Source organism: Streptomyces sp. NPDC044921, assembly GCF_056432865.1.
In genome coordinates, this window is record NZ_JBWKIF010000012.1 from 55,594 (window position 1) to 168,966 (window position 113,373).

A 113,373-nucleotide genomic window follows, 5' to 3' on the forward strand; every position below is an offset into this window, starting at 1 on the left:
CGGGCGCCGGTGGCCGCCACGACCTCGGCGAGCGCCTGCCAGTGGTCGCCGTGCCGGTGGGTCGTGACGACCGACGCGATCCCGTCGTCGCCGATCATGCCGAGCAGCGTCTGCGCCTCGTCGGCGGCGTCGATCAGCAGCTGCTCGTCCGTGGCGCGGCAGCGCAGCAGATAGGCGTTGTTGTTCATCGGACCCACCGCGATCTTCGTGATCATCAGGTCCTTGAGCTCGTGCACGTCGGCAGGCCCGCCGACCGTCACCTGTCCGCTGTACGTCATGTCCGCCAGCCTATAGCGGGGCAGGGGCCCGGGTCCTACAACGGGGGCAGTGCCGGAAGCGGCCCGCCGTCCACCGTCAGCGCGGCCCCGTCGCGGCGCCCGGCCAGCCACCCCAGGAGGTCCGCGGGGCTCCCGGTGACGGTCACCTCCGGTCCGTCGCCGGGCCGGCGTCCCGTGCTCCACGCGCGCGTGCCGTCCGTCAGGCGGGTGGACGGCACGTCGGGATGACCGGCGAACCGGTCCGCGAGGAAGTCGATCTCCCGCTCCGTGAACTCCTCCGGCAGGTCCTCCAGCTCGTACCCGATGCCCAGGTCCACGTGGTGCAGCTCCACCTCCACCCACCGCCGGAACGGCACCCGGGCCGCGGAGTCCTTGACTCCGTTGCGCAGCTCCACCGTGCGCGACCAGTCCGCGGGGGCGTCGCCGGCCTTCTGGAAGCGGGCGGCGCTCTCCCGCAGGTCGGCGAGCTGGACGCCGAGGGCGCGGGGGGCGTCCCGCTCGATGTCGGCGTCCCGGGCCTCGCCGGAGACGTACATGGGGCGGCCCTCCAGGACGTTCACGAGAGCGTCCGCGTTCCGGGCGAGGTGGGCAAGGACGTGGCCGCGGGTCCAGCCGGGCAGGCGTGACGGCTGCGTCACAGCGGCGTTGTCCAGGGTGCCGACTGCGGTCAGCAGCCGCTCGGTCGCGTCACGTACAGACGCCAGGTCATGAGCGTGATCAATCATGGTGCTGACCCTAGCTCCGCCACTCCTTCGGGTGAAGGTGGTGAAGGAGTGCCGTAAATCGAAAGCACGTGCTATATGGTCGGACGTGGCGTCGGGCATGCTGGAGAGCCGGGGTTTGTTGGCAACCCGTGAATCCGACCGGCGTTGTCAGTGGCTCCCCCTAGTCTGAGAAGGACGGGGGCCCCGCCCCTGTCACTTCTCTCAAGAAAGGTGCGGACCGGCGTGGCCGACCGTCTCATCGTTCGTGGAGCGCGCGAGCACAACCTCAAGAACGTCTCGCTCGACCTCCCGCGCGACTCGCTCATCGTCTTCACGGGCCTGTCGGGGTCGGGCAAGTCCTCGCTGGCCTTCGACACCATCTTCGCGGAGGGGCAGCGGCGCTACGTCGAGTCCCTCTCCTCCTACGCCCGGCAGTTCCTCGGCCAGATGGACAAGCCGGACGTCGACTTCATCGAGGGCCTGTCCCCGGCCGTCTCCATCGACCAGAAGTCCACCTCGCGCAACCCGCGCTCCACGGTCGGCACGATCACCGAGGTCTACGACTACCTGCGCCTGCTCTTCGCGCGCATCGGCAAGCCGCACTGCCCCGAGTGCCACCGCCCGATCTCGCGCCAGTCGCCGCAGGCCATCGTCGACCGGGTCCTGGAACTGCCCGAGGGCAGCCGCTTCCAGGTGCTGTCGCCGCTGGTGCGCGAGCGCAAGGGCGAGTTCGTCGACCTCTTCGCCGACCTGCAGACCAAGGGCTACTCCCGCGCGCGGGTCGACGGCGAGACGGTCCAGCTGTCGAACCCGCCGACGCTGAAGAAGCAGGAGAAGCACACCATCGAGGTGGTCGTCGACCGCCTCACCGTCAAGGAGGGCGCCAAGCGCCGCCTGACCGACTCCGTCGAGACGGCCCTCGGCCTGTCCGGCGGCATGGTCGTGCTCGACTTCGTCGACCTCCCCGAGGACGACCCCGAGCGCGAGCGCATGTTCTCGGAGCACCTGTACTGCCCGTACGACGACCTGTCCTTCGAGGAGCTGGAGCCGCGCTCCTTCTCCTTCAACTCGCCCTTCGGCGCCTGCCCGGACTGCACCGGCATCGGCACGCGCATGGAGGTCGACCCGGAGCTGATCGTCCCGGACCCGGACAAGAGCCTCGACGAGGGTGCCATCCACCCGTGGTCGCACGGCCACACCAAGGACTACTTCGGCCGTCTGATCGGCGCCCTCGCCGACGCGCTGGGCTTCCGCACGGACATCCCCTTCGCCGGGCTGCCGCAGCGCGCCAAGAAGGCCCTGCTGCACGGCCACAAGACCCAGGTCGAGGTCCGCTACCGCAACCGCTACGGGCGCGAGCGCCGCTACACCACGGCCTTCGAGGGCGCCGTCCCCTTCGTCAAGCGCCGGCACAGCGAGGCCGAGAGCGACTCCAGCCGCGAGCGCTTCGAGGGCTACATGCGCGAGGTGCCCTGCCCCACCTGTGAGGGCACGCGGCTGAAGCCGATCGTCCTCGCGGTCACGATCATGGGCAAGTCCATCGCCGAGGTCTCCGCGATGTCGATCAGCGACTGCGCGGACTTCCTGGGCGAGCTGAAGCTGACCGCCCGCGACAAGAAGATCGCCGAGCGCGTGCTGAAGGAGGTCAACGAGCGGCTGCGGTTCCTGGTCGACGTCGGCCTGGACTACCTCTCGCTCAACCGCGCGGCCGGCACGCTTTCCGGAGGCGAGGCCCAGCGCATCCGCCTGGCCACCCAGATCGGCTCCGGCCTGGTCGGCGTGCTCTACGTCCTGGACGAGCCCTCCATCGGCCTGCACCAGCGCGACAACCACCGGCTGATCGAGACCCTGGTCCGGCTGCGCGACATGGGCAACACGCTCATCGTCGTGGAGCACGACGAGGACACCATCAAGACCGCCGACTGGATCGTCGACATCGGCCCCGGCGCCGGTGAGCACGGCGGCAAGGTCGTGCACAGCGGCTCCCTGAAGGAGCTCCTTGCCAACGAGGAGTCGCAGACCGGCCAGTACCTGTCCGGGCGGAAGGCCATCCCGCTGCCCGACGTCCGGCGCCCGCTGGACCCCTCCCGGCAGCTCACGGTGCACGGCGCCCGGGAGAACAACCTCCAGGACATCGACGTCTCGTTCCCCCTGGGCGTGTTCACGGCCGTCACCGGCGTCTCCGGATCCGGCAAGTCGACGCTGGTCAACGACATCCTGTACACGCACCTGGCCCGCGAGCTGAACGGCGCGAGGAGCGTGCCCGGACGGCACACGCGCGTGGACGGCGACGACCTCGTCGACAAGGTCGTCCACGTCGACCAGTCGCCCATCGGCCGCACCCCGCGCTCGAACCCGGCCACGTACACCGGCGTCTTCGACCACATCCGCAAGCTGTTCGCCGAGACCACCGAGGCGAAGGTCCGCGGCTACATGCCCGGCCGCTTCTCCTTCAACGTCAAGGGCGGCCGCTGCGAGAACTGCGCGGGCGACGGCACCATCAAGATCGAGATGAACTTCCTCCCGGACGTCTACGTCCCGTGCGAGGTCTGCCACGGCGCCCGGTACAACCGGGAGACCCTGGAGGTCCACTACAAGGGCAAGTCCATCGCCGAGGTGCTGAACATGCCGATCGAGGAGGCCACCGAGTTCTTCGAGGCCGTCCCCGCGATCGCCCGGCACCTGAACACGCTCAAGGACGTCGGCCTCGGCTACGTCCGCCTCGGCCAGGCCGCGACCACCCTGTCCGGCGGCGAGGCGCAGCGCGTGAAGCTCGCCAGCGAACTGCAGAAGCGCTCCACCGGCCGCACGGTCTACGTCCTGGACGAGCCGACCACCGGTCTGCACTTCGAGGACATCAGCAAGCTGCTGAAGGTCCTGTCCGGCCTGGTCGACAAGGGCAACACGGTCATCGTCATCGAGCACAACCTCGACGTGATCAAGACCGCCGACTGGATCATCGACATGGGGCCCGAGGGCGGCGCCGGCGGCGGTCTGGTCGTCGCCGAGGGCACGCCCGAGGAGGTCGCCGCCGTCCCGGCCAGCCACACCGGCAAGTTCCTCCGGGAGATCCTCGGCGCCGACCGCATCAGCGACGCGTCCTCGGTCCGGGCCCCGCGCCGGACGGCCGCGAAGAAGACGGTCCCGGCCCAGGCCAGGGCCAAGAAGACCGCCACCAGGCGGGTCACCGGCACCACCACCGAGAAGGCCGCCGCCAAGACCGCCAAGAGCACCGGGGCGGCCGCGAAGAAGACCACGCGGACGGCCAAGGGCTGACGTCTCACGCCGCACGCGCCGTGCCCCACGGGTGACTCCCGTGGGGCACGGCGCGTTTCCGGCCGGGTGACCGGTCAGGCGCTCTTCGGCTCCACGAACTGCATGTCCAGCTGGATCTTCACCACTTCGCCGAGCAGCCCGGGAGCGAAGTCCAGCCCGAACTCGCTGCGCCGGATCTCGCCCGTCGCCTCGAACCCGGCGTGCCGGCTGCCGTCCATCGGCACGTCGACCAGCCCGCCGAACTCCACGGCGAGCGCCACCGGGCGGGTCACGTCGCCGATCGTCAGCTCGCCCTCCATGGTCCAGTCCTCGCCCGCGCCCGACACCCGCGTCGAGCGGTAGGTCATCGTCGGGCGTTTCTCGACATCCAGCAGGTCGGAGGCGCGCACATGGGCGTCCCGGTCGGGGTTGCCCGTGTCGATCGAGGCCAGGTCGACGGTCGCGGAGACCCGCACGTCCTCGACCCGCTCCCCGACGAACAGCTCGGCCTCCAGCCGCTCGAACCGTCCCCGCACCTTGGCGATGCCCAGGTGCCGGATGGTGAAGTTCACGGAGGAGTGGAACGGGTCCAGGGCCCAGTGCCCCGGGGCCAGCGGCAGGGTGGTGGTGGCGGTGTCATTCGTCATGCTCCCCACCCTGCGGCCCGCACGGCCCGCGAGGGAGACCGGCCCGAGGCTGGTAGTGACAGGGCCATCCTCCGCGCCCGTGTGCGCGGTACGTTCGGGCGGGTGAGCGACAACGAGTTGGGCACGTACCTGCGCACCTGGCGCGAAGCCGTCACCCCCGCCGAGGCCGGTCTCCCGTCGGGCCCGCGCCGCCGCACCCCGGGCCTGCGGCGCGCCGAGCTGGCCATGCTCGCCGGCATCAGCGTCGAGTACCTCACCCGGCTGGAACAGGGCCGCGACCGCAACCCGTCGGCCCAGGTGCTCGGCGCCCTCGCCGACGCCCTGAACCTGTCCCTGGCCGACCGGATGCTGCTGCGCCGCCTGACCAAGGAGGGTGACGGGGGCGACCCCCTGCTCTGCGCGGCCGCCCCGGCGCTCAGCCGCACGGCCCGCCCCACCGTACGGGCCCTGCTGGACCGCCTGGAGCCGGCTCCCGCCCTGGTGGTCAACTGGATCGGCGACGTCCTCGCCCACACGGCCGGCTACGAGCGGCTCGTCGGCCCCATCGGCCTGCTCGACGACGAGCCGCCCAACCTGCTGCGGTACCTCTTCACCGACGAGCGTGCCCGCAGTGCCTACCGCGACTGGGACCGCGTGGCCGACGACCTCGTCGCCCGGCTCCGGCACGGCGTCCCGCTCAGGGACCCGTACCTCGCCGAGCTGGCCGACGAGCTGACGGTGACGGCCGGGGCGGACTTCGCCGACCGGTTCACCGACCTCGCCATGACACCCAGGACGACGGGCTCCCAGCACCTGGACCACCCGGAGGCCGGCTCCCTGCGGTTGCTGCACGAGACCCTCGCGCTCCCCGACGACGGCCAGCGCGTCATCGTCCACCTGCCCGCGGACGACGCCACGGCCGCGGCCCTGGACCGCCTCAACGGCCGCCGCCCGGGCGCGCTGCGGGCGGTGGCGGAGACGGGCTGAAGCACCGCTTCCACGGGAGCACCGACCGCCCAGGACCGGTCAGCGCGCCAGCTCGTGCGCGTACGGCGGCTCCGCCCCCGCGCGGGAGCAGGTGACGGCCGCCGCCCGCGCCGCGAATCCCAGCAGCTCCGACCAGCCGTCCGGCCCCAGTGCGGCAAGGGCCGGCCCGCTGAGCGCGTCGCGTACCGCGAGGCCGTGCAGCAGGGCGGCGTTCACGGTGTCGCCCGCGCCGATCGTGTCCACGACCTCCACCCGCTCGCCCGGCACGGAGTACGTGCCGCCGTCGGCGGTGAACGCGGTCAGCCCTTCACCGCCCCGGGTGATCACCACCGCCGCCGGACCGGCCGCGAGCCACTCCTGGGGCGTGCCGCCGAGCCACCGGGCGTCCTCCTCGGACAGCTTCAGCAGCGTCACCGACGGCAGCCAGCTCTTGAACCGCGCCCGGTAGGCGTCCGCGTCCGGGATCAGTCCGGCCCGGACGTTCGGGTCGAGCGCGGTGAACACGCCCCGGGCGGCCGCCGTGCGCATCAGCTCCTCGTACGCGCTCGCCCCCGGCTCCAGCACCAGCGAACAGGTGCCGAAGGAGACCGCGCGGGTGCCCTCCGGCAGCGCGGAGGGCGCCTCGAACAGCCGGTCCGCCGTCCCCTCGACGTAGAAGGAGTACGCCGCCGAGCCGTCCGCGCCGACCGTCGCGACGGCCAGCGTCGTGGGCTCGGGGCCGCGCTGCACCGCCGACACGTCCACCCCGGTGTCCCGCAGCCGGTCCAGCAGGGCCTCCCCGAAGGCGTCGGACGACACCCGGGAGCAGAAGGCGGCGGGGGAGCCGAGCCGGCCCAGGGCCACCGCCGTGTTGTAGGGGCCGCCGCCGAGCGCCGGCTGCAGCGCCGCGAGGGCTCCCGTGCCCCGCGGTACCAGGTCGATCAGGGCCTCACCGGCGACGACGATCACGACGGGGTTCCTTCCTCGGACGGGTCGGGGCAGCCGCACGACGTGCGGTGGACGAAGGTGCAGGGGAGCCGCAGGGTCCGGGCCGGCCGGTCCGGCTCGGTGAGCCGCTCCAGCAGCACGCTCACGGCCCGGGCACCGATGTCCCTGCTGGGCTGGGCGATGGCGGTGAGCCGCGGCGAGAACAGATCCGCCCAGGCGAAGTCGTCGAAGCAGCACAGCGCGATGTCGTCCGGCACGGACAGGCCGTGGGCGCGCAGGGCGCGCAGGGCGCCGATGGTCATCGCGTTGTTGCCGGTGACCAGCGCGGTGGGCGGCACGGCGAGCGACAGCAGGGCGGCGACGGCCTCCTCGGCACCGGCCGACTCCGAGTCGCCGTGAACCAGGAACCGCTCGTCGTAGGGCAGCCCCGCGAAGGCGAGACCGGTGCGGTAGCCCATGATCCGCTCGCTCGTGGTGCTGAGTCCCGGCAGTCCCGCCACCAGGCCGATCCGCCGGTGCCCGAGCCCGGCGAGATGGGCGACCAGCCGGGACGTCGGTTCGGCGCTGTCCGCGCACACCTGGTCGAACCGCGGACCGCCGTCCCTGTCCGGGACCTTCACCAGCCGGTCGAGGAAGACGGCGGGCACGTCGTGCCGCTCCAGGTAGGCGAGCAGCGCGCGGGGGTCGGCGGAGGGTGCCACGATCATGCCGTCGACCCGGCGCTCGTGCAGCAGCTGGACCACCGTGAGCTCGTGCTCGGGGTCGTCGTGCGGGTCGGCGATCAGCAGGCTGTAGCCGGCCTCCAGCGCGGCGGCCTCGACGCCCTGGAGGATCTCCGTGAAGTAGGGGTTGCTGATCGCCGACACCGCCAGTCCGATGGACCGGGTGCGGGATGTCACCAGGGCCCGGGCCAGGGTGTTCGTGGTGTAGCCGAGCTCCTCGACGGCGTCCAGGACCGCTTGGCGTGTGTGCGGCAGCACCGGCCGGGTGCCGTTCAGCACGTGCGAGACGGTCGCCACGGAGACACCGGCGCTCCGCGCGACGTCGGCCATCGTCGGCATGCCGCCTCCGCTTCCTCTGTCGCTCAGGCGGGGAAGGTACCGCATTCCGGCGGCGGACGTAAACGCTTACGCAAACGTTTACGCGGGGGGGCGGAGCCCTGGCCGTACGGCCAGGGCTCCGCGGCCCCCGCCCTCACACCCCCGGTTCCCAGTCCCACCCGATCCCCAGGAACCCCGCCCGCACCCGGGGCTCGACCAGGTGCACCGACCGGTGCCGCCCGCTCATCGTCAGCTCCTGGCAGCCCGTGCGGGGCGCGGCCGCCGTGTGCTGGGCGAACCGGTGGCAGCGCACCGGCAGGGCCGCCGCGTCGAAGGAGACCTGGAGGGCGTACTGGCCTCCGGGGGACTCGAAGCCTCGGACGTACTCGCGCGACACACCCGCGGTGCCGTCCTCCACGCCGTAGCGGAACAGGAACGTGTCCCCGGCCCGCAGCCGGGTGTCGAACAGCAGCTCGGCCGCGAGCACCCCCGTGTCGCGGTGCCAACGGACGCGTCCGGTGCGGCAGTTCTCCAGGGCGTGCATCCGCATGCGCTCCGGCACGGCCCCCCGTTCGCCGTGGTGGACGGCGACGAAGCGGTCGACGCCGTCGCGGTGGGCGCGCACGATGTGGTGCGACTCGCGCTCGGCCAGCTCGCGCCGCGCCCCGATCCGCAGCCGCTCGTGGTGCCCGAGGGTGTGCAGGCCCCCGTCCGGAGGGCACCCCAGCTCGGCCAGCAGCTGGTCCAGGACCCCCGAGGCCTCCACGAGGGAGCGGTAGGAGCGGGCCGCCGACCGCTGCCCGGACGGGCTGTCGCCGGACGCGGCGAGCAGCCGGATCAGCGACTCCTCGGGCAGTTGCAGGATCTCCTCCAAGGCGCGCACGGCCCGCAGCGACTCGGGTCGCTGCGGACGCCGTGCCCCCTGTTGCCAGTAGCTGAGACTCGTCACGCCCACCTTCACCCCGTGGCGGGACAGATGGTGCTGCACCCGCTGCAGCGGCAGCCCGCGGGCGGCGATCGCGGCACGCAGGGCGACGTGGAAGGGGCCGCCTCGCAGGGCCGAGTCCAGTTCGGCGGTGGCGACGTCCGCGTGCTGTGGGGCGTGCGGCATGCAGGGGGCCTCTCTGTGAGTCGGCGACGGCTGGTCAGACCGTGCGCGCGGGCCGCCCGGGGCCGTCCCGCCGGCGCCGGACGGGTCTTCACATCCGTACGCCGTCGTTCAGGTCCCGAGTTCCCCCGCATTGAAGCGTGTTGACCTGGTCCCGACAACACCTGATGCCGGACAGTGATGTAAGCCCGGCGGCAAGGGTGAGGACATGCGAACGCCCGGGGCGACGCGCCCCGGGCGTTTCGGATGGACGACCGGCTCTAGGGGCGGTCCCCGCCGCCCCGCTCCTCGAGTGCCAGGCGCTTGGCCCGCACTATGTCGGCGTCACGCGGGTCCAGGAGGTCGCGCAGTCCGAACGTCTCGTCCGCGTGCCGGCGGGCACGGACCGTCCGCCGGGTTTTCTCGATCCGCATCCGCTTCATCTGCGCAGCCCTCCGACCCGTGGCCCGAGCCGCTCCGCGTGGGAGACGGCCGGTCCGCACCGACAATCCGTGCCCGCACCGGCACGGCCCGGCGTCCTGCGGACGCCGCCGTGTCCCGTGGGAAGCCTGCATTCCCGCTCCCGGCCTGGCGTAACCCCCTGGCGGCACATGCCGTTGAAAATCGCCTCCCGCCCGACCGCGATCATGTCCTGCCGACCGCTCGGACTGTCGGTGCTCGCCAGTAGGGTGTGAGACATGGCCGACCCCTCCAGCTACCGCCCCAAACCGGGCGAGATCCCCGACTCGCCGGGGGTCTACAGGTTCCGTGACGAGCACCGCAGGGTGATCTACGTCGGAAAGGCGAAGAGCCTGCGCCAGCGCCTGGCGAACTACTTCCAGGACCTGGCGGGCCTGCACCCGCGCACCCGCTCCATGGTCACCACGGCCGCGTCCGTGGAGTGGACGGTGGTGTCCACGGAGGTGGAGGCGCTCCAGCTGGAGTACTCCTGGATCAAGGAGTACGACCCCCGGTTCAACGTCAAGTACCGCGACGACAAGAGCTACCCGTACCTCGCGGTGACGATGAACGAGGAGTACCCGCGCGTGCAGGTGATGCGCGGTCACAAGAAGAAGGGCGTGCGCTACTTCGGTCCGTACGCGCACGCGTGGGCGATCCGCGACACGGTCGACCTGCTCCTGCGCGTCTTCCCCGTGCGCACGTGCTCGGCGGGCGTGTTCAAGAACGCCGCCCGCACCGGCCGCCCCTGCCTCCTCGGCTACATCGGCAAGTGCTCGGCCCCCTGCGTGGACCGCGTCTCCGCCGAGGAGCACCGCGAACTGGCCGACGAGTTCTGCGACTTCATGACCGGCCGGACCCAGACGTACATCCGCCGCCTGGAGCGGCAGATGGGCGAGGCGGCCGAGGAGATGGAGTACGAGCGGGCGGCCCGCCTGCGCGACGACATCGAGGCCCTGAAGAAGGCCATGGAGAAGAACGCGGTCGTGCTCGCCGACGCGACCGACGCCGACCTGATCGCGGTCGCCGAGGACGAGCTGGAGGCGGCCGTCCAGATCTTCCACGTCCGGGGCGGCCGCGTCCGGGGCCAGCGCGGCTGGGTCACCGACAAGGTCGAGGAGATCACCACCGGCGCCCTCGTCGAGCACGCCCTGCAGCAGCTGTACGGGGAGGAGACGGGGGACGCCGTGCCCAAGGAGGTCCTCGTCCCCGCCCTGCCCGACCCCGTCGAGCCCGTCCAGGAGTGGCTCGCCGGGCGGCGCGGCTCCGGCGTCTCCCTGCGCATCCCGCAGCGCGGCGACAAGAAGGCCCTCATGGAGACCGTGCAGCGCAACGCCCAGCAGGCGCTCGTGCTGCACAAGACCAAGCGCGCCTCCGACCTCACCACGCGCTCGCGCGCCCTGGAGGAGATCGCCGAGGCACTCGGCCTGGACAGCGCCCCACTGCGGATCGAGTGCTACGACATCTCCCACCTCCAGGGCGACGACGTCGTGGCCTCCATGGTCGTCTTCGAGGACGGGCTCGCCCGCAAGAGCGAGTACCGCCGCTTCCAGATCAAGGGCTTCGCGGGACAGGACGACGTCCGCTCCATGCACGAGGTGATCACCCGCCGCTTCCGGCGCTACCTCGCCGAGAAGGAGAAGACCGGCGAGTGGACCGACGGTGAGAACGGCCCGGACGGTGAGGGCGGCCAGGGCGGCGCGGGCACCCTCGCCGGCCCGGACGCCCTGACCGGCACGCAGGCACCGGCGGGCCCGGACATCCTCACCGCCTCGGGCGCCCCGGTCGGCCCCGGCGGGCTCACCGAGGACGACGGCCGCCCGAAGAAGTTCGCCTACCCGCCCCAGCTCGTGGTGGTCGACGGCGGCGCCCCGCAGGTCGCGGCGGCCCGCCGGGCCCTGGACGAGCTCGGCATCGACGACATCGCCGTCTGCGGCCTCGCCAAGCGCCTGGAGGAGGTCTGGCTGCCCGGCGACGACGACCCGGTGATCCTGCCCCGCACCAGCGAAGGCCTGTACATGCTCCAGCGGATCCGGGACGAGGCCCACCGCTTCGCGATCACCTACCAGCGCGCCAAGCGGTCCAAGCGCTTCCGCTCCAGCCCGCTGGACGACGTCCCCGGCCTCGGCGACACGCGCAAGCAGGCACTCCTGAAGCACTTCGGCTCGTTGAAGAGACTGCGATCCGCCACCATCGACCAGATCTGCGAGGTCCCCGGGATAGGCCGCAAGACGGCGGAGACGATCGTCGTGGCCCTGGCCCGCTCGGCCCCGGCCGCGCCCGCCGTCAACACCGCGACGGGAGAGATCATGGAAGAGGAACCCGGCACCACGGGTTCCAGCGGGGAGCCCGTACGGACGGGCGCCCCGGACGAGCGACGGGGGCAGGAGACATGAATGTGAACGAGCACCACGGGCAGCAAGAGCAAGCCGGAGCAGGAGCACAGGTGAGCACGGGCAAGGCGAACGACAAGGCGCAGATCCCGGACGCGGCCATCCCCGAGCTGGTGATCATCTCCGGCATGTCCGGGGCCGGCCGCTCGACGGCCGCGAAGTGCCTGGAGGACCTCGGCTGGTTCGTCGTCGACAACCTGCCGCCCGCGCTGATCCCCACCATGGTGGAGCTCGGCGCCCGCTCCCAGGGCAACGTGGCCCGCATCGCCGTCGTCGTCGACGTCCGCGGCCGCCGCTTCTTCGACAACCTGCGCGAGTCCCTCGCCGACCTGGAGGCCAAGCACGTCACCCGGCGGATCGTCTTCCTGGAGTCCTCCGACGAGGCCCTGGTGCGCCGCTTCGAGTCGGTGCGCCGCCCGCACCCCCTCCAGGGCGACGGCCGGATCGTCGACGGCATCGACGCCGAGCGCGAGCTGCTGCGCGAGCTGCGCGGCGACGCCGACCTGGTGATCGACACCTCCAGCCTCAACGTGCACGAGCTGCGCGCCAAGATGGACGCCCAGTTCGCCGGCGAGGAGGAGCCGGAGCTGCGGGCCACGGTCATGTCGTTCGGCTACAAGTACGGCCTGCCGGTCGACGCCGACCTCGTGGTCGACTGCCGCTTCCTGCCGAACCCGCACTGGGTCCCGGAGCTGCGCCCGTACACGGGCCTCAACGAGGAGGTGTCGGGCTACGTCTTCAACCAGCCCGGTGCCAAGGAGTTCCTCGACCGGTACACCGAGCTGCTCCAGCTCGTCGCCACCGGCTACCGGCGCGAGGGCAAGCGCTATGTGACCATCGCCGTGGGCTGCACGGGCGGCAAGCACCGCTCGGTCGCCATGTCGGAGAAGCTCGCCGCCCGGCTCGCCGCCGAGGGCGTGGAGACGGTGGTCGTACACCGGGACATGGGACGCGAATGACACGACGTACTCCGCGGCTGAGCCGGCTGCGCCGGGTGGTGCCCGAGGGCAACACCGCAGGGAAGAGCGCCCGGCCCGCCGAGGCCCGGGGCGGCCGGCCGCGCCGCCGCGGCACCCAGCCCAAGGTCGTCGCCCTCGGCGGCGGCATGGGCCTGTCCGCCTCGCTCGCCGCACTGCGCCGGATCACCGGCGACCTCACGGCCGTCGTCACCGTCGCCGACGACGGCGGCTCCAGCGGACGCCTGCGCGACGAGCTGGGCGTGCTGCCGCCCGGCGACCTGCGCAAGGCGCTGGCCGCGCTGTGCGGTGACGACGACTGGGGCCAGACCTGGGCCCGGGTCATCCAGCACCGCTTCCAGTCCCAGGGCGACCTGCACGAGCACGCGGTCGGCAACCTGCTGATCGTCGCCCTGTGGGAGCAGCTCGGCGACCACGTCCAGGCCCTCGACCTGGTCGGACGGCTGCTGGGCGCCCAGGGCCGGGTGCTGCCGATGTCCGCCGTGCCACTGGAGCTCCAGGCCCTGGTCAAGGGCCACGACCCCCAGCGCCCGGACGAGGTCGACACGGTCCGCGGGCAGGCCACCGTGGCCCTCACCCCGGGCGAGGTGCAGTCGGTGCACCTGGTGCCGTGCGACCCGCCGGCCGTGCCCGAGGCGGTCGAGGCCGTCCTGGACGCGGACTGGGTGGTGCTCGGCCCCGGCTCCTGGTTCTCCTCGGTCATCCCGCACCTGCTCGTGCCCGAGCTGCTGGACGCGCTCACGCAGACCAAGGCCCGCCGGGTACTCTCGCTGAACCTCGCCCCGCAGCCCGGAGAAACCGAGGGCTTCTCCCCGCAGCGTCATTTGGAGGTTTTGGGACGACACGCCCCTAAACTCGCCCTGGACGTGGTGCTGGCCGACGAGGCCGCCGTGCCCGACCGGGACTCCCTGACCGATGCCGCCAAACGGTTCGGGGCCGCGGTCGAGCTGGCGCCGGTGGCCCGGCCCGACGGCACCCCGAGGCACGACCCGGAGCTGTTGGCCGCCGCGTACGACCGTATTTTTCGGATGCATGGAAGGATCGGCCCATGGCGATGACGGCAGCGGTGAAGGACGAGATCTCCCGGCTCCCCGTCACCCGGACCTGCTGCAGAAAGGCGGAGGTCTCCGCCATCCTGCGGTTCGCCGGCGGCCTCCACCTGGTGAGCGGTCGGATCGTGATCGAGGCGGAGCTGGACACCGCGATGGCGGCCCGCCGCCTCAAGCGGGACATCCTGGAGATCTTCGGCCACAGCTCCGAGCTGATCGTGATGGCCCCGGGCGGACTGCGCCGGGGCTCGCGCTACGTGGTGCGGGTGGTCGCGGGCGGCGACCAGCTGGCCCGCCAGACCGGCCTGGTCGACGGGCGGGGCCGCCCGATCCGCGGCCTGCCGCCGCAGGTGGTCTCGGGGGCCACCTGCGACGCCGAGGCCGCCTGGCGGGGCGCGTTCCTGGCGCACGGCTCGCTCACCGAGCCCGGCCGCTCGTCCTCCCTGGAGGTGACCTGCCCGGGCCCCGAGGCGGCGCTCGCCCTGGTCGGCGCCGCGCGCCGGCTGTCGATCGCCGCGAAGGCCCGCGAGGTGCGCGGAGTGGACCGGGTCGTCGTCCGTGACGGTGACGCGATCGGCGCGCTGCTGACGCGCCTCGGCGCCCACGAGTCGGTGCTGGCCTGGGAGGAGCGCCGGATGCGCCGCGAGGTGCGGGCCACGGCGAACCGGCTGGCCAACTTCGACGACGCCAACCTGCGCCGCTCGGCCCGCGCGGCCGTGGCCGCCGGCGCCCGGGTGCAGCGCGCCCTGGAGATCCTCGGCGAGGACGTGCCCGAGCACCTCGCCGCGGCCGGCCGGCTGCGCATGGAGCACAAGCAGGCCTCCCTGGAGGAGCTGGGCGCGCTCGCCGACCCGCCGCTGACCAAGGACGCGGTCGCCGGGCGGATCCGCCGCCTGCTGGCCATGGCCGACAAGCGCGCCTCCGACCTCGGCATCCCGGGCACGGAGGCCAACCTCAGCGACGAGTTCGCCGACAACCTCGTGGGCTGACCCGGATCCCACAGAGCGTCAAGAAGCCGGTGCCGACCAGCCACTTGGATGGTCGGCACCGGCTTACGCGTGTCGTCGGGCACCCTTGACTCGATCATGGACTGTCATGAGCCTGGCATCTGTTCGCTGCTGTGGCGGACCCACGCTAGGGGGGTTCATGAGACGAAGAGCGAGATTGATCCTCGCTGTCGGCGCGCTCCTGATCGGCGGAGCGAGCATCGCACCCATCGCCCAGGCACAACCGGGTGGTTCGAACCCGTCCGACCCGGACGAAGTCAAGGTCTTCCGTGCCGAGGTCACCCAGCAGCAGGTACCCCTGCTGCTGGCGGCCGGTCAGGACGGCCACGAGCTCAGTGAACGGGTGCCCGGGAAGGGCACCGCCACCGTCGAGGTCTACCTGACCGGCCGTCAGGCGAAGAAGCTGGAGCAGCAGGGCGTCGACCTCGCCGAACACACCCTGTCCAAGCGTGCGGACGCCCGCGTCGAGGCCGCCGCCGAGGGCGTGTTCCGCCCGTACGGCGGGCAGGGCGGCCTGAAGGAGGAGATCCTCCGCACCGCGCAGCAGAACCCCGGCCTCACCAAGGTCGTCTCCATCGGCAAGACCGTGAAGGGCCAGGACATCCTCGCCCTGAAGCTCACCAAGGGCGCGAAGAAGTCGAAGGACGGCTCCAAGCCCGCCGTCCTGTACATGTCCAACCAGCACGCGCGCGAGTGGATCACGCCGGAGATGACCCGGCGCCTGATGCACCACTACCTGGACCGCTACAAGAAGGACCGGCGCGTCAAGAAGATCGTCGACTCCACCGAGCTGTGGTTCCTGATCTCGGCCAACCCCGACGGCTACGACTTCACCCACGCCGCCGACGCCAACCGCCTGTGGCGCAAGAACCTCCGGGACGTCAACGGCGACGGCGCCATCACCACCGGCGACGGCGTCGACCTCAACCGCAACTTCGCCTACAAGTGGGGCTACGACAACGAGGGCTCGTCCCCCAGCCCCACCAGTGAGACCTACCGCGGCGCGGGCCCGAACTCCGAGCCCGAGACCCGGGCGCTGGACGCCTTCCAGAAGCGGATCGGCTTCACGTACGGCATCAACTACCACTCCGCGGCCGAACTGATCCTCTACGGGGTCGGCTGGCAGGTGGCCACGAACACCCCGGACGACGTCCTGTACAAGGCGCTCGCCGGCACGCCGGAGAACCCCGCGGTCCCGGGCTACCACCCGCAGGTCTCCTCCGAGCTGTACACGACCAACGGCGAGGCGGACGGCCACGCGGCGAACGTCAACGGCCTGGCGATGTTCACCCCGGAGATGTCGACCTGCCAGACCGTCTCCAACCTGCACCCGGACGACGAGTGGAAGGCTTCCGACTGCCGTTCGATCTTCACCTTCCCGGACGACGAGGAGCTGATCCAGGAGGAGTTCGCCAAGAACGTCCCCTTCGCGCTCTCCGTCGCCGAGTCCGCCGCCCACCCGGACCGGCCGTCCTCGCCGGTGGGCCTGAGCGCCGCCGACTTCACCCCGGCCGCGTTCCCGACGTCGTACGCGCGCGGCGCCGACCAGGAGGTCGCCGTCGTCGCGCGGAAGTCGCTGCGCGACAAGGAGCTGAAGTACCGCGTCAACGGCGGCCGCACCGAGGACATGGCGCTCAGGCCGTGGAAGGGCGGCGAGACCTACGGCGGTGAGGACAACCTCTACTTCGACGAGTACCGGGCGAAGGTCAAGGACGGCGGACCCGGCGACAAGGTCGAGGTGTGGTTCACCGCCGAGACGCGCGGCGGCAGGAAGGTCTCCAGCGAGCGCTTCACCTACACCGTCGCCGAACGCCCCCGGGCGAACACCCTCGTCGTCGCCGAGGAGGGCACGACCGCCACGCAGGCGCAGACATACGTGGACGCGCTCAAGGCCAACGGCCGCAAGGCGGTCGTGTGGGACGTCGCCCAGCGGGGCGCGCCGGACGCGCTGGGCGTGCTGAGCCACTTCGACACCGTCGTCCACTACACGGGCGCGAGCGTTCCCGGCAACGCCACCCAGCTGCAGCTGCGGGCCTTCCTCAACGAGGGCGGACGGCTGATCGAGGCCGGCGAGCAGGCCGGCGGCAGCGTCGACCTCGGCGGCGGGGCCCTGTCGGACGACTTCAGCCAGTACTACCTGGGCGCCTACAGCCGGACCTCCGCCGGCGGAGCCACCGGCTTCACCGGTGCCGGCGAGCTGCGCGGCTTCACCGGCCCGCTCGCCGCCGCCCCCGGCAACCCGCTGGACAAGGCCGGCCGGTACAGCGTCACGTCCGACGAGCTGCCCGCCGGCGAGTTCCCGCAGTTCGCGAGCAAGGGCGCGGGACAGTTCGCGGGGGCGGCCAACCCCTACGGGCCGTACGCCGGCTCCTCGATGGCCGCGGCCGTCCACACCGACGACGGCTACAAGCGCCTCATGCGCACCGTGGACCTCACCGGTGTCACCGCCGCCGACCAGCCCACACTGCGCAGCCGGCTCATGTGGGACACCGAGCCCGGCTACGACAACGTCCTGATCGAGGCCCACACCGCGGGCGCCGACGACTGGACGACCCTGCCCGAGAAGGGCGGCGCCACCAGGGCGACCGTGCCGACGGAGTGCGAGGGCGGGTTCTACGTCCGCGAGCACCCCTGGCTGAAGCACTACCTGACCCAGTCCGACGACGGCTGCGCGCCGACCGGCAGCACCGGCGCGTGGCACAGCCTCACCGGCAGCTCGGGCGGCTGGCAGCAGGTGGAGTTCGACCTGAGCGCGTACGCGGGCCGGACGATCGAGGTCGCGATCAGCTACGTCACCGACCCGGGCACCGGCGGTCACGGCGTGCTGGCCGACGAGGCCTCGCTCGTCGTCGGCGGCACGGTCAAGGAGACCGAGGGCTTCGAGACCTCGCTCGGCGCCTGGAAGGCCGCCGGTCCGCCGGCGGGCAGTCCGGCCGTCACCAAGGACTGGACCCGCACCGGGGCGCTGTTCCAGACCTACGGCGCGGTCACCACCGACGACACCGTGCTGCTGGGCTTCGGCCTGGAGCACGTCGCCACCGCCGCCGACCGGGCGGCACTGATGAGAAAGGCGCTCGCCTCCCTGGAGGTGTGACCTGCCCCGAAGGGGGAACTCCGCGGTCAACAGGCACCACTCCGTGTAGCGAAAACGGGTGATCCGCGCTCTCGGGGTCGGGCGGTCCGTACCCCTACTGGCCGGTACGGACCGCCCTGCCGTGTATGGGGCATCTGGATGTCACCACCCGGGCCACGGGGAGGTAGGGTCGGAGGCGGTCGGGGACATCCCAAACAGAGCTCGCCGGCTCTTCATGGCCGGCGTACCAACGAGGAGATCGGTTCGTGACGATCCGCGTAGGCATCAACGGCTTCGGCCGCATCGGTCGTAACTACTTCCGCGCGCTGCTGGAGCAGGGTGCAGACATCGAGATCGTGGCTGTCAACGACCTGGGTGACACCGCGACCACCGCTCACCTGCTGAAGTACGACACCATCCTCGGCCGCCTCAAGCAGGAGGTCTCGCACACCGAGGACACCATCACCGTCGGCGACAAGACCATCAAGGTCCTCGCCGAGCGCAACCCCGCCGACATCCCGTGGGGCGAGCTGGGCGTCGACATCGTCATCGAGTCGACCGGCATCTTCACCAAGAAGGCCGACGCCGAGAAGCACATCGCGGGCGGCGCCAAGAAGGTCCTCATCTCGGCTCCGGCCAAGGACGAGGACGTCACCATCGTGATGGGCGTCAACCAGGACACGTACGACCCGGCGAACCACCACGTCATCTCCAACGCCTCCTGCACCACCAACTGCGTGGCGCCGATGGCCAAGGTCCTCGACGAGAACTTCGGCATCGTCAAGGGCCTGATGACGACGGTGCACGCGTACACGAACGACCAGCGCATCCTGGACTTCCCGCACAAGGACCTGCGCCGCGCCCGTGCCGCCGCCGAGAACATCATCCCGACCACGACCGGTGCCGCCAAGGCCACCGCGCTGGTCCTGCCGCAGCTGAAGGGCAAGCTGGACGGCATGGCCATGCGCGTCCCGGTCCCCACCGGCTCGGTCACCGACCTGGTCCTGGAGCTGGGCCGCGAGGTCACCAAGGAAGAGGTCAACGCCGCCTTCCAGAAGGCCGCCGAGGGCGAGCTGAAGGGCATCCTCGAGTACACGGAGGACCCGATCGTCTCGTCCGACATCGTCAACGCCCCGGCGTCCTGCACCTTCGACTCCTCCCTGACCATGGTCCAGGAGGGCAAGAACGTGAAGGTCATCGGCTGGTACGACAACGAGTGGGGCTACTCCAACCGCCTCGTCGACCTCACGGTCTTCGTCGGCAACCAGCTCTGATCGAATAGAGCAGGCCTCCATGTGAGGGCAGGGCTCGGGCAGCGCGTGACCGCGCCGTCCGAGCCCTGACTCACGTACAGAACCGACCTGTTCGATCACGAGCGCTTCCGAGCGATCACGAGTACTTGCAGGAGCCCCCATGAAGACGATCGACGAACTCCTCAGCGGAGGAGTCGCGGGCAAGCGGGTCTTCGTCCGCGCCGACCTGAACGTGCCGCTGGACGGCACGGCCATCACCGACGACGGCCGCATCCGCGCCGTGCTGCCCACCGTCAAGGCGCTCGCCGAGGCGGGCGCCCGCGTGGTCGTCGCCTCGCACCTGGGCCGCCCCAAGGGCGCCCCGGACCCCGCCTTCTCCCTCGCGCCCGCCGCCGCCCGTCTCGGGGAACTCCTCGGCGCCGACGTCGCGTTCGCGGCCGACACGGTCGGCGAGTCCGCCGAGGCCACCGTCTCCGGCCTCGCCGACGGCCGGGTCGCCGTCATCGAGAACCTCCGCTTCAACGCCGGCGAGACGAGCAAGGACGACGCCGAGCGCGCCGCCTTCGCCGACCGGCTCGCCGCCCTCGCGGACGTCTACGTCGGCGACGGCTTCGGCGCGGTGCACCGCAAGCACGCCTCCGTCTACGACCTCCCGGCCCGCCTGCCGCACTACGCCGGCCACCTCATCGCGGGCGAGGTCGGCGTTCTCAGGAAGCTCACCGACGACGTCCAGCGGCCCTACGTCGTCGCCCTCGGTGGCGCCAAGGTCTCGGACAAGCTCGCCGTGATCGACCAGCTGCTCGGCAAGGCCGACCGCATCCTGATCGGCGGCGGCATGGCCTACACGTTCCTCGCGGCCAAGGGGTACGAGATCGGCAAGTCCCTCGTGCAGGAGGACCAGATCCCGGCCGTCCGCGAGTACGTCGAGCGGGCCGAGAAGACCGGCGTCGAGCTGGTCGTGCCCGTCGACGCGGTGACCGGGAGCGCCTTCCCGGACCTGAAGACCAAGGAACCGGCCCACCCCACCACCGTCGCCGCGGACGCCATCCCGGCCGACCAGATGGGCCTCGACATCGGGCCCGAGACCCGCAAGCTGTACGCGTCCAGGCTCGCCGACGCCGCCACCGTCTTCTGGAACGGTCCCATGGGCGTCTTCGAGCACCCCGACTACGCCGAGGGCACCAAGGCGGTCGCCCAGGCCCTCATCGACTCCCCGGGCTTCACCGTGGTCGGCGGCGGCGACTCCGCCGCGGCCGTACGCACCCTGGGCTTCGACGAGACGGCATTCGGCCACATCTCGACCGGTGGCGGCGCCTCCCTCGAATACCTCGAGGGCAAGACGCTCCCCGGCCTCGCCGCACTGGAGGACTGACCCTTTATGAGCACGCGCACGCCGCTGATGGCGGGCAACTGGAAGATGAACCTCAACCACCTCGAGGCCATCGCGCACGTCCAGAAGCTCGCCTTCGCCCTGGCCGACAAGGACTACGAGGCCGTCGAGGTCGCCGTCCTGCCGCCCTTCACCGACCTGCGCTCCGTGCAGACCCTGGTCGACGGCGACAAGCTCAAGATCAAGTACGGCGCCCAGGACATCTCGGCCCACGACGGCGGTGCCTACACCGGCGAGATCTCCGGCCCCATGCTGGCCAAGCTGAAGTGCACGTACGTGGCCGTCGGCCACAGCGAGCGCCGCCAGTACCACGGCGAGACCGACGAACTGGTGAACGCCAAGGTCAAGGCCGCCTACAAGCACGGCCTCACCCCGATCCTGTGCGTCGGCGAGGAGCTGGAGGTCCGCGAGGCGGGCCACCACGTCTCGCACACCCTCGCCCAGGTCGAGGGCGGTCTGAAGGACCTCCCCGCCGAGCAGGCCGAGACCGTCGTGATCGCCTACGAGCCCGTCTGGGCCATCGGCACCGGCAAGGTCTGCGGCGCCGAGGACGCCCAGGAGGTCTGCGCCGCCATCCGCGGCAGGATCGCCGAGCTGTACTCGCAGGAGCTGGCCGACAAGGTCCGCATCCAGTACGGCGGCTCCGTGAAGTCGGGCAACGTCGCCGAGATCATGGCGCAGGCCGACATCGACGGCGCCCTGGTCGGCGGCGCCTCCCTGGACGCCGACGAGTTCGTCAAGATCGTGCGCTTCCGCGACCAGTGAGTATGCGCTAACGGCGATTCGTCGTACCCTTGCGGGGTCCAGCGCCGTGCTGGGCCCCGCGTCGTCCATCCGAGTCCGAGGAAGTTGGTCCAGCCGTGGTTTTGGGGTTCTCGATCGCCCTGATCGTCTTCAGCCTGCTGCTGATGCTGCTGGTGCTGATGCACAAGGGGAAGGGCGGCGGCCTGTCCGACATGTTCGGTGGCGGCATGCAGTCCTCCGTCGGCGGCTCCTCGGTCGCCGAGCGCAACCTCGACCGGATCACCGTCGTGGTCGGTCTGCTGTGGTTCGCGTGCATTGTCGTGCTCGGCCTCCTGATGAAGGTGAACAACTGACCGAGCCGCGATCGCACGGAACCCGTACGTAAGGCCCCATGTTCGGTACGCGCAGCTGAGCGCGGCCTATCATGGGGCTTGCGTCTAGGTGTGAGGGTTGTAACTCCAATCACTGGACGCGCGTTGGGCCTTACGTAGACTGAGGCGCTCGCAGCGGAGCGGAACGCCGAATCGCTTCGCGGCACCATCACGCAGGGAGTTACGACCGTGGCAAGTGGCAACGCGATCCGGGGAAGCCGGGTCGGGGCGGGGCCGATGGGCGAGGCCGAGCGCGGCGAGTCCGCGCCCCGGCTGCGCGTCTCCTTCTGGTGCTCCAACGGACACGAAACCCAGCCGAGCTTCGCCAGCGACGCCCAGGTGCCCGACACCTGGGACTGTCCCCGCTGCGGCTTCCCGGCCGGCCAGGACCGGGACAACCCGCCGGACCCGCCGCGCACCGAGCCCTACAAGACGCACCTGGCGTACGTGCGGGAGCGGCGCAGCGACGCGGACGGCGAGGCGATCCTCGCCGAGGCGCTCGCCAAACTGCGGGGCGAGATCTAGGAGTCGGAACCGGCCGGGCATCAGCGGGTGCCCGGCCGCAGCTGCTTTTCCGCATCGGCCGCCGGCCGATTGTCAGTGGTGCCCCCTACGGTTTGCGCATCGGGCGGACTGAGGGGGAGCGGTGGCGGCGGTCGAGGTGCGGGGGGTGTGCGCGCCCGCGTGGCGCGGGGGCTTCGGGCGGCTGTGGGCCGCCGCGGTGCTGTCCAGTTTCGGTGACGCGCTGCGCACGGCCGCGCTGCCCCTGCTCGCCGTCACGCTGACCGACGAGCCGCTGCTCGTCGCCTCGGTCACGGCCTGCGGCTACCTGCCCTGGATCGTCTTCGGCCTGCTCGGCGGGGCCGTCGCCGACCGCGTCGACCAGCGGCGCGCCATGTGGCTGGTGGACGCCGTGCGCGGGCTGCTGGTCGCCGCCTTCGCGGTGGCCGTCGCCCTCGGCCACGCGTCGATCGGCCTGCTCATCGCCCTGGCCTTCGCCCTCACCACGCTCCAGACCCTCTTCGACAACGCCGCCACGGCACTGCTGCCCGCCCTGGTGGAGCGGGACGCGCTGGGCAGTGCCAACGCCCGGCTGCTGACCGGTCAGCGCATCGCGGCCGGACTGCTCGGCGGGCCCGCCGTGCCGCTGCTGCTGATGGCCGGGGCCGCCGTGCCCTTCGCCGCCGATGCCGTGACGTTCCTGGTCGCGGCCGGCCTGATCGCCTCCCTGCCGGCCGCCGCGACCGAGCGGAAGCCGCGCCCCGCGGGCAGCACCCTGCGTCGCGAGGTCGCCGAGGGGCTGCGTACGCTGGTGCGCGACAGGGCCCTGCGCGGCCTGTGCGCGGCCACCGCCCTGTGCAACATCGGCATGGGCGCCCTCGTCGCCACCCTCGTGGTCCTGGTGACCGGCTGGCTCGACGCCGGGAACGCGGGATACGCGGCGGCGATGACCGCCTACACGGCCGGGAGTCTGGCCGGGGGAGCGGCGAGCGGCCGGCTCGTCACCCGCTTCGGGCGGATGCGCGCGGTGCTCGTCGCCGGCACGGCGCAGACCGGCGCGCTCCTCGTCATGGGGTCGGTACGCAGCATGGTCGCGTTGACGGCCGCCCTGGCCGTCTTCGGGTTCATGGGCATGGTGTGGAACGTCAACACCACGACGCTGATGCAGCAGCGCACCCCGGCCGGGCTGCTGGGCCGCGTGAGTTCCGCCTACCGGACGCTCGCCGTCGCGGGCGCCCCCCTGGGCGCGCTGCTGGGCGGGGCCGTCGCCACCGCCTGGGGCGAGAACACCCCGGCCCTGCTCGCGGCCGCCTTCTTCGGCCTGTCCGTCACCGCGCTGATACCCGGGAGCCGCCGGGACGTACCCGTTGTTGTGCCGGAGGACGGTGCGACGACAGGCCACGGCAACCGCTGATCAATTAGGTTGGGACCGGCAGCGGGGCAGGTACGCAGCAGCACAGGCAGGACAGGAAAGAAGGCTGAAGTCCGAGATGAACGCAGACGGCCGTACCAGGCTCAACCAGACGCCCGAGTGGACGGCACTGGCCAAGCACCGCGAGGAGCTGGGCGAGGTCCAGTTGCGCGAGCTGTTCGCCGCCGACCCCGGCCGCGGCAGCGGGTACACCCTCCGGGTCGGGGACCTGTACGTCGACTACTCCAAGCACCTGGTCACCGACGACACCCTGCGACTGCTGCGGGAACTGGCTGCCGCCACCGACGTGTTCGGGCTGCGGGACGCCATGTTCCGCGGCGAGCGCATCAACACCACCGAGAACCGGGCCGTGCTGCACACCGCGCTGCGCGCCCCGCGGGACGCGGTGATCGAGGTCGACGGGGAGAACGTCGTTCCGGGCGTGCACGCCGTGCTCGACAGGATGGCCGCCTTCGCGGACCGGGTCCGCTCCGGTGAGTGGACCGGCCACACCGGCAAGCGCATCCGCAACGTCGTCAACATCGGCATCGGCGGCTCCGACCTGGGACCCGCGATGGCCTACGAGGCGCTGCGGCCCTTCACCGACCGCTCGCTGACGTTCCGCTTCGTGTCGAACGTGGACGGCTCGGACCTGCACGAGGCGATCCGCGACCTCGACCCGGCCGAGACGCTGTTCATCGTCGCCTCCAAGACCTTCACCACCATCGAGACGATCACCAACGCGACCTCGGCGCGCTCCTGGCTGCTGGAGGGGCTCGGGGTCGACGAGAAGGCGGTCGCCCGGCACTTCGTGGCGCTGTCGACCAACGCCGGGAAGGTCACCGGGTTCGGCATCGACGTCGACAACATGTTCGAGTTCTGGGACTGGGTCGGCGGCCGCTACTCGTACGACTCCGCCATCGGCCTGTCCCTGATGATCGCCATCGGCCCGGACCGCTTCCGGGAGATGCTCGACGGCTTCCGCATCGTCGACGAGCACTTCCGCAACGCCCCCGCCGAAGCCAACGCCCCGCTGATCATGGGCCTGCTGGGCATCTGGTACGGTAACTTCCACGACGCCCAGTCGCACGCCGTGCTGCCCTACAGCCACTACCTGTCCAAGTTCACCGCCTACCTCCAGCAGCTCGACATGGAGTCCAACGGCAAGTCGGTGGACCGCGACGGCAACCCGGTGGAGTGGCAGACGGGCCCGGTGGTCTGGGGCACGCCCGGCACCAACGGGCAGCACGCCTACTACCAGTTGATCCACCAGGGCACCAAGCTCGTCCCGGCCGACTTCATCGGCTTCGCCCGCCCCGTCGCCGAGCTGGACGACCGGCTCAAGGCGCAGCACGACCTGCTCATGGCCAACTTCTTCGCCCAGACGCAGGCGCTCGCCTTCGGCAAGACACCGGAGGAGGTGCGGGGCGAGGGTGTGCCGGAGGAGCTGGTGCCGCACAAGACCTTCCGCGGCAACCACCCCACGACCACCATCCTGGCGCCCGAGCTGACCCCGTCGGTCCTCGGCCAGCTGGTCGCCCTCTACGAGCACAAGGTGTTCGTGCAGGGCGCCGTGTGGCACATCGACTCCTTCGACCAGTGGGGCGTCGAGCTGGGCAAGCTCCTCGCCAAGCGCGTCGAGCCGGCCCTGACCGAGGGCGCCGAGGTCGAGGGGCTGGACGCCTCCACGAAGGCGCTCGTCGCGTCCTACCGGGAGCTGCGCGGCCGGGAGTAGACCGCGGGCCGGTGCCGGCCGGGCCCCGCCCGGGGTCCGGCGGGCGGCCCGGTGAGGTCAGGCCACCGCGCTGAGCGTGTCCGCGAGGCGGCGTCGGGCCGCCCGGGCGGCGGGGACGGCGGCCAGGCCCGCCGCGCAGAGCACCGCGGCCGCTCCGAGCAGCAGCATCAGTACCGCCGACGGGCCCTGGGCGATCCCGGCGCCGATGCCGCTGGACCGGCCCTGGGCGTCGATCAGCCAGTGGGCGAGCGGCAGGCCCAGGGCGGTGGCGGCGAGGACCGCCGCGAGGGCCGTGAACCCGGTGGCCGTGACGGTGATCGCGGTGATCTGCCGGGGCGAGAGTCCGATGGCCTTCAGGGCGAGCAGGTCCCGCTCGCCCTCGCGGACCGTGCCGCCGATCGCGGTGAGCAGCTCGATCAGCCCGATGAGGGCCAGGACGGCGATCAGCCCGGCGACCACCGCGCGCAGCGGGGAGAGCCCGTCGGCGGGGTTGGTCACGGTGTGCACGTCGAGATGGCCGCGTCCGGCCGCGGCCAGCCGCCCGGCGACCTCCCCGGGGTCGGCGCCGGGGGTGAGCCGGAGCTCGTAGAGGGTCGGGCGCAGGCCGGGGTCGTTGTCGCGGAGGGTGTCGAGGGACGTGGAGATGACCCGGCCGGCGTTCTCCGGCTCGATGCTGCGGCCCACGATGTGCAGGATCTGCGGCTGGTCGCCGACGGTCATGCGCACCCAGTCGCCGACGCGCACGTCGAGCAGGTCGAGCAGCCCCTGCCCGGCCACGGCCTCGTCGGCGCCGCGGGCGGGGCGGCCCTCGGCGAGGGTGTACGGGTAGGGGTCCCGGTGGGTGCCGAGGCCGCGCAGGGCGATCGTCGCCGTCTGGCCGGGGACCAGCGCGGCCGTCTCGACGCCCGGGTAGGCGGCGGCCACCTGCGGGTCGCCTTCCAGCAGGGAGCGGGCCTCCCGGTCGCTCAGGCCGGCGTCGGCGCGGACGCTGAGCGTGGTGGGCAGGCCGATCCGCTCGGGTTCGCTGTGGAAGCGGTCGAGGGTGGTCCAGGCGCTCATCGCCACGACGATCAGCAGCAGCGGCAGGGTGAGGCGGGCGACGGTGGCCAGGGACCGGGGGCGGCGGGTGAACGCCTTGTGCCAGCCCAGCACCAGCGCGGGCGGAACCCGGACCCCGAGGGCCCGGCGCGCCACGCCCGACAGCCGTCCGCCCGGGGTCGCGGCGGGCCGCGGGACCGGCACCGGAGGTACCCATCCCGCCCGCCACGCGGCGAGTCCGGTCGTGGCGCCGATGAACAGCACCGCACCCGCGGGGATCACCAGCAGGGCCACGGTGTGCCCGGGCAGGCCCTGCCACACACCGACCGCGTCCCCGAGGCGCCCGGGGATCCGGCTGCCCAGGGCCTCGGCCAGCGCGGCCGCGGCCACGGCGCCCAGCAGGGCGTAGGCGAGGTGCTGGAGCAGGAAGACGCGCATCACCTGACCGGGCGTGAAACCGATCGCCTTCAGCACCGAGAGGTCGCGCAGATGCCCGCGGATGCGGGTGCCGATCGCGCCGTGCACGGCCAGTCCGGCGGCGACCAGCGCGCCCAGCCCGAACAGGCCCAGCACCTGGCCGAGGAGCCGGTTGTCGCCCTGCGCCTCGGCCCGGGCCTGCTGCCAGGTGGAGACCTCGCCGATGGCCCCGGCGCCCAGCACGGTCACCGCCCGCTGCACGACGTAGGACGTGTCCTCCGGGTCCGTCAGCCGCAGCCCGATCACCTGGCCGTCGGGGTCGGGCACGGCCTGCGGCAGCGCCCACACCAGGCCGGGCTGCTCACCGGGCCGGTAGCGCGGCTCGGCGCTGTCGGCGAGGCCCACGACGGTCAGCTCACGGGCGGTGCCGGGCAGGGCGAGGGTGTCGCCGGGCTGGGCGAGCAGGGCACGCGCCAGGCGGCTCTCCAGGACCACGCCGTTCGGGGTGGCGGGGTCCAGCCAGTGGCCCGCGACGAGGGGCGGACGGCCGACGGAGGGGCGTTCCGCGGTGGCGCGCAGCTCGACCGAGGCGCGGCTGCCGCGCGAGGAGACGGTGGCGGCGGCGGTGGGGTAGGGGCCGGCGACCTCGTCGACGCCGTCCAGTCCGGTCAGCTCGCCGGTGTCGGCCGCGGTGTCGGTGTGCAGCCACACGTGCGCGCCGTGCGACTGCGTGAAGACGCGCTGCCAGGGGTTCGTCGCGTACCCGAACAGGGCCGTGGCCAGTAGCAGGGAGGCGACGACGCCCGCGGTGGCGAGGACCAGGAACAGCGCCTCGCCGCGGTGCGTGCGCAGATCGGAGTGGGCCCAGCGCAGGGTGGCTCGCATACGGGTCAGCCCTTCCGGGGATCGTCGTACACGCGCATGTCAGTCCTTCAGCTCCAGCACGCCGGATATGCCGGCGCGGCGTGGCGGGGTGCCGCCGTCGAGGACCGCGTCGTCGGCGATGCGGCCGTCGAAGAAGCTGATCACCCGGTCCGCCGCGCTCGCCAGCCGGGCGTCGTGCGTGACCAGCAGGATCGTCTGGCCGCGCTGGTGGAAGCGGGACAGCAGCCGCATCACCTCGCGGGTGCCCTTGCTGTCCAGGCTGCCCGCGGGCTCGTCGGCCAGCAGCAGCGGCGGATGGTTGACCAGCGCCCGGGCCAGGGCCACGCGCTGCTGCTCACCGCCGGACAGCTCGCCCGGCATGCTGCGTTCCTTGCCGGTCAGCCCCAGCTCGGCCAGCAGCGCCTCCCGCTCGGCGCGCGCCCGCTTCGGCGGGACGCCGGCGAGCAGGGCGGGCAGCTCCACGTTGTCGGCGACCGACAGGTTGGAGACCAGGTTGAAGAACTGGAAGACGATCCCGATCCGCTTGCGGCGCTCCACCGCCCAGCGGGCCTCGCTGTAGGTGTCGGTGGACTCGCCGTCGAGCCAGATGCGGCCCTCGTCCGGCCGCTGGAGCCCGCCGAGCAGGTGCAGCAGCGTCGACTTGCCGGCGCCGGACGGGCCGGTGATCGCCACGAACTCGCCCTGCCGGACGCACAGGTCGACCCCGCGCACGGCACGGGCGGGCGCGCCCTCGCCGTGGTGGGTCTTCACCAGTCCCTCGGCGCGCAGCACAGGAGCGGGACGGTCGTCGCTCACTCCAGCTCCTCCAGCTCTTCCTGGCACCGCTCCAGCCAGTCGAGGTCGGCCTGCAGGTGCAGCATCGCGCCCTCGATCAGCAGGTGGGCGATGCGGTTGTCGCGGTCTTCGGCGGCGGCCAGCCTCGACAGCTGCCGCATGGTGTTCAGGTACTGGCGCCGCTGCTGGTTGATCAGGGCGATCTGGTCGGCGAGGCCGGTCTGCGGGGCGAGCGCCAGCTTCATGAAGAACTCGTCCCGTACCCGTGGCTCGTCCTCGGGCTCCTCGAACCAGGCGCGCAGCGCCTCCCGCCCGGCGTCGGTGAGGTGGTAGACCTTCTTGTTGGGCCGGCTGGACTGCGCCACGTCCTCGCCCTCGATCAGTCCCGACTTCTCGAGGCGGCCGAGGGTCACATAGATCTGGCCGACGTTCGGCTGAGGGTACGCGGAGCCCAGCAGTTGCTCAAGGTCCTGCTTGAGCTCGTAGCCGTGGGCGGGTCCGCGGGCGAGGAGAGCCAGGAGGGGCAGGCGCACGCGTGCAGTCCTCCTGTCCGGTCCAATGTGCTCCAGGCCCTAGTATCGCCCATACCTAACAGGTATACATGGCCTCTGTTCCGGGCAAGGGTGCCCGTCGCCGGGTGTACAGGGAGGAACCTATGCGGTGGATCCATGCCGCGGGTAGGGGCCTCCTCGTTCTCGTGGTGGTGCTGACCGGGTACGCCGCCGCCGGTGCGCAGGCGGGCGAGCCGCCGGCGGGCGGCCGCGGACCGCTCACCCTGGCCACCGCCGGGGACCTCACCGGCTATCTCGGTCCCCTGCTGGAGGGCTGGAACCGCACCCACCCCGGTGAGGAGGTCACCCTCGTCGAGCTGCCCGACTCCGCCGACGAGACCCGGGCGCAGATGGCCACCGACCTGCGCGACGGCGACCGCAGCCGCTTCGACGTGCTCAACATCGACGTCAACTGGACGCCGGAGTTCGCCGCCGCGGGCTGGATCCGGCCGCTGCCCCGCGACCGCTTCCCGCTGAGGACCTTCCTCCCGCCGGTCGTCGACACGGCGACCTACGACGGGCGGCTCTACGCGGTCCCGTACGTCACCAACGCCGGTCTGCTGCTGTACCGCAAGGACGTCCTCGCGAAGGAGGGCGTCGAGCCGCCGCGCACCTGGGCGGAGCTGGAGCGCCACGCGAGGACCGTCGCGCCGAAGTACGGCCTGGACGGGTACGCCGGGCAGTTCCTGCCCTACGAGGGCCTCACCGTCAACGCGGCCGAGGCCGTCTACTCGGCGGGCGGCTCGATCCTCGGCGACGAGGGGGAGCGCGTCACGGTCGACTCGGCGGCGGCCCGCGAGGGCATCGGCTTCCTGGCGCGCGGGGTGCGCGAGGGCTGGATCCCGGAAGAGGCCCTGACGTACAAGGAGGAGGAGTCCAAGCGGGCCTTCCAGGACGGCCGCCTGCTCTTCCTGCGGAACTGGCCGTACGCCTACGTCGGCGCCTCCGCCCCCGGCTCGAAGGTCGCCGGTGAGGTCGGCGCCGTACCGCTGCCGGGGCCGGACGGACCGGGGACCAGTGTGCTCGGCGGGTCCAACCTGGCCGTCAGCGCGCACGCGCGGCACCCCGACTCGGCCGCCCGGCTGATCGCGTACCTCACCAGTGGGCCCGTGCAGCGCCAGGTCCTCACCCGCGGCGCCCTGCCGCCCGTGCGGGCCGATCTGTACGAGGACCCGGAGCTGATCCGCCGCTTCCCGTACCTGCCGACCCTGCGCCAGAGCGTGCTCTCGGCCGAGCCGCGCCCCAAGAGCCCGCATTACGACCAGGTCAGCCTGGTGGTGCAGGCGGTCGTGCACGACGCGATGGCCGGGCGGCAGACGCCCGAGGCGGCGGTGCGGCGGCTGGCGCGTGAACTGGCGGTCATCTCCGCCCGCTAGTTACATGTTAGGTAACGGGGGCATCTCAAGTGCCTGCGGTGTGTCCGGCTATGCCCTGTTTGTAAGCTCAACTTGCCGGTAGCTTCTGTTCTTTTCGTTGACACCTCTCTGACGCCGCTACCTAACATGCATGCATGCTGAGTAAGTACCACTGGTGGCGGGACGCGGTCATCTACCAGGTCTATGTCCGCAGCTTCCTCGACAGCACCGGCGACGGCATCGGCGATCTGGCCGGGGTCCGGGCCGGGCTGCCGTACCTGAAGAAGCTCGGCGTCGACGGGATCTGGCTGAGCCCCTTCTATCCCTCGCCGCAGCACGACCACGGCTACGACGTGGCCGACTACTGCGACGTCGACCCGCTCTTCGGCGACCTCGGCGAGTTCGACCTGCTCATGGGCTCCGCGCGGCGGCTCGGCATCAAGGTGCTGCTCGACATCGTCCCGAACCACTGCTCCAGCGAGCACCCCTGGTTCCGCGAGGCGCTCGCCGCCCCGCCCGGCAGCCCCGCCCGGGCCCGCTTCCACTTCGCCGACGGCCGCGGGCCCGACGGGTCGCAACCGCCCAACAACTGGCACTCGATGTTCGGCGGCCCCGCCTGGACCCGGGTCACCGAGCCCGACGGCCGGCCCGGCCAGTGGTACCTGCACATGTTCGCCCCCGAGCAGCCCGACTGGAACTGGCGCAACCCCGAGACGGCCGCCGAGTTCGAGCGGATCCTGCGCTTCTGGCTGGACCGGGGCATCGACGGCTTCCGCATCGACGTCGCCGCGGGCCTCTTCAAGCACCCGGAGCTGCCCGACTCCGACGACCCGGAGGCCGACGCCCGCACCCGCGACTCGGTCAACCCGCTCGCCTGGAACCAGCCCGAGGTGCACGACGTGTGGCGCCGCTGGCGCTCCATCTGCGAGGAGTACACCGAGCGGGACGGCCGCGAACGGCTCCTCGTCGGCGAGGTCTCCGTCCCCACCGCCCGCGAGCACGCGCAGTACGTCCGCCCCGACGAACTGCACCAGGCCTTCTTCTTCGACCTGCTCAGCGCGCCCTGGGACCCGGACGCCTTCCGGAAGGTCATCTCCGAGGCCATGCAGGACATCGCCGGCACCGGCTCCACGGTCACCTGGGTCCTCAACAACCACGACCAGGTCCGTACCGTCACCCGCTACGGCGAACCCGCCACCGGCGGCAGCGGCCTCGGCGCCGCCCGCGCCCGCGCCGCCGCCCTGCTGATGCTGGCCCTGCCCGGCGCCGCCTACATCTACCAGGGCGAGGAGCTCGGGCTGCCCGAGGTCGTGGACCTGCCCGACGACGTGCTCACCGACCCGATCTTCCGCCGCACCGGCAGCAGGGCCCGTATCCGCGACGGCTGCCGCGTGCCGCTGCCCTGGTCGGGCCAGGCCTCGCCGTTCGGCTTCACGCCGGGCGCGGAGAGCGCCAAGCCGTGGCTGCCGCAGCCCGAGTACTTCGCCGAGTACGCCACCGACCGCGCCCTCGCCGACACCCGCTCCTTCTGGCACCTGTACCGCGACGGCCTGCAACTGCGCGCTGCCCTGCCCCAGTTGGGCGAGGGCACCCTGAGCTGGCTGGACGCCGCGCCCGGTGTCCTCGCCTTCGAGCGCGGTGACCTGGTGTGCGCCGTCAACTTCGGCACCGCCCCCACCCCCGCGCCGGTTCCCGGCTCCCCCCTGCTCGCCAGCGGCCCCTGCCCGGCCGGAGTCCTCTCCGGCTCGACGGCCGCCTGGTGGATCCGTTCCTGACCGCCCCGCGAGTCAACTCCCCGAAGGGACATCAACGATGATGCGACGACGTACCACCCTGCTCACCGGCTGCACCGCCCTCGTCCTGGCACTCGGCGCGACCGCCTGCGGCGGTGGCCCCGTCGCGGCCGGCGGTGGCGACAAGGCCCTCGACGGCCAGACCGTCACCGTGGCCGGCGTCTGGTCCGGCACCGAGCAGAAGAACTTCCAGAAGGTGCTGGACGCCTTCACCGAGAAGACCGGCGCCAAGACGCAGTTCACCTCCACCGGCGACAACGTCTCCACCGTGGTCGGCAGCAAGATCGAGGGCGGCAACGCCCCCGACGTCGTGATGGTCCCGCAGGTCGGCGTGCTCAAGCAGTTCGCGCAGAAGGGCTGGCTCAAGCCGCTGTCGAAGAAGACCGAGCAGGCCGTCGACGCGGGCTACGCGCCCGTGTGGAAGAAGTACGGCAGCGTCGACGGCACCCTGTACGGCCTGTTCTTCAAGGCCGCGCACAAGTCGACCGTCTGGTACAGCCCCGACGCCCTCGCCCAGGCCGGCGTGAAGCCGCCGAAGACCTACGACGAGATGCTCAAGGCCGGGCGGACCGTCTCCGACTCCGGGCTCGCCGCGTTCTCCGTCGCCGGTCAGGACGGCTGGACGCTCACCGACTGGTTCGAGAACATCTACCTCTCCCAGGCCGGGCCCGAGAAGTACGACGCCCTCGCGGCGCACGAGCTGAAGTGGACCGACTCCTCCGTCGTCGACGCCCTCACCACCCTGGGCAAGCTCTTCAAGGACAAGCAGCTCATCGCGGGCGGCCAGAAGGGCGCGCTGAACACCGACTTCCCCGGCTCGGTGGAGAAGGTGTTCGGACCGGAGCCCGAGGCGGGCATGGTCTACGAGGGCGACTTCGTCGCCGGTGTCGCCAAGGACCAGTTCGGCAGGAAGGTCGGCGAGGACGCGAACTTCTTCCCGTTCCCGGCGGTCGGCGGCGGCGAGGCCCCGGTGGTCAGCGGCGGTGACGCCGCCGTCGTCCTGAAGGACGGCAAGAACCAGAAGGCCGCCCAGGCCCTGCTGGAGTACCTGGCCACCCCGGAGGCCTCCGCGGTGTGGGCCGAGGCCGGCGGCTTCCTGTCGCCGAACAAGAAGCTCGACCTCGCCTCCTACGGCGACGACGTCACCCGCGCCACCGCCAAGTCGCTCGTCGAGGCGGGCGACTCGGTCCGCTTCGACATGTCCGACCAGGCCCCGGCGGCCTTCGGCGGCACCAAGGGCACCGGCGAGTGGAAGCTGCTGCAGGACTTCCTGCGCGACCCGTCCGACCCCAGGGGCACCGCGGCGAAGCTGGAGGCCGCGGCGGCCAAGGCGTACCAGGACTGATACGCCATGACAGCCACTCTCGTGAAAGAGACGAGCCCGCCGGCGCCCCCACCCGGCGCGGCCGCCGGCCCGACCCGGCGGCTGCGACGGCGCGGGAAGATCGTCGCCCTGCTCTTCGCCCTCCCGGCCCTGCTGCTGCTCGGCGCGCTCGTCGTCTACCCCGTGCTGTTCAGCGTCGGCCGCAGCTTCTTCGACGCCTCCGGCACGACCTTCGTCGGCGGCGACAACTACACGGAGATGTTCCGTGACCCGGCGACCCTCAAGGCCGTGCGCAACACGGCGATCTGGGTCGTCGTGGCCCCGGCCCTGCTCACCGGACTCGGCCTGATCCTGGCCGTCCTGGTGGAGAAGGTCCGCTGGGCCACCGCCTTCAAACTGCTGCTGTTCATGCCGATGGCGGTCTCCTTCCTCGCCGCCGGCATCATCTTCCGGCTCGCCTACGACGAGGACCCCGACAAGGGCGTGCTGAACGCGGCGGTCGTCTCCGTCCACGACGTGTTCAAGGAGCAGTCCTCCTACCCGACGGCCCGGGCGCGTGACGGGCAGGGCCTGACGAAGGAGAAGGACGGCTCGTACCGCACGAGCGCGTCCGTCTCGCCCGGGGACGCGGTGACGCTGGGCCTGGTCGGGGTGCAGCCCGGCGACCTGCCCGGTGACGCCCGGCCCGCCTCGGGGGCGGTGGGGGAGAAGGCCGCCGCCGACGAACTGCGCGGTGTGGTCTACCTGGACTTCACCCCCGGTGGGGGAGGCGAGCAGGGCAAGGTCGATGCGCGGGAGAGCGGACTGCCCGGGATGAAGGTCGAGGCGGTCCGCGACGGCGAGCTGGTCGCCACGGCGACCACCGCCGCCGACGGCTCCTTCCGCTTCGAGAACCTGGAGCCGGGCTCGTACACGGTGAAGCTGCCCTCGTCCAACTTCGCCCCGCCCTACGAGGGCGTCTCCTGGCTCGGCCCGGCGCTGGTGACACCCGCGATCATCGGGGCGTACCTGTGGATCTGGACCGGCTTCGCGATGGTGCTGATCGGGGCGGGCCTGTCGACGCTGCCCCGGGACGCGCTGGAGGCGGCCCGGATGGACGGCGCCAACGAGTGGCAGATCTTCCGCCGCATCACGGTCCCGCTGCTCGCCCCGGTCCTCACGGTCGTCTTCGTCACGCTCGTGATCAACGTGATGAAGGTCTTCGACCTCGTCTACATCATCGCGCCCGGACCCGTGCAGGAGGACGCGACCGTGCTCGCGACGCAGATGTGGCTGGTGTCGTTCGGCGGCGGCAACAACCAGGGCCTCGGCAGCGCGCTCGGCGTCCTGCTCCTGCTGCTGGTCGTCCCCGCCATGGTCTTCAACGTCCGCCGCTTCCGAAGGAGTCAGCGATGAACGCGGTACGGTGCTCCCTGGGCAACGGCGTCGTCCAGGCCTTCCTCGTCGTGGTGGGGCTGGTGTGGATGACACCGCTGGCCGGGCTGTTCCTGTCCTCGCTGCGGTCCGCCGAGGACACGGCGAAGGGCGGCTGGTGGACGGTGTTCACCAGCCCCGGGCAGCTCTCCTTCGACAACTACTCGGCGCTGCTGCAGAACGCCGGCATCACGCGGGCGTTCTGGAACACGGTGCTGATCTCGGTGCCGACGACGGTGCTGGTCGTGGTCGTCGCGGCGCTCGCCGGGTACGCGTTCGCGTGGCTGGACTTCCCCGGGCGGGAGACGATCTTCCTGGTCGTCGTCGCGCTGCTGGTTGTGCCCGTGCAGATCGGCCTGCTGCCGGTCGCCAAACTCTTCGGGCAGCTCGGCCTGTTCGGCACGATCCCCGGGGTCGTCCTCTTCCACGTCGCCTACGGCCTGCCGTTCGCGGTGTTCCTGCTGCGCAACTACTTCGCCGAGATGCCGAAGGAGATGCTGGAGGCGGCCCGGATGGACGGCGGCAGCGAGTGGCGCATCTTCACACGCCTGGTGCTGCCCGTGGGCCGCCCGGCGATCGCCTCCCTGGCCATCTTCCAGTTCCTGTGGGTGTGGAACGACATGCTGGTGGCGCTGCTCTTCGCGGACAGCTCCGCGCAGCCGCTGACCGTGGAACTGCAGTCCCAGATACGCCAGTTCGGCAGCAACATCGACGTCCTGGCCCCCGGCGCGTTCCTGTCCCTGGTCGTCCCGGTCGTGGTGTTCTTCGCGTTCCAGCGGCACTTCGTGCAGGGGGTGATGGCGGGCTCCGTGAAGTAGCCCGCCGCCCCGGCCCGCTAGCCGTCCGCCGCCGCCATGGCGCGCTCCACATGGGCGCGCAGGGTGCGCGGTGGGCGGCCGGTGAGGCGTTGCACCGTGTCGGTGACGCGGTCCTCGGCCCCCTCGGCGATGGATCGGTCCAACCCGGCGAGGACCGCGGCGAAATCCGGCGGGAGGAACCGCGCCAGCCGGTCGCGCAGCTCCTCGAAGGTCAGCCGCCGGTGGGTCACGGGGCGGCCCGTGACCTCGCTGATGACGGCGGCGGCCTCGTCGTAACTCAGTGCCTCGGGGCCGGTGATGACCAGATCGCCGCCCGCGTCCCGGTCGGCGGTCAGCGCCCGCGCGGCGACGGCGGCGATGTCGTCGGCGTCCACGAAGGCCACCCGTCCCCCGTCCGTCGCGGTGCGCACGACTCCCTCATCCCGGATGCTGCGGGCGTGCTCGTGGTCGCCGGTGAGGTTCTGCATGAACCACGAGGGCCGCAGGACCGCCCACGTCCCGAACAGGCCGGGCAGGGCCTGCTGCACCTGTCCGACGGCCGGGCCCCCGGAGGGGATCGCCGAGGAACCGAGCAGCACGGCCCGGTCCACCCCCGACGCGCGGGCCCGTTCCAGGAACGGCAGCATGACGGCGGCGGGGTCGGGGTCCCCGACCGGCGGGACCAGGTAGACCCGGTCCGCTCCCCGCAGCGCCTCCTCGAACGTCCCCGGGTCGTACCAGTCGAAACGGACCGCTTCGGCACCGGAGACCGGAGTCGCGCGGCGGCTCGCGGCCCGCACCCGACGCCCCCGCGCGGTGAGCAGCCGGGCCACGCGTCCGCCGGTCGTGCCGGTGGCGCCGATGACGAGGGTGGCGGCGCTCACCGGGCGCTCCCCGCGAAGCCGGCCGTGCCGTCCTGGGGCAGGGCGAGCGGGTTCCAGTAGTCGCGGTAGTGGGTGAAACGGCCGTCGGAGACGGTCACCACGGCGACGTACGTCATGTCGTAAGGCGCCCCGCTCCTGACCAGCCGCCCCACCGCGCGCATCTCCACCACGACGGTCGCCGGGTCGTCGGTCCGGTGGACCGTCAGGTCGGGGATCGCCCGCAGGTCGATGTGGTCGGGGTAGTCGCGCATGTAGTCGAGGACGGCGGCCTTGCCCTCCAGCCGCCTCGGCCATCCCTCGGGCGCGAACGGGAACTCCATCACGCCGTCGTCGTCCCAGAGTTCGATCCAGCCGGAGATGTCCTTGTCGAGCAGCAGTCGCAGGCCGTGGCGGAACACGTCGGCCGGTGCGGTGGATGAAGCCGTGGATGCAGTCATGGGAATCCCTCCGTTACGATACGGACCGCTGGTCCGCTTAGAAGAGAATACGGACTCGCGGTCCGGTTGTGCAAGATGCGGACCCGGAGTCCGCTTACGGGTCGCAGAGAGACGGAGGAATCCCGTGCCCGAACGCAAACCCCGCGCGGACGCCCTGCGCAACCGCGAGTCCGTCCTGGCCGCGGCCGACCGGCTCTTCGCCGCGTGCGCGAGTCCCGAGGACGTCACCATGGCCGACATCGCCGCCGCGGCGGGCGTCGGCAAGGGCACCCTCTTCCGCGGGTTCGGCGACCGCACGGGCCTGATCCGCGCGCTCTACGAGTCCCGGCTGGAGCCGATCCGCCACGCCGTGGCCGAGGGCCCCCACCCCCTCGGACCCGCCACGCCTCCCGCCGAACGCGTCCCGGCCCTGCTCGACGCCCTGCTGTGCTTCAAGCTCGACCACCGGCACCTGTCCCTGGCCCTGGAGGGCACGGGAAGCGACAGCCCGTACCGCGCCGCCCACTACGACTGGTGGCACGGCACGCTCCGGGACGTCCTGGCACGGCTCCCGGGCTTCACGGACGCGGGATTCACCGCCCACGCCCTGCTGGCCGCGGTCCGCGCGGACCTGGTCGACCACCTCACCGACCGGGAGCACGTGACGCGTGAGCGGCTCCGCGCGGACCTGGCCGCCTTCACGGCGCGGGTGCTGGACGGCGACTGAGCCCGGCAACGCCGCAGCGGCCGGAACCCCCGCGAACAGGGGTTCCGGCCGCTGCGGCGAAGAAGCCGGTCGGCGTGCGCGCGGTCAGGCGGACACCGGCGGGTACAGCGACCGCGGCAGCTCCGAAGCCGCCGCCGCGTCCAGCAGCCACAGCGTCCGGCTGCGGCCGTACGCCCCCGCCGCCGGTGCCTGCACCTCGCCCGCGCCCGACAGGGCGACGGCCGCCGCCTGCGCCTTGTCCTCGCCCGCGGCCAGCAGCCAGACCTCCCGCGCCGCCCGGATCGCGGGCAGCGTCAGCGTCACCCGCGTCGGCGGCGGTTTCGGCGCGCCGCGCACGCCGACCACCGTGCGGTCGGTCTCCCGGACCGCCGGCAGCTCCGGGAACAGCGACGCGACATGCGTGTCCGGGCCGACGCCCAGCATCAGCACGTCGAAGGCGGGGACGGGCCCGTGGTTCTCCGGGCCGGCCGCGGCCGCCAGTTCCTCCGCGTACGCGGCGGCCGCCGCGTCCACGTCGTCGCCGTGCGGCCCGTCCGACGCGGGCATCGCGTGCACCCGCTTCGGGTCGAGCGGCACCGCGTCCAGCAGCGCCTCGCGGGCCTGCGTGACGTTGCGGTCCGGGTCGCCCTCGGGCAGGAAGCGCTCGTCGCCCCACCACAGGTCCAGGCGACCCCAGTCGACGGCGTCCCGGGCGGGCGCCGCGGCCAGGGCGGCCAGCAGGCCGTTGCCGTTGCGGCCGCCCGTCAGGACCACCGACGCCGAGCCCCGGGAGGCCTGGGCGTCCACGATCCGGGTGATCAGCCGGGCCGCCGCGGCCTGCGCCATCAGCTCCTTGTCCCGGTGGACGACCAGCTGCGGTGCCGTACTCACTTCGCCTCCGCCTTCCGGACCGGTTCCGGCGTGGGCGGCTCCTGCCTCACCGGTGCCTGCGCCGTCGCCTGCGCGGCGGGAGCTTTCGCAGCCGCCTCGACGGGAGCGGGGCGGGCGAGCCGGGCCCGCCCGTCACTTTTGGGCACCGGGCCCGAAGCCTTCAGCCGGTCCACCCCGTACCGCAGCGCCGACGCGTACGTGTCGTCCGGGTCCAGCCGCCGCAGCTCCTCCGCGATCAGCTCGGCCGTGTCGCGGCGCTTGAGCGCCACCGCACGGGCGGGCTGGCCCTCGATGGAGAGCGTCGCCAGGGAGCCGTCGGCGCGGTCCAGGTGGATCGGGCCGCAGGTGGTGTCCATGCGGACCGCGGTCAGACCCGGGCCGCCGGACAGGGACCGCTTCACGGGCACGTCCAGCCGGTCCGCGAGCCACATCGCCAGCAGCTCGCAGCTCGGGTTGAACTCCTCGCCCTCCACCTCGACGGCCTTCACCTCGCAGGTGACCTGGTCGAGCGCCGCCGCCAGCATCGAGCGCCAGGGCGTGATGCGCGTCCAGGACAGGTCCGTGTCACCGGGGGTGTACGTCCCCGCCCGGGTGGCCAGGTCCCGCACCGGCTGCTCGGAGGCGTAGGTGTCGGTGACGCGGCGCTGCCCGAGGGCCCCGAGGGGATCCTTCGCCGGGTCGAGCGGGGCGTTCACCGGCCACCAGACCACCACCGGGGCGTCCGGCAGCAGCAGCGGCAGCACCACCGACTGGGCGTGTTCGGCGACCTCGCCGTACAGCCGCAGCACCACCGTCTCGCCCGTGCCGGCGTCCGCGCCGACCCGGACCTCCGCGTCGAGGCGGGACTGCGTGCGGTCGCGGGGCGAGCGGGAGACGCGCTTGATGACCACCAGCGTGCGCGAGGGGTGCTCGTGCGCGGCGTCGCTCGCGGCCTTCAGCGCGTCGTAGGCGTTCTCCTCGTCCGTCACGATGACCAGCGTGAGCACCATGCCGACCGCGGGGGTGCCGATCGCCCGGCGGCCCTGCACCAGAGCCTTGTTGATCTTGCTGGCCGTGGTGTCGGTCAGGTCTGTCTTCATGGCCGGCGCCAGCTCCGTCCGTGTCGCTCGAGCATTTCGTCCGCCTCGACGGGCCCCCAGGTACCGGCCGGGTACTGGGCGGGCTTGCCGTTGGTGTCCCAGTACTCCTCGATCGGGTCGAGGATCTTCCAGGACAGCTCGACCTCCTCGGTGCGCGGGAAGAGGTTCGAGTCACCGAGCAGGACGTCCAGGATGAGCCGCTCGTACGCCTCCGGGCTGGACTCCGTGAAGGACTCGCCGTACGCGAAGTCCATCGACACGTCCCGGATCTCCATCGACGTGCCGGGCACCTTGGAGCCGAAGCGGACCGTGACGCCCTCGTCCGGCTGGACGCGGATGACGATCGCGTTGGAGCCGAGCTCCTCGGTGGCGGTGGAGTCGAAGGGGGAGTGCGGGGCCCGCTGGAAGACGACCGCGATCTCCGTCACCCGGCGCCCGAGCCGCTTGCCCGTGCGCAGGTAGAAGGGGACGCCCGCCCAGCGGCGGTTGTCGATCTCCAGCTTGACCGCGGCGTAGGTGTCGGTCTTGGAGGAGGCGTCGATGCCGTCCTCCTCCAGGTAGCCGCGCACCTTGGTGCCGCCCTGCCAGCCGGCCGCGTACTGGGCGCGCACGGTGTCGCGGCCCAGGTCCTGCGGCAGCCGCACGGCTCCGAGCACCTTGGTCTTCTCGGCGGCCAGCGCGTCCGCGTCGAAGGAGGCCGGCTCCTCCATCGCGGTGAGCGCCATGAGCTGGAGCAGGTGGTTCTGGATGACGTCCCGGGCGGCGCCGATGCCGTCGTAGTAGCCGGCCCGGCCGCCGATGCCGATGTCCTCGGCCATGGTGATCTGCACGTGGTCGACGAAGGACCGGTTCCAGATCGGTTCGAACATCGTGTTGGCGAAGCGCAGCGCCAGGATGTTCTGGACGGTCTCCTTGCCCAGGTAGTGGTCGATGCGGAAGACCTGGTCCGGGGCGAAGACCTCGTGGACGACCTTGTTGAGTTCCTCGGCCGACTTCAGGTTGTGGCCGAACGGCTTCTCGATCACCGCGCGCCGCCAGGAACCGCCGGTCTGGTCCGCCAGCCCGTGCTTCTTCAGCTGCTGGATGACCACCGGGAAGGACTTCGGCGGCACGGAGAGGTAGAAGGCGAAGTTGCCGCCCGTGCCCTGGGCCTTGTCCAGCTCCTCGATCGTGGAGCGCAGCCGCTCGAACGCGTCGTCGTCGTCGAACGTGCCCTGCACGAACCGCATGCCCTGGATGAGCTGCTGCCAGACCTCCTCGCGGAAGGGCGTGCGGGCGTGCTCCTTGACCGCGTCGTGCACCTCCTGCGCGAAGTCCTCGTGCGCCCACTCGCGGCGGGCGAAGCCGACCAGCGAGAAGCCCGGCGGCAGCAGGCCCCGGTTGGCCAGGTCGTACACGGCGGGCATGAGCTTCTTGCGGGACAGGTCGCCCGTGACGCCGAAGATGACCAGGCCCGACGGCCCCGCGATGCGCGGGAGCCGTCGGTCCGCGGGGTCACGCAGCGGATTGCTGCTCGACACCTGTTCAGCCCTCCGAGGGGGCGAGGCGCTTCAGCTCGGCCTCGGTCGACTTCAGCAGGTCGTTCCAGGAGTCCTCGAACTTCTCGACGCCCTCCTTCTCCAGCAGCTGGACGACCTCGTCGTACTTGATCCCCAGCCGCTCGACGGCGTCGAGGTCGGCACGGGCCTGCTCGTAGGTGCCGGCGACGGTGTTGCCGGTGATCTCGCCGTGGTCCTCGGTGGCGAACAGGGTCGCCTCGGGCATGGTGTTCACCGTGTTCGGCGCGACCAGCTCGGTGACGTACATGGTGTCGCTGTACGCCTTGTCCTTCACGCCGGTCGACGCCCACAGCGGACGCTGCTTGTTGGCGCCGGCCTTCTCCAGGGCGTTCCAGCGGTCCGAGGAGAAGACCTCCTCGTACGCCTGGTAGGCGAGGCGGGCGTTGGCGACGGCGGCCTTGCCGCGCAGCGCCTTGGCCTCGTCGGTGCCCAGCGCGTCGATCCGCTTGTCGATCTCCGTGTCCACGCGGGAGACGAAGAAGGACGCCACGGAGTGGATCTGCGACAGGTCCAGGCCGCGCTCCTTGGCCTTCTCCAGGCCGGTCAGGAACGCGTCCATCACCTTGCGGTAGCGCTCCAGGGAGAAGATCAGCGTGACGTTGACGCTGATGCCCAGGCCGATGGTCTCGGCGATCGCCGGGATGCCGGCCTCGGTCGCCGGGATCTTGATGAGGGTGTTGGGCCGGTCCACCAGCCACGCGAGCTGCTTGGCCTCGGCGACCGTGGCCCGGGTGTTGTGCGCCAGGCGCGGGTCGACCTCGATCGACACCCGGCCGTCCTGGCCGCCGGTGGCGTCGAAGACGGGGCGCAGCACGTCGGCGGCGTCGCGGACGTCCGCCGTGGTGATCATGCGGATGGCCTCTTCGACGGTGACCTCACGGGCGGCCAGGTCGGTCAGCTGCGTGTCGTAGCCGTCGCCCTGGGAGATCGCCTTCTGGAAGATCGACGGGTTGGTGGTGACGCCCACGACGTGCTGCTGGTCGATCAGCTCGGCGAGGTTGCCGGACGTGATCCGCTTGCGCGACAGGTCGTCCAGCCAGATCGCCACGCCTTCCTCGGAGAGGCGCTTGAGTGCGTCTGTCATGGAAATTCCATCTCCTACGTGTCGTATATGAGCGTCAGCGCTGGGCTGCGGCGATCGATTCCCGCGCGGCGGCGGCCACGTTCTCGGCAGTGAAGCCGAACTCCCGGAAGAGGACCTTGCCGTCGGCCGACGCACCGAAGTGCTCCAGGGAAACGATGCGGCCGGCGTCCCCCACGTACTTGTGCCAGGTGAGACCGACACCGGCCTCCACCGCGACACGCGCCCGGACGGACGGCGGCAGGACGCTGTCCCGGTACCCCTGGTCCTGCTGCTCGAACCACTCCACGGACGGCATCGACACCACGCGCGTGGGCACGCCGGCGCCCTGGAGCTGCTCGCGCGCCTCGACGGCGACGTGCACCTCCGAGCCGGTGGCGATCAGGATGACCTCCGGCTCACCGCCCTCGGCCTCGAACAGGACGTAACCGCCCTTGGCCGCGTCGTCGTTGGGCTCGTAGGTCGGCACGCCCTGCCGGGTCAGCGCCAGGCCGTGCGGCTGGCCCTTGCCGAACTCCTTCGTCCAGCGGCGCAGGATCTCGCGCCAGGCGATGGCCGTCTCGTTGGCGTCGGCCGGGCGCACGATGTTCAGGCCGGGGATGGCGCGCAGCGAGGCGAGGTGCTCGACCGGCTGGTGCGTCGGGCCGTCCTCGCCGAGGCCGATGGAGTCGTGCGTCCACACGTACGTCACCGGCAGGTGCATCAGCGCCGACAGCCGCACGGCGTTGCGCATGTAGTCGGAGAACACCAGGAAGGTGCCGCCGTAGATGCGGGTGTTGCCGTGCAGCGCGATGCCGTTCATCTCGGCGGCCATCGCGTGCTCACGGATGCCGAAGTGGATCGTGCGGCCGTACGGGTCCGCCTCCGGCAGCGGGTTGTCCGCCGGGAGGAAGGAGCTGGTCTTGTCGATCGTGGTGTTGTTCGAGCCCGCCAGGTCGGCCGAGCCGCCCCACAGCTCGGGGATGACGGCGCCGAGCGCCTGGAGGACCTTGCCGGAGGCGGCGCGCGTGGCGACGCCCTTGCCGACCTCGAAGACCGGGATCTTCTCCTCCCAGCCCTCGGGCAGCTCACCCTTGGCGACGCGGTCGTACTCGGCGGCGCGCTCGGGGTTGTTGTCGCGCCACTGCTGGTACGCCTTCTCCCACACCGCGCGGGCCGCCTGGCCCCGCTCCAGCGCCTTGCGGGTGTGCGCGATGACCTCGTCGGAGACCTCGAAGGACCGCTCCGGGTCGAAGCCCAGGACGCGCTTGGTGGCCGCGACCTCGTCGTCGCCGAGCGCCGAGCCGTGCGCGGCCTCGGTGTTCTGCGCGTTCGGGGCCGGCCAGGCGATGATCGAGCGCATCGCGATGAACGACGGCCGGTCCGTGACGGCCTTGGCCCGCTGGATCGCCTCGTAGATCGCGGCCGGGTCCAGGTCGCCGTTCTCCTGGGGCTGCACCCGCTGCACGTGCCAGCCGTAGGCCTCGTAGCGCTTGACGGTGTCCTCGGAGACGGCCGTCTCGGTGTCGCCCTCGATCGAGATGTGGTTGTCGTCCCACAGCAGGATCAGGTTGCCGAGCTTCTGGTGGCCGGCCAGCGAGGACGCCTCGGCGGAGATGCCCTCCTGGAGGCAGCCGTCACCGGCGATGCAGTAGACGAAGTGGTCGAAGGGCGACTCGCCCTCCGGGGCCTCCGGGTCGAACAGGCCGCGCTCGTAGCGGGCGGCCATCGCCATGCCCACCGCGTTGGCGACGCCCTGGCCGAGCGGGCCGGTCGTGGTCTCCACGCCGGTCGTGTGCCCGTACTCGGGGTGGCCGGGGGTCTTCGAGCCCCAGGTGCGGAAGGACTTCAGGTCGTCCAGCTCCAGGCCGAAGCCGGCCAGGTAGAGCTGGGTGTAGAGGGTCAGGGACGAGTGGCCGGCGGACAGCACGAAGCGGTCCCGCCCGACCCAGTCGGCGTCCGCCGGGTCGTGCCGCATCACCTTCTGGAAGAGGGTGTAGGCGGCAGGCGCCAGGCTCATCGCCGTACCGGGATGGCCGTTGCCGACCTTCTGTACGGCGTCGGCGGCCAGGACACGCGCGGTGTCGACGGCCCGCTGGTCCAACTCGGTCCACTCGAGGTCTGTGGTGGTCGGCTTGATGCTCACCCTGGGTCAGGGCTCCTCTCCACATGTCGGATGCCGGTGTCTCGGGGCGCCCACCGGCCGCAGCCGAGCCTACCCCCGTGGGACGTGCGTTCTTCCGAGTCACTCCAGAGTGCAGGGCCTCATTCCGATCCGCCTCCTGGCTGGGCCGCACCGCGTTCGACAGGTGAATACGGAGCCGCTCATCCGGGTGCTCAATCGAGCTCCCGGCCGCCCGTCGGAAGCCGCCCTCCAACACGAGGCGACCCCCGCGAATGTCCGAGTCTGGGCAACGTCTAAAGTGGCGTGGTACGCGCGAGCCTTTACCGCGACTTCACACGGCTGAGGCTTGCTGGGATGTCTCTGTAGGGGTGTGCGTGACGGCCGTTGAATCCCGTCCAGCGGGTCTGCTCGGGACGGACCAGAGCCCGGCCCACCGGCCGTTCGGGGCCCGTGTCATGGCGTTCGTGGCTCTCACCAAGCCGCGGATCATCGAACTGCTGCTGATCACCACGGTGCCGGTGATGTTCCTGGCGCAGCAGGGCGTGCCCGACCTGACGCTGGTGCTGCTCACCTGCGTCGGCGGGTACATGTCCGCGGGCGGCGCCAACGCCCTCAACATGTACATCGACCGCGACATCGACGCGCTGATGGACCGCACCTCGCAGCGCCCGCTGGTCACCGGCATGGTCAGCCCGCGCGAGTGCCTCGCCTTCGGCATCACCCTGGCGATCACGTCCACCCTGCTGTTCGGCCTCACCGTGAACTGGCTGAGCGCCTGGCTCTCCCTCGGCGCGCTGCTGTTCTACGTGGTCGTCTACACGATGATCCTCAAGCGCCGCACCTCGCAGAACATCGTGTGGGGCGGTATCGCCGGCTGCCTGCCGGTGCTGATCGGCTGGTCCTCGGTCACGAACTCGATGTCCTGGGCGCCGGTCATCCTGTTCCTCGTGATGTTCTTCTGGACGCCGCCGCACTACTGGCCGCTGTCCATGAAGGTCAAGGAGGACTACGCGCGCGTGGGCGTGCCGATGCTGCCGGTGGTCGCCTCCAACAAGGTCGTCGCCAAGCAGATCGTGATCTACAGCTGGGTCATGGTCGCCGTCTCCCTGCTGCTGACCCCGCTCGGCTACACCGGCTGGTTCTACACGGCGGTCGCCCTGCTGGCGGGCGGCTTCTGGCTGTGGGAGGCGCACGGCCTGCAGAACCGCGCGAAGGCGGAGGTGACGGGCGCGAAGCTGAAGGAGATGCGCCTGTTCCACTGGTCGATCACGTACGTGTCGCTGCTGTTCGTGGCCGTCGCGGTCGACCCGTTCCTGCGCTGACGCCCTGACGTACGTCACACCGCCCCGCCCTCGCGAGTGGATCTACTCGTGAGTAGCATCCTGGTCATGGCAGAGACGCAGCAGGCAGACCCGAAGGCCGAGCGCAAGGCCGCCCGGCTGGCCCAGCAGATCAGCTCCTTCTCCAAGGCCCACGGCGGCGCCGAGGGCCAGGTCGCCTACCTCGGCGAGCGCGGCGCCCGCATCGTCCTGGTCGGCGAGGACGGCAACTGGGGCGACCTGGTCGCCCCGTCCTTCGAGATCGCCGAGAAGGCCGTGGAGAAGGCGGGCATCACCCGCCACGAGTCCTTCGACGGCGAGTTCGCGGCGAAGGTCAGGACGGGCCGCTACGAGTGGTCGCGCATGGCGGGGATCCAGGTCGGCGGCCCGAAGAACGACTGACCCGTCTCCCCCGGGGCGCGGGTCTGTACCGGCATACGGCTCCGCCGCGTGGGCGCGACCAGCCACAACGGTCCCGCACCCGCCCCACCCACCGGCTCTCCCGCGACGGCCCCGCGACCTCGGCCCGGTTCACCCGTTAAGACCCTCAGGAACAACAGGGTCCACACGGGGGAGCCCGGATGATCGAAACGCCGTCCCTAGTGGACCAGTACTGCCACGGAGTACTCCGCACGGAGCTGGGTCTCGGCACCTTCGAGGCCCACCTCGCGCGCACGGAGGGCCCGCCCGCCCCCGGCACCACCCTCTTCGACACCCAGACCGGCTTCGCCGTCAGACGCTGGTGCCCGCCCCTGCTCGGCCTGGAGCCGCACTGCGCCCCGGCCCGCTACCTGGCCCGCCGCCGCGAACTCGGCGTACTGGAATCCGGCCGCAGACTCCTGCGCGGCAGCGGCATCACCACCTACCTGGTCGACTCCGGCCTCCCCGGCGACCTCACCGAACCCGGCGAGCTGGCCTCCGCCGCGGCCGCCGAGGCCCATGAGATCGTCCGGCTGGAGCTCCTCGCGGAGCAGGTCGCCGACACCTCCGGGACCGTCGAGTCCTTCCTCGCCAACCTCGCCGAGTCCGTCCACGCTGCCGCCGCGCACGCCGTCGCCTTCACCTCCGTCGCCGGCGTACGGCACGGCCTCGCGCTGGCGCCCGAGCCGCCCGGGCCCGGGGAGGTGCGGGGGGCCGCCGGCCGCTGGCTCGCTGGGCGCGGCGTCGGCGGGGAGCTGAGCGATCCCGTGCTGCTGCGGCACCTGCTGTGGAGCGCGGTCGCCTCGGGGCGGCCGCTCCAGCTGCACGCGGGGCTCGGCGCCCCCGGCCTGCGCATCGACCGTACGGACCCGGTGCTGCTGACGGACTTCGTCCGGGCCACCGCCGGGCTCGGCACGGACCTCGTGCTGCTGCACGCCTACCCCTACCACCGGCACGCCGCCCACCTCGCCGCGGTCTTCCCGCACGTCCACGTCGACTCCGGCGCCGCCCTGGTCCGCACCGGCGCCCGGGCCGCGGCCGTCCTGGCGGAGATCCTGGAGCTGGCCCCCTTCGGCAAGATCCTCTTCTCCACCGGCGCCCAGGGGCTGCCGGAGCTGCACGTGGTGGGCGCCGGGCTGTTCCGCGAGGCGCTCGGCCGGGTGCTGGGCACCTGGGTCGCGGAGGGCGCCTGGTCCCTGAGCGACGCGCAGCGCGTGGCGACCATGCTGGCCTCGGCCAACGCGTACCGGGTGTACGGGCTCGGCCAGGGCGGGTGAGCGGCGCCGCCGCCCCGCGGGCCGGACCGCGCCTAGGCCTTGGTGAGGGTGGCCTCGCCGGCGGGAGCCGGTACGTCGGCCAGGACCTCCGGGCGTTCGCGCAGCGACAGCACCACCCGCAGCACCCAGATCCACATCACGGCCGAGCCGAACATGTGCAGGCCGACCAGGATCTCGGGCAGGTCGGTGAAGTACTGCACGTAACCGATGGCGCCCTGGGCGAGCAGGATCAGGAACAGCTCGCGGGTGCGGTGCAGCGGGTCCCTGGGCGCGTCGACGGCCTTGAGGACGAACCACAGGGCGAAGGTCAGCGTCACCACGATCCACGCCAGTACGGCGTGCAGCTTGCTCACCGTCTCCCAGTCGACCGGCATCCGCTCGACCTCGCTGGAGTCGCCGGCGTGCGGGCCCGCGCCGGTGACGACCGTGCCGACCAGGATGAGCAGCACGGCCGCGGCGACCAGGAACCACACCAGCTGCCGCACGGCCTTGCCGACCAGCGGGCGCGGCCGCCCGTCGCCCTCGCCGACGCGCTGCCACATCACCGTGGCCACCGCGATCAGCGCCGACGTCGCCACGAAGTGCGCCGCGACCGTGTACGGGTTCAGGCCGACCAGCACCACGATGCCGCCGAGCACCGCGTTGCTCATCACGATCCAGAACTGCGCCCAGCCCAGCCGCACCAGGCCGCGCCGGAACGGCTTCCGCGAGCGCGCGGCGATGATGGCCCAGCCGACGGCGGCGCACAGCACGTACGTCAGCATGCGGTTGCCGAACTCGATGGCCCCGTGCACGCCCATCTCGGCGGTCGAGGTGAGCGAGTCGTCGGTGCACTTCGGCCAGGTCGGACAGCCCAGGCCCGAGCCGGTCAGCCGGACGGCTCCGCCGGTGACGACGATGAGCACCGACATCACGAGTGCGGACAGGGTCGCGCGCCGGACGGTCCGGGGTTCCGGCGTCCAGCGTGCGGCGATGAAGGCGAGCGGGTTCCGCAGGGCCGCCAGGGCGTCGGCACGGGTCACGTTTGGCACGCGTCCCATCGTAGGCGGCCGCTTGTGCACGCTTTCACGAGGGTCGGTCATGGCCTCACTCCCAGCGGAAGAACGCCCCGGCGGCGGCCAGGGCGGCGACCGCCCAGGCCGCGAGGATCCCCAGGTCCGCCCAGGGCGTCCCGGCGCCGTGCTGGAGGACGTCCCGCAGGCCGTCCGAGAGCGCCGCGATGGGCAGCAGGCCCAGCACGTCCTGCGCGCCGTCCGGGAACCTGTCGAGCGGGACGACGACCCCGCCGCCGACGAGCAGCAGCAGGAACACCAGGTTCGCCGCGGCCAGCGTCGCCTCGGCCTTCAGCGTCCCGGCCATCAGCAGCCCGAGGCCGGAGAAGGCCGCCGTGCCGAGGACGAGCAGGAGCAGCACGGTGAGCGGGTTGCCGTGCGGCGACCAGCCGAGCGCGAAGGCGATCACCGTCAGCAGGATCACCTGGAGCACCTCGGTGACCAGCACGGACAGTGTCTTCGCCGTCATCAGGCCCCAGCGGGGCAGGGGCGAGGAGGCGAGCCGCTTCAGGACGCCGTAGCGCCGCTCGAAGCCGGTCGCGATCGCCTGGCCGGTGAACGCCGTCGACATCACCGCCAGCGCGAGGACGCCCGGGGCGAGGAAGTCGACCGCCCTCCCCGAGCCCGTGTCGACGATGTCCACGGTGCTGAAGAGGAGCAGCAGCAGCGTCGGGATGACGACGGTCAGCAGCAGCTGCTCGCCGTTGCGCAGCAGCATCTTCGTCTCGAGCAGGGCCTGCGCCGTGATCATGCGGGGGAGCGGGGCCGCGCCGGGCCTCGGCGTGTACGTCCCGGTGCCGGGGGCGGTCATGAGCGCAGCTCCTTGCCGGTGAGCTCCAAGAAGACGTCCTCCAGGGTGTGCCGCTCCACCGAGATCCGCTCCGGCATCACGCCGTGCTGGGCGCACCAGGAGGTGACCGTCGCGAGCAGTTGGGGGTCGACCTTGCCGACGACCCGGTAGGAGCCCGGCGTCAGTTCGGCGGCCGTGCAGTCGGCGGGCAGGGCCTTCAGCAGCGACCCCACGTCGAGGCCGGGCCGGCCGGTGAAGCGGAGGGTGTTCTCGGCGCCGCCCCGGCACAGCTCCTCCGGGGAGCCCTGGGCGATGACCCGGCCGGCGTCGATGATCGCCACGTCGTCGGCGAGCTGCTCGGCCTCGTCCATGTAGTGCGTGGTGAGGATCACGGAGACGCCGTCGGCGCGCAGGTCCCGGACCAGGTCCCAGGTGGCGCGGCGGGCCTGCGGGTCGAGGCCGGCGGTCGGTTCGTCCAGGAACACCAGCTCGGGGCGCCCGACCACGGCCATGGCCAGGGCGAGCCGCTGCTGCTGCCCGCCCGACAGCCGCCGGTAGGCCGTACGGCCGCACGAGCCGAGGCCGAGGCGTTCGACGAGGGCGTCCACGTCCAGGGGGTGGGCGTGCAGCTTCGCCACGTGCCGGAGCATCTCGTCGGCGCGGGAGCCCGAGTAGACGCCGCCGGACTGGAGCATCACGCCGATCCGGGGGCGCAGGTCCCCGGACTGCCGGACCGGGTCGAGGCCCAGGACGCGCACCGTGCCGGAGTCCGGCTTCCGGTACCCCTCGCAGGTCTCGACCGTGGTCGTCTTGCCCGCCCCGTTGGGTCCGAGCACGGCGGTCACGCCCCGGTGGGCCACCAGGTCCAGCCCGTCCACCGCGGTCTTCGTGCCGTACCGCTTCACCAGGGCCTGGACCTGGACCACGGGCTCGCTTCGCATGACTCCAGAGTCTAGGTAGGCGCGCGGGGGCCCCAAGCGGCGGGTGCGGCTACTCCTCCTCGCGCGGCCGGTGCGTCGCCAGCCACCGCTCGGCGTATTCCACCGCGTCCCTCACCGGGAACAACCGTGCCTCGGCCGCCCCGACCTTGCCGCGCACGACGGGTCGGTCCCGCTCGAAGTCGTAGCCCAGCTCGTCGAAACGGTCCGAGCTGATGGACACCTCGGTCACGGTCTCCCAGCCGTCCGGGCCCGGACGGCCCACCGCCACGCGCGGGGACGGGATCCGGTACTCGGCGAGGTGGAAGCTCGTGCAGGAGGCGTAGCCGGCGCCGAGCAGCAGGACCCGGGCGTCCATCGCCTCCAGCTTCGCCAGCGGGCTGCGCTCGCCCAGCCGGCAGTCGGGCGCGTGTCCGCCGACGATCTCCGCCGCGCGCGGGCCGAGCGCCGCGAACGAGGTCTGCGGATGCGCGCTGCGCAGGGCGCCGGGCCAGGTGCGCACGGTCTCGGGGACGACGCCGACGCCGCGGCTGGGCGTGATGCGCGGGTCGTAGGCGGGCATCGTGGCGCGGATGTCCGCCCACCACGCGGGGGGCACGGGCGGGTTGCTCCACAGAGCCGGGTCGGACAGGTCGCCGGTCTGCGTGGGAACGACCAGCGTGCCCTCCGGGCCGAGCGCGTCGAGCAGTCCCCGCACCACCGCGACGGCTCCGCCGTTGACCCAGCCGAGGGCGCTGAGCGAGGAGTGCACGAGGAGGGTCTCGCCGGGCCGCACGCCCAGCTCGCGCACTTGGGCGCGCAGGGTGTCCCGGGTGACAAGTGGGCCGGTGGGAGGGGGTGTGACCATGGTGGGGGAGTCTCCCCGAAGTGGCTGCACCATGCCACCGCTTTGATCGATCAGAGATCGTTTCCGCAGGTCACGTTAGGTATACCTAAGTGACGCAGGGCACCGTCGGGTGGGTCGGAGGCGGCTTGCCCGGCCCAGAGGAATTACGCAACAATGGCGTTGTGAAAAACGTCGGCGAGGCTCGGGAGACCCCCACGGGGGCCCCGCAGGAGGAGCTCGCGACCGGGGAGCGGTCCACCCGCAACCGGGTCGCGCGATCCATCCTGGACCACGGCCCCTCGACCGTCGCGGAACTCGCCGAGCGGCTGGGCCTGACCCAGGCGGCCGTGCGCCGGCACCTCGACGCCCTCACGGGCGACGGTGTCGTGGAGGCCCGTGAGCAGCGGGTCTACGGCGCGCGCACCCGCGGCCGGCCGGCCAAGGTGTTCGCCCTGACGGACTGCGGCCGGGACGCCTTCGACCAGTCGTACGACAAGCTCGCGGCGGACGCGCTGCGCTGGATCGCCGAGCGCGAGGGCGGCGGCGAGGCGATCGCCGCCTTCGCCCGCGCGCGGATCGCCGCCCAGGCGGGTGCCTACCGCCGTGCGGTCGAGGCCGCCCCGCCCGAGAAGCGGACCGAAGCGCTGGCCAAGGCCCTGAGCGTGGACGGGTACGCTGCTACCGCGCGCAGCGCGCCCCACCCGCAGAAGGGTGAACAGCTCTGCCAGCACCACTGCCCGGTCGCCCACGTCGCCGAGCAGTTCCCGCAGCTGTGCGAGGCGGAGACGGAATTTTTCGCGGAGCTGCTCGGTACGCACGTACAGCGGCTCGCCACCATCGCGCACGGCGACGGCGTCTGCACGACGTTCATCCCCAAGATTTCCCACAACGCATCTGCAAGCACGGCCGGGAGGAACCCCGCATGACTCTCCCCACGGAGACTGCCCACCCTGAGCTCGAGGGCCTGGGCAAGTACGAATACGGCTGGGCCGACCGGGACGAGGCCGGTGCGTCGGCACGTCGCGGCCTGGGCGAGGACGTCGTCCGGGACATCTCCTCCAAGAAGAGCGAGCCGGAGTGGATGACCAAGCTCCGCCTCAAGGGCCTGCGCCTGTTCGAGAAGAAGCCCATGCCGAACTGGGGCTCGGACCTCTCCGGCATCGACTTCGACAACATCAAGTACTTCGTGCGCTCCACGGAGAAGCAGGCGGAGTCCTGGGAGGACCTGCCCGAGGACATCAAGAACACCTACGACAAGCTCGGCATCCCCGAGGCGGAGAAGCAGCGCCTCGTCGCCGGTGTCGCCGCGCAGTACGAGTCGGAGGTCGTCTACCACCAGATCCGCGAGGACCTGGAGGAGCAGGGCGTCATCTTCCTCGACACCGACACCGCGCTGAAGGAGCACCCGGAGCTCTTCAAGGAGTACTTCGGGACCGTCATCCCCGCCGGTGACAACAAGTTCGCCGCGCTGAACACCGCCGTGTGGTCGGGCGGCTCCTTCATCTACGTGCCGCCGGGCGTCCACGTGGAGATCCCGCTACAGGCCTACTTCCGCATCAACACGGAGAACATGGGCCAGTTCGAGCGGACCCTGATCATCGTCGACGAGGGTGCCTACGTGCACTACGTCGAGGGCTGCACCGCCCCGATCTACAAGTCGGACTCGCTGCACTCCGCGGTCGTCGAGATCATCGTCAAGAAGAACGCCCGCTGCCGCTACACGACCATCCAGAACTGGTCGAACAACGTCTACAACCTGGTCACCAAGCGCGCCGTCGCCTACGAGGGCGCGACCATGGAGTGGGTCGACGGCAACATCGGCTCCAAGGTGACGATGAAGTACCCGGCCGTCTACCTGATGGGCGAGCACGCCAAGGGCGAGACCCTGTCCATCGCCTTCGCGGGCGAGGGCCAGCACCAGGACGCGGGCGCCAAGATGGTCCACATGGCCCCGAACACCTCGTCGAACATCGTCTCCAAGTCGGTGGCGCGAGGCGGCGGCCGCACCTCCTACCGCGGTCTGATCGAGATCGGCGAGGGCGCCCCGGGCTCCAAGTCGAACGTGCTCTGCGACGCGCTGCTGGTGGACACCATCTCCCGCTCGGACACCTACCCCTACGTGGACGTCCGCGAGGACGACGTGTCCATGGGCCACGAGGCGACCGTCTCCAAGGTCTCCGAGGACCAGCTCTTCTACCTGATGAGCCGCGGCCTGAGCGAGGACGAGGCCATGGCGATGATCGTGCGCGGCTTCGTCGAGCCCATCGCCAAGGAGCTCCCCATGGAGTACGCGCTGGAGCTCAACCGGCTGATCGAGCTGCAGATGGAGGGCGCGGTCGGCTGACCCGCCCCCTCGACAGCAGACGTCCCATCCAGGAAAGAGAGCATTACGACAGCCATGGCTGAGGCCCAGAACTCCCCCACTCTCGGCTCCGCTCGAGCGGGGGGACCCCCACCCGTGGGTTCGACCACCGCGGGCTCGATCGCGGTCGCCGCGGAGTCGACCGTCGCCACCCGCATGAGCGCGCCCCCCTCCTTCGACGTCGCGGACTTCCCCGTCCCGCACGGCCGCGAGGAGGAGTGGCGGTTCACCCCGCTGGAGCGCCTGCGCGGTCTGCACGACGGCACCGCCGTCGCCACCGGCAACGGCGTGAAGGTCGAGGTCCAGGCCCCCGAGGGCGTCACCGTCGAGGCCGTCGGCCGCGACGACGCGCGGCTCGGCAAGGCCGGCACCCCCGTGGACCGGATCGCCGCGCAGGCCTACTCGGCCTTCGAGAAGGCCTCGGTCGTGACCGTCCCCAAGGAGACCGTCCTCACCGAGCCCATCCGCATCGCGGTGCACGGCGAGGGCGGCACCGCCTTCGGCCACCAGGTCATCGAGCTGGGCGCCTTCGCCGAGGCCGTCGTGGTCATCGACCACACCGGCGACGCGGTACTCGCCGCCAACGTCGACTACCTGCTCGGCGACGGCGCCAAGCTCACCGTCGTCTCCGTGCAGGACTGGGACGACAAGGCCGTCCACGTCGCGCAGCACAACGCGCTCGTCGGCCGCGACGCCTCCTTCAAGTCCGTCGTCGTCACCTTCGGCGGCGACCTCGTCCGGCTGCACCCGCGCGTGCAGTACGCCGGCCCCGGCGGCGAGGCCGAGCTGTTCGGCCTCTACTTCACCGACCAGGGCCAGCACCAGGAGCACCGCCTCCTCGTCGACCACAACGTCCCGCACTGCAAGTCGAACGTCGTCTACAAGGGCGCGCTCCAGGGCGAGCAGGCGCACGCCGTGTGGATCGGTGACGTGCTCATCGAGGCCAAGGCCGAGGGCACGGACACGTACGAGATGAACCGCAACCTGGTCCTCACGGACGGGGCGCGCGTGGACTCCGTACCCAACCTGGAGATCGAGACCGGCGAGATCGTCGGTGCCGGCCACGCCTCGGCGACCGGCCGCTTCGACGACGAGCAGCTGTTCTACCTGATGGCCCGCGGCATCCCGGAGCACGAGGCCCGCCGCCTGGTGGTCCGCGGCTTCTTCGCCGAGCTGGTCCAGCAGATCGGCCTCCCCGACATCGAGGAGCGCCTGATCGCCAAGATCGAGGAGGAGCTGGAGGCGGCCGTCGCATGACCTTCGTACGCGCCTGCGGACTGGGTGAGCTGGAGGAGGACACCCCCAAGCGGGTGGAACTCGACGGCACGCCCGTGTCCATCGTGCAGACCGAGGGGGAGGTGTTCGCGATCCACGACATCTGCTCGCACGCGAACGTCTCCCTCTCGGAGGGCGAGGTCGACGACTGCCACATCGAGTGCTGGCTGCACGGCTCGCGCTTCGACCTCCGCTCCGGCAAGCCCGACGCCCTTCCGGCGACGCGCCCCGTCCCCGTATACCCCGTAAAGATCGAAGGGGACGACGTGCTCGTCTCCCTCACCCAGGAGTCCTGAGGCACCCATGGCTACGCTTGAAATCCGAGACCTGCACGTCACCGTCGAGGTCGAGAACGGCACGAAGGAAATCCTCAAGGGTGTCGACCTCACCGTGAAGCAGGGCGAGACGCACGCCATCATGGGCCCCAACGGCTCGGGCAAGTCGACCCTCGCCTACTCCCTCGCGGGTCACCCCAAGTACACGATCACCGGCGGCACCGTCACCCTCGACGGTGAGGACGTCCTGGAGATGTCCGTCGACGAGCGCGCCCGCGCCGGCCTGTTCCTCGCCATGCAGTACCCGGTCGAGGTCCCCGGTGTCTCCGTCTCCAACTTCCTGCGCACCTCCGCCACCGCGATCCGCGGCGAGGCCCCCAAGCTGCGCACCTGGGTGAAGGAGGTCAAGGAGGCCATGGAGCGCCTCAACATGGACCCCGCCTTCGCCGAGCGCAACGTCAACGAGGGCTTCTCCGGCGGTGAGAAGAAGCGCCACGAGATCCTCCAGCTGGAGCTGCTCCGGCCGAAGGTCGCGATCCTCGACGAGACCGACTCCGGCCTGGACGTCGACGCCCTGCGCGTCGTGTCCGAGGGCGTGAACCGCGTGCGCGAGACGGGCGAGGTCGGCACCCTGCTGATCACCCACTACACGCGCATCCTCCGCTACATCAAGCCCGACCACGTGCACGTCTTCTCCGGCGGCCGCATCGTCGAGTCCGGCGGCGCCGAGCTCGCCGACAAGCTGGAGAACGAGGGCTACGAGGTTTACACGAAGGGTGGCGCATCCGCGTGACACAGCTGCCGGGCCTCCTCGACACCGAGGCGATCCGCAAGGACTTCCCCATCCTGGACCGCCAGGTCCACGACGGCCGGAAGCTCGTGTACCTGGACAACGCGGCCACCAGCCAGAAGCCGCGCCAGGTGCTGGACGCACTCAGTGAGTACTACGAGCGCTACAACGCCAACGTCCACCGCGGTGTGCATGTGCTCGCCGAGGAGGCCACGGCGCTGTACGAGGGCGCGCGCGACAAGGTCGCGGCGTTCGTCAACGCGCCCTCGCGCGACGAGGTGATCTTCACCAAGAACGCCTCCGAGTCGCTCAACCTCGTGGCGAACATGCTGGGCTGGGCCGACGAGCCCTACCGCGTGGACTCCGAGACCGAGATCGTCATCACGGAGATGGAGCACCACTCCAACATCGTGCCGTGGCAGCTGCTCGCGCAGCGCACGGGCGCGAAGCTGAAGTGGTTCGGCCTCACCGACGACGGCCGCCTGGACCTGTCGAACATCGACGAGGTCATCACCGAGAAGACGAAGATCGTCTCCTTCGTGCTGGTCTCCAACATCCTCGGCACCCAGAACCCGGTCGAGGCGATCGTGCGCCGCGCCCAGGAGGTCGGCGCGCTGGTCTGCGTCGACGCCTCCCAGGCCGCCCCGCACATGCCGCTGGACGTGCAGGCCCTGCAGGCCGACTTCGTGGCCTTCACCGGCCACAAGATGTGCGGCCCGACCGGCATCGGCGTCCTGTGGGGCCGCCAGGAACTGCTGGAGGACCTGCCGCCGTTCCTCGGCGGCGGCGAGATGATCGAGACCGTGTCGATGCACTCCTCGACCTACGCGCCGGCTCCCCACAAGTTCGAGGCGGGCACGCCCCCGATCGCCCAGGCGGTCGGTCTCGGCGCGGCGATCGACTACCTCGAGTCGATCGGCATGGAGAAGATCCTCGCCCACGAGCACGCCCTGACCGAGTACGCGGTCAAGCGGCTGCTGGAGGTCCCCGACCTGCGCATCATCGGCCCCACCACGGCCGAGGAGCGCGGCGCGGCGATCTCCTTCACCCTCGGCGACATCCACCCGCACGACGTGGGCCAGGTCCTCGACGAGCAGGGCATCGCGGTCCGGGTCGGCCACCACTGCGCGCGGCCGGTCTGCCTGCGGTACGGAATTCCTGCGACCACGCGAGCGTCGTTCTATCTGTACTCCACGCCGGCCGAGATCGACGCGCTGGTCGACGGCCTGGAGCACGTTCGGAACTTCTTCGGCTGAAGGGCGTGAGCTGAGACAGTGAAACTGGACTCCATGTACCAGGAAGTCATCCTGGACCACTACAAGAACCCGCACGGGCGTGGTCTGAGGGATGGCGACGCCGAGGTGCACCACGTCAACCCGACGTGCGGCGACGAGATCACGCTGCGCGTGAAGTACGACGGCACGACGATCCAGGACGTCTCGTACGAGGGCCAGGGCTGCTCGATCAGCCAGGCGAGCGCGTCCGTGCTGAACGACCTGCTCGTCGGCAAGGAGCTCTCCGACGCGCGGAGGATCCAGGAGACCTTCCTGGAGCTGATGCAGTCGAAGGGGAAGATCGAGCCCGACGACGCGATGGAGGACATCCTGGAGGACGCGGTCGCGTTCGCCGGGGTGTCGAAGTACCCGGCCCGGGTCAAGTGCGCCCTGCTGAGCTGGATGGCCTGGAAGGACGCTACGGCCCAGGTGCTGGGCGGAGCCGACGCCGAGAAGGAGACGACGGCATGAGCGAGACCGTGGAGATGAAGCCGGCCTCGGAGGAGGAACTCCGCGAGGCCCTGATGGACGTCGTCGACCCCGAGCTGGGCATCGACGTCGTCAACCTCGGCCTGATCTACGGCATCCACATCGACGACTCGAACGTGGCCACGGTCGACATGACCCTCACGTCGGCGGCCTGCCCCCTGACGGACGTCATCGAGGACCAGGCCAAGTCCGCCACGGACGGCCTCGTCAACGAGTTGCGCATCAACTGGGTCTGGATGCCGCCGTGGGGCCCGGACAAGATCACGGACGATGGGCGGGAGCAGCTTCGGGCGCTCGGGTTCAACGTCTGAGATCCGTCGGACGTACGTGAGGGCGGCACCCTTCCCGGGTGCCGCCCTCACGCGTGCTCAGCCCAGCCCGGACACGATCCGGAACGACGCGTCCGAGTGGTACTGGTGACTGTGCTCGTAGGGGTCCAGCCGGAGCTGGAAGTCGCGGTGGCGCAGGAACCGCCCCGGGTAGTTGACCGATTCCAGCGAGAGCGTCCCCGACCGGGACCAGACGCGGGGGCAGAACGTGGCGTCCTCGCGGAACAGGGACGAGCCGTCGTCCGCGTTCGCGACCAGGACGAAGCCGAGGTGGCGCAGGTAGCGGCCGTCCGACGTGGTGAAGGAGTGGCAGGAGGGGTCGGAGAGGCCCCTGACGCGCCGGAAGGTGGCGTCCTGGCGCTGCTCGGAACCCGAGCCGATCCGGTCGAGGCGTACGGAGCCGTCGCGCACCCGCCAGTAGCGGTCGGGGAAGTTGACCGCGCGGATGGATATCCCGGGGGCGGACGAGGGCTTGGGGCGCTTGGAAGGGGCGGTGGACGCCTTCGGCGGCGGCTCGGAGGCCCTGGCGGAGGGCTCGGGACTCGGAGCGCCGCCGGGCGTGCTGCCCGCCGGAGTGGGGGACGGCTGGGCGCGGTCCGCGCCGGGCGTCGCGGTGCCGCCCTTGGAGGGCGTCGCGAAGGAGATCAGGCCGCCCGGGGCCGAACTGCCGAGGGTGGTCGGCTCCGCCGCCCGACGGGCCGGCTCCTCCGACTCGTTCTCCATCACGGTGACGGCCGTGACGCACGCGGTGATCGTGGCCAGGGCCAGCGCACCCGCCAGCCAGAGCCGTCGCGTGCCCGGTGCCCGGCTGGTGTCCGGCGCCCAGCCGCTCTCCCAGGGGCGGTCCTGCGGCGGGCGGGACTTCTCGTCTGACATGCGCGGTTCCTCCGGCGGGACACCCTTGACGGCGGCGCGGTTGTGGTGGCCCGGTGTGTGATCGGGAGGACACCGTAGTGCACACGTGAGACCGCTGTGGCTCGTTTGATGAGAGCGGTTTCTCGCCGATATCAAGCCGTTGTCGCCAGGTCCGTACCACTGTTGTGTACGCCCGTACAGATGTTGTGTACGCTCGTACACATGGGATATCTGCTGCTGGCCGGCGCCATCCTCGCCGAGGTGGCCGCGACCACCGCCATGAAGTACAGCGACGGGTTCAGCAAGATCGGGCCCTCCCTGCTCACACTCCTCGGGTACGTGCTCTCCTTCACGCTGCTCGCGCAGACGCTGAAGACCGTCTCCGTGGGCACGGCCTACGCCATCTGGGCCGGGGTCGGCACCGCCGCCATCGCCACGATCGGCATCGTCTTCCTGGGGGAGGGGATGACCGTCGCCAAGGCCGCCGGGATCGCGCTGATCATCCTCGGCGTCGTCGTGCTGAACCTGGGGGGTGCGCACTGATGCCCCGGCGGCACGACCCCGAGCGCCGGCAGCGGATCATCGACGCGGCGATCCGGGTCGTCGGCGCGAAGGGCATCGCCGGACTGAGCCACCGCACCGCCGCCGCCGAGGCCGACGTGCCGCTCGGCTCCACGACGTACCACTTCAAGACCCTCGACGAACTGCTGGTCGCCGCCCTGCGGCAGACCAACGAGGGCTTCGCCAAGGTGATCGCCTCGTGCGGTGACACCGACGACCCCTGGACCGATCCGGCCGCCGCGCTCGCCGGCTGGATCGGGCAGTGGCTCTCCGGTGACCGGACGGGAGTGGAGCTGGAGTACGAGCTGTACCTGGCCGCGCTGCGCCGGCCCGCCCTGCGGCCCGTCGCCGCCGAGTGGGCCGAGGGCGTCGCCGAGCAGCTGTCCCGGCACATGGATCCCGTCACCGCACGGGCCCTGGTGGCGGTCGTCGACGGGATCTGCCTCCAGGTGCTGCTGACCGGGGCGCCGTACGACGAGGCGTACGCGCGGGAGGTGCTGGGGCGGGTGCTGGCAGGAGCGCCGGGGAGTCCGGCGGGCGGGGGTGGGCGGGTGTCCGAGGAGTGAGCAGCGGGGGTGGGCGGGTGTCCGAGGAGTGAGCAGCTGCGCCGGGCGTCGGTGCGAGGCGGCGGCAGGAGCACCGGGCCCGAGTGCGTACGGCGTTCGGAGCCGGACGTGGCGGACGCGGGCGATGTCCCGCCGCGCAGCGGCACGGGCCGGGAGGCCGGAACGGTCCGTCTTCCAGGCGCGTTCCGCCGGGGTGTTCGTGCTGCTGAGGGGCGTCTCGGGCCGGACGATACCGACCGGTTCGTGAGACGTCCGCGCACCGGTTCGCATCGACCCGTGTCCGCCGGTTAGGTTGCCCTCATGACCGACACGACTGCTCCCCGCACTACCGGCGCCGTGGCCGCCGGCCTCGCCACGATCGCCGCCGACGGCACCGTCCTCGACACCTGGTTCCCCGCGCCCGAGCTCGTCGACGAGCCCGGCCCGTCCGGCACCGAGCGGCTGTCCGCCGAGCGCGCCGCGGAGCTGCTCGGCGGCGGCGCCACCGCGGCGATCGGCCCCGACGCCCGCCGCGGCGTCGAGGTGGTCGCGGTCCGCACGGTCATCGCCTCGCTCGACGAGAAGCCCATCGACGCGCACGACGTCTATCTGCGTCTGCACCTGCTCTCCCACCGCCTGGTCAAGCCGCACGGCCAGAGCCTGGACGGCATCTTCGGCTTCCTCGCCAACGTCGCCTGGACCTCGCTCGGCCCGGTCGCCGTCGACGACCTGGAGAAGGTCCGGCTCAACGCCCGCGCCGAGGGCCTGCACCTCCAGGTGACCTCCGTGGACAAGTTCCCGCGCATGACGGACTACGTGGCCCCCAAGGGCGTCCGCATCGCCGACGCCGACCGGGTCCGTCTCGGCGCGCACCTCGCCGAGGGCACCACCGTCATGCACGAGGGCTTCGTCAACTTCAACGCGGGCACCCTCGGCACGTCGATGGTCGAAGGCCGTATCTCCGCGGGTGTCGTGGTCGGCGACGGCTCCGACATCGGCGGTGGCGCGTCGACCATGGGCACGCTGTCCGGCGGCGGCAACGTGATCATCTCCATCGGCGAGCGGTGCCTGGTCGGCGCCGAGGCGGGCGTCGGCATCGCCCTGGGCGACGAGTGCGTCGTCGAGGCCGGGCTCTACATCACCGCCGGCACCCGGGTCACCATGCCCGACGGCCAGATCGTCAAGGCCCGCGAGCTGTCCGGCGCCTCCAACATCCTCTTCCGCCGCAACTCGGTCACCGGCACGGTCGAGGCGCGGCCGAACAACGCGGTGTGGGGCGGCCTGAACGAGATCCTGCACAGCCACAACTGACCATCGGCGGCCGTGACCTGCGGCCGCCTTACCGAGCGACGCCCCGACCTGCTGCTGAGCTGTCGGCAGCTGCCGGCGTTGGTCATCGTTGAGCGCCCTTCCACGGCCCGGGGACGACCCGGGAGGGCGCTCTTCAGTCGAGGGACCCCTGGCGTCTGTCTCGTGGACAGCAACGGACCCCGAATCGCGACAGTTCTCCGCGACTGAGCGAAGCTCCGACGTCGCGGACCTGACGGATCACTTCACGGCACTGCGCTCGCGTGGCCGGGGGTATCCGGAAGTCCGCCTACCGGGCGGCGAGTTTCCTCTGCTGGCCCTGGGCTTCCGAGACGATCAAGCAGTCGTCTGCCTGTTCCACTCTGCTGAGGAGCCATCCCTGCTCGCCGGCGATGGCACCGCCGCACTACAAGCGACGGTGGAGGCGGCGGCAACCGGGGAGCCAGGACATGGTCGTTCGATGGTCCGACGGTGACGTCCAGGCTGCCGCTTGGGGCCGATGACGTCCGAGCCGGTCGACACCTCGTGCAGGGCGGCCCCACTGGCGACTCGTACGAGGTACCCCGCGTGACCTCTTGGTGGTTTTGGCAGATGAACGGGTGGACGCAGGGTCCGATCAGATGCCGGAACGACGAGATGAGGGCCGGGGCATGAGGAATGAGCGGGGGCGGGGCGTGGTGCGTCGCTGGGTGGCGGGGGCCGTCGTGGGGATGGCGGTGTGCTGGCTGCCGGCGGGTGCCGCGTACGCCGACGAGTCCAACAAGGACTCGCACAACGGCCACCGGGTCGGGCTGATCAACGTCAACGTCGGTCAGATCGACGACCCGGCGGAGGACGTGCTGGAGCACACGCTGCTGTTCGGGGACGGCTACGCCTGGAACTGACCCCGGGGAGCCGGGACCTCGCACGGACGGGGACGGCCCGTGTCGCGGACACCCGCGGCACGGGCCGTCCCGTTTTTCTTCGGACGGGTGGCATAGCGGGACGCCCCCGCACACGTCACAGGAAGTACGGGGGGCGGGCACCGGGTCCGCCCCGGGGGAGAGCGAAGGTGACGATGGATGCCGAAGGGCAGGAGAGCTTCCGGGATTCGTGGGAACCGGTCGTCGGCGCTGCTGAAGACGGCGGGAAGTGGCCGAGTCGCGAACTGAGCGTCGGCGTGGTGGCGCACCGTGCTGTGCTGCGTCACTTGGAGAACGTGCGAGGTGGGCCGTATCCCGATCTGTTCCGTGTGCATCGTGCGGTCCACTCCGCAGCACTGCCTCGACCGCTGCGTTCCCGCGGGCAGCAGCTGCTCGCCTGGGCGGACGGGAACACGCTGGTCGCCTGGGACATCGGGCCGGACGGGAACGAGTTCCACCAGCGGCTGGTGCTGGTGACCATCGGCGGGGGGAAGACGACCCCGCTCAGCGACTACCGGTCGCCCAAGGACAACACCAAGGGGCGGTGGGAGCCGGTGTTCGCCGAGCGGTGATCGGCGGGCGAGTGGTCGGCGCCGTGCCGGTGGGATAGTGCCGGGCGGCGGGATGGTGCCGGGCGGCGGGTGCCTGAGTGTTCATTGCCGTCGGGTGTCGAGCAGGGGCCCGTGGAGCAGGAGCAGTTCGCCGGCCGTGGCGCGGTCGGCGGGGCGCAGGGGGGCCCGGACCGGGCCCGCGGGGAGCGCCAGGTCGTTCAGGAGCGACTTGGCCGTGACGGATCCCGGCAGGCCCGCCGACATCATCGCCTCGATGAGGGGGATGGCCGCCTGCTGCAGGCGGGCGGCCCGCGCCGTGTCACCCGCGTCGAACGCGTCCAGCACGGCGCGCAGGTGGCGCGGGATCACGTTGGCGACCGTGCTGACGTAACCGGCGCCGCCGACGGCGTACAGCGCGAGAGCGTGTTCGTCGCATCCCGCGTAGTACGCCAGGTCCGTGCGGGCCAGGACCTTCTGCGCGGCCAGGAAGTCGGAGGAGCAGTCCTTGACCGCCACGATCCGGGGGTGCTCCGCGAGGCGGAGGATCGTCCCGGCTTCGACGCGGATGCCGGTGCGGGCCGGGATGTCGTAGAGCATCAGCGGGATCCCGGCCGTGTCGGCGATCTCGCGGAAGTGCGCCTCCACGGCGTCCTGCGGGGGCCGGCTGTAGTAGGGCGCCACCACCAGCAGGCCGTCCGCGCCCGCCTTCTCGGCCTCCCGGGCCAGTTCGGCCGTGTGGCGGGTGTCGGCGGTGCCGATGCCCGCGACGATCGTCGCCCGGTCGGCCACGGCCTCGCGGACGGCCGTGATCAGGGCGGACTTCTCGGCGTCCGTGGTGGTGGGTGACTCGCCCGTCGTACCGGAGAGGACCAGGCCGTCGCAGCCGCTTCCGACGAGGTGGTCGGCGAGGTGCTGGGCGCCGTCCAGGTCGAGGGCGCCGGTGTCGGTGAACGGGGTGACCATGGCGCAGAGCGTGCGGCCGAAGGGGGGCGTGTGCCGTGGGGTCATGCGAGTAGTGTCGGCATGGTGATCTCGTAGGTCTACTTAAATGTGCTTCAAGGTTGGGTTAAGCATTGCTTCAGTGAAGGTGTTCTTTCCTGGCGGGGCGTGATGGGTCACCATGGCGAGGGACGGTCGGCGACGGATGTCCTGGGAGGCGTCATGAAGCTGGGCAAGGCACTGGCCAAGGGGATCGCGGAGGAGCAGCCGGCGGGGCGGGGTGAGCGCCCTGAGCTTTCCCGGCGCCCTGAGCTGCCCGAAGCGGGAGGTGCCGAGGGCGGCGAGGCGGCAGGGGCCACGCGGGCCGTCGCCGCGGCCGGTGAGGCGTCCGCGGTCGAAGAGGTTCCGGTCGTCCGATGAGGCTGCGGCTTCCCTCGGAGCGTCCGACGGAGCCGCCGACCGGATACAAGATCGCCCACCCGGTGCTGTCCCAGGACGGCACCCGGGCCGGGTTCACCGGTGTGTCGCTGGGCGGCGCGCTGCCGTACGGAGTGGTGGCCGAGGCCGCCTGCGTGTACGGGCTGCGGCACCGGGCGCCGCATCGCCGCTGTGACTGCGGTTTCCACTGCGTGCACGACCGGGCGGCCGCGGAGGCGCTGCTGTGCACCGCCGAGCACCGGGGCGCGGTGCTGCTGGAGGTGTCCGTCCTCGGTGCCTACATCCGCTTCGAGCGGGGGTTCCGGTACGCGCGGCAGCGGGTGCGGGCCGTGACGGTCGGGAGGTGCGCGTGTGGAGCCGGGGCGCGGGTGCTGGCCGACGCCGGGTGGGGGCGGGCCGGGTGGCGGGGGCTCGCGCCTGCGTGTGAGGGCTGTGCGCGGGGGAGGGCCCCGGTGTCGCTCGGGCGGTTCGCCCGGTTGGCGGGGGAGGGGGTTCGGGTCGTCGGCGGGGGTGGTGCGGCACCGGGCGGTGGGGGTGCGGTGCCTGCCGGAATCGAGGCGGTCGACGGACTGGGGGTGCCCGAACTCGTGGCCGAGGCCGCGTTGTTGCAGGCGCGGCTGGACTGGTTCCAGGCGCAGCTGGCCCGGCTCGGGCAGCGGGGGGACTCGGCCGGGTCGCAGGAGGGCCAGGGGGGCGACCTGGGGTGACCGGCGGTGGCCGCAAGGGGGGCAGGGGTAGCCGTAGGGCGGACGGGTACTCGGGGTTCCCACTTCGAGAGGAGGCGGAACCGTGACCGAGACGATGGAACATCGGGCCGTGCGCGACGCGCACCACTCCGTGGGCGAGCTCGTCGGGCAGGCAGCGGAACAGCTCTCTCGGCTCGTGCGGCAGGAAGTGGCGCTCGCGAAGGAAGAGCTGGCCGAGAAGGGGCGGCGGGCCGGGCGCGGCGGCGGGCTGCTCGGTGCGGCGGGTGCCGTCGCCTACGCCGGGTTCCTCGCGATGACCGGGGCCGGTGCCGCCGCGCTCTCGCTGGTGCTGCCCGTGTGGGCCGCCGCGCTGATCGTGATGGGCGTGCTGTTCGTGATCGCGGCGGTGCTGGCCGCGATGGGGCGCGGGCAGCTGCGGCGGGCCACGCCGCCCACGCCGGAGCGGGCGATCGGCAGTGTGAAGGCGGATGTCGAGGAGATCAGGGAAAGGGCGCATCGATGACGGAGCCGACGGGCGGGGCCAAGGGGCCCGATGAACTGCGGCGGCAGATCGAGCGGACGCGCGGTGAGCTCGGGAACACGGTGGCGGAGTTGGCCGGGAAGGCCGATGTGAAGGGGCGTGCCCTGGCCCGGGCCGCCGACCTCCGGGACAAGGCCGGGGCGATGACGGTGCAGTTGCGCAGCAGCGCGGCCCAGGCGGGGCACTCCGTGCAGGACCGGGCCGCGCAGGTGGGCCCCCGGCCGGTGCGGACCGTGCTGCAGGCCGGTATGCGGCACCCGAAGCCGGTGCTGATGGCCGGGGCGGCGGGGGCTGTGGTGGCGGTCGGGGTCGTGCGGTGGAGGCATGCGCACGGGCATCGCTGAGGGTGGTGGTGCGCTGCGGCATCGGCGCGTTCGTGCGGTGGTGTGGCGGTGCTGTGCCTGTGCCTGTGGCTGCTGCGTCTGAGCCTGAGTTTGTGCCTGTGCCTGTGCTGCGGCGGCCTGTGGCTGCTGTGAGGGTGCGCGTAGGGGGTGTCCCCTGGTGGCACGCGGCGACGCCCGCCGGGCCGAAAATCCCCGCTTGACCTCAAGTTCGGTCGAGGTCGGAGAGTGAGGGGAGTGGCAATCGGCCTACACGACTGGAGAGTTCCATGACCCGGCGGACCGAACAGCACCCGGATCTCACCGACCCCCGGATCGGTGCTCCCTTCTTCAGCACCTGGCGGGTCGGGACACCCGAGCGGCAGCGGCAGGCCGTGGAGGCGATCGCGCGGGCGTGGGAGCGGCGGCCCTGGCCGGCCGGGGACCTGCTGGGCTACCACGTGTACGCCGGGCACGACGGGGACACCCTGCTGCACTACTCGCAGTGGCGCAGCGAGCCGGCCTACGAGGCGTTCGCGAAGACCCACCGGCAGGAGCGCGTCGACGAGATCGACACGGCCGTGCCGGGCATCGAGCGGGTCGAGCTCGGGCGGTACCGGCTCTACCGCAGTGTCCGGCGTGCGGACACCTCACCCGCCCCGGGATGTGTCGTGATCGTCGACATCCGTTTCGAGGGGCCCGACGCGGACCGGCAGCGCGCCTGGGTCGACGCCGTTTTCGAGGCGCTGGAGAGCGAGCCGGAACCGCATCCCGGTGGCATCTCCGCCCACTTCCACCTCCGTACGGACGGCACCCGGGTGCTCAACTACGCCGAGTGGGAGACCGCCCAGGCGCACATCGACGCCCTGGCCGCGCCGGGGGACGGTGTCGGCTCGGCGACCGAGCAGTGGAAGCGGGTGCGGAACTGGCCCGGGCTGTCGGAGAGTTCCGTCAGGCGTTACGACCACGTCCTGGGGCTGGTGCCCTGACGGACGGGGCCGGCCCGGCACCATGTGGGCCGGCCCCGGTGGTGTCAGGGGCGGAACCGCAACACCTGCGGGTCGTGGTCGCTGATCTGGTCGTGGAACTCCGCGTTGACGTGCACGCTGTCGTACTCGAAGTCGCAGCCGCGGCGGATCGACGGGCTGATCAGGATCTGGTCGAGGACCTGGCTGTTGCCCTGGTAGACGTACGAGTAACGCTCGCCGCGGGGGAGCGACCTGATCGCCGACCAGAGCTCGCCCTTGCCCTCCAGGAGCTCGGTGGTCCGGGAGAACTCGAAGTCGTTGATGTCGCCGAGCGTGACGACGTCCGCGTTCTTCTGGGTGTCGAGGATGTCCTTGACGAAGGCGTTGACCAGGGTGGCCTGCTGGTGGCGCTGCGTCTCGGAGGAGCGGGACGGCGGCTGGTACTGCGAGGTGAGGCCCTGGTCGCCGCCCTTGGAGTTGAAGTGGTTGGCGATCACGAAGACCGTGCGGCCGCGGAAGACGAACTCGCCGGCCAGAGGCTTGCGGCTGTTCTTCCACGCCTCGTCGGCGGGGGCGATGCGGCCGGGGCTGAGGGTCAGGTGCGCCTTGCCGCGGATCTTCGTCACGCCGGTGGCCGTCGTGGCGTCACCGCCCGGGCGGTCCGTGAAGGAGACGCGCTCCGGGTTGAACAGGAACACCTGGCGGATGTTGCCGCCGGGCTCGCCGCCGTCGGTGCCGTCGGCCGGGTCGATCGAGCGCCAGTCGTAGCGCGGGCCGCCGGCCGCGACGATCGCGTCGATCAGCTTCGCCAGGGTCTGGTCGGCGGCGACCGTACCGTCGTTCTTCGCCCCGTTGTTGTCCTGGATCTCCTCCAGGGACACGATGTCCGGCGCCTGCAGGTTGTTCACGATCGCGGAGGCGTGCGCGGCGAACGTGTCGTCCGTCGGGTCGAGGTTCTCGACGTTGTAGGTGGCGACCGCCAGTTCGGAGGAGCGCTGCTTGCGGGTGGTCTCGCGCTGCCGGCCGGCGCTCTCGAGGGCGCCGAGTTCGCTCGCGACCAGGGTGTAGCCGCCGAACTGGTTGTAGTCCAGGGGCCCCTCGGTGGTGCCCGCGAGGGTGTCGCCGACGTTCGCCTTCGGGAAGGCCGCCGGCGAGCCGAGGGACTGGATCTGCAGACGGCCGGTGTTCTGGGCGTCGTAGGAGCCGTAGACCGTGCCGCCGTGGCGGGAGCGGTTCTCGTACGGCTTCACCGTCACCCAGAGTTCGGTGTACGGGTCGGTGGCGCCGACCACGCGGGTGTCGGCGACCCGGACGGTCATGCCCTCCAGGGACTCGTAGTAGTCCAGGGCGTACTTCGCCGGTTCGAGGGGGAGCGCGTTGATCGAGCCGTTCGCCGCCGGGTCGCCCGCGGGGGTGTAGGCGGCGGGGACCGAGCGTGCCGTGACGGGAGTGGCGGCGGGCAGCTCGTTGCCGCTGGACAGGACCGTGGTCGTCGGCTTGGTGATCTCCGTCAGGGCCTGGTTGCCGGAGCCGGTGCCGCCGGGGACGTACTCCGAGACCGTGCCGCTGACCTTGACGGAGTCGCCGACGGCGACGCCCTTCGGGGTGGAGCTGGTGAAGACGAAGACGCCCTCACTGGTCGCCGGGTCGGCGTCCGGGCTCGGGTCCTGGATCCAGAAGCCGCGGGAGGAGCCGTAGGTGCGCACGCCGGTGACGATTCCGGTCACGTCCGTGACCTGCTTGCCGGCGTACGGGGATATCCGGGTGCTGCCCTGGATGTCGTGGATGCGGACCGATTCCGCGTGCGCGGGGGTGGTGAGGACGATCGTGGACGCCGCGGAGCACGCGGCGGCGACGGTGAGCGCGGCGAGGCGCGCGGAGGACTTGCTCGGCAACGGGATTCCCTCCGGGGACGTGACAGGGCGCCGGGACGAGGGTGGTGCTCGGACTGTCTGCCGCTACCTGTGGGGCGGGCGGTGTGACGCGCGTAGAGACGGCGGGCGGTGTCCTGGTGGGGCAGGTCCGGTGAACAAGTGTCCGCCGATTTCTACGCGCGTCAATCTCCAGCCTGGTCCGGTCACTTGTCAAGGTTTCGGCCATGTACGGCAGTCGACGGGATGATGAAGTGGGCGGCATGGGTGGAAATCCGTCTAGGCTGAGCGGTCGAGTCACCAGTAGGCGCGCTAGGAGAAACAGCCGATGTCAGACAGCTCCCCCCTGCCGCCGGTGCGGCTGCACAGTGAAGCGGAGCTGGCGCGCGACGCGCTGTCCACACCGTTGCTGTCCCGGGCCGTCCGGCTCGCCCGCTGGGCCGGGCCGGACACCCGGGTCGACGCCGGGGGAGGGCTCGTCGACGAACAGTTGCCCGCGGCGGCCGAGGTGCTCGGGCTGAGCGGGGACGAGGCCGCCGCCGACGCCAGCGAGGCGTGGCGGGTGGCCGTGGACGCCGGGCTCGTCGAGGTCGTCGACGAGGAGGAGGGCACCGTCAGGGCGGGCGAGGACCTCGCGCTGCTCACCGGCGGCTCCCCGCAGGACGTGCTCGCCGTGTGGCTCGCGGCCCTGGAGACCGTGCTCGCCGACGCGAGCGTCCCCGACCTCGACGGGCTGCTGGACGAGGACGGCGAGGTCGACCTCTCCGCCCTCGACTGGGACCCGGAGGCCGAGGCCGAGTTCCTCGACGGTGTGCTCGGCAACCTCTACCTGCTCACCGCCGGCGAGGACGCGCCCGGCCGGGCCCCCGTGCCGCTGCCGGCGCTGGCCGCCTCGGTGATCGTGCCCGGCGACATGAGCGAGCCCACCAACGACGTCCTGGAGCAGGTCTCGGACGCGATGATGCGCCTGGACGACCAGTTCCGGATGCTGGAGCCGGTGGGCCTCGTGGAGTACCAGCCCGTCGACGAGGCGCTCATGGCCGACGCCGACGAGGAGCCAGCGGCACCCGTCGACGAGACGGACGTCTCCCGGTACGGCTTGGTCCGGCTCACCCCGCTCGGCCTGTACGGGATGCGCGCGCGGCTCCTGGAGGCCGGGTTCGAGGCGCCGGCCGTCGGGGAGCTCGCGGACAAGGGGGCCGACGCGCTGCTCGACGGCACGGCGGCGTTCCCGCCGGCCGCGGCGCAGGCCGAGACCGAGCAGTGGCTCCGGCGGCGCGAACCGCTCGCGGCGGCGCGGGAGCTGCTGGCGGCGGCGCGGGGTTCCGACGCCGGGGCTCCGCTGCGACGGCTGCGGTGCCAGCAGGCGCTGTCGCTGGTGGGCGCTTCGGCCGAGCCGGCGCTGCGCGAGGTGCTGGACGACGCCGAACTGGGCGGGCTCGCCCGGGTGTGGCTGACCGAGCACGGGGCGGCGGACGTGCCCGCGCCGTCCGAGGCGATGGTGTACTGGCTGACCATCGACACGGTGGCCGCGCAGCTCGCCGCGGAGGGGAACTCCGAGGAGCTGCGGGCGCTGGTCGAGGGGCTCGCGCACCAGCACAGCGGGTTCTTCACGGCGGTGTGGCGGGTCGACCATCCCGCGACCGCCGATGTGCTGGAGGCGATGGGGCGGTTGCACCCCGACAAGAAGGTGGCGAAGGAAGCGCGGAAGGCGGCGTTCAAGGCCCGGTCGCAGCAAGGGGGCTGAGGTCGCCGGACGGCGGGTCGCGCTAGCGCCGTGGCCGGGCGCGGCCCAGCGGAACCGGACCGCGAGGTACAGCAGCTGGGCAGACGGCGTCGCCGTACGAGGCCCGCCACCCTCCGCGGCAAAGAATCCGAGCCGCCGCCGACTTGATCTCGGGAGGCGCGGCACGGGGTGGGTGCCCGGTGCGAAGGCAACGGTTACTTCCTTGGATCGGACGGTTGCGGGTTCGAATCCCGTCGGCGACTCCGGGTCGCCGTAGCTCAATGGGTAGAGCATCTGAATGAATCCGTCGCCGGCTTCTGTCCTCGGGCACCCACCTTTTTCCTGCCGTGTCCCGCTCGAATACCGAAGGAATGCGGGGGAATTCCCATGGCGCGATTCAACGGCAAGGCGGCGCGGGCCCGCCCCGTCTCCCGGGTGACGTCCACGGGGCGTGCGCTGCGGACGTACGAGGGCGGCCGGGGCCGGGAGCGGGACGCCCGCTCGGAGCTGTTCCTGCTCGCCGTGAGCAACTTCGTCTCCCAGCGGACCTTCTACGAGTCCGGCGCCGACCGCGACGACCGGTTCCGCCGGCTCGTGCGGCAGCTCGCCGTCCGGGACCCGGAGTGGACGGCCGGCCTGCTCGGCTGGCTGCGCGGCGCGGGCAACCTGCGTACCGCCTCGGTCGTCGGCGCCGCCGAGTACGTCAAGGCCCGCCTGGAGGCCGGCGCGACCGGCGGCCCGTCGAACCGGCAGGTCGTCGACTCCGTGCTGCGGCGTCCCGACGAGCCCGGCGAGCTGCTCGCCTACTGGACCGCGACCCACGGCCGCACCGTGCCCAAGCCCGTCAAGCGCGGCATCGCCGACGCCGTGCGCCGCCTCTACCACGGCAAGGCGCTGCTGAAGTACGACACCGCCTCCAAGGGCTACCGCTTCGGCGACATCCTCAACCTGGTGCACGCGGCGCCCGATCCGGACAAGCCGTGGCAGGGCGAGCTGTTCCGGTACGCGCTCGACCGGCGGCACCACCCGGACACCGCCGTGCCGCCCGCCTCCAGCCGCACCCTCACCGCGCACCGCGCGCTCATGGCCCTGCCCGTGGAGGAGCGGCGCGCACTCGTGACCTCCGAGGGCGCGGCCGAGCGGCTGGCCGAGGCGGGGATGACGTGGGAGGCGCTGGCGGGCTGGCTGCAGGGCCCGATGGACAAGGCGGCCTGGGAGGCCGTCATCCCGTCCATGGGCACCATGGCGCTGCTGCGCAACCTGCGGAACTTCGACGAGGCCGGGGTGTCCGACGAGGTCGCCGAGCGGGTCGCCGCGCGGATCAGCGACCCGGCGGAGGTCGCGCGCTCACGGCAGTTCCCCTTCCGCTACCTGGCCGCACACCAGCACGCCCCCTCGCTGCGCTGGTCGTACGCCCTGGAGCGGGCGCTCGGCCACTCGCTGGCCAACGTGCCCGCGCTGCCCGGCCGGACCCTGGTGCTCGTGGACCGCTCGGGCTCGATGTTCTGGTCGCGGCTGTCCGACCGCTCCGAGCTCAACCAGGCCGACGCGGCGGCGGTCTTCGGCACGGCGCTCGCGCTGCGGGCCGAGCACGCCGACCTGGTCGAGTTCGGCACGACGAGCGACCGCGTGCGCTTCCGCACGGGCGAGTCCGTGCTCCGGGTCCTCGACCGCTTCCACAGCCTCGGCGGCACCGACACCACGGAGGCGGTACGCCGGCACTACGGCAAGCACGACCGGGTGCTGATCGTCACCGACGAGCAGTACACGCACCACCACCTGGGCGACCCCACCGAGCAGGTCCCGTCCGACGTGCCGGTCTACACCTGGAACCTCGCCGGGTACCGGGCGGGCCACGGCCCGTCGGGCACGGGGAACCGGCACACGTTCGGGGGACTGTCGGACGCGGCCTTCCGGATGGTGCCGCTGATCGAGGCCTCCCGGGACGCCGACTGGCCCTGGGCGGCCTGAGAGCCGCGGCCCGCCCCGGGCGGGGAGTGCGGGCCGCGGACACGCCCGGCCCTTGTTGAAGGCTGCACTGACATCTAACATGTCAGTTCATGGACGCCATCCGGCCCGTGCCCCGCACCCTGCTCAGGGACCGGGCGTACACGGCCCTCCGGGACGCCATCGTGGCCGGGGAGATCGAGCCCGGCGCGGTGGTGCGCGACGCCGACCTCGCCGAGCGGCTCGGGCTGTCCCGGGCGCCGGTCCGGGAGGCGTTCTCCCGGCTCGTGGACGAAGGGCTGCTGGAGAGCAAGCCGCAGAGCTACACCCGCGTGACCCCGCTCGTGGCCGCCGACGTCCGGGACGTCGCCGCCGTGGTGGGCGCCATGCACGAACTGGTGACCCGCGTCGCCGTGCCCCGGCTCGCCGACGCGGACCTCGCGGCGATGCGCGCCGCCAACGAGCGGTTCGCCGCGGCCGTGCGAGCCGGTGACGTGGACGCCGCCCTGCGCGCCGACGACGACCTGCACGAGGTCCTCGTCCGGGCCAGCGGCAACCGCGCGGCGGCCGCGACCGTAGCCCGCTACACCCCGCTCATCCGCCGTCTGGAGCGGCGCCGCTTCGGCGAGGGCGGCAGCTGCCGCTCGCCCGGACTGCACGAGCGGCTGATCGACGCCTGCGCCTCCGGCGACGCGGCCGAGGCGGTCCGCGTCACGGCGGAGATCTGGCGGGGCCTCGAAGAGCTCGCCGACTGAGGCGGACCGACACCGACCCGGAGGGACCCATGCCCCTTTCCTCGTACGAGCGTTACCCCCTGCTCTTCGGGCCCTCGCCCGTCCACCCGCTGGAGCGCCTCACCGCGCACCTCGGCGGCGCCTCCCTGTGGGCGAAGCGGGAGGACTGCAACTCCGGCATCGCGTACGGCGGGAACAAGACGCGCAAGCTGGAGTACCTGGTCGCCGACGCGCTCGCCCAGGGCTGCGACACGCTCGTCTCGATCGGCGGCGTGCAGTCCAACCACACCCGTCAGGTCGCCGCCGTCGCCGCCCGGGCCGGACTCAAGTGCGTGCTCGTGCAGGAGAGCTGGGTGGACTGGCCGGACGCCGTGTACGACAAGGTCGGCAACATCCTGGTCAGCCGTCTCGCCGGGGCCGATGTCCGGCTGGTCGGGGCCGGGTTCGGGATCGGGTTCAAGGAGAGCTGGGAGCGGGCCCTCGCCGAGGTCGAGGAGTCGGGCGGCAAGCCCTACGCCATCCCGGCCGGGGCCTCCGACCATCCGCTCGGCGGTCTCGGCTTCGCCGCCTGGGCGTACGAGGTGGTGGACCAGGAGCGGGCACTCGGCGTCTTCTTCGACACCGTCGTGGTGTGCTCGGTGACCGGTTCGACCCAGGCCGGCATGGTCGCCGGGTTCGCCGCCCTGGAGGAGGCGGGCGGGCGGCCCCGGCGCGTGCTCGGCGTCGACGCCTCCGCTAAGCCGGCCGCCACCCGGGCCCAGATCGCCCGTATCGCCCATCGCACCGGGCAACTCATCGGCGTCAAGCGGGAGTTGACCGAGACGGACGTGGAGCTGGACGAGCGGTACCACGCGGGCACGTACGGCGTCCCCGACGAGACGACCCTGGAGGCCATGCGCCTGGCGGCCCGCACCGAGGGGATGGTCACCGACCCCGTCTACGAGGGCAAGTCGATGGCCGCGCTGATCGACCTGGTGTCCCGCGGCGAGATCGGCCGGGACTCCACGGTGCTCTACGCCCACCTGGGCGGGCAGCCCGCGCTGAACGCGTACAGCGCGCTGTTCTAGGCCCGTCCGCGCAGGCGGCCGGTGCGGACCCGGCCCTGGTGACCCCTTCGCCGGGGGTACTCCTTCGTCAGGAGTAGCCCTTCGTCCCGTCCAGCAGCTCGCGCACGATGTCCGCGTGGCCGGCGTGCCGTCCGGTCTCCTCGACGAGGTGGATGAGCATCCAGCGGAGGTTGGCCTTGCCGGAGGCGTACCCCCGGTGGCGGCCGACGTCGTCCAGGGACGCCGCGGCCACGATCTCGTCGCTGCGGGCGCACTGGGCCTCGTAGTCGGCGAGCACCTGCCGCAACGTGACGGAGCCGGTGCGCCAGTCGGCGTCCTCGTCGGTCTCGTCGAAGGACGGGTTCTGCGACTCGTCCCCGCCGAGGAACAGCACCTCCAGCCAGGTGTGCTCGACCCACCGCATGTGGCTGACGAGCCCGGCCATCGTCATCGCCGGGGAGGTCGGGACGACGGACCGGTGCGCGTCGGCCTCGCCGAGCCCCTCGCACTTCCAGCGCAGGATCCGCCGTTGCAGGTCCAGCCATCCCATGAGCGCGGTGCGCTCGTCGGCCTGGAAGGGGGGACGTTCGAGAGAAGGGGTCATGTCAGCGGACGGTAGCGGGCCCCGCCCAGGGCTGTCGCCGCGTTTTCCGCGGCCCGCGCGGCACCGGCCGGCCATCCGGGAATCAACCGGCCGGCCGGCGGGTTGTCAGCCGTTACCCGACGTCAGCGAGGAGCCGCCATGACCGACGAACCAGCCGTCCGGGAACTGCGCCTGGTCGTGACCGCCGACGACTACGACGCCGCCCTGCACTTCTACCGGGACGTGCTCGGGCTGCCCGAGCGCGGCGCCTTCGCCTCCGAGGGCGGGCGGGTGACCATCCTGGAGGCCGGGCGGGCCACCCTGGAGCTGACGGATCCGCACCACGCCGCGTACATCGACGAGGTCGAGGTGGGGCGGCGGGTGGCCGGGCACATCCGGGTCGCCTTCCAGGTGGACGACTCCGCCGCCACCACGGCCGAGCTGGCCGCGGCCGGTGCCGAGGTCGTCGCCGAGCCGACCCGCACCCCCTGGAACTCCCTGAACTCCCGGCTCGAAGCCCCGGGCGCGCTGCAGCTGACGCTGTTCACCGAGCTCGGCGACTGAAGCGCCCGGGGCCGTCGCGCCGGTGCCGCCGCGGCCGGGGGCCCGCCCGTCCGCCCCTGCCGGGCCGCCTCCGGTGCCGGATAGGGTGCTGGGCGTGTGGACGGACAAGCAGCGTGCGGAGCCGGGGGCCGGGCGGCCCGGCGGCGCGGGGCGCCGGGCCACGATCCACGACGTCGCACGGCTGGCCGGAGTGTCACGCCAGACGGTCTCCCGGGCGGTCAACGACAAGGGTGAGATCGACCCGGCCACCAAGGAGCGGGTCCTGGAGGCGGCGCGGCTCCTGGACTACCGGCCGAGCCGGTTCGCGCGCGGGCTCGTCCAGAAGGGCGCGGTCACGGCCGGCCTGGTCATCCCCGACCTGCGCAACCCCTTCTTCCCCGAGGTCGCCGCCGGGGTGCTGGAGGCCGCCGAGCAGCGCGGCTGGCAGGTCGTGGTCTGGGACTCGCGGATCGACGGGGCACGGGAACGGCAGGCGCTCGACGTCCTCTCCCACCAGGCGGACGCGGTCGTGGGCTACTTCAGGGACCCCGACGACGTGCTCACCCGGCACCTCGGGGGCGTCCCGCTGGTGCTGCTGGAGCGCGGCCCGCACCAGACCAGGTTCGCGGCCGTCGGCATCGACGCCGCCGCCGGAGTCGAACAGGGCATGCGCCACCTGCACCGGCAGGGCCACCGCAGGATCGGCATGCTCGACGGCACGCACGGCCCCGGACCCCGCCGGGAGGCCTTCCTCGAGCAGGCCCGCCGGCTCGGCCTGCCCGTCGACGCGGACTGGGTCGTCACGTGCTCCGAGCACAGCGTGACGGGCGGCGAGGCCGGTATGGAGCGGCTGCTGCGGGCGCACCCCGACGTCACGGCCGTCTTCGGCTTCAACGACATGATCGCCCTCGGCGCGATGCGGACCGCCCGCCGCCACGGGCGCCGGGTGCCGGACCAGGTGGCCGTGCTGGGCTTCGACGGCCTCTCCCTGGGCGAGCTGGTGGAACCCGCCCTGACCACCCTGCACATCGACAAACGGCAGCTGGGCCGGCTGGCCGTGGAGCAGGTGGCCCGGCTGCGGGCGGGCGAGGAGCCCCTGCGAGGCCGGGACGCCTGGGTGACGCCCGAGCTCGTGGTGCGCGGGTCCGCCTGAGCACCCGTCCGGTGGATCCGGACGCGCGGTGGCTCCGTGTCGGTAGGGTGCGCGGAGAGTCCCCGGTTCGTGAGGAGTGGCCGCGTGCCGCAGGTCAGGCCCATGCGGGCGGATGCCCGGCGTAACTACGAGCGGTTGCTGCGGGTGGCGGCGGAGGCCTTCGCCGAGCACGGGGAAGGCGCGTCGCTCGACGACATCGCCAAGCGGGCCGGGGTCGGCTCGGGGACGCTGTACCGGCACTTCCCGACGCGGCACGCCCTGCTGGAGGCCGCGTACCTGGACCGGATCGAGGCGCTCGCGGCCCGGGCCGGCGCGCTCGCGTCCGAACTGCCGCCGGGCGAGGCGCTGCTGGAGTGGCTCCACGAACTCGGCACCGGGATGATCCGCATGCGCGGCCTGAAGGCACTCCTCGGCCCGGCCGTCACCGAGGGCGACCCGGCGGCGGCCACGGCCTGCGGCGACTCGGTGAGGAGCGCGGCGGGGCGGCTGGTCCGGGCGGCACAGGACGAGGGCACACTGCGGCGGGACGTGGAACCGGCGGACGTGCTCAGGCTGGCCCACGGGCTGGCGACGGCGTCGGAACTGGCCGACGGGGAGGGGCGGCACATCCGGCGGTACCTGGCGCTGCTGACGGAGGGGTTGCGGCCGCGGGCGCGCTGACGCCGCCACGTGGCGCGCGCGGGCCGGACGCCACCACGTGCCGCGCGCGGGCCGGGCGCCGCCGTGCCGCGGACGTCGGACGCCCCCGAGCGGGGGCGTCCGAGACGGCGGTCGTGGCGCGCGGCGCTACAGGGCCTGCGCCGCCGGCTTCACCATGCCCCTCACCGTGCGGGACTTGACGAAGTCGCCCATCGCCGTCATGTCCCACTCGCCGGAGAACTGGCGGATCAGCTTGGCCATCATCACGCCGGTCTGCGGCTCGGCGCTGGTGAGGTCGAAGCGGACCAGCTCCTCGCCGGTCGTGCCGTCCAGGAGGCGGCAGTACGCCTTGGCGACCTCCGTGAACTTCTGGCCGGAGAAGGAGTTGACCGTGAAGACCAGGCCCGTGACCTCCTGGGGCAGCCGGCCGAGGTCGACCGTGATGACCTCGTCGTCACCGCCGCCCTCGCCCGTGAGGTTGTCGCCGGAGTGCCGGATCGCGCCGCCGATGATCTGCAGCTTGCCGAAGTAGCAGCTGTCGATGTGGTTGCGCTGCGGTCCGTAGGCGATGACCGAGGCGTCCAGGTCGATGTCCTTGCCGTGGTACGCGGGCTCCCAGCCGAGGCCCATCTTGACCTGGGAGAGCAGGGGGCGGCCGCCCTTGATCAGGGAGACGGTCTGGTTCTTCTGGAGGCTGACACGGCCCTTGTCGAGGTTGATCTTCCCGGGGCCGGCGGCGGGCGGCGGGGGCGTGGCCGGGGCGGCCGGGGGTGCGGCGGGCGAGGTGACGGGCGGGGCCGGCGGCTGCACGGGGGCCGCGGACGGCTGCGGCGGGGTCATCGGCTGGGCCGGGGCGGCGGCCGGCTCCTCCACCGTCACACCGAAGTCCGTGGCGATGCCCGCCAGGCCGTTGGCGTAGCCCTGGCCGACCGCGCGGGCCTTCCACTGGCCGTTGCGCAGGTAGATCTCCACGATCACCAGGGCCGTCTCGCTGCCGAGCTGCGGGGGCGTGAACGTGGCCAGGACGGAGCCGTCGTCCGCGTTGCGGATGGTGGCCGTCGGTTCGATGCCCTGGAAGGTCTGGCCCGCGGCGTCCGGGCTCGCCGTCACGGCGATCTTCTCGATGCCCGGGGGAAGGGCCGAGGTGTCGACCGTGATCGCGTCGGGCGCGGTGCCGCCGCCCGAGCGGTAGGTCACGCCCGGGCCCGACGGCTGGTTGTAGAAGATGAAGTCGTCGTCGGAGCGCACCTTGCCGTCGGCGGTGAGCAGCAGGCCCGATACGTCCAGCCGCACCGGGGCGGCGACGTCCACCGTCACGCGGGCGGCGGACAGGGGGATGTTCGAGCCGGGGGTCATAGCTGTCATGCCGGGTGAACGAGCGAGGCGGTTTTGCCGTTCCCTTACCTTGCGGCCAATCGGGTCAGCGGCGGTTGCGCGGGTGGTCCCGGGCGGTGCGCTCGTTGCCCCGCTTGTAGTTCCCGGTCCAGCGGGCCATGACGAGCTGCGGGTCGCAGGCCCCGACCTCGGCGAGGAACCGTGCGGCACGCGCGCCGTTCAGGGTGGTGGCGGGCCGACCGTGGTGGCTGATGCGGACGGCTCCGCCGGTGTGCCGCTCGTAGGTGAATCCGTGGGGTCGTGGCATGCCGCGAGCGTACGGGGGGGCGGGGGCGGGCGGCCCACCGGTTTCGCCCGCCCCCGCCCGCGGCGGTCCGCCGCCCTACGGCACGACCACGATCTTGCGGCCGATCCCCGCCGCGAACTGTTCCAGCGCCTCGGGGTACCGCTCCAGCGGGATGCGGTCGCTGATGAAGACCTCCGGGTCGAGCACGCCGTTCGCGAAGAGCTCCGCCGCCCGCTCGAAGCTGTGCAGCACGGCCATCGAGCCGGTGATGGTGATCTCCTGGTTGTAGATGCGGTACGGGTCGATCGTCACGCGGGTCGCGTAGTCGGCGACGCCGAACTGCAGGAACGTGCCGGCCTTCGCCACCCGGTCCAGGCCGTCCTGGATCGCCGCCGCGTTGCCCGTGGCGTCGACGACCAGGTCCCAGCCCTGCGGGCGGTCGAGTTCGTCCGGGCTGGCCGCCGAGGCCGAGACGCCGAGGCGGCGGGCCGTCTCCAGGCGGGCCGGGTTCACGTCGACGACGTCCACGCTCGCCGCGCCGGTGCGCTTGGCCAGTTCCAGCATCATCAGGCCCATCGTGCCGGAGCCGTAGATCAGCACGTGCGCGCCGAGGCGGGACTGCAGGACGTCGTAGCCGCGTACCGCACAGGACAGTGGCTCCACGAGCGCCGCGTCCTGGGTGCGGACGTGCTCCGGCAGCTTCACGCAGTTCGCCACCGGGGCGAGGGCGTACTTCGCCGCGCCCCCGGCCGTCGTCACGCCGATCGCCGCCCAGCGCTCGCACAGGTTGTTGTGGCCCGTGCGGCAGTAGCGGCACTCGTGGCAGTACAGGGACGGGTCGACGGCGACCCGGTCACCGACCGCCACCTCCGTGACCTGGGTGCCGACGCCGACGACCTCGCCCGCGAACTCGTGTCCGGGCACGATGGGCAGCTTGGGGGCGAACTCGCCCTGGAGGATGTGCAGATCGGTGCCGCACAGGCCGCAGGCCGCGACCTCGACGACGACCTCGCGCGGCCCCGGCACCGGGTCCGGGACCTCGGTGACGACGGCCCGGCCCACGGACTCGATGACGGCGGCCTTCATTTCACGGCTCCCAACGACAGGCCCTGGACCAGCTTGTCCTGGGCGGCGAACCCCGCGGCGAGCACCGGCAGGGAGATGACGAGCGACGCGGCGCACACCTTGGCCAGGAACAGGCCCTGGCTGGTGATGAAGCCGGTCAGGAAGACGGGGGCGGTCTCGGCGACCACGCCCGTCAGCACCCGGGCGAAGAGCAGTTCGTTCCAGCTGAAGATGAAGCAGATCAGGGACGTGGCGGCGATGCCCGGCAGGGCGATCGGGGCCACCACCCGCGCCAGGACCGTCGGCAGCCGGGCCCCGTCCACCCGGGCCGCCTCGATCACGGCGACCGGGATCTCGGCGAGGAAGGACTGCATCATCCACACCGCGATCGGCAGGTTCATGGAGGTGTAGAGGACGACCAGCAGCCAGATGTTGTCGAGCAGCCCGGCGTTCTTGGCGAACAGGTAGATGGGCAGCAGGCCCGCCACGACCGGCAGCATCTTCGTGGAGAGGAAGAAGAACAGCACGTCCGTCCACTTGCGGACGCGGTTGATGGACAGCGCGTAGGCGGCCGGGAACGCCAGCAGGAGGACGAGGAGCGTCGACGCCACGGACGCGACCGTCGAGTTGATCAGGGCCGGCCAGGGGCTCGCGCCGCCGCCCGCGCCGAAGAACTCGCGGTAGCCGTCCAGGGTCAGCGCGGCCGCGAAGGACGGCGGGTTGGTCGCCGCGTCCGCCTCCGAGTGGAAGGACGTCAGCGCCATCCACGCGATGGGCAGGAAGAACGCGATGCCGAGCAGCCAGGCCAGCAGGCCCAGGCCCGCCCCCCTGCCACGGGCACGGCGGGCACGCGGTGCGGTCGTGCTCATGCGCGGGACACCTCCTCGCGGAACAGGGACGACACCACGCGCAGGGCGAAGGTCGCGATGACGATCGAACCGATGACGACCAGGACGCCCGCGGCCGAGGCGAGGCCGTTCTCGTGGGCCTGGTAGAAGCTCTGGTAGACGGTGTAGGGGAGGTTGGCGGTGCCGAGGCCGCCGGACGTGATCGTGAAGACCGCGTCGAAGTTCTGCACGATGTAGATCGAGCCCAGCAGGGCGCCGAGTTCGAGGTAGCGGCGCAGGTGCGGCAGGGTCAGGTGGACGAAGATCTGCCAGTCGCTCGCCCCGTCGACCCGGGCCGCCTCGATCTGTTCGTGGTCGCGGCTCTGCAGTCCGGCGAGCAGGATCAGCATCATGAACGGCGTCCACTGCCAGATGAGGGAGGCCTCGACGGCCAGCAGCGGGGTGTTCGAGATCCAGTCGGGCTGCGGGCCGCCCACATAGTGCAGCAACCCGTTGAACAGGCCGTATTCAGGGTTGTAGAGCACATGCTTCCAGAGCAGGGCCGCCGCGACCGGCACCACCAGGAAGGGCGCGATCAGCAGGGTGCGCACGATGCCCCGGCCGCGGAACCTGCGGTCCAGCAGCAGCGCCAGGACGAGGCCCAGCACCAGGCTGGCCAGCACCACCGTGGCCGTCAGCAGCGCGGTCGTCCACACCGAGTGGCGCAGGTCCGCGTCGCTGAGGACCTCCTGGTAGTTGTCGAGGCCGGTGAAGTGCCGGGCGTCGGGGTAGAGGCTGTTCCAGTCGAAGAAGGAGATCACCAGCGTCGCCACGAAGGGCAGCTGGGTGACGACGATCATGAAGATCAGGGCGGGGAGGAGCGGGGCCCGGGTCGCCCAGGCGCGCAGCCGGGCGGAGGGGCGGCGAACCGGGGTGTCCGTCCCGGGAGCGGCCACGGGGGCCGTGGTCGTGGCGGTCATCGTCCCTCGTACTCCTCGGAGATCTTCTCGGCGAGCGCCTGGGACTTGCGCAGGGCCGACGCGACGGACTGGCGTCCGGCGATGGCCGCGCTGATCTCCTGGGAGACCTCGGTGCCCAGGTCGGTGAACTCGGGGATGCCGACGAACTGGATGCCGGGCGCGGGCCGCGGCTGCACGCCGGGATCGTCGGGCCGGGCCTGCTCGATGGCCTCCTTGGTCATCTCCTGGAAGGCGCCGGCCTCCTTGCGGTAGTCGGGGTTGGCGTAGGTCGAGGCCCGCTTGCCGGCCGGGACGTTGGACCAGCCGATCTCGTCGCCGACCAGTTGCTCGTATTCCTTGCCGGAGGCCCAGGAGACGAACTTCCAGGCGTCGTCCGGGTTGCGGGAGGCCTTCTGGATGCCCCAGGCCCAGGTGTAGAGCCAGCCGGAGGACTCGGTCCTCTCGACGGGGGCCGGGGCGTAGCCGACCTTGCCCTTGACGGGTGAGCCGTCCGCCTCCAGGGAGCCGGCCGCGGAGGTGGCGTCGTACCACATGGCGACCTTGCCCTGCGTCATGTTGTTCAGGCACTCGGCGAAGCCGGACTGGGCGGCGCCGGACTCGCCGTGCTCGCGCACCAGGTCGACGTAGAACTTCGTCGCCTTCTCGAACTCCGGGGAGTCGAGCCGCGCCTTCCAGTCCTTGTCGAACCAGGTGCCGCCGAAGGTGTTCACGACGGTGGTCAGGGGGGCCATGACCTCACCCCAGCCGGGCAGGCCGCGCAGGCAGATGCCCTTCATGCCGGGCTCGGCCCCGTCCGCCTTCGCCGCCAGGTCCGCCACCTGCCGCCAGGTGGGGCGGGCGGGCATCGTCAGGCCCTCCTTCTCGAACACGTCCTTGCGGTACATCAGGAACGACGACTCGCCGTAGAAGGGCTGGCCGTAGAGCCTGCCGTCCTCCGCGGTGAGGGACTGGCGCATCGGCTTGAGGATGTCCTGCTCGTCGTAGGCCGGGTCCTTGGCCACGTAGCCGTTCATCTCGCGCAGCCAGCCGTTGCGGGCGTAGATCGGTATCTCGTAGTTGGACAGCGTGGCGACGTCGTACTGGCCGGCCTGGTTGGCGAAGTCCTGGCTGATCTTGTCGCGGACGTCGTTCTCGGGCAGGACGGTGAAGTTGACCTCGATGCCCGTCTCCTTGGTGAAGTGGGCGCGGGTCAGCTTCTGCAGCTCGACCATCTGCGGGTTGTTGACCATCAGGACGTTGATGGCGTCGCCGCCTGATCCGGCCCCGCCCGCCCCGACCCAGCAGCCGGAGAGCAGCGGGGCGAGCAGCGTCCCTGCGGCGGCCGTGGCGAGCGTGGCTCGCGGGGGCCGCCGTCGGCTCTGGGTTCGCATGGATCGCTCCTGGGATGAATGGGGATATAAGGGGCAGCACGGGGCGTGGCTGCGCCCGGTGGGGGAGGAGGGGGGTGGGTCAGACGCGGACGACCTGCGGCCCGAGCAGCGAGTAGCGGTGGGCCTCGGCCGCCGGCAGCAGGGTGCTCGTCACGATCGTCTCCAGGGTGCCGACCTCGGCGAACCGGCAGAAGCTGACCGCTCCGAACTTGGTGTGCACGCCCGCGAACACGGTGCGCCGGGCGGCGCGGATCGCCTGGGCCTTGACCTCGCTGACGGCCGGGTCGGGGGTGGTGAGGCCGTGCTCGCGGGAGATGCCGTTGGCGCCGATGTACGCGAGGTCGACGACGAAGCCGGCCAGCATCTTCGTCGTCCAGTGGTCGACGGTGGCGAGGGTGCCGGAGCGAACCCGTCCGCCGAGCAGCAGCACGGACACGCTGTCGGACCCGGCGAGGGCGCCGGCGACCGGCAGGGACGCGGTGACCACGGTCAGCGGCCGGTCCCGGGGGAGTGCCTCGGCGATGAGCTGCGGGGTGTAGCCCTCGTCGACGAAGACGGTCTCGGCGTCCCCGAGCAGCTCGGCGGCCGCGGCGGCGATCCGGCGCTTCTCGGGGACGTGGCTGGTGGCGCGGAAGGCGAGCGTCGTCTCGAACCCGGCGCTCTCCACGGGGTAGGCGCCGCCATGGGTGCGGCGGAGCAGACCGTGGTCCTCCAGGACCCGCAGGTCCCGCCGTACCGTCTCCTTGGCCACGCCCAGTTCGGCGGCGAGGACGGTGACGTCGACCGAGCCGTCACGCCGTGCGGCCAGCACGATCTCGCGCTGGCGTTCTTCCGCGGTCCTGTTCACGGCCGTCACCCGCCTTCCTGCCGCACTGCCCGTTCGGACCCTCGGTGGGTCACGGAGGAAGTTCTACAGCCGGTGCGGCGCGGTGGCCAGGTCTGTTGCGGGCGGGATCCTGCCCGTGTGTGCCCGTTCGGTCTTGGGGACGTGCGACGGGTCGCCGTGAGCGGCGAGGGCGTCGTGCCTGGTCGCGGGGGATCCGGCGCGGTGTGCGGGGCCGTCCGGCCGCGTCCGGGCCGTGCCCGTATGCCCGAGCGGGCAGGCCCGTTCTGTGCCCGCCCGCCCGGGTGCGCCGTCTGTTTCCGGTCAGTACGGCCAGATCGGCGGGTCCGTCACGAAGTGGCCGCCGAGGTAGGCGTGCGCCTCGTTCTCCGGGTCCAGCTCGCCCTGCTCGGCGATGAGCTTCCCGGCCCAGGGCTCGGAGTCGTCCTGCGGCTCGTAGCCGAGTGCCCGGGCGGAGGTGAGGTCCCACCACAGGCGCGTGTTGGCGGAGGAGCCGTGGACGACGGTGTGGCCGACGTGCTCGGCGGTCAGCGCCGCGTGGAAGAGCCGGGCGCCGTCGGCCGGGCTCATCCACACCGAGAGCATGCGCACGCTGGTCGGCTCGGGGAAGCAGGAGCCGATCCGCACCGACACCGTCTCCAGGCCGTGCTTGTCCCAGTAGAGCTGTGCCAGGTCCTCACCGAAGCACTTGGACAGGCCGTAGAAGGTGTCCGGGCGGCGCGGGGTGTCGACCGGGATCAGGGGGTCGTCGCCCCGGGGGCGCGGGGTGTAGCCGACGGCGTGGTTGGAGGAGGCGAAGACGATCCGGCGGACGCCCTCCTCGCGGGCGGCCTCGTAGAGGTGGTAGGTGCCCTCGATGTTCGCCTTGAGGATCTTCTCGAAGGGGGCTTCCAGGGAGATGCCCGCGAGGTGGATGATCGCGTCGACGCCCCGGACCGCCTCGCGCACGGCGTCCCGGTCGGCCAGATCGGCGGTGATCGCGTCGGGTGCGCCCTCGACCGGACGCAGGTCGAGCAGGCGCAGGTCGTAGCCGTAGTCCGGGAGCAGGTCCCGCATCAGGGTGCCGAGGCCGCCGGCGGCGCCGGTGAGCAGGACGGTGCGGGGAGCGGGCATCCTCGGTTCTCCTTGAATCGCCGATCGTGCACATGGGCGCACGGCATTCATAAGCGTGGACACGCTATGAAGCGGGGGCGGAGCCCGTCAAGGGGGCGGCGGAAGCGTGGAATCCGCTGGTGTGACGCGGATGGACGCGCTTGACCGACGCCGAGGGGTCGCTTTAGCGTGGCCTTGTTCAGAAATATAAACGGTAATCAAGAATATGGAACCGGGAGAGCTCGTGACGTCAGCCCCTCTCGCCGCTCGACTCGACATCCCCAGCGGGCCGCTGTTCTTCCCGGTCACCGCCTACGGCCCCGACGGCTCCGTGGACCTCGACACCTACCGCACCCACGTGCGCGACGGCGTGTCCGCCGGGGCCGCCGCCGTGTTCGCCTGCTGCGGCACCGGCGAGTTCCACGCGCTCACCCCCGAGGAGTTCGAGGCCTGCGTACGGGCCGCCGTCGAGGCGGCCGGGGGACGCGTCCCGGTCGTCGCGGGCGCCGGGTACGGCACCGCGCTCGCCGTGCGCTACGCCCGCCTCGCGGAGGCGGCCGGGGCCGACGGCCTGCTCGCGCTGCCGCCGTACCTCGTCGTCGCCGCGCAGGAGGGGCTGCTGCGGCACTACCGGGAGGTGGCCGCCGCGACCGGCCTGCCGGTCATCGTCTACCAGCGGGACAACGCCGTCTTCACCCCGCCGACCGTGGTCGAACTGGCCCGCACGGACGGCATCATCGGGCTGAAGGACGGGCTCGGCGACCTCGACCTCCTGCAGCGGATCGTCAGCGCGGTCCGTACCGAGGCACCCGGCGACTTCCTCTACTTCAACGGTCTGCCGACCGCCGAGCAGACCCAGCTCGCCTACCGCGCCCTGGGCGTCACGCTCTACTCCTCCGCCGTGTTCTGCTTCGCGCCCGAGATCGCCCTGGCCTTCCACCGGGCGCTGCGCACCGGCGACGACGGCCTGGTGCACAGGCTGCTGGACGGCTTCTACCGCCCGTTCGCCGAGCTGCGCGCCCGGGGCCGCGGCTACGCCGTCGCGCTCGTCAAGGCCGGCGTACGGCTGCGCGGGCTCGACGTGGGCGAGGTGCGGCCCCCGCTGCACGAACCGGCCGGGGACGATGTGAAGCGGCTCGCCGAACTGATCGAACGCGGCTACGCGCTGCTGGAGGAGGCCAAGTGAAGGCGTCGGCATTCGTCTACCCCTGGGACGTCAACGGGGACCCGGAGGCGCCCGCGCGGATCGCCGCGCTCGGCGTGGCGCAGGTGACGCTCGCCGCCGCCTACCACTCCACCCGGGCACTGACACCGCGCCATCCGCGCCACCGCGTCGTCACCGCCGAGCACGCCGCCGTGCTGTACCCGGCGGACGACCGCTGGGACGGGCGGGAGCTGCGCCCCTACGCGGCCGGCGACTGGGCGCCGGGCGACGCCTTCGGGGAGGCCGCCGCCGCGCTCGCCGAGACCGGCCTGGAGGTGCACACCTGGGTCGTCCTCGCCCACAACTCCCGCCTGGGCGCCGAGCACCCGCACACCTCGGTCCGCAACGCCTACGGCGACCGCTACCCCTGGGCCCCCTGCATCGCTCAGCCCGCCACGCGCGCGTACCTGACCGACCTCGCGGCGGAGGCGGCCGTCCGGCCCGGGGCGCGCGGCACCGAGCTGGAATCCCTCGGCTGGTACGGGCTGCAGCACCTGCACGCCCACGACAAGACCGGCGGGGTCGGCCTCGGGGACGCCGGGCAGTACCTGATGGCGCTCTGCTTCTGCCCGTCCTGCCGGGAGGGCTACGGGCGCTACGGCCTGGACGCCGACGAGCTGGCGGCCGCGGTGCGCGCCGCGCTGGAGCCGGTGTGGCGCGGGGCGCCCTCCGACGGCGGCTGGCCGGGCGTCGAGAAGCTCCTCGGCGAGGCGCTCGCGCGGACCACGCGCGCGTACCGCGACGAGACCGCCCGCGCGCTCCAGGAGGAGACCGTCGCGGCCGTGCGGGCGGCGGCGCCCGAGGGCTTCCAGGTGCTGCTGCACGCGGACCCGGTGTCGTACCACGTCGGCGCCAACCCCGGGGTCGACCCCGCGCACATCCTGTCCGTCGCCGACGGCGTGGTGGTGCCCTGCGCGGGCGGCACCGGCACGCTCACGCCGTTCGCGCGGCAGGGCGGGGCGGGCGCCGTCCTCGCCGCCAACTTCACCGTCGTCTCCGGCATGGGCGGCAGCCCCGGCACCCTCGCCGCCGACGCGGCCGAGGCACGGCGGCTCGGCGCCACGGAACTGCGGCTGTACCACGCGGGCCTCGCCTCCGACAGCGACCTGGACACGGTCCGCACCGCCCTCGCGGAGTTGTGAGACGGGCGCCGTCAGTTGTCGGCGACGGTTTCGGTGCCGACCAGGAGGACGGGGCGGATGGTGGCGTCGTCCGCGGCCCGGGCGCGGCCGCTCCCTGTCACCGCGACCGCGTTTCCGCCCGCCCGAGGGCGGCCCGGGCGAGGTCCGCGCCGCTCCCGCCGGACCCCGAGCCGCGGACCGCCAGGCCCTCACCGGCGGGTGACGGCCTCCGGCCCGGCCGGGGGACGGAACAGCGGTACCGCCGTCACCAGGAACGCCCCGCCCAGGGCCACCAGCACCGGCCGGTGGCTCACCAGCTCGACCAGGACCGCCCCGGCGGCCAGCCCGGCCACGTTCGGCGCGAACACCAGCGTGTGGGCCGTGGCGGTGACCCGGCCCAGCAGCGGTCCCGGCGTCTCGCGCTGCACGGACGTCAGCGCGGCGATCGGCACGGCGGGCAGCCCCGCCCCGATCGCCGCGCTGGACGCGAGGGCCACCGGGTCGGACGGCACCGCGCGCAGGGCCACCGCGCAGGCCAGCAGGGCGATGCCGTACGCCGCGAAGCGCCGTGCCCCCAGGCGGCGCAGGGCCGGGCCGGACAGCAGCCCGAGCGTGACCGACCCGGCGCCCTGCGCGGCGTACAGCACACCGGCGTACGCGGGGGAGTGCCCGAGGCCGTCGACGACGGCGTGGACCAGCGCGCCGTTGACCCCGGCGCCCAGCATGGTGGCACCGCCCGCCAGGACCAGGGGGCGCAGCACCGGGTGCGCCCACAGGTGCCGGACGCCCTCGGCGGTGCGCCGGCGGCTGCCGCCGGGGGAGGGCGCGGGCTTCCCCTCCCGGACCCGCAGCAGGGCGTACACCAGCGTGGCCAGCGCGAACGTCGCCGCGTCCAGCAGGGCCACGCCCGCCCCGCCGTACGCCGTGTACAGGGCCGCGCCGGCCGGCGGGGCCAGGAGCTTCATGCCCTCGGCGGCCGTCACACGCAGGCCGTTGAAGTCCCCCAGCAGGGACGGGTCGAGGGCGCCGGCGACGAGCGCCGACTCGGCCGCGTCGTGGACGACGCCCGCCGCGCCGTACACGGCCAGCACCGCGTACAGCAGCCACACCTCGCCCGGCGAGTCCACGCCGACGAGGGTGAGCAGCGAAGCGCCCAGGAGCACGTTCACGCCGATCAGCAGCGGCCTGCGGCGGACCCGGTCGGCCAGGGTGCCCAGCACGGGTCCGGCCAGGGCCGGCAGCCACATCGCGAGCAGGCACAGCGCGGCCAGGCCGTCCGAGCCGGTGAGCTCCTTCACCCACACGCCGGACGCCAGCCACAGGGCTGAGGTGCCGAAGCCGGAGACCACCAGGGCGCAGAGGCAGAGCCCGGCCCGGCGGTCGCGCAGGACGCGTGCCAGGGGCCAGGTCGTCGCGTTCGTCATGCCCGCTCATCGTGGTGCTGAGGCCCGTGGGAGGGGATCGGGAGGATGCCCTAGCGGACCGGGTGCCGGGCGATGAGTTCCGCGGGCGGCATCGGTCTGCCTCCCAGGAGACGGAACCAGGAGGAACCGCGGATGACCGACACCACCCCGACCCTCGACCTCGGACCGCAGACGGCGGTCCTGGCACGCCTGGCCGAAGGCGTCAGCGACGAGCGGCTTACGGACCCGACGCCCTGTCCGCGGTACGCGGTGCGCCACCTGCTGGGCCACCTGGCCGGGCTGACCGTCGCCTTCCGCGACGCCGGCCGCAAGGACCTGGGCGTCACGACCGACACCGACCCCGGCTCCGCGCTCCCGGACATCGCGCCCGGCTGGCGCGAGGAGCTGCCCGCTGCGCTGGCCGAACTGGCCGAGGCCTGGCGCGACCCGGCCGCGTGGACCGGCATGACCCGGGCCGGAGGAGTGGACCTGCCGGGCGAGGTCGCCGGGCTGGTCGCCGTCGACGAGCTGGTGATCCACGGCTGGGACCTGGCCCGCGCGACCGGCCAGGAGTACACCCCCGACCCGGCGGCGCTCCAGGTCTGCCACGACTTCCTCGCCGCGAGCGCCGACGACCCGGGCCGGGGCGAGATCTTCGGCCCCGTCGTCCCCACCGGGCCCGGGGCGTCCCTGCTGGACCGGACGGTGGGGCTGAGCGGGCGGGATCCCGGATGGAGTCCCCGATCGTAGAAAGCGATTGCTGTTTCTTCTGCCGGAAGCATTGACGAAACGAACGCGCCCTCCTACCGTCATCGCGTCGTACTTCGTACGTCATATATGAGACGCGATACGCGAGATCCGATACGCGATCCACCGAGACCGCGAGATCCGAGAGGCGCGCATGACCTCTGTGCCCACGCCGATCCCCTCCCGCACGCAGTACGTGCTGGAGGGGATCAAACACCGCATCCTGACCGGGCAGCTGACGCCGGGGCAGGCCCTGGTCGAGACCGAGCTCGCCGCGCAGTTCGGGGTGTCCAAGACACCGGTGCGGGAGGCGCTCAAGACCCTCGCCGGGACCGGGCTGGTCGTGATGAGCCAGTACAAGGGCGTCACGGTGCGCATGGTGGACGCGGACATGGCGCGCGAGGTCTACGACGTCCGGCTGCTGCTGGAGCCCGAGGCGCTCAGGCGTGCCGTGCAGCGCGGCGCCTCCCTGGACGCCGCCCGTGACGCGCTGACCCGGGCCGACGGCGCCACCGACACGGCCGAACGCTCCCTGGCCAACAGGGAGTTCCACCGCGCCCTGTACCTGCCCTGCGGCAACCCGCTGCTCGGCCGGATGCTCGACGAGGTCCGCGACCAGGCCGCCCTGGTCTCCGCCGTCGCCTGGGCCGCCTCGCCCTCCTGGGAGCGGGAGGCCGGCGAGCACCGGGAGATCCTGCGCCTCGCCCTCGACGGCGACGCCGACGGCGCGGCGCGCGCCCTCCACTCCCACATCGCGTCCTTCGTGCAGCGCGCCTTCCCCGAGGCCGCCCTGGAACAGGAAGGCCAGGAATGAGCAGCGTGGCGTTCGAGACCCAGCGGGCGGCCCTGGCCGACGTGGTGGCGATCCCGGTGACCCCGTTCGCCGAGGACGGCTCCGTGGCGCCGGACACCTACCGGGCGCTGCTGCGCCGCCTGCTCGACGGCGGCATCACGACCCTCACACCGAACGGAAACACCGGTGAGTTCTACGCCCTCACCCCCGAAGAGCGCCGTCTCGTCACGGAGTTGACGATGCAGGAGGCCGGGGAGCGGGCCGCCGTCCTGGTCGGCGTCGGGCACGACATCCCCACCGCCGTCGCCTCCGCCCGGCACGCCCGGGAGCTCGGCGCGCAGATGGTGATGGTCCACCAGCCCGTCCACCCCTACGTCTCCCAGGCCGGCTGGGTCGACTACCACCGGGCCGTCGCCGAGGCCGTGCCCGAGCTGGGCGTCGTGCCCTACATCCGCAACGCGCAGCTCACCGGCGCCCGCCTGGCCGAACTCGCCGACGCCTGCCCGAACGTCATCGGCGTGAAGTACGCCGTGCCGGACGCCGCCCGGTTCGCCGCCTTCGCCCGGGACGCGGGCATGGAGCGGTTCGTGTGGGTCGCCGGGCTCGCCGAGCCGTACGCCCCCTCCTACTTCTCCGCGGGCGCCACCGGCTTCACCTCCGGGCTGGTGAACGTCGCCCCGGCCGTCTCCCTGAACATGATCGAGGCGCTGCGCTCCGGCGACTACCCGGCCGCCATGAAGGTCTGGGAGCAGATCCGCCGCTTCGAGGAGCTGCGCGCGGCCAACGGCTCCGCGAACAACGTCACCGTCGTCAAGGAGGCCCTCGCCTCCCTCGGCCTGTGCCGCCGCGAGGTCCGCCCGCCGAGCCGCACGCTCCGGGACGACCAGCGCGCCGAGGTCGCCGCGATCGCCGCGGGGTGGTCGATATGACCGGCCGGCTCTCCCCCGAGGACCTGCGCAGCCACCAGTGGTACGGCGCCGAGGGCCAGTTGCGCACCTGGTCGCACAACGCCCGGATGCGGCAGCTCGGTTACGAGGCGGAGGAGTACCAGGGCCGCCCGGTGATCGCCGTCCTGAACACCTGGTCCGACATCAACCCCTGCCACGTCCACCTGCGCGAGCGCGCCGAGGCGGTCAAGCGGGGGGTGTGGCAGGCCGGCGGTTTCCCGCTGGAGTTCCCGGTCGCCACGCTCTCCGAGACGTACCAGAAGCCGACCCCGATGCTCTACCGCAACCTGCTCGCGATGGAGACGGAGGAGCTGCTGCGCTCCTATCCGGTCGACGCGGCGGTGCTGCTCGGCGGCTGCGACAAGTCGACGCCCGCGCTGCTCATGGGCGCGGCCTCGGCCGACGTACCGGCCCTGTTCGTGCCCGCCGGGCCGATGCTCCCGGGCCACTGGCGCGGCGAGACCCTCGGGTCCGGCACCGACATGTGGAAGTACTGGGACGAGCACCGCGCGGGCAACCTGACCGACTGCGAGCTGCGGGAGCTGCAGGGCGGTCTGGCGCGCTCGCCCGGTCACTGCATGACCATGGGGACCGCCTCCACGATGACCGCGGCGGCGGAGGCCCTCGGCATGACGCTGCCGGGCGCCTCCTCGATCCCGGCCGTGGACTCCGGGCACGAGCGGATGGCCGCCGCCTCCGGACGCCGTGCCGTGGAGCTCGCCTGGACCGCGCTCAAGCCGTCCCGGATCCTCACCCGCGAGGCCTTCGAGGACGCCGTGACCACGGTGCTGGGGCTCGGCGGCTCCACCAACGCCGTCATCCACCTGATCGCGATGGCGGGACGCTGCGGGGTCGGGCTCACCCTCGACGACTTCGACCGCATCGCCCGCACCGTGCCGGTGCTCGCCAACGTCCGCCCGGGCGGCCGGACGTACCTCATGGAGGACTTCCACTTCGCCGGCGGCCTGCCCGCCTTCCTGTCGCGGATCACCGACCTGCTGCACCTGGACCGGCCCACCGTGGGCGGCACCCTGGGCGAGCAGATCGCCGGCGCCGTCGTCCACGACGACGACGTCATCCGCCCCCGCGAGAACCCGGTCGCCGCCGAGGGCGGAGTCGCCGTGCTGCGCGGCAACCTCTGCCCCGACGGCGCGGTCATCAAGCACATCTCCGCCGAACCGCACCTGCTCAAGCACACCGGTCCCGCCGTCGTCTTCGACGACTACCGGACCATGCAGCGCACCATCAACGACCCGGCACTCGCCCTCACCCCCGACCACGTGCTGGTGCTGCGGAACGCCGGACCCAAGGGCGGCCCGGGCATGCCCGAGTACGGCATGCTGCCGCTGCCCGACTACCTCCTCAAACAGGGCGTCCGCGACATGGTCCGCATCTCCGACGCCCGGATGAGCGGCACCAGTTACGGCGCGTGCGTGCTGCACGTCGCCCCCGAGTCGTACGTCGGCGGGCCGCTCGCCCTGGTGCGCACCGGCGACCCGATCACCCTCGACGTGGAGGCGCGCAGCCTCCACCTCCACGTCGACGACGAGGAGCTCCGGCGGCGCAGGGCCGCCTGGACGCCGCCGCCCACCCGGTACGAGCGCGGCTACGGCGCGCTCTACAACGAGCAGATCACGCAGGCCGACAGCGGCTGCGACTTCGAGTTCCTCGCCCGTCCGGGTCGGGTCGCCGACCCGTACGCGGGCTGAACGGCCGCACCACCCGCGCACCTCAGCACGACCCGGCACGACCCCGCCCCGGATAGAAAGCGCTTGCCGCGCACGCGTCGACGCACGACGTACCAGACGTACTGAGAACGGAGAACAGTCATGGCCCAAGCCGCAGCCGTGGCGAAACCGCCCGCGCCACCCCGGCGGCGCCGTGCCTCCGCCACCCCGCGCAGGCTCCCGTACCTGCTGATCGCCCCGGCCGCCCTGCTCATGCTGGGCTTCATCGCCTACCCGGTCATCAGCGTCTTCTACTACAGCCTGCAGAACTACAACCCCACCAAGCCCTGGCGGAACGGATTCGCGGGCTTCGACAACTTCGTCCACGCCTTCACCGAGGACCCCGTCTTCTGGGACACCCTCGTCTTCAGCGCCAAGTGGGTCTTCGTCGAGGTCGGACTCCAGCTGCTGTTCGGTCTCGCGCTGGCCCTCATCGTCAACCAGACCTTCGTGGGCCGGGGCCTGGGGCGCGCCCTGGTCTTCTCCCCGTGGGCCGTCTCCGGCGTGCTCACCTCCGCGATCTGGGTGCTGCTCTACAACTCCCAGACGGGCATCACCCGTTACCTCGCCGACATCGGCATCGGCTCCTACGGCACGAGCTGGCTCTCGGACACCTCCACCGTCTTCCCGGCGGCGATCGTGGCCGACCTGTGGCGCGGGGTGCCGTTCTTCGCGATCCTCATCCTCGCCGACCTCCAATCCGTCTCCAAGGACCTCTACGAGGCCGCCGAGGTCGACGGCGCCAGCCGGCTCAAGCAGTTCTGGCACATCACGCTGCCGCACCTGAAGGACGCCATCATCCTGTCCACGCTGCTGCGGGCGGTGTGGGAGTTCAACAACGTCGACCTGCTCTACACCCTGACCGGCGGCGGCCCCGCGGGCGAGACGACCACACTGCCGCTGTACATCGCCAACACATCCGTCGACGCCCACAACTTCGGCTACGCGTCGGCCCTGACCACGGTGGCGTTCGTGATCCTGCTCTTCTGCTCGATGGTCTACCTGCGGCTGAGCAAGTTCGGAGGCGAGAGCAAGTGAGCGTCAAGGAAGCGACCAAGACGGCACCCGCCCCCGTGCGCGCCGTTCCCGAACCGCCCCGGCCCGCGGGGCGCAACCGGGCCTGGGACGAGGCGCCCCGCTGGCAGATCTACCTGCCCCTGGGCATCTACCTGGTCTTCACCCTCATCCCCTTCTACTGGATCCTGCTGTTCGCCCTGCGCCCGGCCGGCTCGACCTCGCTCGTGCCCTGGCCGATGACCTTCGACCACTTCGAGAAGGTCTGGACGGAGCGCAGCTTCGGCACCTACTTCACCAACAGCGTCCTGGTCGGAGTCGCCACCCTGGTCATGACGACCCTCGTCGCCCTGGCCGGCGGCTACGCCCTCGCCCGGTTCGACTTCAGGATCAAGCGGGCGTTCATGCTCGCGCTGCTCTGCTCCCAGTTCGTGCCCGGCGCGCTGCTGCTGGTCCCGCTGTTCGAGATCTTCGCCGAACTGCAGATGATCAACTCGCTCGGCAGCGTCATCCTCGCCGAGACGGTCTTCCAGCTGCCGCTGTCGATGATCCTGATCAGCAACTTCATCAAGAACGTGCCGTACTCCCTGGAGGAGGCGGCCTGGGTGGACGGCTGCAACCGCATGACGGCCTTCCGGATCGTCGTGCTGCCGCTGCTGCGGCCGGGCCTCATCGCGGTCGGGTCCTTCGCCTTCGTCCACTCCTGGAACCACTTCCTGTTCGCCCTGATGTTCCTCAACAACCAGGACAAGCAGACCATCCCGGTGGGCCTGAACACCCTGATGAGCGCCGACAGCGTCGACCTGGGCGCGCTGGCGGCGGGCGGCATCATCGCGGCCGTGCCGGTCGTGATCGTCTTCGCCTTCATCCAGAAGTGGCTGATCACCGGCTTCAGCGCGGGGGCGGTGAAGGGATGAGACGCGCACGACTGGCCGTCACGGCGGGCCTGTTGGGGGTGCTCTGCGTCCCCGCGCAGGCCCAGGCCCGGGACCTCGGCCGCGACACGCTCCCGGCGAACGACGGCTGGGCCGCCGAGGGGCCGGGCACCACCGGGGGCGCCGCCGCCGACGCCGCGCACGTCCACACGGTGACCGACCGGGCCGGGCTCGTCCGCGCCCTGGACGGCGGCAGCGACACCCCGAAGATCATCAAGATCGCCGGGACGATCGACGCCAACACCGACGACGACGGCGGCCTGCTGGACTGCGCCGACTACGCCACCGGCGGCTACAGCCTGAAGAAGTACCTCGCCGCCTACGACCCGCGCACCTGGGGCGCCGCCAGGCCCACCGGCCCCCAGGAAGAGGCACGCCGGGCCTCCGCCGCCCGGCAGGCCGAGCGGATCGTGCTGACCGTCGGCTCCCACACCACGATCGTCGGCCTCGGCGACTCGGCCGTCCTCAAGGGCGCCAGCCTCCAGGTGCGCGACGCGACCAACGTGATCATCCGCAACCTCGAACTGCGCGACGCCTACGACTGCTTCCCCGTCTGGCAGCCCAACACCGGCGGCCTCGGCGACTGGAAGGCCGCCTACGACAACCTCTGGCTGGCCGGGGCCACACACGTGTGGGTCGACCACGTCACCGCCTCCGACCGGGGCCACCCGGACGCCGGGGAGCCCACCCACTTCGCCCGCACCTACCTCCGCCACGACGGCCTGCTGGACATCACCAACGGCTCCGACCTGGTGACCGTCTCCTGGAGCCGGTTCGCCGACCACGACAAGGCCATGCTCATCGGCAACGGCGACACCGCCACCGGCGACCGCGGGAAGCTCCGCGTCACCCTGCACCACAACGCCTTCGAGTCGGTCGTCCAGCGCGCCCCGCGCGTCCGCTTCGGCCAGGTGCACCTCTACAACAACCGCTACGAGATCACCGGGGCCGACCACCGCTACTCCCTCGGCGTCTCCACCGAGTCCGCGATCCACGCGCAGAACAACGCCTTCCACGCGCCCGGCCACGTGGAGGCCGCCGACCTGGTCAAGAGCTGGAACGGCGACGCCCTGCACCAGAGCGGCACCCTCTTCAACGGCTTCCCGGTCGACCTGCTCGCCATCCACAACGCCTACAACTCGGGCAGCGAGCGCGACCTGACGGCCGACGTCGGCTGGACGCCCGTCCTGCACGGGCGGATCGACAGCGCCGCCGCGGCCGACCGCGCCGTGGACCGCGGCGCGGGAGCGGGGAGGATCCCGTGACCGGCCGCATGATCGACGCCATGAACACACCGGTGCCCGTCGTCCTCGCCGGCGCCCGCGGTCACGGCCGCTGGCACCTGGCGAACATCCGCCGCCTGCGGCAGCAGGGGCTCGTCCGGCTGGCCGGGGTCTGCGAGCTGACGCCGCTGACCGAGGCCGAACTCGGCGACCTGGGCACCCCCGAGCAGTCCGCCGACTTCGGCGCCCTGCTGGACTCCACCGGCGCCCGGATCGCGGTGATCTGCACGCCGATCCCGACCCACACCGACCTGGCGCTCACGGCGGCCGAACGCGGGGTGCACCTGCTGCTGGAGAAGCCCCCGGCCCCCTCCTACGCGGAGTTCCGCCGGATGGCCGACGGGGTCGCCGCCGCCGGGGTGGTCTGCCAGATCGGCTTCCAGTCCCTGGGCTCGCACGCCCTGCCCGCCGTCCGGGAGCTGATCGCCCAGGGCGCGATCGGCACACTGGCCGGGCTCGGCGGGGCCGGTGCCTGGGTGCGCGACGAGGACTACTTCCGCCGGGCCCCGTGGGCGGGCAAGCGCCGGATGAACGGCGCCGACGTCGTCGACGGGGCGCTGACCAACCCCCTCGCGCACGCCGTCGCCACCGCCCTCGCCCTCGGCGGCAGCACCCGCGCCGAGGACGTCCTGGCCATCGAGACCGAGCTGCTGCGCGCCAACGCCATCGAGTCCGACGACACCTCCTGCGTCCGGATCACCACCGCCCAGGGCCACCCGGTCACCGTCGCCGCGACCCTGTGCGCCGAGCGGGCGGACGAGCCGTACGTACTGGTGCACGGCGGCAGCGGACGCATCACCTTCTGGTACAAGCAGGACCGCGTGCTGCTCCAGCGCGCCGGGCACGGTCCCGAGGAGTTCCAGCACGGCCGCACCGACCTGCTGGAGAACCTCGTCGACCACCTCACCACCGGCGCGCCCCTGCTGGTCCCGCCCGACGAGACCGGCGCCTTCATGAAGGTCGTGGAGGCCATCCGCACCGCCCCCGACCCGGCGCCGCTGCCGGACGGCGCCTGGCACCGGGTCCCCGGCGAGAACCGCCGGGTGGTGCCCGGCATCGACGGGCTCGTCGCGGCCGCCGCCGACACCCTCTCCCTCTACTGCGAGCTGGGCGCCCCCTGGGCCCCGGCCGCGGAGCACCCGTCGAAAGAGGTGAGCACCCGATGACCGGCAACGACACCGTCGTCCTGCGCGTCGCGGGCCGGCCGGTCGGGCGGTACGTCACCCGGCCCGAGCTGCCCGCCCGGCTCTCCCCGCGCCCCCACCTGCACCCCGTCACCACCCTGGCCGGCACGGCGGTCACCGAGCTCGCACCCGCCGACCACGCACACCACCTCGGCGTCGGTGTCGCCGTTCCCGACGTCGAGGGGTTCAACTTCTGGGGCGGGCGCACCTACGTCCGCGACCAGGGCCCGACCGAGCTGGACAACCACGGCTCCCAGCGGCACGTCGCCTTCCAGCTGCGCGACCCCGACGGCTTCGTGGAGGAGCTGCGCTGGGTCGCCGCGGGCGGTGAGCTGCTGCGCGAGCGCCGCACGGTCGCGGCCACCGAACTCACCGACCAGGCCTGGGCGCTGGACCTCACCTTCTCGCTCACCAACGTCACCAGGGCCCCGTTGTCGATCGGCAGCCCCGCGACCAACGGCCGCCCGGGCGCGGCCTACGGCGGCTTCTTCTGGCGGGCCCGCAAGGAGGCCGCCGCCCCCGAGGTCTTCACGGCCGGCGCCGAGGGCGAGGCAGAGGTGCACGGCAGGCCCGCCGACTGGCTGGCCCTGGCCGGGGCTGGCTGGACGCTGGTCTTCGCCGGGGCCACCGAACGGACCCGGCGCGACCCGTGGTTCGTGCGGACCGAGGAGTACCCCGGGGTCGGCTCCTCACTGGCGTACGGCGAGCGGCTGCCGGTCCCGCCGGGCGGGACCGTCGTCCGCCGGATCGTCACCGTCGTCGCCGACGGCCGCCTCGGCCGGGACGCCGCCGCGTCCCTCGTCCGCAAGGCGGTGAGCCCATGACCTCCCGGATACCCGCGGCTTCCGGGGCGCCGGTGAGCGCCGGGACGCCGACGGCCTCCGGGCTGCCGGTGAACGCCGCGGGCTTGCGCGCACCGGCGGCCCCCGGAACGCCCCTGAGCGCCGAGAGCTACACCAACCCCGTCCTCGACGCCGACTGGTCCGACCCGGACGTCGTCCGCGTCGGCGACGACTTCTACCTGACCGCCTCCAGCTTCGGCCGCGCCCCGGGCCTGCCGCTGCTGCACTCCCGCGACCTGGTCAACTGGACCCTGGTCGGCCACGCCCTGGAACGCCTGGAACCGGCGGCGGCGTTCGCCGCGCCCCGGCACGACTGCGGTGTGTGGGCGCCGTCCCTGCGCCATCACGACGAACGCTTCTGGATCTTCTGGGGCGACCCCGACCAGGGTGTCTTCCAGATCAACGCCCCGGGGATCAGAGGCCCGTGGACCCGCCCCCACCTGCTCAAGGCGGGCAAGGGACTGATCGACGCCTGCCCGCTGTGGGACGAGGAGACCGGCGAGGCCTATCTGGTGCACGCCTGGGCCAAGTCCCGCTCCGGCGTCAAGAACCGCCTCACCGGCCACCGGATGCGCCCCGACGGCACCGAACTCCTCGACGACGGCCAGGTGATCGTCGACGGCGACCGCATACCCGGCTGGTTCACCCTCGAAGGGCCCAAGCTCTACCGGCACGACGGCTGGTTCTGGATCTTCGCTCCCGCCGGGGGAGTGGAGACCGGCTGGCAGGGCGCCTTCCGCTCCCGCGGCTTCTTCGGGCCGTACGAGGAGCGGATCGTCCTGGAACAGAAGGACACCGGCGTCAACGGCCCCCACCAGGGCGGCTGGGTGCGCACCCCGTCCGGCGAGGACTGGTTCCTGCACTTCCAGCAGCGCGGCCCCTACGGCCGGGTCGTCCACCTGCAGCCGATGCGCTGGGGGCAGGACGGCTGGCCGGTGCTCGGGGACGACGGCGCCCCCGTCGCCGTGCACCGCCGCCCGTCCCTGCCGCCCCAGCCGCCCGCCGCCCCGGCCACCGACGACGACTTCCCCGGCGGACGGTTCGGCCGCCAGTGGCAGTGGACGGCCAACCCGGGCGACGGCTGGGCCACCCACCACTCCGGGGACGGGCTGCGGCTGACCTGCGTCCGCTCGGCCGACGCGCACGACCTGCGGAGGCTGCCGAACGTGCTCACCCAGCGGCTGCCCGGCAAGCCCTGCGCGGTCGAGGTGGAACTGCGGCTCGACAGCGACGAGCCCGGGGCGCGGGCCGGACTGGCGGTGCTCGGCGACGCGTTCTGCTGGATCGGCCTGCAGCGGGGCACCGACGGCACCGCGCACCTGGTACACCGGTTCGCCGAGGGGGTCGCGGAGGCCGAGCGCGACGCCGCCCATCCGCGGCTCGCCCCCGGGGACCGGGCCCGGCTGCGGATCGAGATCGGCGCCGACGCCCGCTGCCGCTTCTCGGCCGACACCGGCGACGGCCTCCGGCCCTCCGGCCCCGTCTTCGCCGCCACCCCCTGGCGCTGGGTCGGCGCCCTGCTCGGCCTCGTCGCCCTCGCGCCCGAGGGACCCGGGCACGCCGGCGCCGCCACCTTCACACGGTTCAGAGTCACGCCCTCGTAAGCCACCCGTACGCCTGTTGGGAGCCGCAATGACGCACCTCCGTAGCAAGCGCTTGTCCGGACCGGGACGGTCCGGCACGGTCGTCGCCGCCGTGCTCGGTCTCGTCGCGGCGCTGGGCCTCGGGGCGCTCGGCGACGCCCGGGCGGCCCCGGGGCCGCAGGCCGCTCCCGCGGCGGACCGCTGGACCGACCGGCCGCACGGCTTCGCCTCCCTCGCCGGCGGCACCTCCGGCGGGGCGGGCGGCAAGGTCGTCACCGTCAGCGACCAGGCCGCGCTCGCCACGTACGCGGCGGCCGAGGAGCCGTACGTCATCCGGGTCGAGGGATCCCTGGACATGGAGCCCTTCGGCACGGAGATACCCGTCGCCTCCGACAAGACCATCATCGGCGTGAGCGACAGCGCCGAGATCGTCCACGGCGGGTTCACCCTCGACCCCGGCACGCACAACGTGATCATCCGCAACCTGACGATCCGCGACACCGCGATCGAGGGCAACTGGGACTGCAAGGACACCGACTACGACGGCATCCGCCTCGACACCGCCCACCACGTGTGGATCGACCACATACGGTTCTCGCGGATCTGCGACGGGCAGCTCGACATCCGCAAGGACAGCGAGTACGTCACCGTCTCCTACAACCAGTTCACCGACAACAACAAGACCTTCGGCATCGGCTGGACCCCGAACGTCCGGACGCAGATCACCGTCGACCACAACTGGTTCCGCGGCACCAAGCAGCGCAACCCCTCCGCCGACAACTGCGCCTACGCGCACCTCTACAACAACTACCTGTCCTCCCAGCTCGCCGACGGCGACCCCGTGTGGACCTACGGGAACTGGGCGCGCGGCCGGACGAGGATGGTCGTCGAGAACAGCTTCTACGACGGCGTCCAGCACCCCTACCAGGCCGACGCCACCGCCGAACTCGTGCAGCGCGGGTCGGTCCTGCGGAACACCACCGGCCGGCACGACGCCTGGGGAGCGGCCTTCGACCCGCGGGAGTTCTACGCCTACCGGCTCGACCCGGCCGCCGCGGTGCCCGGGCTGGTGAAGCGGTTCTCCGGGCCGCAGAAGCGGATCGGCGGCCCGGTCACCCTGCACGTCCCGGGGGACCACCCGACCGTGCAGGCCGCCGTGGACGCCGTGCCCGACGGCAACGACCGGCCGGTGCGGATCGACATCGCGCCGGGCACCTACCGCGAGAAGGTGGTCGTCCCGGCGGGCAAGCCGCACATCGAGCTGCGCGGCACCGGACGGCACCGCTCCGACACCGTCATCGTCTTCGACACGCCCGCCGCGTACGGGGGCTCGACCGGGAGCGCCACCGTCCGGATCGCCGCGGACGACGTCACCGCACGCCACCTCACCTTCAGCAACGACTTCGACGAGGCCGCGCACGAGCTGAAGGGCGAGCAGGCCCTGGCGGTGAAGACGACCGGCGACCGGATCGTCTTCGAGGACACGGCGTTCCTGGGCAACCAGGACACCCTGATGACCGACAGCCCGAAACCGACCACCATCAGCCGGGTCTACCTCCGCGACTGCTACGTCGAGGGCGACGTCGACTTCGTCTACGGCCGGGCCACGACGGTCGTCGAACGGTCGGTGATCCGGGCGCTGAGCCGCGGCTCGGACACCAACAACGGCTACATCACCGCCCCTTCGACCTGGAAGGGCAACCCGTACGGGTTCCTGATCACCCGGTCGAGGATCGTCAGCGACGCCCCCGCCGGGACCTTCCACCTGGGCCGGCCCTGGCACCCGGGCGGCGAGCCGGACGCGATCGGCCAGGTGCTGGTCCGCGACACCGAGCTGCCGGCCGCGATCAAGGCCTCGCCGTGGACCGACATGAGCGGGTTCTCGTGGAAGGACGCGAGGTTCGCCGAGTACCGCAACCACCGGCCCGGGCGCGACGGTCACCGCCGACCGTCCGCAGCTCACCCCGCACCAGGCGCGGTCCCACACCGTCGCCGCCTACCTCACGGGCACGGACGGCTGGGCACCCCACACCCGCCACTGATCCCCCCACACCCTCAAGTTCCGCTGGATCCAGAAGAAGAAGAGAGCCGACCAATGAAGATCAGCAATCGCAGAAGCGGGCGCGCCGCCACGGCCGTCGCCCTGGGGGCCGTCCTCGCGCTGACCGCGACCGCCTGCGGCGACGACGGCAGCGGGGCGGGCGGCGACAAGGGCGCCGAGGGGAGCGGCAAGGGCAAGATCGTCTTCTGGGACAACAACGGCGGTGTCCGCACCGAGATCTGGAAGGAGATCATCGCCGACTTCGAGAAGGCCCACCCGGACATCGAGGTCGAGTACGTCGGGATCGCCTCGACCGAGTACCAGTCGAAGGTCGACACCGCCCTCCAGGGCGGTGGCCTGCCGGACGTCGGAGGCGTGGGCGCGGCGATGCTCGCCGGGTTCGCCGCGCAGGGAGCGCTGGAGCCGCTGGACGACCGGCTGGCCGAGTCGTCCCTGAACGGCAAGCTCAACAAGGACATGGTCGAGTCGCTGAAGGCGGCCGGCGGCGGCGACGACAAGCTGTACTCGATCCCGACCTCCGCGAACAACGGCGTGCTGTACTACCGCACCGACCTGTTCGAGAAGGCGGGGCTCCAGGAGCCGACCACCTGGGAGCGGTTCTACGAGGCCGCGGAGAAGCTGACGAACAAGGGCAGGAACGAGTTCGGCTACACCATCCGCGGCGGCGCGGGCTCCATCGCCCAGGCGCTCGACGCGATGTACGGGCAGTCCGGGATCACGTCGTTCTGGGACTCCAGCGGCGAGAAGACCACCGTCAACGACCCGAAGAACGTCGAGGCGCTGGAGAAGTACGCGGCGCTGTACAAGAAGGCCACGCCGGCCGCCGACCTCAACAACGACTTCACGAAGATGGTCGCGCAGTGGGATTCCGGCACTATCGGGATGCTGAACCACAACCTCGGGTCGTACCAGGACCACGTGAAGGCGCTCGGGGTGGACAAGTTCCGCGGCATTCCGCAGCCGACCGGGCCCGGCGGCAAGCGGGTCCAGGTCTCCAACCCGGTGGACGGACTGGGGCTGTTCAAGAGCGGCAAGAACAAGGAGGCCGCCTGGAAGTTCATCGAGTTCGCCACGTCCAAGGCGGAGAACTCGAAGTTCAACGAGGCGGCGGGGCAGGTTCCGTCGAACACGGACGCGGCGAAGGACGCGTGGATCTCGAAGGCGGAGCCGACGAAGCTGGCCGCGGAGGCGTTGTCCGACGGTTCGACGACGATCGTGCAGCTGCCGTACTACCTGCCGGACTGGAACACGATCTCCAAGGCCGACAACGAGCCGAACTTCCAGAAGGTGCTGCTCGGGAAGATGAGCGCGAAGCAGTTCCTGGACACGATGGCCGAGCAGCTGAACACCGCGCAGGAGGAGTGGAACCAGCAGAACGGGTGAGCTGCTGCTGGGTTCCGCCGTGGGGTGGCCCGCGCGTTGCGTTGCGCGCCGCCCCACGGCTGGTCGCGCCCCCGCGCGGAGCCGCACATCGCAGCAGCCCGCGCCCCTGATCCGTGGACCGGCCCCTCTCCGGAAGGAACTCCCGTGTCTCTCAGCCGTAGACGAGTGGCTGCCGTGGGAATGGCCGCTGTTCCTCTCGCGCTGTCGTTCGGCGGTGGCGCGCATGCGCGTGGTCACCGCACCCTCCATATCGCCGGTGACTCCACCGCCGCACAGAAGTACGCCGACGCCGCGCCCGAGACCGGGTGGGGAACGGCATTGCCGTTCTTTCTCCGCAAGGACCTCCTGGTCGCCAATCACGCGGTGAACGGGCGGAGTTCGAAGAGTTTCCTCGACGAGGGGCGGCTCGATGCCGTGCTCTCCGTGCTGCGGCCCGGGGACCTCCTCCTCGTCCAGTTCGGGCACAACGACGCCAAGCGGGAGGACCCCGCCCGCTACACCGAGCCCTGGTCGACGTACCAGGAGTACCTGCGGAAGTACCTCGCCGGGGCCCGGGCCCGCGGCGCGCGGCCGGTGCTGGCCACGTCCGTGGAGCGGCGCAGGTTCGACGCGGGCGGGAAGGCCCTGCCGACGCACGGGGAGTACCCGGCGGCCGTGCGGGCCCTCGCCGCCGAGGAGGGGGTCGCGCTGCTCGACCTCCAGGCGCTGTCGCTCGCCCTGTGGCAGGAGCTGGGGCCCGAGGAGACGAAGAAGTACTTCAACTGGACCGCCACCGAGCAGGACAACACGCACTTCAACCCGCCTGGGGCCATCGCCGTGGCGCGGCTCGTGGCGCGCGAGGCGCTGCGCCGCCGGGTGCTCGGCCCGCGGGACGTGCGGCGGCTGGACGAGCCCATCCCCGAGTCCTGGATCGGCTGGCCCGAGGCCACCGTGTGACACCCCCGACGACGAAGGAAGAGAGCCGCACATGAAGGTTCGCAAGTGTCATGATCATGCCATGAGGAGAGCGGTGGTCCTGGCCGGCTGCACCGCGCTCGTCCTCACCCTGACCGGCACCGGCGCGCAGGCCCGGCCCGAGGACACCGCGCGGCAGACTCTGGGCGCCGAGGACGGCTGGGGGGCGTACGGCACGGGCACCACGGGCGGGGCCGCCGCCGACGCCGCGCGCGTCTACACCGTCACCACCTGGGAGCAGTTCCGGGCCGCCCTGAAGGACGGCGGGTCCGCGCCCAGGATCATCAAGGTGAAGGGGATGATCGACGCCGTCTCCGAGGGCTGCGACGCGTTCGCGGCCGAGGGATACGACCTGGGGAAGTACCTCGCCGCCTACGATCCCGCCGTCTGGGGCCACGACCGGCCGGTCAGCGGCGAGCAGGAGGAACTGCGGGCCGCGTCCGCGGCCAACCAGGACAAGGCCGTCAAGGCCGGCGTGCCCGCCAACACCACGATCATCGGTGTCGGCAGGAACGCGGGCATCCTCGGCGGCAGCCTGCAGATCAAGGGCGTCGACAACGTCATCGTCCGCAACCTCACCCTCGAGGCACCGGTCGACTGCTTCCCGCAGTGGGACCCCACCGACGACAACGGGACCGGCGCCTGGAACTCCGAGTACGACGGCGTCGTCGTGTACGGCTCCACCCACGTGTGGATCGACCACAACACGCTCACCGACGGCCGCCACCCGGACAGCTCCCTGCCGTCGTACTTCGGCAAGACCTACCAGCAGCACGACGGGCTGCTCGACGTCGTGCGCGGCTCCAACCACGTGACCGTGTCCTGGAACTCGTTCCGGGACCACGACAAGACCATGCTCATCGGCAACAGCGACAGCGCCACCGCCGACGACGCGGGCAAGCTGAAGGTCACCCTGCACCACAACCGCTTCGAGGGCATCGTCGAGCGGGCGCCCCGGGTGCGGTTCGGGCAGGTCGACTCGTACAACAACCACTTCGTGGTCACCAAGGACCAGAAGTGGGGTTACGTCTACGGCATCGGCAAGGAGTCCCGGCTCGTCGCCGAGCACAACGCGTTCACGCTGGCGAAGGGCCTCAGCCCGGCGAAGATCCTCAAGAAGTGGAGCGAGGCGCCGGTCACCGCGAACGCCAACGTCGTCAACGGCAGGCCCGTCGACCTGATCGCCGTGCACAACGCGGAGATCCCGGCGGAGACGCTCCAGCCGGGTGCCGGCTGGACGCCGGCACTGCGGACCCGGATCGATCCCGCGAAGGCGGTGCCCGGCATCGTCGACGCCCGGGCGGGCGCCGGACGCCTCTGCTGAACCGACCGGCCCGTACCGGCCGGGGCGGCCCGCTGCGCGGACCCCGCCCCGGCCCCCCCGCCCACCGCACACCCGCCGTACCGCGAAGGAGCAGCCGCATGCCCGCGCAGCCCCACCGTTCCGTCTCCCGCCGCGGGTTCCTCGCCGCGAGTACCGCGGCCGGTGCCGCCCTCGGCCTCGCCGCCCGGCCCGCGCGGGCCGCCGGCCGTCCGCGCCCGTTCGGCCGGTACGGGTCACCGGCCGCCCGCCCGCACCCCAGAACCCTGTACGTCCACCCCGGCGGCGCCGGTGACGTCACCACCGTCCGCGACGCGGTGGACGCGGCCGACGGCAGCGGCTACACCCTCGTCATCGCCCCGGGCGTCTACCGGCAGACCGTCCTCGTCGACCCGGCCCGCACCGACATGACCTGGATCGGGGCGGGCGAGGACCCCCGTGACGTGGTGATCGTGTACGACAACGCGGCCGGGACGCCCAAGCCCGGCGGCGGCACGTACGGCACGAGCGGCTCCGCCACCGCCACCGTGCAGGCCGACGGGTTCACCGCCCACCGGATCACCTTCGCCAACGACTGGCTGCGCGCCGACCACCCCGGCGTCACCGGCACGCAGGCCGTCGCCCTCAAGGTCCAGGGCGACCGGTCCGCCTTCCACCACTGCCGCTTCCTCGGCCACCAGGACACCCTGTACGCGGACTCCATGGCCCTGGGCACCTTCGCCCGCCAGTACTTCGCCCACTGCTACGCCGAAGGGGACGTGGACTTCGTCTTCGGACGCGCCACGGCCGTGTTCGAACGGTGCCACTTCCGCACCCTGTCGCGCACCGACCTGACCGCGCCCCCGTACGGATTCGTGTTCGCGCCCTCGACCGCCGGCGCCAATCCGCTCGGCTACCTGGTCACCCGCAGCCGCGTCAGCAGCGAGGCCCCCGACGGCTTCTACAAGCTGGCCCGGCCCTGGGTGCCCAGCTCCGACCTCACCGCCCGGCCCATGCTCACCGTCCGGAACACCTGGCTCGGCCCGGGCATCGACGCGACCGCGCCGTACGCCGACATGCGCGAGGCCCACCCCTGGCGGAGCATGCGGTTCGCCGAGTACCGCAACACCGGCCCGGGCGCCAGGATCCCCGTCCCCGGGAACCGGCCCCAACTGACGGACGAGCAGGCCCGCTCCGCGACCCGCGCCGCCCACCTCGGTGACTGGGAGCCGTGGCGGGAGGGACGCTGAACGGGGCTCGGGCGGCGGGTGTGGACGGTCCGCTGCCCGGCTTCCACCCGGCGCTCAAGGACGCCCTGACCTTCCCGCTGGCCTGGGGCCGGTCCCCGGTCCGCGACCCCGGCGCCTGGCGGCGGGCCGCCCGGGCGACCGTCGAGCGGCACCTGCTCGTCGAACGGCAGGACGGCGTGCCGTTCGCGCCCGAGCACACCGGCCGGGTGCCCGGCGACGGCTACGACCGCGAGCTGGTGACCGTCTCCCTGACCCGCTACGAACGGGTGCGCGGCGCCCTGCTCACCCCGCACGGCCGTGGGCCCTTCCCGGCCGTGCTGCTCCTGCACGACCACGGCTCCCGGTTCGACATCGGCAAGGAGAAGTGCGTCCGCCCGTGGTACGACGACGTCCGCCTCGCCTCCGCCGCGGCCTGGGCCGGCCGGCACTTCGGCGGCCGGTTCGTCGGCGACGAACTGGCCCGGCGGGGCTACGTCGTGCTGTGCCTGGACGCCCTCGGCTGGGGCGACCGGGGCCCTCTCGCCTACGAGCAGCAGCAGGCTCTCGCGTCCAACCTGTTCCACCTCGGCTCCTCGCTCGCCGGGCTCATGGCCCGGGAGGACGAGCGGGCCGCCGCCTTCCTGGCGGGACTGGACCGGGTCGACGCCCGGCGGGTCGCCACCGTCGGGTTCTCCATGGGCGCCTTCCGCGCCTGGCAGACCGCCGCCCTCAGTGACCACGTGGCGGCCGCCGCGAGCGTCTGCTGGATGACCGGGCTCAAGGAGATGATGGTGCCCGGCAACAACACGCTGCGCGGGCAGTCGGCCTACTGCATGCTCCACCCGGGGCTCGCCCGGCACCTCGACATCCCGGACGTGGCGGGCATCGCCGCCCCCAGGCCGATGCTGTTCTTCCACGGCGCCCTGGACACGCTGTTCCCGGCCGAGGGCGTGCGGGTCGCGTACGACAGGCTGCGTGCCGTCTGGCGTGCGCACCACGCCGAGGAGCGGTTGCGGACGAAGGCGTGGCCGGAGCTCGGCCACGCCTTCACCCGCCAGATGCAGGACGAGGTCCTCGGCTGGCTGGACGACGTCCTGTGAGGGTCACCGCCGTACCGGTTCGATCCCCTCCAGCGTCGGCACCACCGGCTCGATGGCGCCGTCGGCCCTGAACCGGAGGCGGTCGACGGTCGTCTCGCGGTGCATGCCGTCACCGCCCGGCCTGCCGGGGCCGTTCAGGGCGAAGCGGTGGTAGACCACGTACCAGTCGTCGGTGCCGGGGGCGTTCACCACCGAGTGGTGACCGGTGCCGAGGATGCCGTACTCGGGCCGCTTCTGCAGGATCGTCCCCTGCTTGGTCCACGGGCCGAGCGGGGACGGGCCGGTCGCGTACGCCACGTGGTAGTTCTCGCTGCGCGTGTCGTCCTGTGACCACATGAAGTAGTACGTGCCCTTCCGCTTGACCACGAACGAGCCCTCGCGGAAGTCGTGCGGGGTGATGTCCCGCACCTGCGACGGGTCGAAGGACACCATGTCCTCGTGGAGCGGGACGACGTACCCGCGCCCGTTGCCCCAGTACAGGTAGGCCTGGCCGTCGTCGTCCGTGAAGACCGACGGGTCGATCATCTGGCCCTGGAGGGATCCGCCCTTGGCGACCAGCGGCTTGCCGAGCGCGTCCTTGAACGGGCCCGCGGGGGAGTCGGCCACCGCCACGCCGATCTGCTGCTCGGCGCAGAAGTAGAAGTAGTACTTGCCGTCGCGCTCGGCGATCGCGGGCGCCCAGGCGTACTTGTCGGCCCAGGTCACGTCGGGGCCGAGATCCAGGATCTCGCCGTGGTCCTTCCAGTGCACCAGGTCCTTCGACGAGTAGGCCTTGAACTTCGTGCCGCCCCAGCCCTGGAAGCCGTCCGTCGTCGGATAGATCCAGTAGCGGCCGTTCAGGTAGTGCACGTCGGGGTCGGCGTTCAGGCCCGGCAGCAGGGGGCTGCGGGTGCGGACCGCCTCGACCGTCCAGGTGCGCTCGGTGCCGTCGGCGGCCGTCACGGTGTACGTCTGCGGCCTGCGGAAGTCCCGGCGGGTGCCCGACTCCGGGCTCAGCGTGGCCCCCTCGCCGACCCACAGCTTCGGGGCCAGGCGCCGCAGGTCGGCGTCGGGCCGCATCGGCAGCACGACCTTGGAGGCACGGTCCGTGACGACGGCGTAGCCCTTCTGGTGCTTCGCCGTCGCGTCCACCACCGAGGCGGGAGCGGCCGGGTACGCCGCCAGCAGGCGGTCGTACTCCTGCTGCGTCACCGGCAGGACCGTGCCGTGCCTCGGGCTCGCCGGGAGCTGGTAGTCCGTCGACGGGGTCCACCTGCCGGAGGCGAGGTCGGTGGTCTCGAAGGGGACGTAGCCGCGGCCGCCGTACTCGTCGATGAACAGGTACCACTTCTTCTCGGTGTTCGACTTGAACACCGTCGGGCCCTCGCCGCGGTCGATCGCGCCCTTGCCGATGCAGTCGGCCACGAAGTCGTACGTCGTCGAGGTCAGGGATGCGGACTTCTCGCCGGTGATGAACTTCGAGCAGGGACCCGCGGAGCCGGGGTCGCGCTCGTCCTTGGTGTAACGGTAGTACTCGTCCTTGTACCGCACGACCGTGGAGTCGATCACCGAGTAGCCCGGGTCGTTCCATATCCGCGGCTCGCTGAAGGTGCGGAAGTCCTTCGTGGTCGCGTACAGCATCCTGTTGTACGTGTCGCCCTTGTGCTCCGGGTCGTCGTCGGCGTACAGCTTCGACGCCCAGAAGACGACGTAGGCGCCGAGCTCGTCGTCCCAGTAGGCCTCCGGGGCCCAGGTGTTGCCCGCGTTGTCCGGGGAGACCTTCACCAGGCGCTGGTCGGTCCAGTGGACCAGGTCGGTGGACTCCCACACCATGATCGACTTGCTGCCGTGCCGCTGGACCTGGTCCCAGCTGCCGCTGGCGTTCCGGTACATCCGCAGGTCCGTGGCGATCAGGTAGAACTTGTCGCCCTCGGGGGAGCGGATGACGAACGGGTCGCGCAGGCCCTTCTCGCCGGTCGTGGAGGTCAGGACCGGCTTGCCGGCGTTCAGTTCGCGCCAGTGCAGCGGGTCGTTGCCCCGGCTGAGGGCGTAGCGGATCTGCTCGCCGTCGGCGGTGCCCTCGCCCGTGAAGTAGGCGAAGAGGTATCCGGCGTACTTGGGGTGCTGCACGGGCGGGGCTCCGGGATCTGCGGTGCTGGGCGGGGCCGTGAGGAGGGCCAGCAGGAGACCGGCCAGGGCGAGGAACGGAAGCAGCAGCCTGCGGGCGATGCGGGGGCGCATGACACTTCCTGTCGGAGTCTGGGGGATTCTGTTGGATGGGCGGCCCTCGGAGTGTCACCGCAGGGAGTCAGGGCGTCAACGGGTGTGCGTGGGGCCGGTCGTTCCGAAAATTTCGAAACATCCGGGGACCGGCGCACACGACGACGCCCCCGCCGGGTGCGAACCGGCGGGGGCGTCTGCGAACGGCCGAGGGGGGCTCGGCCGGTACCGTCCGACCGCCCGGAGGGGGGCTCCGGAGGGTCGAGGTGCCGTGGTGCCCGACTGGGGGGCCGGACACCCGGCGTCCGGCCGGCCCGAGGGGGGACCAGGGCCGGCCGGAGTCACCGGGGGACGGGCTCTACTGGTAGCTGATGTCCGAGGCCGTGAACTTGCAGGCCTTGCCGTCCGGGCCGGCCGGCTTCAGCTCCTTGGGCTCCTTGCCCGTGTTGTTGCCCTCGAAGCGCACACACGTCTTGATCTTCTTCTTGCTGTCGCCGTGGACGCGGATCCTCGACAGCGTGGCGGTGTCGCCGTAGTTCTGGTTGACGCCGACGATCGAGTTCATCGGCGCCGTCACGTCGATGTCGTCCAGCACGATCGTGCGCTTGTACTGCGTCTTGCAGTTGCCGCAGGAGCGGACCAGCTTGCCGGCGTTCTGCACCTGGAAGCCCGAGACGTTGAGCGTGCCGGCGCCGTTGAACTGCAGCACCTTGTCGTCGGCGTTCCTCGCGCCGCCGCCGATCACCCTGTACACCGCCGAGGAGGACTTGCCCTTGAAGCTGGCCGCGTCCTCGCCGACATCCGTCCACCACACGTTCTGCAGCGTGCAACTGCCCTTGCAGTGCACGCCGTCCGCGGCCGGGGTGCCGATGATGACGTTCTTCAGCACCGCGCCGTCGGCGAGCTCGAAGAGGGGGTCCTGGCCCTCGTCCTGGCCGTCCCCGCCGAGCGCGCCGGTGCCGTAGAACATCTTCATCCCGCCGTCGCGGACACCGGAGACCGGGATGGTCTTCGACACGGGCGTCGTGCCCTTGTCCGTGGGCCAGGAGGACGCGGCGCCCGCCGTCGACAGCATCGACGTCGTGATGACCGCCGCTCCGGTGATGCCCAGGGCCGACACCCCGGCGATCACCGCCCGCCGCTTGGTGACCCGGCGGCGGTGGCGGACGCGCTGTGCTGCTGGTGCAGTCATGTACCGATTCCTCAGATGGGTGGTGACTCTTGCGCGAAGTGGTCGCCACCGGTGAGGAAAGGGTTGCCGCGTCTCACGGAATTTTTCACGAGTCGCCGTCGTCGTCCCCGGCGGCGAAGCCACCGCCGACCGAGAACTGCCGCGAACCTGCCGCGGCCGTCACCGAGTAGCGGTCCGCGCCCGCGTCGCGGCCCCCGCGGGCGTGGTCGTACTGCCCCGCGAACACCCACTCGCCCGGCGGGACCGTACGGCCCTCCTTGAGCGTCCAGGTGTAGACCAGGAATCCGCCCTTCTCGGCCACCGTGAGCGTGAAGTCGCCCTCGGGCAGGGAGCGCCAGGCGCCCGTCCCGGAGACCCCGCCGGTCTGCGCGATGCGCAACCGCACGGTCAGCGCGGTCAGTTGCTCCCGGTTCTTCAGGGTGACGTTGCTCTGCGCCCAGAAGTCGTTGCTGTGCGGGTCGACCGAGCCGTCCGACCACAGCGGCCCGTCCTCGGCGGCGGCGCCCGGGGGGCGCTGCGCGGCCGGGGCGCTCGGCGTGCGCGAGGGGGGCGGAGTGCTCGGCTCCCGCTCCTCGGGCGTGGCGCTCGGCGCCGGGTCCACCGGCGGTGCGGGCGCCCGGCTCGTCGCCTCCGGCGACGGCGTCGGCGTCGGTGACGTCGCCACCTCCCGCTGCCGCGGGGCGGTCTCCTCCTTCACCGCGGACGCGACCGCGTACCCGCCGACCGCCAGCACGCCCGCCACCGCGGCCGTCGCGCCCGCCACCCGCATCCAGCCGAACACCGGCGGACGCGCCGCCCGGTGGCCGGATCCGGGCGGAGCGGCCATCCCGCGCTCCACCCGGGCCAGGATCCGCTCCCGGTCCGGTTCGTGCCGCCCGGCCGCCTCGTGCAGCCGGGCGCGCAGCTCCTCGTGCACGTCCCGCCGCATCGTCATCGGTCCCTTCCTCCGCCCTCGCCGGTGCGCAAGCCCTCCACGGCGGGCGAGCAGCGGGGCGCGCCCAGTGCCGCGTGCATCCGCTGCGGCATCCCGCGCGTGCCCAGCAGCCGCTGGAGTTCGGCCATTCCCTTCGAGGTCTGGCTCTTCACCGTACCCACCGAGACGCCGAGGGCCAGCGCGGTGTCCTTCTCCGAGAGGTCGAAGGCGTGCCGCAGCACCACACACGCCCGTTTGCGGAACGGCAGCCTGCGCAGGGCCTCCCGGACGTCGACCACGCCCGCGACGTCCGGGTTCTCGGTCTTCTCCTCGCGCTGCGACCAGAACAGGGCGATCCGCCGCCGCTCGCGCACCGCGCTGCGGATGCGGGTGCGCGCCAGGTTGGCCACCACCCCGCGCGCGTACGCCGCCGGGTGGTCGGCCGCGCGCACCCGGTCCCAGCGGTGCCACAGCGCCAGCAAGGCGTCCGCCGCCAGGTCGTCGGCGGTGTCCGGCTCGCCCGTCAGCAGATGGGCGAGCCGGGACAGTTCGGCGTAGTGGCGCTCGAAGAAGGCGTGGAACTCCACGGAGGCGGCGTCGTCGACGACTGTGCCCACGGGCGACCTCTCCTCGCAGCGGCGCGGGCACTCCCGGACGGGGGCGCCCTGTGAGTGTCATGTAGATGGCATGTGGTCATCCGGGGGTGATCCGGACGAGATCCGGAAGCGTAGCAGCGATCTCACGATGGTTCGTACGGAGCTTCGAACGGCGTATGGCGGGCCGACCCTCCTTCCGTAACACGGAGAAAACCCGAACCGGGTTCGACGCGGGCACAATCCGGCCAGCATCCGCACACCGATCACCCGGCACCGAGGAGCACACACGATGTCCGAACCGCAGCAGGTCACCGACCGGCCGGCCGCCGGCCCGCCTCCGCCAAGCAGCGTCGACCGGTTCTTCCGGATCTCCGAGCGGGGCTCCACCCTCGGCCGGGAGATACGCGGCGGCTTCGCCACCTTCTTCACGATGGCCTACATCCTCGTCCTGAACCCCCTCATCCTGGGCAGCGCGAGGGACAAGTCCGGGCAGCAGCTGGACGCCGTGCAACTGACCACCGCCACCGCCCTGGTGGCGGCCGTCATGACGATCGTCATGGGCGTCGCCGGCAACCTCCCCCTCGCCCTGGCCGCCGGACTCGGCCTGAACGCCGTGGTCGCCTTCCAGATCGCCCCGCTGATGAGCTGGGACGACGCGATGGGCCTGATCGTCCTCGAAGGCCTGCTGATCTGCCTGCTGGTCGTGACCGGGCTGCGCGAGGCCGTCATGCACGCCATCCCGCAGCCGCTCAAGCAGGCGATCAGCGTCGGCATCGGCCTGTTCATCGCCTTCATCGGCTTCGTCGACGCCGGGTTCGTCAGCCGCATCCCGGACGCCGCGAACACCACCGTGCCCGTGCAGCTGGGCGGCACCGGCACCCTCGCCGGCTGGCCGATGCTCGTCTTCTGCCTCGGCGTGCTGCTGACGGTCGGCCTGCTCGCCCGCAAGGTCAAGGGCGCCATCCTGATCAGCATCGTCACCATGACGGCCCTGGCCATAGTGATCAACTCCACAGCCGACATCAGGACCTGGGGCCTGACCACACCGTCCTGGCCCCACCGGATCGTCGACACCCCCGACTTCGGACTCCTCGGCGACTTCGACCTGTTCGGCGCCTTCAGCGCTCCCGGCGTCGGCGTCGTCACCGTGGTCCTGCTGGTCTTCACACTGATCCTGTCCGACTTCTTCGACACCATGGGCACGGTCGTCGGCGTCAGCGCCGAGGCAGGGCTGCTGGACGAGGACGGCAAGGTCCC

General features: G+C 72.1%; 104 protein-coding genes and 1 pseudogene (2 of these 105 cut by a window edge). 67 read left to right on the top strand and 38 right to left on the bottom strand.

Features of this window, described 5'->3' with window-relative positions:
* Together AC07DA_RS20045 and AC07DA_RS20050 are read right to left on the bottom strand one after the other, a co-directional pair.
* Positions 1-278: the start of an MBL fold metallo-hydrolase gene (locus AC07DA_RS20045; RefSeq protein WP_479129512.1), read on the bottom strand. The gene continues 379 nt to the left of window position 1, outside the view; 278 of the gene's 657 nt are visible here — the first part of the coding sequence; it begins with the start codon at positions 276-278; the stop codon falls past the left edge of the window.
* Positions 279-313: 35 nt separating this feature from the next.
* Positions 314-1,003: a maleylpyruvate isomerase family mycothiol-dependent enzyme gene (locus AC07DA_RS20050; RefSeq protein WP_479129513.1), complete on the bottom strand. Its 690-nt coding sequence runs from the start codon at positions 1,001-1,003 to the stop codon at positions 314-316.
* 222 nt (positions 1,004-1,225) lie between these two features.
* On the opposite strand from AC07DA_RS20050, the gene uvrA reads away from it, so the two are divergent.
* Positions 1,226-4,258, top strand: coding sequence for an excinuclease ABC subunit UvrA (gene uvrA, locus AC07DA_RS20055; protein WP_479129514.1), 3,033 nt, complete (start codon positions 1,226-1,228; stop codon positions 4,256-4,258).
* Between the two features lie 74 nt (positions 4,259-4,332).
* On the opposite strand, the gene AC07DA_RS20060 is transcribed toward uvrA, so the two are convergent.
* Complete coding sequence (locus AC07DA_RS20060) at positions 4,333-4,884, bottom strand: YceI family protein (protein ID WP_436984101.1); 552 nt, start codon at positions 4,882-4,884, stop codon at positions 4,333-4,335.
* A 102-nt stretch (positions 4,885-4,986) separates the two neighbouring features.
* On the opposite strand from AC07DA_RS20060, the gene AC07DA_RS20065 reads away from it, so the two are divergent.
* On the top strand, positions 4,987-5,850 hold the full coding sequence (locus AC07DA_RS20065) for a helix-turn-helix domain-containing protein (protein ID WP_479129515.1): 864 nt from the start codon (positions 4,987-4,989) through the stop codon (positions 5,848-5,850).
* A gap of 39 nt (positions 5,851-5,889) precedes the next feature.
* Here the strand turns inward: AC07DA_RS20065 and AC07DA_RS20070 are convergent, their stop codons facing one another.
* The 4 genes from AC07DA_RS20070 to AC07DA_RS20085 form a co-directional block, all read right to left on the bottom strand.
* Positions 5,890-6,798 (bottom strand): carbohydrate kinase family protein, encoded by a 909-nt coding sequence (locus AC07DA_RS20070; protein ID WP_479129516.1) that lies wholly within the window; start codon positions 6,796-6,798, stop codon positions 5,890-5,892.
* Positions 6,795-7,838, bottom strand: coding sequence for a LacI family DNA-binding transcriptional regulator (locus AC07DA_RS20075; protein ID WP_479129517.1), 1,044 nt, complete (start codon positions 7,836-7,838; stop codon positions 6,795-6,797). The genes AC07DA_RS20070 and AC07DA_RS20075 overlap by 4 nt, the downstream gene beginning before the upstream one ends.
* Positions 7,839-7,971: 133 nt before the next feature.
* Positions 7,972-8,928, bottom strand: coding sequence for a hypothetical protein (locus AC07DA_RS20080; RefSeq protein WP_479129518.1), 957 nt, complete (start codon positions 8,926-8,928; stop codon positions 7,972-7,974).
* Positions 8,929-9,185: 257 nt separating this feature from the next.
* Positions 9,186-9,338, bottom strand: a complete 153-nt coding sequence (locus tag AC07DA_RS20085) for a hypothetical protein (protein WP_479129519.1) — start codon at positions 9,336-9,338, stop codon at positions 9,186-9,188.
* 264 nt (positions 9,339-9,602) lie between these two features.
* On the opposite strand from AC07DA_RS20085, the gene uvrC reads away from it, so the two are divergent.
* From uvrC to pgi, 12 genes are all read left to right on the top strand, one after another.
* On the top strand, positions 9,603-11,759 hold the full coding sequence (gene uvrC / locus AC07DA_RS20090) for an excinuclease ABC subunit UvrC (protein WP_479129520.1): 2,157 nt from the start codon (positions 9,603-9,605) through the stop codon (positions 11,757-11,759).
* Positions 11,756-12,715 (top strand): RNase adapter RapZ, encoded by a 960-nt coding sequence (gene rapZ / locus AC07DA_RS20095; RefSeq protein WP_479129521.1) that lies wholly within the window; start codon positions 11,756-11,758, stop codon positions 12,713-12,715. The genes uvrC and rapZ overlap by 4 nt, the downstream gene beginning before the upstream one ends.
* Positions 12,712-13,791, top strand: a complete 1,080-nt coding sequence (locus tag AC07DA_RS20100) for a gluconeogenesis factor YvcK family protein (protein WP_479129522.1) — start codon at positions 12,712-12,714, stop codon at positions 13,789-13,791. Before rapZ ends, AC07DA_RS20100 begins: the two co-directional genes overlap by 4 nt.
* Positions 13,782-14,771, top strand: coding sequence for a DNA-binding protein WhiA (whiA, locus tag AC07DA_RS20105; protein WP_479129523.1), 990 nt, complete (start codon positions 13,782-13,784; stop codon positions 14,769-14,771). Before AC07DA_RS20100 ends, whiA begins: the two co-directional genes overlap by 10 nt.
* Before the next feature lie 157 nt (positions 14,772-14,928).
* Complete coding sequence (locus tag AC07DA_RS20110) at positions 14,929-17,883, top strand: M14 family metallopeptidase (protein WP_479129524.1); 2,955 nt, start codon at positions 14,929-14,931, stop codon at positions 17,881-17,883.
* 245 nt (positions 17,884-18,128) lie between these two features.
* Positions 18,129-19,136: a type I glyceraldehyde-3-phosphate dehydrogenase gene (gap, locus tag AC07DA_RS20115; protein WP_010039682.1), complete on the top strand. Its 1,008-nt coding sequence runs from the start codon at positions 18,129-18,131 to the stop codon at positions 19,134-19,136.
* 139 nt (positions 19,137-19,275) lie between these two features.
* Positions 19,276-20,487 carry a phosphoglycerate kinase gene (locus AC07DA_RS20120; protein ID WP_479129525.1) on the top strand — a complete coding sequence of 404 codons (1,212 nt, stop codon included), beginning with the start codon at positions 19,276-19,278 and terminating at the stop codon, positions 20,485-20,487.
* A gap of 6 nt (positions 20,488-20,493) precedes the next feature.
* Positions 20,494-21,270, top strand: coding sequence for a triose-phosphate isomerase (gene tpiA / locus AC07DA_RS20125; RefSeq protein ID WP_479129526.1), 777 nt, complete (start codon positions 20,494-20,496; stop codon positions 21,268-21,270).
* A 95-nt stretch (positions 21,271-21,365) separates the two neighbouring features.
* Positions 21,366-21,602: a preprotein translocase subunit SecG gene (gene secG / locus AC07DA_RS20130; protein WP_479129527.1), complete on the top strand. Its 237-nt coding sequence runs from the start codon at positions 21,366-21,368 to the stop codon at positions 21,600-21,602.
* Between the two features lie 207 nt (positions 21,603-21,809).
* Positions 21,810-22,145 (top strand): RNA polymerase-binding protein RbpA, encoded by a 336-nt coding sequence (locus AC07DA_RS20135; RefSeq protein ID WP_078066843.1) that lies wholly within the window; start codon positions 21,810-21,812, stop codon positions 22,143-22,145.
* 121 nt (positions 22,146-22,266) lie between these two features.
* Positions 22,267-23,535, top strand: coding sequence for an MFS transporter (locus AC07DA_RS20140; RefSeq protein ID WP_479129528.1), 1,269 nt, complete (start codon positions 22,267-22,269; stop codon positions 23,533-23,535).
* Between the two features lie 76 nt (positions 23,536-23,611).
* Entirely contained in the window at positions 23,612-25,267 is a 1,656-nt protein-coding gene (gene pgi, locus AC07DA_RS20145; protein WP_479129529.1) for a glucose-6-phosphate isomerase, read from the top strand.
* Positions 25,268-25,324: 57 nt separating this feature from the next.
* Here pgi and AC07DA_RS20150 read toward each other — a convergent pair whose 3' ends face one another.
* Genes AC07DA_RS20150 through AC07DA_RS20160 form a run of 3 tightly spaced genes read right to left on the bottom strand, consistent with a single transcriptional unit; the run spans position 25,325 to position 28,914 of the window.
* On the bottom strand, positions 25,325-27,607 hold the full coding sequence (locus AC07DA_RS20150; RefSeq protein WP_479129530.1) for an ABC transporter permease: 2,283 nt from the start codon (positions 27,605-27,607) through the stop codon (positions 25,325-25,327).
* Positions 27,608-27,646: 39 nt separating this feature from the next.
* Positions 27,647-28,402, bottom strand: coding sequence for an ABC transporter ATP-binding protein (locus AC07DA_RS20155; RefSeq protein WP_479129531.1), 756 nt, complete (start codon positions 28,400-28,402; stop codon positions 27,647-27,649).
* Complete coding sequence (locus tag AC07DA_RS20160; RefSeq protein WP_479129532.1) at positions 28,399-28,914, bottom strand: PadR family transcriptional regulator; 516 nt, start codon at positions 28,912-28,914, stop codon at positions 28,399-28,401. Before AC07DA_RS20160 ends, AC07DA_RS20155 begins: the two co-directional genes overlap by 4 nt.
* 122 nt (positions 28,915-29,036) lie before the next feature.
* Between AC07DA_RS20160 and AC07DA_RS20165 the strand changes: the two genes are divergently transcribed.
* The 5 genes from AC07DA_RS20165 (at position 29,037) to AC07DA_RS20185 (ending at position 35,635) form a co-directional block, all read left to right on the top strand.
* Positions 29,037-30,308, top strand: coding sequence for an ABC transporter substrate-binding protein (locus tag AC07DA_RS20165; RefSeq protein ID WP_479129533.1), 1,272 nt, complete (start codon positions 29,037-29,039; stop codon positions 30,306-30,308).
* A gap of 134 nt (positions 30,309-30,442) precedes the next feature.
* Positions 30,443-32,062: a glycoside hydrolase family 13 protein gene (locus AC07DA_RS20170; RefSeq protein WP_479129534.1), complete on the top strand. Its 1,620-nt coding sequence runs from the start codon at positions 30,443-30,445 to the stop codon at positions 32,060-32,062.
* A gap of 37 nt (positions 32,063-32,099) precedes the next feature.
* Positions 32,100-33,425 (top strand): ABC transporter substrate-binding protein, encoded by a 1,326-nt coding sequence (locus tag AC07DA_RS20175; protein WP_479129535.1) that lies wholly within the window; start codon positions 32,100-32,102, stop codon positions 33,423-33,425.
* A 6-nt stretch (positions 33,426-33,431) separates the two neighbouring features.
* Entirely contained in the window at positions 33,432-34,799 is a 1,368-nt protein-coding gene (locus AC07DA_RS20180; RefSeq protein WP_479129536.1) for an ABC transporter permease, read from the top strand.
* On the top strand, positions 34,796-35,635 hold the full coding sequence (locus tag AC07DA_RS20185; RefSeq protein WP_479129537.1) for a carbohydrate ABC transporter permease: 840 nt from the start codon (positions 34,796-34,798) through the stop codon (positions 35,633-35,635). The genes AC07DA_RS20180 and AC07DA_RS20185 overlap by 4 nt, the downstream gene beginning before the upstream one ends.
* Before the next feature lie 17 nt (positions 35,636-35,652).
* On the opposite strand, the gene AC07DA_RS20190 is transcribed toward AC07DA_RS20185, so the two are convergent.
* Together AC07DA_RS20190 and AC07DA_RS20195 are read right to left on the bottom strand one after the other, a co-directional pair.
* Positions 35,653-36,498 (bottom strand): NmrA family NAD(P)-binding protein, encoded by an 846-nt coding sequence (locus tag AC07DA_RS20190; RefSeq protein ID WP_479129538.1) that lies wholly within the window; start codon positions 36,496-36,498, stop codon positions 35,653-35,655.
* Positions 36,495-36,935, bottom strand: coding sequence for a nuclear transport factor 2 family protein (locus AC07DA_RS20195; RefSeq protein ID WP_479129539.1), 441 nt, complete (start codon positions 36,933-36,935; stop codon positions 36,495-36,497). The genes AC07DA_RS20190 and AC07DA_RS20195 overlap by 4 nt, the downstream gene beginning before the upstream one ends.
* A gap of 124 nt (positions 36,936-37,059) precedes the next feature.
* Here AC07DA_RS20195 and AC07DA_RS20200 point away from each other — a divergent pair, with 124 nt between their 5' ends.
* On the top strand, positions 37,060-37,641 hold the full coding sequence (locus AC07DA_RS20200; protein ID WP_479129540.1) for a TetR/AcrR family transcriptional regulator: 582 nt from the start codon (positions 37,060-37,062) through the stop codon (positions 37,639-37,641).
* 84 nt (positions 37,642-37,725) lie between these two features.
* On the opposite strand, the gene pgl is transcribed toward AC07DA_RS20200, so the two are convergent.
* Genes pgl through tkt form a run of 5 tightly spaced genes read right to left on the bottom strand, consistent with a single transcriptional unit; the run spans position 37,726 to position 44,355 of the window.
* Positions 37,726-38,511: a 6-phosphogluconolactonase gene (gene pgl / locus AC07DA_RS20205; protein WP_479129541.1), complete on the bottom strand. Its 786-nt coding sequence runs from the start codon at positions 38,509-38,511 to the stop codon at positions 37,726-37,728.
* Entirely contained in the window at positions 38,508-39,590 is a 1,083-nt protein-coding gene (opcA, locus tag AC07DA_RS20210; RefSeq protein ID WP_479129542.1) for a glucose-6-phosphate dehydrogenase assembly protein OpcA, read from the bottom strand. The genes pgl and opcA overlap by 4 nt, the downstream gene beginning before the upstream one ends.
* Positions 39,587-41,110, bottom strand: coding sequence for a glucose-6-phosphate dehydrogenase (zwf, locus tag AC07DA_RS20215; protein WP_479129543.1), 1,524 nt, complete (start codon positions 41,108-41,110; stop codon positions 39,587-39,589). The genes opcA and zwf overlap by 4 nt, the downstream gene beginning before the upstream one ends.
* 4 nt (positions 41,111-41,114) lie before the next feature.
* On the bottom strand, positions 41,115-42,233 hold the full coding sequence (gene tal, locus AC07DA_RS20220; protein ID WP_479129544.1) for a transaldolase: 1,119 nt from the start codon (positions 42,231-42,233) through the stop codon (positions 41,115-41,117).
* Positions 42,234-42,267: 34 nt separating this feature from the next.
* Positions 42,268-44,355 (bottom strand): transketolase, encoded by a 2,088-nt coding sequence (gene tkt / locus AC07DA_RS20225; protein ID WP_479129545.1) that lies wholly within the window; start codon positions 44,353-44,355, stop codon positions 42,268-42,270.
* Positions 44,356-44,702: 347 nt separating this feature from the next.
* Between tkt and AC07DA_RS20230 the strand changes: the two genes are divergently transcribed.
* From AC07DA_RS20230 to AC07DA_RS20240, 3 genes are all read left to right on the top strand, one after another.
* Entirely contained in the window at positions 44,703-45,656 is a 954-nt protein-coding gene (locus AC07DA_RS20230; RefSeq protein WP_383331848.1) for a heme o synthase, read from the top strand.
* Between the two features lie 66 nt (positions 45,657-45,722).
* Positions 45,723-46,055 (top strand): hypothetical protein, encoded by a 333-nt coding sequence (locus AC07DA_RS20235; protein WP_479129546.1) that lies wholly within the window; start codon positions 45,723-45,725, stop codon positions 46,053-46,055.
* Positions 46,056-46,234: 179 nt separating this feature from the next.
* Positions 46,235-47,350, top strand: a complete 1,116-nt coding sequence (locus tag AC07DA_RS20240; RefSeq protein ID WP_479129547.1) for an amidohydrolase family protein — start codon at positions 46,235-46,237, stop codon at positions 47,348-47,350.
* A gap of 32 nt (positions 47,351-47,382) precedes the next feature.
* On the opposite strand, the gene AC07DA_RS20245 is transcribed toward AC07DA_RS20240, so the two are convergent.
* The 4 genes from AC07DA_RS20245 to AC07DA_RS20260 are packed head-to-tail and all read right to left on the bottom strand — an operon-like array spanning position 47,383 to position 50,977.
* Complete coding sequence (locus tag AC07DA_RS20245; RefSeq protein ID WP_479129548.1) at positions 47,383-48,432, bottom strand: COX15/CtaA family protein; 1,050 nt, start codon at positions 48,430-48,432, stop codon at positions 47,383-47,385.
* Between the two features lie 4 nt (positions 48,433-48,436).
* Complete coding sequence (locus AC07DA_RS20250) at positions 48,437-49,213, bottom strand: ABC transporter permease (protein WP_479129549.1); 777 nt, start codon at positions 49,211-49,213, stop codon at positions 48,437-48,439.
* Positions 49,210-50,133 carry an ABC transporter ATP-binding protein gene (locus tag AC07DA_RS20255; protein ID WP_479129550.1) on the bottom strand — a complete coding sequence of 308 codons (924 nt, stop codon included), beginning with the start codon at positions 50,131-50,133 and terminating at the stop codon, positions 49,210-49,212. The genes AC07DA_RS20250 and AC07DA_RS20255 overlap by 4 nt, the downstream gene beginning before the upstream one ends.
* Before the next feature lie 49 nt (positions 50,134-50,182).
* On the bottom strand, positions 50,183-50,977 hold the full coding sequence (locus AC07DA_RS20260) for an AAC(3) family N-acetyltransferase (protein ID WP_479129551.1): 795 nt from the start codon (positions 50,975-50,977) through the stop codon (positions 50,183-50,185).
* Positions 50,978-51,138: 161 nt separating this feature from the next.
* Here AC07DA_RS20260 and AC07DA_RS20265 point away from each other — a divergent pair, with 161 nt between their 5' ends.
* Genes AC07DA_RS20265 through AC07DA_RS20300 form a run of 8 tightly spaced genes read left to right on the top strand, consistent with a single transcriptional unit; the run spans position 51,139 to position 57,732 of the window.
* Entirely contained in the window at positions 51,139-51,882 is a 744-nt protein-coding gene (locus AC07DA_RS20265; protein ID WP_479129552.1) for a helix-turn-helix transcriptional regulator, read from the top strand.
* The gene (gene sufB / locus AC07DA_RS20270) at positions 51,879-53,300 is read left to right on the top strand and encodes a Fe-S cluster assembly protein SufB (protein ID WP_094052688.1); all 1,422 of its coding nucleotides are present in this window, start codon (positions 51,879-51,881) and stop codon (positions 53,298-53,300) included. Before AC07DA_RS20265 ends, sufB begins: the two co-directional genes overlap by 4 nt.
* A 54-nt stretch (positions 53,301-53,354) precedes the next feature.
* Entirely contained in the window at positions 53,355-54,575 is a 1,221-nt protein-coding gene (sufD, locus tag AC07DA_RS20275) for a Fe-S cluster assembly protein SufD (protein WP_479129553.1), read from the top strand.
* Positions 54,572-54,889 (top strand): non-heme iron oxygenase ferredoxin subunit, encoded by a 318-nt coding sequence (locus AC07DA_RS20280; RefSeq protein WP_020273986.1) that lies wholly within the window; start codon positions 54,572-54,574, stop codon positions 54,887-54,889. Before sufD ends, AC07DA_RS20280 begins: the two co-directional genes overlap by 4 nt.
* Before the next feature lie 7 nt (positions 54,890-54,896).
* Complete coding sequence (gene sufC, locus AC07DA_RS20285) at positions 54,897-55,661, top strand: Fe-S cluster assembly ATPase SufC (RefSeq protein ID WP_309095075.1); 765 nt, start codon at positions 54,897-54,899, stop codon at positions 55,659-55,661.
* Positions 55,658-56,914: a cysteine desulfurase gene (locus tag AC07DA_RS20290; RefSeq protein ID WP_479129554.1), complete on the top strand. Its 1,257-nt coding sequence runs from the start codon at positions 55,658-55,660 to the stop codon at positions 56,912-56,914. Before sufC ends, AC07DA_RS20290 begins: the two co-directional genes overlap by 4 nt.
* 18 nt (positions 56,915-56,932) lie before the next feature.
* Positions 56,933-57,403, top strand: coding sequence for a Fe-S cluster assembly sulfur transfer protein SufU (sufU, locus tag AC07DA_RS20295; RefSeq protein WP_479129555.1), 471 nt, complete (start codon positions 56,933-56,935; stop codon positions 57,401-57,403).
* On the top strand, positions 57,400-57,732 hold the full coding sequence (locus AC07DA_RS20300; RefSeq protein ID WP_006131178.1) for a metal-sulfur cluster assembly factor: 333 nt from the start codon (positions 57,400-57,402) through the stop codon (positions 57,730-57,732). Before sufU ends, AC07DA_RS20300 begins: the two co-directional genes overlap by 4 nt.
* 57 nt (positions 57,733-57,789) lie before the next feature.
* Here the strand turns inward: AC07DA_RS20300 and AC07DA_RS20305 are convergent, their stop codons facing one another.
* Entirely contained in the window at positions 57,790-58,626 is an 837-nt protein-coding gene (locus AC07DA_RS20305; protein WP_479129556.1) for an AbfB domain-containing protein, read from the bottom strand.
* 201 nt (positions 58,627-58,827) lie between these two features.
* On the opposite strand from AC07DA_RS20305, the gene AC07DA_RS20310 reads away from it, so the two are divergent.
* From AC07DA_RS20310 to AC07DA_RS20330, 5 genes are all read left to right on the top strand, one after another.
* Positions 58,828-59,148 (top strand): DMT family transporter, encoded by a 321-nt coding sequence (locus AC07DA_RS20310; protein WP_479129557.1) that lies wholly within the window; start codon positions 58,828-58,830, stop codon positions 59,146-59,148.
* Positions 59,148-59,732: a TetR/AcrR family transcriptional regulator gene (locus AC07DA_RS20315; protein ID WP_479129558.1), complete on the top strand. Its 585-nt coding sequence runs from the start codon at positions 59,148-59,150 to the stop codon at positions 59,730-59,732. The genes AC07DA_RS20310 and AC07DA_RS20315 overlap by 1 nt, the downstream gene beginning before the upstream one ends.
* A 300-nt stretch (positions 59,733-60,032) precedes the next feature.
* The gene (gene dapD / locus AC07DA_RS20320; RefSeq protein ID WP_479129559.1) at positions 60,033-61,022 is read left to right on the top strand and encodes a 2,3,4,5-tetrahydropyridine-2,6-dicarboxylate N-succinyltransferase; all 990 of its coding nucleotides are present in this window, start codon (positions 60,033-60,035) and stop codon (positions 61,020-61,022) included.
* Between the two features lie 647 nt (positions 61,023-61,669).
* The gene (locus AC07DA_RS20325) at positions 61,670-61,903 is read left to right on the top strand and encodes a hypothetical protein (protein ID WP_479129560.1); all 234 of its coding nucleotides are present in this window, start codon (positions 61,670-61,672) and stop codon (positions 61,901-61,903) included.
* Between the two features lie 347 nt (positions 61,904-62,250).
* Positions 62,251-62,493, top strand: a complete 243-nt coding sequence (locus AC07DA_RS20330) for a hypothetical protein (protein ID WP_479129561.1) — start codon at positions 62,251-62,253, stop codon at positions 62,491-62,493.
* 81 nt (positions 62,494-62,574) lie between these two features.
* Here the strand turns inward: AC07DA_RS20330 and dapA are convergent, their stop codons facing one another.
* Positions 62,575-63,480 (bottom strand): 4-hydroxy-tetrahydrodipicolinate synthase, encoded by a 906-nt coding sequence (dapA, locus tag AC07DA_RS20335; RefSeq protein ID WP_479129562.1) that lies wholly within the window; start codon positions 63,478-63,480, stop codon positions 62,575-62,577.
* Positions 63,481-63,633: 153 nt separating this feature from the next.
* Here dapA and AC07DA_RS20340 point away from each other — a divergent pair, with 153 nt between their 5' ends.
* The 5 genes from AC07DA_RS20340 to AC07DA_RS20360 all read left to right on the top strand — a co-directional run bounded on the left by AC07DA_RS20340 (position 63,634) and on the right by AC07DA_RS20360 (position 66,385).
* Positions 63,634-63,831, top strand: coding sequence for a hypothetical protein (locus tag AC07DA_RS20340; protein ID WP_479129563.1), 198 nt, complete (start codon positions 63,634-63,636; stop codon positions 63,829-63,831).
* Complete coding sequence (locus tag AC07DA_RS20345) at positions 63,828-64,556, top strand: hypothetical protein (protein ID WP_479129564.1); 729 nt, start codon at positions 63,828-63,830, stop codon at positions 64,554-64,556. The genes AC07DA_RS20340 and AC07DA_RS20345 overlap by 4 nt, the downstream gene beginning before the upstream one ends.
* A 94-nt stretch (positions 64,557-64,650) precedes the next feature.
* Positions 64,651-65,058 (top strand): phage holin family protein, encoded by a 408-nt coding sequence (locus tag AC07DA_RS20350; protein WP_479129689.1) that lies wholly within the window; start codon positions 64,651-64,653, stop codon positions 65,056-65,058.
* Complete coding sequence (locus AC07DA_RS20355) at positions 65,055-65,420, top strand: DUF3618 domain-containing protein (protein WP_479129565.1); 366 nt, start codon at positions 65,055-65,057, stop codon at positions 65,418-65,420. The genes AC07DA_RS20350 and AC07DA_RS20355 overlap by 4 nt, the downstream gene beginning before the upstream one ends.
* Before the next feature lie 266 nt (positions 65,421-65,686).
* Positions 65,687-66,385 carry an antibiotic biosynthesis monooxygenase gene (locus AC07DA_RS20360; protein ID WP_479129566.1) on the top strand — a complete coding sequence of 233 codons (699 nt, stop codon included), beginning with the start codon at positions 65,687-65,689 and terminating at the stop codon, positions 66,383-66,385.
* Positions 66,386-66,429: 44 nt separating this feature from the next.
* Here the strand turns inward: AC07DA_RS20360 and AC07DA_RS20365 are convergent, their stop codons facing one another.
* Complete coding sequence (locus AC07DA_RS20365; RefSeq protein WP_479129567.1) at positions 66,430-68,259, bottom strand: endonuclease/exonuclease/phosphatase family protein; 1,830 nt, start codon at positions 68,257-68,259, stop codon at positions 66,430-66,432.
* Between the two features lie 304 nt (positions 68,260-68,563).
* Here AC07DA_RS20365 and AC07DA_RS20370 point away from each other — a divergent pair, with 304 nt between their 5' ends.
* The 4 genes from AC07DA_RS20370 to AC07DA_RS20385 all read left to right on the top strand — a co-directional run bounded on the left by AC07DA_RS20370 (position 68,564) and on the right by AC07DA_RS20385 (position 73,709).
* Positions 68,564-69,982 (top strand): hypothetical protein, encoded by a 1,419-nt coding sequence (locus AC07DA_RS20370; protein ID WP_479129568.1) that lies wholly within the window; start codon positions 68,564-68,566, stop codon positions 69,980-69,982.
* Positions 69,983-70,348: 366 nt separating this feature from the next.
* A complete protein-coding gene (locus AC07DA_RS20375) occupies positions 70,349-71,932 on the top strand; it encodes a vWA domain-containing protein (RefSeq protein WP_479129569.1) in 1,584 nt (527 codons plus the stop codon).
* A gap of 89 nt (positions 71,933-72,021) precedes the next feature.
* The gene (locus AC07DA_RS20380; protein ID WP_479129570.1) at positions 72,022-72,663 is read left to right on the top strand and encodes a GntR family transcriptional regulator; all 642 of its coding nucleotides are present in this window, start codon (positions 72,022-72,024) and stop codon (positions 72,661-72,663) included.
* A 29-nt stretch (positions 72,664-72,692) separates the two neighbouring features.
* Positions 72,693-73,709 carry a 1-aminocyclopropane-1-carboxylate deaminase gene (locus AC07DA_RS20385; RefSeq protein ID WP_479129571.1) on the top strand — a complete coding sequence of 339 codons (1,017 nt, stop codon included), beginning with the start codon at positions 72,693-72,695 and terminating at the stop codon, positions 73,707-73,709.
* Between the two features lie 67 nt (positions 73,710-73,776).
* On the opposite strand, the gene AC07DA_RS20390 is transcribed toward AC07DA_RS20385, so the two are convergent.
* A complete protein-coding gene (locus AC07DA_RS20390; RefSeq protein ID WP_479129572.1) occupies positions 73,777-74,292 on the bottom strand; it encodes a DinB family protein in 516 nt (171 codons plus the stop codon).
* A 138-nt stretch (positions 74,293-74,430) separates the two neighbouring features.
* Between AC07DA_RS20390 and AC07DA_RS20395 the strand changes: the two genes are divergently transcribed.
* The 3 genes from AC07DA_RS20395 (at position 74,431) to AC07DA_RS20405 (ending at position 76,627) form a co-directional block, all read left to right on the top strand.
* A complete protein-coding gene (locus AC07DA_RS20395; RefSeq protein WP_479129573.1) occupies positions 74,431-74,835 on the top strand; it encodes a VOC family protein in 405 nt (134 codons plus the stop codon).
* Positions 74,836-74,929: 94 nt separating this feature from the next.
* A complete protein-coding gene (locus AC07DA_RS20400) occupies positions 74,930-75,967 on the top strand; it encodes a LacI family DNA-binding transcriptional regulator (RefSeq protein WP_479129574.1) in 1,038 nt (345 codons plus the stop codon).
* 84 nt (positions 75,968-76,051) lie between these two features.
* Positions 76,052-76,627 (top strand): TetR/AcrR family transcriptional regulator, encoded by a 576-nt coding sequence (locus AC07DA_RS20405; protein ID WP_479129575.1) that lies wholly within the window; start codon positions 76,052-76,054, stop codon positions 76,625-76,627.
* A gap of 126 nt (positions 76,628-76,753) precedes the next feature.
* On the opposite strand, the gene AC07DA_RS20410 is transcribed toward AC07DA_RS20405, so the two are convergent.
* From AC07DA_RS20410 to AC07DA_RS20445, 8 genes are all read right to left on the bottom strand, one after another.
* Complete coding sequence (locus tag AC07DA_RS20410) at positions 76,754-77,962, bottom strand: TerD family protein (protein WP_479129690.1); 1,209 nt, start codon at positions 77,960-77,962, stop codon at positions 76,754-76,756.
* 64 nt (positions 77,963-78,026) lie between these two features.
* A complete protein-coding gene (locus tag AC07DA_RS20415) occupies positions 78,027-78,248 on the bottom strand; it encodes a hypothetical protein (RefSeq protein WP_479129576.1) in 222 nt (73 codons plus the stop codon).
* Between the two features lie 75 nt (positions 78,249-78,323).
* The gene (locus AC07DA_RS20420) at positions 78,324-79,313 is read right to left on the bottom strand and encodes a zinc-dependent alcohol dehydrogenase family protein (protein WP_479129577.1); all 990 of its coding nucleotides are present in this window, start codon (positions 79,311-79,313) and stop codon (positions 78,324-78,326) included.
* Entirely contained in the window at positions 79,310-80,161 is an 852-nt protein-coding gene (locus tag AC07DA_RS20425) for a carbohydrate ABC transporter permease (RefSeq protein ID WP_479129578.1), read from the bottom strand. Before AC07DA_RS20425 ends, AC07DA_RS20420 begins: the two co-directional genes overlap by 4 nt.
* Complete coding sequence (locus AC07DA_RS20430; protein WP_479129579.1) at positions 80,158-81,099, bottom strand: carbohydrate ABC transporter permease; 942 nt, start codon at positions 81,097-81,099, stop codon at positions 80,158-80,160. The genes AC07DA_RS20425 and AC07DA_RS20430 overlap by 4 nt, the downstream gene beginning before the upstream one ends.
* Positions 81,096-82,469, bottom strand: a complete 1,374-nt coding sequence (locus tag AC07DA_RS20435; protein ID WP_479129580.1) for an ABC transporter substrate-binding protein — start codon at positions 82,467-82,469, stop codon at positions 81,096-81,098. The genes AC07DA_RS20430 and AC07DA_RS20435 overlap by 4 nt, the downstream gene beginning before the upstream one ends.
* A gap of 79 nt (positions 82,470-82,548) precedes the next feature.
* Complete coding sequence (locus AC07DA_RS20440) at positions 82,549-83,316, bottom strand: DeoR/GlpR family DNA-binding transcription regulator (protein WP_479129581.1); 768 nt, start codon at positions 83,314-83,316, stop codon at positions 82,549-82,551.
* 300 nt (positions 83,317-83,616) lie between these two features.
* Positions 83,617-84,426, bottom strand: coding sequence for an NAD-dependent epimerase/dehydratase family protein (locus tag AC07DA_RS20445; protein WP_479129582.1), 810 nt, complete (start codon positions 84,424-84,426; stop codon positions 83,617-83,619).
* A 223-nt stretch (positions 84,427-84,649) separates the two neighbouring features.
* Here AC07DA_RS20445 and AC07DA_RS20450 point away from each other — a divergent pair, with 223 nt between their 5' ends.
* Both AC07DA_RS20450 and AC07DA_RS20455 read left to right on the top strand, forming a co-directional pair.
* The gene (locus tag AC07DA_RS20450) at positions 84,650-85,591 is read left to right on the top strand and encodes a 5-dehydro-4-deoxyglucarate dehydratase (RefSeq protein WP_479129583.1); all 942 of its coding nucleotides are present in this window, start codon (positions 84,650-84,652) and stop codon (positions 85,589-85,591) included.
* A complete protein-coding gene (locus tag AC07DA_RS20455) occupies positions 85,588-86,751 on the top strand; it encodes a hypothetical protein (RefSeq protein WP_479129584.1) in 1,164 nt (387 codons plus the stop codon). Before AC07DA_RS20450 ends, AC07DA_RS20455 begins: the two co-directional genes overlap by 4 nt.
* A gap of 188 nt (positions 86,752-86,939) precedes the next feature.
* Here AC07DA_RS20455 and AC07DA_RS20460 read toward each other — a convergent pair whose 3' ends face one another.
* Entirely contained in the window at positions 86,940-88,154 is a 1,215-nt protein-coding gene (locus AC07DA_RS20460; protein WP_479129585.1) for an MFS transporter, read from the bottom strand.
* Positions 88,155-88,286: 132 nt separating this feature from the next.
* On the opposite strand from AC07DA_RS20460, the gene AC07DA_RS20465 reads away from it, so the two are divergent.
* The 16 genes and pseudogenes from AC07DA_RS20465 (at position 88,287) to AC07DA_RS20540 (ending at position 107,216) form a co-directional block, all read left to right on the top strand.
* Positions 88,287-88,883, top strand: coding sequence for a TIGR03086 family metal-binding protein (locus AC07DA_RS20465; protein ID WP_479129586.1), 597 nt, complete (start codon positions 88,287-88,289; stop codon positions 88,881-88,883).
* A gap of 151 nt (positions 88,884-89,034) precedes the next feature.
* Positions 89,035-89,694, top strand: coding sequence for a GntR family transcriptional regulator (locus AC07DA_RS20470; RefSeq protein ID WP_479129587.1), 660 nt, complete (start codon positions 89,035-89,037; stop codon positions 89,692-89,694).
* On the top strand, positions 89,691-90,602 hold the full coding sequence (locus AC07DA_RS20475; RefSeq protein WP_479129588.1) for a dihydrodipicolinate synthase family protein: 912 nt from the start codon (positions 89,691-89,693) through the stop codon (positions 90,600-90,602). Before AC07DA_RS20470 ends, AC07DA_RS20475 begins: the two co-directional genes overlap by 4 nt.
* A complete protein-coding gene (araD, locus tag AC07DA_RS20480) occupies positions 90,599-92,329 on the top strand; it encodes an L-arabinonate dehydratase (protein ID WP_479129589.1) in 1,731 nt (576 codons plus the stop codon). Before AC07DA_RS20475 ends, araD begins: the two co-directional genes overlap by 4 nt.
* 120 nt (positions 92,330-92,449) lie before the next feature.
* Positions 92,450-93,385, top strand: a complete 936-nt coding sequence (locus AC07DA_RS20485; RefSeq protein ID WP_479129590.1) for a carbohydrate ABC transporter permease — start codon at positions 92,450-92,452, stop codon at positions 93,383-93,385.
* Positions 93,382-94,278 (top strand): carbohydrate ABC transporter permease, encoded by an 897-nt coding sequence (locus AC07DA_RS20490; protein WP_479129591.1) that lies wholly within the window; start codon positions 93,382-93,384, stop codon positions 94,276-94,278. The genes AC07DA_RS20485 and AC07DA_RS20490 overlap by 4 nt, the downstream gene beginning before the upstream one ends.
* Positions 94,275-95,561 (top strand): pectate lyase family protein, encoded by a 1,287-nt coding sequence (locus AC07DA_RS20495; protein ID WP_479129592.1) that lies wholly within the window; start codon positions 94,275-94,277, stop codon positions 95,559-95,561. The genes AC07DA_RS20490 and AC07DA_RS20495 overlap by 4 nt, the downstream gene beginning before the upstream one ends.
* Before the next feature lie 8 nt (positions 95,562-95,569).
* Positions 95,570-96,745 (top strand): Gfo/Idh/MocA family protein, encoded by a 1,176-nt coding sequence (locus AC07DA_RS20500; RefSeq protein ID WP_479129691.1) that lies wholly within the window; start codon positions 95,570-95,572, stop codon positions 96,743-96,745.
* A complete protein-coding gene (locus tag AC07DA_RS20505; RefSeq protein WP_479129593.1) occupies positions 96,742-97,587 on the top strand; it encodes a DUF6807 domain-containing protein in 846 nt (281 codons plus the stop codon). The genes AC07DA_RS20500 and AC07DA_RS20505 overlap by 4 nt, the downstream gene beginning before the upstream one ends.
* A complete protein-coding gene (locus AC07DA_RS20510; protein ID WP_479129594.1) occupies positions 97,584-99,209 on the top strand; it encodes a glycoside hydrolase family 43 protein in 1,626 nt (541 codons plus the stop codon). Before AC07DA_RS20505 ends, AC07DA_RS20510 begins: the two co-directional genes overlap by 4 nt.
* 28 nt (positions 99,210-99,237) lie before the next feature.
* Positions 99,238-101,230: pseudogene (locus AC07DA_RS20515) on the top strand (pectinesterase family protein).
* A 53-nt stretch (positions 101,231-101,283) separates the two neighbouring features.
* Positions 101,284-102,633 carry an ABC transporter substrate-binding protein gene (locus tag AC07DA_RS20520; RefSeq protein ID WP_479129595.1) on the top strand — a complete coding sequence of 450 codons (1,350 nt, stop codon included), beginning with the start codon at positions 101,284-101,286 and terminating at the stop codon, positions 102,631-102,633.
* Positions 102,634-102,777: 144 nt separating this feature from the next.
* Positions 102,778-103,569: a rhamnogalacturonan acetylesterase gene (locus AC07DA_RS20525; protein WP_479129596.1), complete on the top strand. Its 792-nt coding sequence runs from the start codon at positions 102,778-102,780 to the stop codon at positions 103,567-103,569.
* 31 nt (positions 103,570-103,600) lie between these two features.
* On the top strand, positions 103,601-104,911 hold the full coding sequence (locus tag AC07DA_RS20530) for a pectate lyase family protein (protein ID WP_479129597.1): 1,311 nt from the start codon (positions 103,601-103,603) through the stop codon (positions 104,909-104,911).
* 98 nt (positions 104,912-105,009) lie between these two features.
* The gene (locus tag AC07DA_RS20535; RefSeq protein WP_479129598.1) at positions 105,010-106,137 is read left to right on the top strand and encodes a pectinesterase family protein; all 1,128 of its coding nucleotides are present in this window, start codon (positions 105,010-105,012) and stop codon (positions 106,135-106,137) included.
* Entirely contained in the window at positions 106,134-107,216 is a 1,083-nt protein-coding gene (locus AC07DA_RS20540) for a dienelactone hydrolase family protein (protein WP_479129692.1), read from the top strand. The genes AC07DA_RS20535 and AC07DA_RS20540 overlap by 4 nt, the downstream gene beginning before the upstream one ends.
* A gap of 3 nt (positions 107,217-107,219) precedes the next feature.
* On the opposite strand, the gene AC07DA_RS20545 is transcribed toward AC07DA_RS20540, so the two are convergent.
* From AC07DA_RS20545 to AC07DA_RS20560, 4 genes are all read right to left on the bottom strand, one after another.
* On the bottom strand, positions 107,220-109,436 hold the full coding sequence (locus AC07DA_RS20545; RefSeq protein WP_479129599.1) for a glycoside hydrolase family 43 protein: 2,217 nt from the start codon (positions 109,434-109,436) through the stop codon (positions 107,220-107,222).
* A gap of 337 nt (positions 109,437-109,773) precedes the next feature.
* Complete coding sequence (locus tag AC07DA_RS20550; RefSeq protein ID WP_479129600.1) at positions 109,774-110,607, bottom strand: pectate lyase; 834 nt, start codon at positions 110,605-110,607, stop codon at positions 109,774-109,776.
* Positions 110,608-110,692: 85 nt separating this feature from the next.
* Positions 110,693-111,541 carry a hypothetical protein gene (locus AC07DA_RS20555; RefSeq protein ID WP_479129601.1) on the bottom strand — a complete coding sequence of 283 codons (849 nt, stop codon included), beginning with the start codon at positions 111,539-111,541 and terminating at the stop codon, positions 110,693-110,695.
* Positions 111,538-112,137: a SigE family RNA polymerase sigma factor gene (locus AC07DA_RS20560; protein ID WP_479129602.1), complete on the bottom strand. Its 600-nt coding sequence runs from the start codon at positions 112,135-112,137 to the stop codon at positions 111,538-111,540. The genes AC07DA_RS20555 and AC07DA_RS20560 overlap by 4 nt, the downstream gene beginning before the upstream one ends.
* Before the next feature lie 268 nt (positions 112,138-112,405).
* Between AC07DA_RS20560 and AC07DA_RS20565 the strand changes: the two genes are divergently transcribed.
* Positions 112,406-113,373, top strand: the 5' portion of a protein-coding gene (locus tag AC07DA_RS20565; RefSeq protein ID WP_479129603.1) for an NCS2 family permease. It continues 490 nt past the right edge of the window; only the first 968 of its 1,458 coding nucleotides appear in the window; it begins with the start codon at positions 112,406-112,408; its stop codon lies beyond the right edge, outside the window.

Excerpts from the sequence above, each read along its gene's own strand:
- sufB (WP_094052688.1), top strand. The coding sequence starts at position 51,879 with ATGACTCTCCCCACGGAGACTGCCCACCCTGAGCTCGAGGGCCTGGGC.
- AC07DA_RS20475 (WP_479129588.1), top strand. The coding sequence starts at position 89,691 with ATGAGCAGCGTGGCGTTCGAGACCCAGCGGGCGGCCCTGGCCGACGTG.
- AC07DA_RS20410 (WP_479129690.1), bottom strand. The coding sequence starts at position 77,962 with ATGACCCCCGGCTCGAACATCCCCCTGTCCGCCGCCCGCGTGACGGTG.
- AC07DA_RS20235 (WP_479129546.1), top strand. The coding sequence starts at position 45,723 with ATGGCAGAGACGCAGCAGGCAGACCCGAAGGCCGAGCGCAAGGCCGCC.
- AC07DA_RS20550 (WP_479129600.1), bottom strand. The coding sequence starts at position 110,607 with ATGACTGCACCAGCAGCACAGCGCGTCCGCCACCGCCGCCGGGTCACC.
- AC07DA_RS20380 (WP_479129570.1), top strand. The coding sequence starts at position 72,022 with ATGGACGCCATCCGGCCCGTGCCCCGCACCCTGCTCAGGGACCGGGCG.
- AC07DA_RS20375 (WP_479129569.1), top strand. The coding sequence starts at position 70,349 with ATGGCGCGATTCAACGGCAAGGCGGCGCGGGCCCGCCCCGTCTCCCGG.
- AC07DA_RS20310 (WP_479129557.1), top strand. The coding sequence starts at position 58,828 with ATGGGATATCTGCTGCTGGCCGGCGCCATCCTCGCCGAGGTGGCCGCG.
- AC07DA_RS20180 (WP_479129536.1), top strand. The coding sequence starts at position 33,432 with ATGACAGCCACTCTCGTGAAAGAGACGAGCCCGCCGGCGCCCCCACCC.
- AC07DA_RS20445 (WP_479129582.1), bottom strand. The coding sequence starts at position 84,426 with ATGCCCGCTCCCCGCACCGTCCTGCTCACCGGCGCCGCCGGCGGCCTC.
- AC07DA_RS20050 (WP_479129513.1), bottom strand. The coding sequence starts at position 1,003 with ATGATTGATCACGCTCATGACCTGGCGTCTGTACGTGACGCGACCGAG.
- tpiA (WP_479129526.1), top strand. The coding sequence starts at position 20,494 with ATGAGCACGCGCACGCCGCTGATGGCGGGCAACTGGAAGATGAACCTC.
- AC07DA_RS20360 (WP_479129566.1), top strand. The coding sequence starts at position 65,687 with ATGACCCGGCGGACCGAACAGCACCCGGATCTCACCGACCCCCGGATC.
- AC07DA_RS20505 (WP_479129593.1), top strand. The coding sequence starts at position 96,742 with ATGACCGGCAACGACACCGTCGTCCTGCGCGTCGCGGGCCGGCCGGTC.
- AC07DA_RS20425 (WP_479129578.1), bottom strand. The coding sequence starts at position 80,161 with ATGAGCACGACCGCACCGCGTGCCCGCCGTGCCCGTGGCAGGGGGGCG.
- AC07DA_RS20165 (WP_479129533.1), top strand. The coding sequence starts at position 29,037 with ATGCGGTGGATCCATGCCGCGGGTAGGGGCCTCCTCGTTCTCGTGGTG.
- AC07DA_RS20245 (WP_479129548.1), bottom strand. The coding sequence starts at position 48,432 with ATGACCGACCCTCGTGAAAGCGTGCACAAGCGGCCGCCTACGATGGGA.
- rapZ (WP_479129521.1), top strand. The coding sequence starts at position 11,756 with ATGAATGTGAACGAGCACCACGGGCAGCAAGAGCAAGCCGGAGCAGGA.
- AC07DA_RS20510 (WP_479129594.1), top strand. The coding sequence starts at position 97,584 with ATGACCTCCCGGATACCCGCGGCTTCCGGGGCGCCGGTGAGCGCCGGG.
- AC07DA_RS20420 (WP_479129577.1), bottom strand. The coding sequence starts at position 79,313 with ATGAAGGCCGCCGTCATCGAGTCCGTGGGCCGGGCCGTCGTCACCGAG.
- AC07DA_RS20465 (WP_479129586.1), top strand. The coding sequence starts at position 88,287 with ATGACCGACACCACCCCGACCCTCGACCTCGGACCGCAGACGGCGGTC.
- AC07DA_RS20250 (WP_479129549.1), bottom strand. The coding sequence starts at position 49,213 with ATGACCGCCCCCGGCACCGGGACGTACACGCCGAGGCCCGGCGCGGCC.
- AC07DA_RS20260 (WP_479129551.1), bottom strand. The coding sequence starts at position 50,977 with ATGGTCACACCCCCTCCCACCGGCCCACTTGTCACCCGGGACACCCTG.
- opcA (WP_479129542.1), bottom strand. The coding sequence starts at position 39,590 with ATGAAGACAGACCTGACCGACACCACGGCCAGCAAGATCAACAAGGCT.
- AC07DA_RS20435 (WP_479129580.1), bottom strand. The coding sequence starts at position 82,469 with ATGCGAACCCAGAGCCGACGGCGGCCCCCGCGAGCCACGCTCGCCACG.
- AC07DA_RS20305 (WP_479129556.1), bottom strand. The coding sequence starts at position 58,626 with ATGTCAGACGAGAAGTCCCGCCCGCCGCAGGACCGCCCCTGGGAGAGC.
- uvrC (WP_479129520.1), top strand. The coding sequence starts at position 9,603 with ATGGCCGACCCCTCCAGCTACCGCCCCAAACCGGGCGAGATCCCCGAC.
- AC07DA_RS20300 (WP_006131178.1), top strand. The coding sequence starts at position 57,400 with ATGAGCGAGACCGTGGAGATGAAGCCGGCCTCGGAGGAGGAACTCCGC.
- AC07DA_RS20470 (WP_479129587.1), top strand. The coding sequence starts at position 89,035 with ATGACCTCTGTGCCCACGCCGATCCCCTCCCGCACGCAGTACGTGCTG.
- AC07DA_RS20120 (WP_479129525.1), top strand. The coding sequence starts at position 19,276 with ATGAAGACGATCGACGAACTCCTCAGCGGAGGAGTCGCGGGCAAGCGG.
- AC07DA_RS20555 (WP_479129601.1), bottom strand. The coding sequence starts at position 111,541 with ATGACGATGCGGCGGGACGTGCACGAGGAGCTGCGCGCCCGGCTGCAC.
- pgi (WP_479129529.1), top strand. The coding sequence starts at position 23,612 with ATGAACGCAGACGGCCGTACCAGGCTCAACCAGACGCCCGAGTGGACG.
- AC07DA_RS20520 (WP_479129595.1), top strand. The coding sequence starts at position 101,284 with ATGAAGATCAGCAATCGCAGAAGCGGGCGCGCCGCCACGGCCGTCGCC.
- whiA (WP_479129523.1), top strand. The coding sequence starts at position 13,782 with ATGGCGATGACGGCAGCGGTGAAGGACGAGATCTCCCGGCTCCCCGTC.
- AC07DA_RS20340 (WP_479129563.1), top strand. The coding sequence starts at position 63,634 with ATGAAGCTGGGCAAGGCACTGGCCAAGGGGATCGCGGAGGAGCAGCCG.
- AC07DA_RS20500 (WP_479129691.1), top strand. The coding sequence starts at position 95,570 with ATGATCGACGCCATGAACACACCGGTGCCCGTCGTCCTCGCCGGCGCC.
- AC07DA_RS20060 (WP_436984101.1), bottom strand. The coding sequence starts at position 4,884 with ATGACGAATGACACCGCCACCACCACCCTGCCGCTGGCCCCGGGGCAC.
- AC07DA_RS20370 (WP_479129568.1), top strand. The coding sequence starts at position 68,564 with ATGTCAGACAGCTCCCCCCTGCCGCCGGTGCGGCTGCACAGTGAAGCG.
- AC07DA_RS20350 (WP_479129689.1), top strand. The coding sequence starts at position 64,651 with ATGGAACATCGGGCCGTGCGCGACGCGCACCACTCCGTGGGCGAGCTC.
- AC07DA_RS20390 (WP_479129572.1), bottom strand. The coding sequence starts at position 74,292 with ATGACCCCTTCTCTCGAACGTCCCCCCTTCCAGGCCGACGAGCGCACC.
- AC07DA_RS20460 (WP_479129585.1), bottom strand. The coding sequence starts at position 88,154 with ATGACGAACGCGACGACCTGGCCCCTGGCACGCGTCCTGCGCGACCGC.
- AC07DA_RS20495 (WP_479129592.1), top strand. The coding sequence starts at position 94,275 with ATGAGACGCGCACGACTGGCCGTCACGGCGGGCCTGTTGGGGGTGCTC.
- sufC (WP_309095075.1), top strand. The coding sequence starts at position 54,897 with ATGGCTACGCTTGAAATCCGAGACCTGCACGTCACCGTCGAGGTCGAG.
- tal (WP_479129544.1), bottom strand. The coding sequence starts at position 42,233 with ATGACAGACGCACTCAAGCGCCTCTCCGAGGAAGGCGTGGCGATCTGG.
- AC07DA_RS20345 (WP_479129564.1), top strand. The coding sequence starts at position 63,828 with ATGAGGCTGCGGCTTCCCTCGGAGCGTCCGACGGAGCCGCCGACCGGA.
- AC07DA_RS20195 (WP_479129539.1), bottom strand. The coding sequence starts at position 36,935 with ATGACTGCATCCACGGCTTCATCCACCGCACCGGCCGACGTGTTCCGC.
- AC07DA_RS20185 (WP_479129537.1), top strand. The coding sequence starts at position 34,796 with ATGAACGCGGTACGGTGCTCCCTGGGCAACGGCGTCGTCCAGGCCTTC.
- araD (WP_479129589.1), top strand. The coding sequence starts at position 90,599 with ATGACCGGCCGGCTCTCCCCCGAGGACCTGCGCAGCCACCAGTGGTAC.
- AC07DA_RS20485 (WP_479129590.1), top strand. The coding sequence starts at position 92,450 with ATGGCCCAAGCCGCAGCCGTGGCGAAACCGCCCGCGCCACCCCGGCGG.
- dapD (WP_479129559.1), top strand. The coding sequence starts at position 60,033 with ATGACCGACACGACTGCTCCCCGCACTACCGGCGCCGTGGCCGCCGGC.
- AC07DA_RS20110 (WP_479129524.1), top strand. The coding sequence starts at position 14,929 with ATGAGACGAAGAGCGAGATTGATCCTCGCTGTCGGCGCGCTCCTGATC.
- AC07DA_RS20280 (WP_020273986.1), top strand. The coding sequence starts at position 54,572 with ATGACCTTCGTACGCGCCTGCGGACTGGGTGAGCTGGAGGAGGACACC.
- AC07DA_RS20175 (WP_479129535.1), top strand. The coding sequence starts at position 32,100 with ATGATGCGACGACGTACCACCCTGCTCACCGGCTGCACCGCCCTCGTC.
- AC07DA_RS20255 (WP_479129550.1), bottom strand. The coding sequence starts at position 50,133 with ATGCGAAGCGAGCCCGTGGTCCAGGTCCAGGCCCTGGTGAAGCGGTAC.
- AC07DA_RS20325 (WP_479129560.1), top strand. The coding sequence starts at position 61,670 with ATGAGGAATGAGCGGGGGCGGGGCGTGGTGCGTCGCTGGGTGGCGGGG.
- AC07DA_RS20530 (WP_479129597.1), top strand. The coding sequence starts at position 103,601 with ATGAAGGTTCGCAAGTGTCATGATCATGCCATGAGGAGAGCGGTGGTC.
- AC07DA_RS20355 (WP_479129565.1), top strand. The coding sequence starts at position 65,055 with ATGACGGAGCCGACGGGCGGGGCCAAGGGGCCCGATGAACTGCGGCGG.
- AC07DA_RS20385 (WP_479129571.1), top strand. The coding sequence starts at position 72,693 with ATGCCCCTTTCCTCGTACGAGCGTTACCCCCTGCTCTTCGGGCCCTCG.
- AC07DA_RS20150 (WP_479129530.1), bottom strand. The coding sequence starts at position 27,607 with ATGCGAGCCACCCTGCGCTGGGCCCACTCCGATCTGCGCACGCACCGC.
- AC07DA_RS20395 (WP_479129573.1), top strand. The coding sequence starts at position 74,431 with ATGACCGACGAACCAGCCGTCCGGGAACTGCGCCTGGTCGTGACCGCC.
- AC07DA_RS20430 (WP_479129579.1), bottom strand. The coding sequence starts at position 81,099 with ATGACCGCCACGACCACGGCCCCCGTGGCCGCTCCCGGGACGGACACC.
- AC07DA_RS20085 (WP_479129519.1), bottom strand. The coding sequence starts at position 9,338 with ATGCGGATCGAGAAAACCCGGCGGACGGTCCGTGCCCGCCGGCACGCG.
- AC07DA_RS20170 (WP_479129534.1), top strand. The coding sequence starts at position 30,443 with ATGCTGAGTAAGTACCACTGGTGGCGGGACGCGGTCATCTACCAGGTC.
- dapA (WP_479129562.1), bottom strand. The coding sequence starts at position 63,480 with ATGACCCCACGGCACACGCCCCCCTTCGGCCGCACGCTCTGCGCCATG.
- AC07DA_RS20415 (WP_479129576.1), bottom strand. The coding sequence starts at position 78,248 with ATGCCACGACCCCACGGATTCACCTACGAGCGGCACACCGGCGGAGCC.
- AC07DA_RS20100 (WP_479129522.1), top strand. The coding sequence starts at position 12,712 with ATGACACGACGTACTCCGCGGCTGAGCCGGCTGCGCCGGGTGGTGCCC.
- AC07DA_RS20545 (WP_479129599.1), bottom strand. The coding sequence starts at position 109,436 with ATGCGCCCCCGCATCGCCCGCAGGCTGCTGCTTCCGTTCCTCGCCCTG.
- AC07DA_RS20240 (WP_479129547.1), top strand. The coding sequence starts at position 46,235 with ATGATCGAAACGCCGTCCCTAGTGGACCAGTACTGCCACGGAGTACTC.
- AC07DA_RS20080 (WP_479129518.1), bottom strand. The coding sequence starts at position 8,928 with ATGCCGCACGCCCCACAGCACGCGGACGTCGCCACCGCCGAACTGGAC.
- AC07DA_RS20075 (WP_479129517.1), bottom strand. The coding sequence starts at position 7,838 with ATGCCGACGATGGCCGACGTCGCGCGGAGCGCCGGTGTCTCCGTGGCG.
- AC07DA_RS20535 (WP_479129598.1), top strand. The coding sequence starts at position 105,010 with ATGCCCGCGCAGCCCCACCGTTCCGTCTCCCGCCGCGGGTTCCTCGCC.
- AC07DA_RS20315 (WP_479129558.1), top strand. The coding sequence starts at position 59,148 with ATGCCCCGGCGGCACGACCCCGAGCGCCGGCAGCGGATCATCGACGCG.
- sufD (WP_479129553.1), top strand. The coding sequence starts at position 53,355 with ATGGCTGAGGCCCAGAACTCCCCCACTCTCGGCTCCGCTCGAGCGGGG.